Origin of the sequence: Sphingomonas sp. ATCC 31555, assembly GCF_000282895.1 — a bacterium.
Lineage (GTDB): Bacteria > Pseudomonadota > Alphaproteobacteria > Sphingomonadales > Sphingomonadaceae > Sphingomonas.
On the sequence record NZ_ALBQ01000039.1, the window covers coordinates 1 to 99110 of the forward strand.

A 99110-nucleotide genomic window follows, 5' to 3' on the forward strand; every position below is an offset into this window, starting at 1 on the left:
GGGCAGCGGCGGCATGGGCGGCGACGGCATGGGCGGCATGCGCCAGTAATTCCTCGCATCGGGCGCGCGGACCCATGGGCCAGGCCATGGACGGACCCGCCCGCCCGCGGCTACAGCAACGCCCATGCCCGCAACCCCCGCCTGGCCGCCGCAATCCGCCCCCCGCCTGTTCGTCGAAGGCCCGCTCGAGCCCGGCCCGCGCCGGATCGACGGCCCCCAGGCGCATTATCTGGGCCAGGTGATGCGGATGAAGCCCGGCGAGGCAGTGAAGCTGTTCGACAATGCCAGCGGCGAATGGCTGGGCATCGTCCGCGACACCGGCAAGCGCGAGCTGATGCTGGAGGTGACCGAACAGCTGCGCGGCCAGGAGCCGGTGCCCGACCTGTGGCTGTGCGCCGCGCCGATCAAGAAGGGCCGGATCGACTGGGTGGCCGAGAAGGCCTGCGAGCTGGGCGTGGCGCGGCTGGTGCCGGTGCTCACCCGCCGCACGGTAATCGACCGTCTCAACCTGGATCGCCTGCGTGCCCATATGATCGAGGCCGCCGAGCAATGCGGGCGTACCGCCCTGCCCGAGCTGGTCGAGCCGGTGAAGCTCCCCGCGCTGCTCCGCGACTGGCCGACGGAGCGCGCGCTGTTCTTCGCCGACGAGACCGGCGGGGTGCCCGCGCTCGGGGCGATGCGCGCCCATCCAGGCCCCGCCGCGATCCTCGTCGGTCCCGAGGGCGGATTTGACACGGAGGAACGCGAATCGATCCGCGCCGTTCCGCAAGCCATCGGCATCGCGCTCGGGCCACGCATCCTGCGCGCCGAAACGGCGGCGGCGGCGGCGGTGAGCCTATGGATGGGCGCGGCCGGCGACTGGTAACCGAACGGTACAAAAATCCGCTGGCGTCGTTTCGCCGGCACCGCTAAGGGCGCGAAAATGAGCACCAAGACCGTTTCGACCAAGACCGCGGCGGTCATCGAGGATCGCGCCCAGCTGGTGGAATATTTCGTGCACGGCGAGAAGCCGGCGGAGCGCTGGCGCATCGGCACCGAGCACGAGAAGTTCGTCTATTGGATGGACGGCAGCCACCGCGCGCCCAGCTATGAAGAGCGCGGCGGCATCCATGCGCTGCTGATCGGCCTCACCGAATTCGGCTGGAAGCCGATCTACGAGGGCGAGCATGTCATCGCCCTGTCCGGCCCCGACGGCGCGATCAGCCTGGAGCCCGCCGGCCAGTTTGAGCTTTCCGGCGCGCCGCTGGAAAACCTGCACGACACTTGCGCCGAAACCGGCCGCCACCTCCGCCAAGTGAAGGCGGTCGGCGATCGGCTCGGCATCGGCTTCCTCGGCATGGGCATGTGGCCGGACAAGACCCGCGCCGAGCTGCCGATCATGCCCAAGGGCCGCTACGAGATCATGCTGCGCCACATGCCGCGCGTGGGCAGCCTCGGGCTCGACATGATGCTGCGCACCTGCACGATCCAGGTGAACCTGGACTATGCCAGCGAAGCCGACATGGCGAAGAAGTTCCGCGTCGGCCTGGCGCTGCAGCCGCTGGCGACCGCGCTGTTCGCCAACTCGCCCTTCACCGAGGGCAGGCCCAACGGCTATCTCTCCTACCGCAGCCATATCTGGTCCGACACCGATCCGGCGCGCACCGGCATGCTGCCCTTCGTGTTCGAGGACGGCTTCGGCTATGAGCGCTATGCCGACTATGCGCTCGATGTGCCGATGTACTTCGTCTACCGCGACGGCAAATATATCGACGCGGCCGGCCTCAGCTTCCGCGACTTCCTGAAGGGCGAGCTGTCGGTCCTGCCCGGCGAGCTGCCGACCATGGACGACTGGGCCGACCATCTCTCCACCGCCTTCCCCGAAGTGCGGATGAAGCAGTTCCTCGAGATGCGCGGCGCCGATGGCGGCCCCTGGGGCCGCATTTGCGCGCTGCCGGCGCTCTGGGTTGGCCTGCTCTACGATTCGGGCGCGCTCGATGCCGCCTGGGATCTGGTGAAGGGCTGGTCGATGGAAGGCCGCGAGGCGCTGCGCAGCGCGGTGCCGAAGCTGGCGTTGGATGCCCCCCTCCCCGGCGGCGGCAAGCTGGCGGACATCGCTGGGGAAGTGCTGGAGATCGCCGGTGCGGGGCTCAAGGCGCGTGCCCGGCTCAACGGCTCGGGCGACAACGAATCCGGCTTCCTCGATCCGCTGCGCGAGATCGTGCGGACCGGCAAGGTGCCGGCGCAGGTGCTGCTCGATCGCTACCATGGCGACTGGCAGGGAGATATCACGCGCGTCTATGGCGAGGCGAAGTTCTGACGACTTGATCCTCCCCCGGAGGGGGAGGGGGACCAGCCGCAGGCTGGTGGAGGGGTAGGTCGCCGCATGCTCCACGCCCCTAAATCCGCCCAAAAGCGCGCAGCCAAACTTCGGCGCGCGATGAGCCTGCCGGAAGTGCTGCTATGGCAGGAACTGCGCATGCGGCCGGAGGCGCTGCGCTTTCGGCGGCAACATCCCGCCGGTCCGTATGTACTCGATTTCTTCTGCGCGCGGCACAAGCTGGCTGTCGAAGTCGATGGCGAGGCACATGCGCGCGGCGATCGTCCGGCGCGGGATGTCGTGCGGGATGCATGGCTGCGGGCGCAGGGCGTGCGGGTACTGCGGATCGCGGCGGCGGAGGTTCTGGCGGACGTGGAGGCGGTGGTGCTGCACATCGGCCGGGTCGCCCGTGGGGAGTACCCCTCCACCGGCTTCGCCGGTCCCCCTCCCCCTCCGGGGGAGGATTAAGGGCGGGCCCGGTCCCTCCGAAGGGAAGGATTGAGTGGGGGTGGCGAGTTATCCACCACCCCCAATACGCTCAGACCGTCGGCTTGCCGTCCACGCGTGCCGGCACGCCGGCACCGTCGCGCAGTTCGGCCGGGAGCAGGGCTTCCGGCAGGTCCTGGTAGGACACCGGGCGCAGGAAGCGGTCGATCGCCAGTGTGCCCACCGAGGTGCTGCGGCCGTCCGAGGTCGACGGGAACGGCCCGCCATGGACCATCGCGTCGGTAACTTCGACGCCGGTCGGCCAGCCATTCGCCAGGATGCGGCCGGCCAGACGCTCGAGCGACGGCAGCAGATCCTGCGCGATCGCGATGTCGGCATCGTCCATGTGCAGCGTGGTGGTGAGCTGGCCTTCGAGCAGCGACACCACCTTCTTCAGCTCCTCGGTATCGGCGCAGCGCACCAGCAGCGAGGTCGCGCCGAAGATTTCCTCGGCATGGCTCGGATCGGCGATGAAGTCCGCCCCCTTCATCGTGAACAGCGCAGCCCGGCCACAGGTCGGGCCCTGCGCTTCGACGCCCTGGGCAAGCTGCTGCACGGTCGAGACGCCGGCGAGCTTGGCCACGCCGGTCTCATAGGCCTTGTGGATGTTCGGGGTGAGCATCACCTGCGCCGCCGCGCCCAGCATCGCTTCGCTGGCGGCCGCCAGGAACCGCTCGAGCGCCGGGCCTTCCAGCGCAAGCACCAGGCCGGGGTTGGTGCAGAACTGGCCGGCACCCATCGTCACCGAGGCGACATAGCCCTTGCCCAGCGCCTCGGCGCGGGCTTCCAGCGCCGCCGGCAGCAGGAAGACGGGGTTGATGCTGCTCATTTCGGCATAGACGGGGATCGGCACCGGGCGGCTCTGCGCGATGCGGACCAGCGCCAAGCCACCGCCACGCGAGCCGGTAAAGCCCACCGCCTTGATGCGCGGATCGCTGACCAGCGCGCTGCCCAGTTCGTTCGACGTGCCGCTGACCATCGAGAACACGCCTTCGGGCATGCCGGTCTTTTCCACCGCGCGCGCGATCGCGGTCGCGACCAGCTCGGCCGTGCCCGGATGCGCCGGATGGCCCTTCACCACCACCGGGCAACCGGCGGCAAGCGCCGAGGCGGTGTCACCGCCCGCAGTCGAGAAGGCGAGCGGGAAGTTCGACGCGCCGAACACCGCGACCGGGCCCAGCGGCACCATGCGCAGGCGCAGGTCCGGCTTGGGCAGCGGCGCACGATCGGGGATCGCATGGTCGATGCGGACGCGCAGATAATCGCCCAGGCGCAGTTCCTTGGCGAACAGGCGCAGCTGGCCGGCGGTGCGACCGCGCTCGCCCTGAAGGCGGGGCTGCGGCAGGCCGCTTTCCTGCATCGCGCGCTCGACGAGTTCGTCGCCCAACGCCTCGATCTCCTCGGCGATGGCTTCGAGGAACTTGGCACGCTCTTCGCGCGGCAAGCTCGAATAGGGCAGGAACGCAGCCTCGGCAGCGGCGCAGGCGGCGTCCACATCTTCGAGCGTCGCGACGCTGAAGCTGGGTTCGATCTCGCTGCCGGTGGCGGCGGCAACGGCGCGGAAGCCGGCGTCGCGGGCGACGCGCTTCGATGCGATGAACAATTCTCCGGTCAGCGCCATGTTGAGCTCTCTCCGATGATCCAGGATGATTCTAATAAAAGGGCGTTAGCGGTAACACCCGCTGTGCGCGACTTAGGAGCCGCGCGCGCGCCGTTCAACCACGGAGTGACGAAACGGTCAATTGTCGGAGTAAGCCGTGCTGACCCGAACATGCATTCGTTCGCTTGTGCAGCAGGAAATATCACGTTACAACATCTCACACCATTGCCGGATCGCGGCATCCGCGCGGCACTGCGTCCTTGGGTGCGCCCTGTTCCTGGCCGGCACCTGCACCAATCACGGGGGAGTTCACATTGCGCCTTTCTGTTCGTACCGGTTCGCTCGCCGGAGCCCTGCCCGCCGCCATCCTGCTTTCGTGTGCACCGGCCTTCGCGCAGTCCGAGGAAGAAATGCGGGGCGAGCGTGAGCGCGGCGAGATAACGGTAACCGGGGTGGACCAATCCTATCGCGGCAATTTCACGCTGCGCGAGATACCGCAGTCGATCGCGGTGATCGACGAGCAGACGCTGCAGGAGCAGAATGTCACCCGGCTCACCGATGCGCTGGACCTGAACGCATCGGTCGCCCGCCAGAACACGCTGGGCGGATTGTGGGACGCCTTTGCGATCCGGGGCTTTGCCGGCGACGAGAATCTGCCGAGCGGCTATCTGGTCAACGGGTTCAACGCGGGGCGCGGGTTCAGCGGGCAGCGCGACGTTGCCGGGATCGAGCGGATCGAAGTGCTGAAGGGCCCGGCGGCGGCGCTGCTGGGGCGCGGCGAGCCGGGCGGTACGATCAACCTCGTCACCAAACAGGCGCAGCTGGGGCGCAGCTTCGGTTCGGCCGGGCTGCAATATGGCAGCTTCAACCGCTTCCGCGCCGAAGGCGACGCCAATCTGGCGCTGACGCAGGGAATCACCGCGCGGCTGATCGGCTATGCCGAGGACGGCGACACCTTCCGCGACACCGTGCACCAGAAGCGCTGGGGATTCCTGCCGTCGTTCGGCGTCGCGCTGGGCGATGCGACGCGAGTGACCTATGATTTCGAATGGACGCGGGTGGAAACGCCGTTCGATCGCGGCATCGTGGTGCTGAACGGCGATTTCAACACCGTGCCGCGCTCGCGCTTCCTCGGCGAGCCGGGCGACGGCGACAACATCGCACGCGCCACCGGCCACCAGCTGCGCGTGCAGCATCAATTCAGCGATCGCTGGAGCCTCAATGTAGGCGCCAGCCACCGCGACACGCTGCTTACCGGTTTCTCCTCCGATGCCGAGCTGGTCGCCTCGCGCCAGAAGCTGTTCCGCGACGGCCGCTCGCTGTCGCGGCAGCGCCGCAGCCGGGTGTACGACGCCGAACAGACGGTGGTCCGCGCCGAGCTTGCGGGCGATTTCGACACCGGCGCGCTGCGCCACCGCGTGCTGATCGGGGCGGACCATGACCGGTTCCTGTACGATCAGGTGTTCACCCGCTTCCGCCCGCCGGCACTCTCGTCCGCGCCCAGCGACCAGGCCGGCTATGTGATCGACATTCTCAACCCCGTATACGGCCGGTTCCCGCTGCCGACGCCGGCCGTGAACACCGACCGCCGCGACCTTCAGCGCGCCACCGGCGCCTATCTGCAGGACCAGATCAGCCTGACCGAGCGGCTGCAGATCCGCTTGGGCGGGCGCTACGACCACCTGCTGCTGCAGACCGACAACGATCTGACGCGCGTCACCAGCAGGCGGACGCGCGAGCGGTTCAGCCCGCAGGCCGGCATCGTTTACCGCCTGAGCGATCCGCTGAGCCTCTATGCCAGCTATGGCGAAGGCTATCGCGCCAATGTCGGCACCGACGCGGCGGGCGTGATCTTCGAGCCGGAGACCACGCGCTCGATCGAGGCCGGCGTCAAGCTGGCGGCCTTTGGCGGGCGGCTGACCGGCACGGTCGCGGTGTTCGAGATGCACAAGCGCAACGTGCTGGCCAGCGACACCAACAATCCGGGCTTCTCGGTGGCGATCGGCAAGGCGCGCAGCCGCGGCGTGGAAGTGGACCTGACCGGCAAGCTGCCCGGCGAGGTCGAATTGCTGCTCAGCTACGCCTATGTCGACGCCGAGGCGCGCTCGAGCGTGCTCGATCCCAATTTCTCGTTTCAAATCCGGCCGGGCGACCGGCTGATCAACATTCCCGACCACAACCTGAACGTGCAGCTGGCGCGCGACGTGACCATCGCGGGGCTGAAGGCGCGGTTCGGCGGTGGCGTGCAATATATCGGCGATCGCGCGGGCGAGACGGGCACGCGCTTCACCCTGCCCGCCCACACGCTGGCCCGCGCGTTCGGCGAAGTGGCACTGACCGAGCGGCTGCAGCTGTTCGGCACGGTATCCAACCTGTTCGATGAACATTGGTATGCGAACAGCTATAGCCCGTTATGGGTGCAGCCGGGCGCGCCGCGGACCGCCACGATCGGGCTGCGCGCGCGCTTCTGACGCGCCCGGACATCAGCTGGATGAAAGAGACGATGCCCCGCTTCACGCTTCGCCGCGCCGCGACGATCCTCGCCACCCTGCTCGCCGGGCACGCCGTGCCCGCACCGGCGCAGGACGTGCTCGACCTGCCGCCGGCATTGCCCTGGTCCGGAAAGAGCGAGGCGCTGGTCGCCGCGCCGGGGGATCCCTGGATCACCCCGGCCGAGGCGGCGGGGTTCCGGACGACACCCCGCTACGGCGAGGTGCGCGCCTGGCTGGAACGGCTCGACGCCGCTTCGCCGCTGATCACGCTCGCCAGCTTCGGGCGCACTGGCGAAGGCCGCGACATGCTCTATGTCCGCGCAAGCAAGGGCGGCGCGGCCAAGCCGGTGGTGCTGATCCAGGGCGGCATCCATCCCGGCGAGATCGACGGCAAGGATGCCGGGCTGATGCTGCTGCGCGACATCGCGCTGCGCGGCAAGGACGACCTGCTCGACCGCGTCGATCTGGTCTTCGTGCCGATCTACAATATCGACGGGCACGAGCAGCGGAGCCCGTGGAACTTCGTGCATCTGCGCGGCCCGGCCGAGAAAGGACGCGACGCCAACGCCCGCAACATCGATCTCAACCGCGATTACGGCAAGGTCGATGCGCCGGAGACGCGCGCGATGATCGGGCTGATCCGGCAGCTCGATCCGATCCTGTATGTCGACTGCCATGTCAGCGAAGGCTTCGACATGCAGTATGACATCACCTTCACCTATGCCGGCTGGGGCAAATACGCCCGGCACCGCGCCACCGCCGACTGGCTGGAGCAGCGCTTCGGCCCGGCGGTGGCGGCGGCGCTGAGCAAGGCGGGGCACACCCCCACCATCTACCCCAGCCCGATCGACACGCGGGCGCCCGAAAAGGGCATCCGCTACAGTCCCGAAGGCCCGCGCTATTCGACCGGCTATGGCGACTTCATCGGCATGCCGACGGTGCTGGTCGAGAACCACATGCTGAAGCCCTATCGCCAGCGCGTGCTCGGCACCTATGTGCTGATGGAAGCCGCACTGCGCATCGCGGCGAGCGACACGGCGCGGATCGCCGAGGCCAAGGCCCGCGACCGCGCCAGCCGTCCGGCCGAATTGCTCACCCGCTGGACGCCCGCCGAAACGCCGATCGGCTGGATCGAGCAGTTCAAGGGCGTCGCGTTCGAATGGTATTCCTCCCCCGCATCGGGGCGGATGGAGCAGCGCTGGACGGGCAAGCCGATCCACTTCCGCATGCCGATCATCGGCCAGCGGCCGACCGAGACGGTGCGGCTACCCAAGGCGTGGTGGATTCCGCCCGAACAGGCGGAGGTGATCGATCGGCTGCGGGTGCACGGCATCGCCTTCGAGACGATCGCCGCGCCGCGCACGCTGACCGTGGATCGCGTGCGGCTGATCGACCCGAAGCTCAAGCAGCCGATCGAAGGGCGCGTGCCGATCACCGCCGGCTTCGTCCATGGCGACGTGGAGGAGGTGATGCCCGCCGGCAGCGTGCGCGTTCCCGCCGATCAACCGCTGGGCCTGCTCGCCGCCGCGTTGCTCGAACCCGAAAGCCAGGATTCCTTCCTGGCCTGGGGCTTCTTCCCCGAGATGCTCGGGCCTCCGCCGAGCACCGACGCCTTCATCCTCGCCGCGCTCGGCGAGCGGCTGTTGGCGACCGATCCGGCGATCAAAGCCGCATTCGAGGCGAAGCTGCGTGACGAGCCCCGCTTCGCGGCGGACGGGGACGCGCGGCTCGCCTGGCTGCATGCCCAGGCCGGACCTGGCCATCCGTTCGTGCTGCGCTATCCGATCGCACGCGAGTTGCGCTGAGAAGCAGGCGGAAGCGGACCCCGCTTGCAAAACCAGTGCGGGGCTGGAATGACCCTGGCTGCAGGAGGGGCAGCATGGCGGGGATCAGCATCAAGCCGGCACGATCGGGCGTACGCACAGCGCGCGCCGTGCCGCAGACGCGCGTCCGCCGTTCCTGCCTTTCCTGATCCAAGCAGGACATTTCCGTTGATGCGCATCCTTGCCCCGGCGACCGTGCCGGCATTCCTGCTGCTGGCCTCGGCAGCGCCCGTACCCGCTCCGCAGCATTCCCCTGCCCCGCAGGATCACACCGCCGATGTCGATCCCTTTGTCGGCGTGGACGGCGGCGGGGTCGCGGGCGGCAATACCGTGCCGGGCGCCGGCGTGCCGTTCGGGTTCGTCTCGCTGAGCCCGGACACCACCAACGGCGACACCAACGGCTATGATTCGCACAGCCCGATCCTGGGATTCAGCTACACCCATGTCAGCGGCACCGGCGGATCGGCCAAGTACGGCAATTTTCGCGTCACCCCGATCAGCGGCCCGCTGCGCGTCGCGCATCTCCACTACGACCGCGAGGGCGAGGCCGCGTCCCCCGGCTATTACCGGGTCGGCCTGGCCAGCGCGGAAAGCGGCACCACCCAAGTCGAGCTGACCGCCTCGCGCCTCGCCGGTTTCCAGCGCTTCACCTTCCCGGCCGGGGCGCCCGCCCATGTCGTGCTGGACGCCAGTTCGGTGATCGCGATGCGGGGATCCGGCCAGCGGACGCGCAAGGCGCATGTCCGGCTGATCGACGACCACAGCATGGCCGGCTGGACCGAAGTGGAAGGCGGGTGGAACCCGGTTCCGTACAAGCTCTATTTCTACGCGACCTTCGATCGCCCCGCCCGCGCGTTCGGTGCCTGGAAGGCGAAGCAGGGCGCGATGGAGACGCTGCCCGGCGCCGTCACGGCGGAGGGTGGCACCCAGACCAAGGCACCGGCCGATCGCCAGGGCCTGATGATCGAATATGACAGCCGCATGGAGTTCGCCAACCGGCTGGGCACCTATTTCACCTTCGATCCCGCCCAGGGCCGCGACGTGCGCATGAAGCTGGCGGTCTCGTTCCTGAGCGAGGACAAGGCCCGCGCCAACCTCGCCGCCGAACTGCCCGATTGGGATTTCGACGCCGCCGCCGCGCGCGCAAAGACGCAGTGGAACGCGGCACTCTCGAAAATCGCCGTCACCGGCGGCAGCGAGGAACAGCGGCGCATCTTCTACACCGCGCTCTACCGCGCCCACACCATGCCGCACGACCTGACCGGCGAAAACGCCTGGTGGCAGTCGAGCGAGCCGCATTATGAGGATTTCTACACGCTGTGGGACACATTCCGCACCGTGCATCCGCTGCTCACGCTGATCCAGCCCGATCGCCAGCGCGCCATGATCCGATCGCTGATCGACACTTATCGCCACACCGGCTGGATGCCCGATGCGCGGATCGCCGGCGGCAACGGCATGACCCAGGGCGGATCGAACGGAGACGTGGTGATCGCCGACGCGGTGGTGAAGGGCCTGGGCGGCTTCGATGTCGAGCTCGCCTATCAGGCGCTCAAGAAGAACGCCGAGGTGGAGAGCGACGCACCGTTCCTGCAGGGCCGGGTGCTGCAGGATTACAAGGCGCTCGGCTATGTCTCGATCACTCAGCCGCGTTCCGCCTCGCGCACGCTGGAATATGCCTATGACGATTTCGCGATCGGCGCGGTTGCGAGCCAGTTGGGCAAGGCCGAGGAGGCGAAACGCTATCGCGCCCGCGCCGGCAACTGGCGCAACCTGTGGGACGACCGGATCGGCTGCATCCGGCCGCGCTACCCCGACGGCACCTGGCTGGAAAATTATCGCTGCACCTACGAATATCCCGATCGATCGACGCCGTGGTGGGAAGCGCCCTTCTACGAAGGCAATGCGCTGCAATTCTCCACCTATGTGCCGCACGACGTCGCCGGGCTGATCGCCAAGACCGGCGGCGATCGCGGCTTCGTCACCTGGCTGGATCGGCTGTTCGACGGCCATTATTCGCAGGGCAACGAGCCCGATCTGCTCGCCCCGTTCCTCTACATCCATGCCGGACGCCCGGATCGCACCGTGGAGATCGTCCGCGACCTGATGGGCAAGCACTATCGCCTGAGCCGCACCGGCCTACCCGGCAACGACGATGCCGGCGCGATGTCGAGCTGGTATGTGTGGAACGCGATGGGGCTCTATCCCAATGCCGGCCAGCCCTATTACTATATCGGCGCACCGATCTTCGAAACGAGCCGGATCGCGCTGGAACGCGGCCGGTTCTTCACCATCCGCGCCACCGGCACCTCGCCGGAGAACCGCTATGTCACTGCCGCGCGGCTGAACGGCAAGGCGATCGACCGCGCCTGGATCCGCCATGCCGAACTGGCGGCCGGCGGCACGCTCGAACTCGAGATGGGGTCGGCTCCGCGCGGCTGGGCCACCCGCTTCACCGCGCCGCCGGACGGCTATCGCCGGTGAGGTGACGCGCTAGCGCTTGCCTGCGCGCCGCATGGGCATCGCGTCGATCGTCTCTTCGAGAATGGCGGCGGGGATGGGCCGCGTCTGCCGCAGCTTCACGCCGCCATCCTTGCCGATCAGCACCACGCCGAAGGCGGCGGAGGACAGGCCGTAGCGCTGCCGCAGCGCGGCCGGCGCATCGCTTGCGCCCAGCACCCGATCACCGACGATTTCCACCACCGCAAGGTCGCGTTCCACCGCGCCCGCCTTCCAGCCGGCGACGATACGGCGCTGCTCGGCGCGCGCGGGGTCGTTCGCCTGTGGCGCGCTGACCAGCAGGACCCGCTTCTGCCACTGCATCGCGGCGACGCTGGTGGAGGCGGCTGCGATCAGCGAGGCGGTCATGAGCAGCTTCCCCAAGATCATGCGCCTCCAACGCGCGGACCGTTCCGGCGTTTCCGTTAGCCGAACGGATGGCGCAGGCGACGGAAGAGTCCGCGCTTCGCCGTCGCCTCGAACATCTCGGAGGGGCTTTCGGGATCCAGCACCTCATTGTCCGCCAGCCAGCCCTCGACCGCGTTGAGATCGGGAACTTCGTACGGACGAAGCGAGCGCCCCGGCCCGCGCAGCGCCTCGATGGCGGCGATCAGCGATCCCTGCGCATCGATCTGCGCCGCCACGCGCGCGGCGGGCAGGCCCAGATGCTCCGCGATCAGGCCGTCGCGGATCGCGCGGATGGCCTCGGCGCCTTCGTCCCCGGCATCGATGGTGATGTCGCATTCGGTATCCAGGCCCATCGAACGATTGTTCATGTTCGCCGATCCGATGCGCAACGTGCGGCCGTCGACGATCATCACCTTGGCATGCACGTAGATCGCCACGCCCTTGGCCGTGTAGGGATGATAGAGGCGGAAACGATCATGGACATCGCGCTGCTTCAGCGCCGCGACAAGGCGCGCGCGCGCCGTGTCCATCGCGATCGGCTCCAGCCAGCCCTGGGCGTGCTCCGGGTTGACGATCACGATCTCCGGGCCATCGGCTTCCGCCAGCCTGGCGGCGATCGCCTCGGCAATGCGCCGCGACGCGAAATACTGGCTCTCGGCGTAGATCGAGACCTTCGCCGACGCGATCTGCTCGAGGAACAGCGCCTCGATCTCGCGCACTTCGGGGTAATCGGGCAGTTCCGGCGAGGTTCGCGCGATGCCAACCTCGACCTGCCGGAACGCGGTGGCGAGGCCTTTCGGCCAGCAGTCCGTCGTCTCGGCGACCGGGGGGAGCGCATGCCCGCCCGCCCGCTGCCAGCGATCGCGCGCGAGTTCCCCCAGCGCCGCCGCGACGGGCCCCTGCAGGGCCGTGGTCGCATCGTGCCAGGGCATATAGGGCTTGCCGCTGGGCGCGGCGCGGCGCGGTTCGACGTCGCGATGCCGGCGCGTGTCCCAGCGGCCGCTCGTCATGTCGATGCCGCCGCAAAAGGCGAGACAATCGTCGATCACGACGATCTTCTGATGGTGCGAGGCGCCCACCGGGTGCGCGCTGTCCAGCTTCGTATGGATGCGCGGATGCCGCATCCACCGCGCCAGCGTGAAGATGGTGGAACCGCGGGTCAGCGTCTTCAGCGCCCCCACGTCCCAGCGCAGCAGGAAGATCTCCAGGTCCGGGTTGCGCTCGACCAGCCAGTAGATGAAATCGCCCACCTTGGCGGGCTCGCCTTCCTCGCGCTTCGAATCGGTCAGCGCGATGCGCGCATCGAAGTCCCAGCCGATCAGCATGATCCGACGCCGCGCCTTCAGCATCGCAAGCCGAGCGTTCTTGAAATAGCTATCGGCATCGATGAGGACGCTCATCCGGGTCGCCCGCTCGACGCGCCAGAATGCCTTGCCGTTCAAGCTCACCCGATACTCCCTGGGTTGATGACGCGTTCGTGCCGGAGCGCTAACCGGGAGAAACCCCAATGGACAGGAAGATTTCCATCGCTGCGACGAGCCGATCGAGCGGGGTTGCCGGGGAGGACAGGGCTGCTTCAGCGCGACCGGGCGGTCGTGATGGCGGAGACGGAGGGATTCGAACCCTCGGTACGAGTAATCCCCGTACGGCGGTTTAGCAAACCGCTGGTTTCAGCCACTCACCCACGTCTCCGGAAGCGCCGAGGCGAGCCCTATAACGAGACCGTCGCCGGCAATCAACGGGATTAACCGCCCGAACGCGAAATCGACTCGTCTGGGCTTCCATTCATTGCCGCGACAGGCCCGCGCCCCTAGGATGCGCGGAGGTGCAGCGGGTTTGGTAGGGTTGATGATGCGATTGGGTAGGTTCACGGTTCTAGCAGCGGCGGCGGCGTTCGCGCTCGGCATTACGCCTGCAGCGGCGCAGATGACGACGATCGATCCCAATACCGCGATCGATTCGGACCTGAATTCGCCGCCCCCGACTAGCCCACCGCCCGCGCAGGATCAGCAATCCTATCCGCCGGCCGGCGATCCGCCGCCTGCCGTGCCGGCACCGGCGGCGCCCGCCGCGCCGGTTCCCGCCGATCCCGCCGCGACCACCGCGCGCCAGGCCGCTACCGACACGTTCGAGCGGGACGATCTGCTCGCCGCCGCCGAGGGCGTGTTCGGCAAGGGCGCGTCGGGCCTTGCCAAGCTGATCGAAGACATTCTGAAAGATCAGGGAAAGCCGAACGCCTATATCGCGGGCAACGAAGCCTCCGGCGCGATCGGCGTCGGCCTGCGCTATGGCAAGGGCGAGATGTTCCACAAGGTGGAAGGCCAGCGCCCGGTCTATTGGACCGGCCCGTCGATCGGCTTCGATCTCGGCGGCGACGCCAACAAAGTGTTCGTGCTGGTCTACAATCTCTACGACACGCAGGAGCTGTACAAGCGCTACCCGCAGGGCGAAGGCCATGCCTATCTGGTCGGCGGCTTCTCCGCCTCGTATCTCCGCCGCGGCGACGTGGTGCTGATCCCGGTGCGGCTGGGCGTGGGCTGGCGGCTGGGGGTCAATGCCGGTTACATGAAGTTCAGCGAAAAGCAGCGCTGGCTGCCCTTCTGATCGCAGGCGGGGGGGGCCGCAGCCCCGCCCCGTCCCCTCAGCCGAACGCGACTGCCTCGAACCGCACCGGCTCGCCGATCGCCTGGTTCGCCAGTTCGGCTTCCCACATCACCCGATTGCCGCGGATGATCGTGCCGACCGGCCGGCCTGTCAGCTCCATGCCGGTGAACGGCGACCAGCCGCAGCGCGACGCAAGCCAGCTTTCCTCCACCGTCCAGCGGGCCTTCAGGTCCACCACGGTGAAGTCGGCATCATAGCCGGGCACGATCCTCCCCTTGCCGACGATGCCGAAGATGCGCTGCGGGCCGGCGCTGGTCAGATCGATCAGCCGCTGCAGCGTCAGCCGGCCTTGCGCGACATGGTTGAGCATCAGCGGCAGCAGCGTCTGCACGCCGGGCATGCCGCTGGGGCTGTCCGGATAGGCCTTTGCCTTTTCCTCGCGGGTATGCGGCGCGTGATCCGAACCGAGCACGTCGGGCACGCCCTGGCGCAGCCAGTGCCACAGCCCGTCACGATGCGCGCCGGAACGGATCGGCGGGTTCATCTGCGCGAAGGTGCCGATGCTCGGATAGGCCTCTTCGCCCGCCAGCGTCAGGTGCTGGGGCGTGACTTCGCACGTCGCGATGTCCTTGTGCTGGCCCAGCAGCTCCAGCTCGGCGGGCGTGGTGACGTGGAGCACATGGATCCGCCGCCGCGCTTCACGAGCCAGCCGAAGGATGCGCCTGGTGGCCAGGATCGCGCTTTCGTCGTCGCGCCATACCGGGTGCGAGGAAGGATCGCCGGGGACGCGCTCGCCCAGGCGTTCCTGCATGCGGAACTCGTCCTCGGCATGGATCGCCACGCGGCGATGGCCCGAGGCCAGCACGCGCGCGAGATTGGCGTCGTCCGATACCAGCAGGTCGCCGGTCGAGGCGCCCATGAAGATCTTCACGCCGGCCGTGCCCGGCAGCCGCTCCAGCTCGGCCAGATGCTCGGCGTTGTTGTTGGTGGCGCCGACATAAAAGGCATGGTCGCACCACATGCGGTGGTGCGCGCGGTTCAGCTTGTCGGCTACCGCCGCCGCGCTATCGGTATTCGGCTTGGTGTTCGGCATTTCGAAAACCGCGGTGACGCCGCCCAGCACGGCGGAGCGGCTGCCGCTCTCCAGGTCTTCCTTCACTTCCAGCCCCGGTTCGCGGAAATGCACCTGGCTGTCGATCACGCCCGGCAGCACGTCCAGCCCGGTGCAGTCTATCGTCTCGCCCGCATCGCCGACATCCCCGATCGCGACGATCTTGCCGCCGGAGACCCCGACATCGACTTCTGCAGGTCCGCTGGGAAGGTGCACGCGGCCGCCGCGCAGCTTGAGTTCGACATTCGCCATGGCTTTGCCTCTTTCGTGAGCGTTGGCGGCGTCCTACCTGTTCGGCATGGACGATACCAGCACCTGGCTCGACGATCGCGCGCTGCTCCGCCTCACCGGCGACGATGTTCGCGGATTTCTGCAGGGCCTGCTGACGCAGGACCTCGCCCGCGTCACGCCCGATACGCCGCAATGGGCGGGGCTGCTCACGCCGCAGGGCAAGGCATTGTTCGACTTCCTGCTCTGGGCGGACGGCGATGCGATCCTGATCGACTGCGACGCCACCGTGCAGGAGTCGCTTGTCCGCCGGCTGAGCATGTACCGGCTCCGCCGGGCCATCAGCATCGAGCCGATCGATGCCGGTGTCCACTGGTCGCTCGCACCGCGCGCGCGCGCCGTGGCGGATCCCCGCCTCGCGGCGCTCGGCTATCGGTGGCTCGCGCCCGTGTCGGGAGGCAGCGCCAGCGCCGCCTGGCAGGCGCACCGGCTCGCCCAGGGCGTGACCGAAGGGCCGGCCGAGCTGGGCAGCGACAAGACCTTGTGGCTGGAATGCAATGCCCAGGAACTGAACGGCGTCAGCTTCACCAAAGGCTGCTATGTCGGCCAGGAGAACACCGCGCGCATGCACTATCGCGCCAAGGTGAACCGCCGGCTGGTCGTTGCTCCGCTCGGCGAACCGGGCGACCGCACCCGCGCCAGCTATCCCGCGCTCGGCAAGATGGTCGAGCTGCGCCGGGTCGAATCGCTCGGCGACGCGCTCGTCCCAGATTGGCTTGCGGCAGCGCTGGCAGTCGAAGCCTGAGCGCCGGTCAGCGCAATCGCTTCTGCAGGAAGAAGCGCTGGTGGCCGGGGGGAAACGCATCGAGCGTGCCGAACAGCTCGAAGCCCAGCTTTTCGTAGAAGCCGCGCGCCTGGAACGAGAAGGTATCGAGCCAGATGCCGACACAGCCATGTTCGCGGGCGATCGCCTCGGCGCGCTGCATCAGCGCAGTGCCGTAATCGCTGCCGCGATGCGCCTCCGGTACCGCCAGATATTCGACGAACATCCAGTCATAGGCGCATTTGCCCCATAGTCCGCCGACATGGTTTCCGGCCTCGTCGGTCAGCAGAACGGCCACGGGCGCGGACCGGGGCTCGCCCGCCTTTGCGATATTATAAGACCGCAACGGATCGAGCACCGCCATGCGGTGCTGGTCGGTCGGCGTGTCGGGAACGGTCAGGTGCAGCGTCATCGCTGCCACGCTGCGGTAAACGCCAAGCTTTCACAACCGCTGCAGCAACTGGCGTCACGTTGCGGTTCGCACAAAAAGAAAGGGAGGCCGGTTACCCGGCCTCCCCTGCTTGCGTCCATCCCTCGCGGGTTGGCAGCTCTTACATGCCCGAACCCGGACCGTAGGTGATTTCCACGCGACGGTTCTGCAGTTCGCGGACACCGTCGGCAGTCTCGACGCGCGGGCGGCTTTCGCCGAACGCTTCGGTCGAGATCACGCCAGCCGGGATGCCCTTGCCGGTCATGTAAGCGCGGACCGAGTCGGCACGACGCTGCGACAGACCGACGTTGTAGCTCGCCGCACCCGAACGGTCGGCGTGGCCAGCCAGCATCACCTGGGTGTTGCTGCAATCCGCATAGTTGCTGATCGCATTGTCCAGGATGCTCGCGGCTTCCGGCGTGACGTCCGACTTATCCCAGTCGAAGAACACGATGTACGGCCCAGGCGTGCAGACCTTGGGTTCCGGCGCCGGGGGCGGCGGAGGCGGCGGGGCCGGCTCGGCGACGGGCGGCGGCGGCGGGGGCGGCGGAGCCGGCTCAGCGACGGGCTCAGGCGCACCGAAGTTGAACGTCAAGCCTGCGAGCAGGCTGTGCGACCGGTAACGGCCGCTCCACTGGTTGCCACCGATGTCGACGAGCTTCACGTCCGGCGCGTTGAAGAAGCGATACTTCAGCGACACGTCGATCGAGCGGGTCACCGGCGCGCGGACGCCGGCAATGGCCTGCCATGCAAACACGGTGTCGGAGTCGTTGACGGTATCGGCCGGACCGGAGAGACGCAGACGGTCCTTGATGCGGGCGACACCCGCACCACCGCCGACAAAGCCCTGCAGGCCCGTGTCCTCACCGAAGTCGAACATGCCGTTGACCATGAACGACAGGGCCGAGGTGTTGCCGCTCGCCTGCTCATAGGCGCCAGCCGGCGTCGTCGACGCAGCGCCACTCGCCAAGCGAATGGCCGTCGGGATGGAAGTGCGAGCGCTGTCGACGCGAGCGCGGCGATAGCTTACTTCGGCTTCTGCACGGAACGGGCCGAAGTCGTAGCCGACATTCCCGCCCACGTCATAGCCGACATGGTTGTTCTGCGTGACAGCGTCCTTGCTGCTGCCAGCATCAAAGTGGATGTCTTCAACCAACATCGCACCGCCTTCGACACCCACGTACCACGCGTCGTCGCGGGCCAAGGCGGGCGTGCTCAGCGCGGTCGTGGCAAGTGCCAAAGTGACGGCAAGCTTCCGCATTATAATCCCCTTTCATGGTCGTCCTTACGGACAGCCCAAACTCACTACTCAAACCAAAGTTTCGGTGCAAGCGCACAAATCTGCGGACTGTTGCATGATCGTCACAGCTTATCCAGCATCGATTAAACCGTGTACGCGCAACGCGTCCAGCACCGCAGAGATGGTTCTACGCGCTTCCTGGTCAACCGTTACCCCGCCGTTCGGTTCCGCGATTCCCGGCTGCATTTCGCCAACTACCTGACGTCCTTGGATAAAAACTTTTCCATAGGTCCTATCCTGGTACCATTGCCCTGCGACGAACTGCGCGGGAGACTGAGTTTCCGCGATCCAGATGCGCAAACCCTCCCGCGGCGCAACAAAGCGCCATCCGGCCGCGGTCCAGCCGGCCAGACAGCCGGCGCGTCCCTCCCACGCGCCGCTCGGTGCCGGGCCGATCAGCCAGCATTGCCCCGGCTCCGGCGCGGCGGGCGGGACGTCGATCGGTCCCGATTCCACCACAGTGTGGCTGAGCAGATCAAGCCGCACCAGCGCTTCGTTGTGGAACATCTCCTTCTGCGCTTGTCCCGGCTCCAGCAACGGCAAGTCGAAGCGGGCAGTGGAAGCGGTCGTCATTGCAGGTCTCCCGAACTGGAAAGCAGAAGCGTCGCCGCGGCGGAACGGCCATGCGTACCGATCTGCCGGACGCGCACCGTCAGCGGATAGTGCAGCCCGGCCATGGCGATCGTCGCGCTCGCAGCCGCGCTGACGAGCGTCTGGATCGCACCGCCGGACTCGATCTCGATCGCATAGGCTTCGCTCTGTTCGCCGATCGGGATATCCACGCCGTCCTGCCAGGCGCCGCCGGTGCGGCTCCGCCGCGTCCAGCGCAGCAGCAGGTCGGTGCCTTGCCGCGTGGCGCACAGCTGCACGGGCGCGGGCGGCAGCAGCGAGATGCCCGAAACCTGCGCGACAAGCGGCGCGACATCGCCCAAGTCGGCGACGCCTTGCGCCAGAAGTTGCACGCGCCCGCCGATCGCGACATCCAGCTCCAGCAATTTGATCGTATCGCGCGCCAGCAGCACAAAATGGTCACCGGGATCCTGCCGACCGATCGCACCCTCGGTTCCCCGCCGCCCGCGCCACAGGCGCGACAGGCGCCACCGCCGTGCACCGATCGGTTCGGCCCGGCCGAACTGCAACAGTTCCTCCCCCAGCATCGCCAGATTGGCGCCCGCGTCCATCGCCCTGTCGTCGGCATTGGCCAGCAACATCGCGTCGTTCGCCAGGTCGACGATCACGACGCTGGCGGTATCTGCCAGCGCGGCCGGCGATGCGCCGGGCGGCTGAACGATCGTGCCGAGCACCGCGGGATAGGCGGTGCCCCCGGCCGGTTCCCAGGTCCGGCCGTCGTCCCTGCTGTAGGAAAGCGTCGCCCGGCGCCATCCGGCCGTCGTTCCCGCCGCCGCCAGCGCGAGGCGCGGTCGCGTTGCCGGGCTGTCGTCCAACGGCGGCAGCTCGAAGCAGTAGGCGATCGTGGCACCCTGGCGCGCGTCCGGCGCGTCCACCGCACGGCCCGGGCTGGCGCCACTGGCGCGCGGCGCCTGCGCGATCCGCACGCACTCCAAGCGCACGATCATGCGGTCAAGCGTCCAGCGGTCGACCCGCCACTGCCCCGCCACGCCCTCTATCGTGATCCGCGCGCCCGGGCGGACGGCCAGCGCGTCCCAACTCAGGCTGATCGTGCGCCGCTCGCGGCCGATGTCGGCGCGCAACAGCGCGGCGGCGGCAATCGTCTTGGCCGCGTCCGCATCCAGCACCGCGGGCAGTTCGATCCGCGCCTCGCGATCGCCGGCGCCGTCGCGGCACGCCTGCTGCATCCCCGCCTGATAGTCGCGGGCGACATCATAATAGCCGACGCACACCCGGCGCGGCGCGCTCGCGGCGGCAGCGATCGCCCGAGCGCCCAGCCCGGGCCCGCTCGCGCCGCGCGCCATCCCCATGTCCGGCCAGCGATCGGCGGTGCCCGGCCCTGCGATCAGGCGCAGCATCGCCGGATCGCTGCGCAGCCAGCCGCCGCTCGCCGCCAGGATGGTCTCCAGCACGGAACCGATCGTCGCTCCCTGCGCCGAAAAGCCGGTGACCGGCAGCCCCAGCGTCTCGCCGTCAACGCCGTCCGCCAGGCTGGCGGCGATCGCACCCAGCGGTACCGGCGCCGGATCGGCAACCACTTCGAAGCTCAGTTGCGGGATCCGGTTGCCGAACTCCGCCAGCTCGAGATCCTCGAACACGGCATAGGCGATGCCGCGATGCGCCGGCGCCATCGCCGCGCCTTCCACCGATGCGATCAGCGGATCGACGGCCTGGTCCTCGTCGCCCCGATGGAGGCGGAAGCCGGTGCGCACCTTGAAGTCGCCGGCCGCGCCGCGCAGCAGCTTGCCGTCCGCCCAGATCCGCTCGACGCGCAGGATCGGCCGCGCCGAAAGCGCTACGGCGAACGAAGCGGTATAGCTGTACACCGTCGTCGCGCCCCGCCCCTTGCCGCCGCCTTCGCTCGCGCGATGCTCGATCAGGTCGGTCGCCCAGACTATCGATCCCGCCACCCGCAGCCTGCCGAACAGCTTCGGGATCTGCGTGCCATAGCTCGACGTCTGCACCCGCAGGTCGGCCAGCCGCGCCCCTTCGCGGGTGCCCGGCCGCAGCAGCTGGCGGTCGATCGTGTTGCCGATCAGCCCGCCCAGCCCCGCCCCCAGCGGCCCGCCGATCAGGCCGCCGGCGATGGTCAATACCATCGTCGCCATCATTCCTCTCCTTGCAGAAAGCGCCAGCAGCTAAGGATCGGCCAGGGCGGCGCGCCCGGGCGTTCAACGACGCGGCGCAGCACCGCATCGGCGTGCACGATGCTCTCTTCGCCCGCGATCGCCAGGTGGAGCTGCCCCGGTCCGCTCCGCAGCAACAGCACGTCGCCCGGCATGGCATCCTCCACCGGCATCAGTCCCGCGCGCTGCAACGCCCCGGCGGCCAGCGCGCCATCGCCGGTGCGCAGCGCATAATCGTCGGGAGTTGCCGCCCGCATCCCCTGCGCCCGCAGCGCCAGCGCCACCAGCCCCACGCAGTCGAGCCCGGTCGCCGGGTCACGCCCGTGCAGCCGGAAGCGCGCGCCGATCGCTGCCCGCGCCTCCGCAAGCCCGCTCGCCCCGCTCATCCGCCGGGATACCGGGTCAGCAGGTCGGTGCCGGGCAGATAGGGCTCGCCGCGAAAATTCGCCGCGTTGCCGAAGCGCGCCGCGCAGGTCTCGATCCGCCCGTCGCACCCCTGGATCAGCTCGACCAGCGCCCCCGTGCCGTCGAACCGCGGCGGCAGGCGCAGCGTCACCGTCGTCCCGTCCGATGCGGCGATACCGTCGGCCAGCCCGCCATTGGCGCCGCCGAACCAGCGCAGCCGCCCCCCGCCATAGGCATTGGCTTCGGGCTCGGCGGCATCGAGCGTCAGCACGACGTCGTCGGCCGCCACAACCCGCGCGAACCGCCGCCGCCCGGCCAGGTCCATCCCGCAGCGCGCATCGCCCAGAGTCGCGCGGCAATCGGGCGAGGTCGCCTCCACCACCGGCGCCTCGAACGCAGCGGTCGCCCCACGCAGCTCGGCGGTCAGCGCGCCGTCGCGCGTCTCGATCGCGCCCAGCACGCCCTCGCCCAGCGAGATCGTCTCCCCCGGCGCGGTCCAGTCGGTCGCGAAGATCGCCACCCGCGCGCCGTCCCAGCGCCCGGCCAGCAGGTCCTCCTCGCGGATCGCGTCGCTGGCGAGTACGCCGCGCACGTCCATCGCATCCGCCTCAAGCGAGGCGCTGCGCTCGATCGCGCTCGGCGTCATCCCCGGTGCGGCGCGATAGAGCAGCCCGTCGATCCACAGGTCGCGGTCGTGCGCGGTCAGGCCGATCGTCACGCCGTCACGCCGCTCGATCCGCCAGCACAGCGTGACCGTGGTGAGCGCTCCCTCCAGCCAGGTCATTCGCGTATCTCCACCAGCGGCACCAATGCTGCCGCGCCCGCCAGGAAGGTCGCCCGGCTCACCCGCAGCTGGTCCTCCGCGAAGCGCACCGGCACGTCGAACAGGAAGGAGGCGCTCACCCGCACGCCCGCCGCCGGCGCCGCGTCCAGCGTCACCACCCCGCCCTCGCCCAGCGAGAAGGCCGCGGTCGCCACCCCGTCCAGCCGCACCGAAACCGTCCCTGCCACTGGCCGGGTGATCCGCCGCACGCTCGCGCCGTACCGCTTCACCAGCGGGAACCGCGCTTCCACGCCATCGCCGGTGCCGATCGTGACATCCCGCCCTTCGAAATCGAACGGATCGCGCAGGCGAAAACCCCGCGCCGGCCCCATCCTCGCCCGGAAAAAGCCGAGCAGTTCGGCGATGTCGGCTTCGGATCGCACGCCCGGCCCCACATCATAGCGGGTGCGCGCTTCCGCCCATTCCGCGTTGCGCCGCTCGGCCCCGCCCGCGCTGGTCACGATCGCGGTGGAAACTTCCGGCGCCACCTCCGCCTCGCGCCCCAGCGCGAGGGGAAAGGACACATCGTCGAAGGGCGTCATCGCCGCCTCCTGGTCGAAATGGATGAAGCCGTCGCGCAGCACCTGGGGCAGCGCCCATACATAGGTCGCCGCCACCCCGCGCCTGCGCCCGCGCGCCGCCGCCTCGGCGATGCCGCGCCACTGGTCCTTGTCCTCGCGCCGCAGCACGAAGCCGGCGAGATAATGCTGCCGGGCCGCGGGATAGCCCAGCCGGCTCTCCGCCGCCGCCACCGCCCGTTCGGAGGCGGCGGCATTCCCCGCGGCCGCCCAGTCATAATCCTCGAGCTGCAGCACATCGAACGCCGGCGACGCCCAGCCGATCGGCAGGTTCGCCCGCTTCGCTTCCGGCATTGCCGGATCGAGCACCGTCGGCAGATAGGCGAGCAGCAGCACCTCCGCGCCGGGCGCCCGTGCCTTCACCGCATCGCGCAAGGCGAACGTGGACGCCGCCAGCAGCGCCCCCGCCGCATCCAGCACCATCGGATCCACCGGCTCCCGCAGGTTCTGCGGCGCGGGATCGCCCAGCGCCGCCCTGGCTGCGGCGTCGTGAATGCACAGCCGTCCATCGGCCATCACCCACCACCAGGGTTCGCCGATCTGGAACCGCACTGCCAGGCCCGCATCTTCCGCGATCCCCACAAACGCCAGTGCCACCGCACGCAGATAGGCCATCGCCCCGCCATGCGCGGGGGAGAGGAGCGTCGAAGGCGGGCTCCATCCGGTCTGTGCCGGGCTGCCATCCGCCGCCCGCTGCTTCCAGTCGCCCCAGCAATGCTGGTCGAGCAGCTCGTAGCTCAGCGACCAGATCACCCCCAGCCCCAGCGCCTTGGCCCGCCGCGCGAAATCGCGGTGCCACGCCGCGCAGGGGCCCGCGAGCACGCCGCCCGCGAGGCTCGCGTAAAGGCCGTCGCCGTGCGCCTCGAGCCGGAAATAATGGCTCATGCCCACGTAATGGAGAATGTCGCCGCGATAGCCGAGGTGCAGGATATTACGCAGCAGCCGCGCCGGCGTCAGGTTGTAGCCATCGTCATAGCCTGTCGCGATGCGCAGGCCATGTTCGGGCACCACCGCCGCGCCGATCGGCAGCACCGATCCCGGCCCGTCACAAGCGATGCCGGTCAGCTCCACCCATGCCTCCACCGGCGCGGCCAGCGGTGCCGCATCGCCCTCGGCATAGCCCGGCGGCACCAGCGATACGAACATTCGGTCGATATCGCCCGCCCATACCGGGTCGGCCTCGCCCGGCAGCAGGAAGCCGCCTGCCACCGTGGCGAAGTCGATCGCCACCACGGCATCCTCGGCCGTGCCCTGGGCATAGTTCCACAGCCGCACATACCAGCTGCGCGGCGTGCCGGTCGCGTCGCGCCCCTCGATCGTCAGCACGGGGCCGTGCACCGCATCCAGCGGGATCACGCCCGACGACCGCCAGCGGAATCGCAGCCGGCACGCCCTAAAGTCGCGGCGCGTCGCATAGGCGAGCAGCGGGTGATCCCACCGGTCCTCCGCCGCCCAGATCAGCCCGGCCAGGTCGCTGCACCGGTAAAAGGTCAGGTCGACGCGCAGGGCATCCGCCGCCGTCGTCACTACGCTGGCCAACATCGGGCGCGGGAAATCGACCGTCCAGAACACCGGATCGAATCGCTTCACCACGTCTTCGGCCTGGCCGCGCCGCTGCTCGGCAAGCCACCAGCCCATCAGTCGAGCCCCGCCAGCGCCGATCGCACGGCACGCGCCACCTGACGACTCGATTGCGCCAGCGCTTGCGGGGCCTCACCGGCCGCCGCGTTGACGGTGATCGCCACCCGCACCGCGCGCGCGCCGCCCTGCACCGTCGGCGCCACCTGCCCCGCGCTGGTCGGCACGAACAGTTCCGGCCCGCGCTCGCCCACCCAATAAGGGCGGCCAGGGCTCACCGGCCCGCCCGTCGCGCGGCCCGGCAGGCCCGGCAGGCCCAGCAGCCCGCCCAGCAGCGAGACCAGCCCGCTGCTGCGTCCGCCGATGCCCAGCGACGGGATGGCGATGCCGATCGCGGCCCGCGCGATCTCGTCCATCGCCCGCACCGCCACGCTGCGCAGATCGTCAAAGCCGATCCGGCCGGTCCGCGCCGCCCGCAGCAACGTGGTCTCCAGCGAGCGACCCGCCCGATCCACGCCGGCCTCGAACGGGCCTTCCAGCGATCCGCGCATCGCCTCCACGTCGCGCGCGAAGCCGGCGGTATCGGCACGCACCGATACCACTAGCCTTTCGATTTCCTCATCCATCGGGAAACTGCTCCTGCAATCGCGCCAGCAGGTCGGGAGTCAGCGGTTCGCCCGCTTCCCCGGCCGCCGCGCGGATCAGCGCCGCCAGCTCGGCCGGCGTTGCGCGCCAAAAGGCGTCGGGAGACCAGCCGAACGCCAGTCCCGTCATGCCCGCCAGCTGCGCCGCCCGCTCCGAAAAGCACGTCATCGCCCGGCCAGGATCTGGCCGATCAGCGTCTTTAGCGCCGGGGTGGCCGCAGCCAGCCCGGCCGCCACCACCGCCTCCGAAAAGGCATCGCGCGTCAGCGCCTCGGGTGCGTCGTGCCGGCAATGCCAGAACAGCGCCACCAACTCACCCAGCGCCAGCCGCCCGGCGGCGGCCCGCTCCACCAGGGCGAACAGCGGCCCCACTTCGGCTTCGGCGGCCACCAGCGCCTCGAAGCTCGGCCGCAGCACCAGCGCCGCGCCCCCTACGCGCAGCATCGCCTCGCCGCGCGCCGCATTGGCCGTGCCCCTCATGCGCTCACCACCGGGCCGGAGCTTTCCAGCGCCAGCGTGTAGCTGCGCTCGCCGTTGAAATCGCCGGCATAGTCCAGCCGCGTCACCAGGAAGCGCCCGGTCATCGTCTCGCCGCTCTCGAAGCTCAGCCGATACTCGTCGAGCACACCGGCCAGCGCATTTGCCTTCAGCCGTGTCTCGGCCGCCGATCCGGTGAACACCCCCGCACCCGATACGCTCACCGATCGCACGCCTGCGCCGGACAGCAATTCGCGCCATCCGCCGGAATCCTTGCTGGTGATCGCCACCGCTTCGCCGTTCACCGAAAGCTGCGTCGTGCGCAGCCCCGCCACGGTGGCATAGACCACCGGCACCGCGCCGTTGCCGATCTTCAGCAGAAACGCACTTCCCTTCTCCGCCGCCATCGTCATCTCCTGTTCGTAAAAATCCGCCCCGGTACGGGGAGGGTTTTGGGGCACAGCCTTCACCCCGCGCGCAGCATCCGCACCCGAAACTCGATCACCGCCGTCACCCGGCTGTCGCCCTCGGCCACCACGCGGCTGCGCAGCAGCACCAGGCTGGCGATCCGCCAGCCATCGCCGATCGCCGGGGGCAGCGCCGCGAGCGCGGTCTCCACCGCTCCCGCCAGCGTGCGTAGCCGCTGGCGCCCGGCGCCGTTGTCGCGCACCTGCACGCTCAGCCGGCCCTCCCGGCCCGGCTGGTCCTTGGTGCTCCAGTCGATCAGCACCGGATCCTCGATCAGCAGATACGGCCGCGGCGTGCGTCCGGGATCGGCATCGAACACGCCGTTCACCGTGCCGGCGATCGATGGATGGGCCAGCAGCGCCGTGCGCAGGGCGCCGGTGATCGCGTCCTGCGGCGTCATCGCAACAGCCCTCCCACCCAGCGCAGCGACGGCTCCGCCAGCCACCGCCGCCACAATCCGCGCCCACGCAGCGTCACTTCCGCAGCGCCGGCATCCACCTCGATCCCCGGTGCGGCCTCGCGCACCCGTTCGGCTACCCGCATCGCCGCCTCGGTAGCGGCGGCCCGGCCGATCGCTTCGCCCCGGGCGTTCAATCGACCGAACATGCCGTTCGCCTTCCGATGCCCAGCTGCACGCGCCGCCAGGGGCGCCAGAACGCCACCACCGCCGCCGGCGGGGCCGCGCTGATCGCCCGCCCCTCCAGTTGGTGCGCGGCCAGCAGCACTATGCCGTGCGCCAGGGGCGGCGGCACGTCCGCCCAACCGGTCGCCGCGCCCGCGACGAACCGCACCCGCACGCGGGCCGCGCCATGGGGTGCGGCGATGCGCACCCAGCCTTCGCCCCGCGCGTCGATGTCGATGGCATAGGCTTCGATCGGCAATGCCGCCGCGCTGCCGTCGTTCGCCAGCGCCGCCACGCTGGTGATCGCCGTCACCGGCCCCTGCGGCAGTCGCTGCCATTGGCCCGATCGCGCCAGCATCGCCTGCCATTCGCGCGCGATCCAGGCGATGCCGGTAAAGGCCTCGCCCAGCGCCAGCGCGGTGCGTGCCGCCGCGTCGATCGCCGCGTCCTCGCTGCTGCCTTCGATGCGCAGATATGCCTTGATCGTGCCGCGCGCGGCTTCGATCGCCGCCGCCGGAAAGGGCGGTGCGTCCATGGTCCTGTCTCCTGCTGTTGCCGGGGGCTATTCGGGGTCTTGGGGTGGTGGCACGGAGTCGGGGTCCTCGCGCGCAAGCTGCCGCCCGGGTCCGGGGTCATAGGGCGTCTCGCCGTCCCACTCGATGCGATTGACCACCACGTCTGCCTCGATCACGCGATAGACCGCCATCGCTTCCTCCTCAGCCGAAATACCAGGTCAGGCGCAGCTCGCCGCGCCCGCCATTGCCGCCCGCGCCCGACGCGAAGCCGCTGTCGCACGCGCCGCCGCCGCCACCGCCGCCGCCCGGATCGCCACCCGCGCCGCCGGCCGTGCCGGCACCGCTGTTCTGGCCGGAAGCGCCACCGCCACCGCCGCCGCCACCGATCTGCACCAGCGGATTCGCTGCGCCGCCACCGGCACCGCCCGTCCCGCCGGTGCCGCTCGCGCTGTTCGTGCCGCTATGGGTGGATCCGGCGCCGCCGCTCGATGCCGCGCGGATCGCGTTCGCCGCATCCAGGCTGCCGCCCGCCCCGCCCCCGCCGGTGATGCCAGCCGCGCCCTGTGCCGCGGCGCCGGCGGGTATCGATGCGCTGCCCGCGCCCGCCGCGCCGAAGGTGCCGCTTGGGGCCGCGCCGCCAGCGGCACCGGCGGTATAGCCGCCCACCCCGCCGGCGCCGCCAGCCGCGCTCACCAGGGTGCCGAGCAGCGTGGTACCGCCCGTGCCGCCGGTAACCCCACCGGATCCGGTGCGGCTCGCACCGCCGCCGCCGCCGGCGCCGATCGTCACGCTTTCCGCGGCGCCATGGGCGGCGGCGGGCAGCGTCAGCGCATGCACGGCGCCGCCCGCGCCGCCACCGCCGCCGGTCCGGACCGTTGCGGTGGCGCCAGAGCAGCCTGATCCGCCGCCGCCACCGCCGCCCACCGCCAGCACGTCGAACGCAGTGGCCAGCGGCGGCCGGCTGCTCGTGCCCGAACTGACGAAGCTCGCGCGCAGCGGCGCGATGCCCCAGCGCAGCGGCACCCAGCCGGCACCCGTCCAGTACACCGCCGCCCAGTCATGCTGCGCCGAAAGCCAGGCGATGTCGGTACTGCCGTCGCGCAGCGTCACGCGGTTGGCCGATGCGTCACCCTTGCGGACGTGCAGCTGGTCGCCCGCGCTCAGGCCGCTGCCACCGGGCAGGGTGAAGATCACCCCGCCCGACGCCGCATCGCCTACGAACAGCCGACCCAACTCCGCCGCCGCAACGGCGTGGTTCGCCGTCTTGACGACGACAGACAGGCTGTTGCGTCCGGCATACAGCTCGTCGAAATTCGCGTTCGCCTTGATCCAGGCGGCGCGCTCGGTATCGCCGGTGCCGTCATTGGCGGCGGCACCCACGTTGATGGTCTGTCTGGCCACGCTTAGCTCCTGTCGATGGTGCGCAGGGTCGAATCCACCGTGCTCGTGGTGCGGTCGACGCGGGTGGAGGGTGCCGTCGGCGGGCCTGCGCGCCTGCGCGCCGCCGCCGGGATGGAAAGCGAAAGCCCGTCCATCAATAGAGCGCCAGCATGTCGGCCGCGCTGGTGCCCGTCGCCCGCACGAACTGCGCGCGCAGCGGCAGGATGCTGCCGCTCGCCACGTTCTTCCACACCGTATCCGCGCCGCCGTTCACGCCGCGCAGTGTGATCGTCCCACCGGTGCCGACATAAAGGCCCTTGGGGATGTCGGGCAGCGGCACCGTGTCGCTCGGCACCACCGCCACCGCCCTTGTCGCCGGCGCCGCCACCTGGTCGGCGCTGTTCGCGAACTGGTCTGCCATGCTCGCTCTCCCGGCTCAGTTGGCGGAAAATTTCAGAAGCTTGATCGCCTCCGAATTGCTCACCATGCCGCCCAGCCGCTTGCTCGCGTAGAAATGGACGAACGGCTTGTTCGAATAGGGGTCGCGCAGCAGCTGCGTCTCGCCGCGCTCAGCGATCAGATAGCCGGCCTGAAAATTGCCGAACGCGATGGCAAGGCTGTTCGCGGCGATGTCCGGCATGTCCTCGGCCTCCACCACCGGATAGCCGAGCAGCGTCGCCGGCTGCCCCGCGGCCAGGCCCGGCTGCCACAGCATCTGGCCCTCGCTGGTTTTGAACTTCCGGATCCGCGCCAGCGTCGCCGAATTCATCACCCAGCTCGCGCCCTGGCGATAAGGTGCGCGCAGCGCCTGGACGAGGTCGATCAGCTTCTCCTCCGGATTGGCAGCGAAGGCGCCCGCCGCGCCCATCGCAAGATATTGCAGCGTGCCGAACGGGCGTGCCGAGTCCCCCGCGCTCGAGGTCGTCGACGCCAGGAACCCCTTGGGCCGGTTGACGCCGCTGCCGTTCACGAACGCCGCGCCCTCTGCGACGGCGAACTCGCGCGCGATCTCGTCGGCCAGCCACGCCTCCACGTCGAACATCGCGTCGTCCAGCATCGCCTGGCTTGCCGCCGGATTGGCATAAAGCTCGCCGAACGGCGGGGCGACTTCGTTGAAGGTCGGCGTCGCCGTCATCGGCCGCGCGGCCGTTTCCGCCGCCCAGCCGCTGTCGAAGCCGCCGCTCGCCACCAGCTTGCGGTATCCGCTCGTCCCCACCTTCACCACATTGGCGATCGCGCGCAGCGGCGAGATCGCCTTCAGCGTCGCGTCGATCCGAGCATCGATCTCGCGCGGCACCGCAACGCCGCCCTCGGCCCCGCTGGCGCCCGACAGCGCCTTGGTCTCCACGCCGCCGCGTACATAGCCGTCGAACGCCATGCTCGTCGCCGGCCGGCCGCCCGCCAGCATCGGCCGCACCGGCGGCAGCGCCGCCTGTTCGAAGCTCGTTTCCAGTTCGTCCATGTTCGTCTCCCACGTGAAAGCCCCGCGCGAACCGCTGTCCGCCCGGCAACTCGTTCCAACATCCCGAAAAAGTTCAGCCGACCGCGTGCACTCGCGCCAGCGGCTGCATCGGCTCCGCCACCAGGCTCACTTCGATCAGCTGAAGCGCGGTCAGCTCGCGCACGCGCCCCGCCCGCGCCGCCTGCACGCGATAGCCGAACGAAAGCCCCGCCACCGCGCCCTTTGCCACCAGCGACGCCAGCCGCGGATCCTCCACCCGGCCGATCACCCGCAGGCCGCGCGCATCCTCGCCGATCGCCTCGATTCTGCCGACCGGCGCGCCGCGATGCTGCCATAGCAGCGGCACTGCCCGCACCGGCCCGAACGCGCCCCGCCGCACCACGTCCCCGCCGCGGTCCACCGCATCGAACACCGCGGCATAGCCGGCGAAGCGCACGCTCATTTCAGCCAGCCGGGAAAGCCCAGCCGCATCGCCAGCGCCACCAGCACCAGCGCCGCCACCATCCGGCCCACCCATTGCATCACCGCCTTGATCATCGACTTCTTGGCGTCGCGCCACGCGCTCAGCAGCTCGCGCAGCTCGGTCATGTCCTTGGCCGCGCCGCCATCCTCCAGGCCCAGCCGGGCCAGCGCCCGGCCTGCGCCCATGTCTCCCGCTTCCTCGGCGATCGCACGCAGCGTCGCCAGTTCGGCACCTTCGCTCTCGGCCTGCTCGATCAGCTGGGCCAACATCGTCCCATCGGTCATGACAACCCCACCAGTTTGCGTTTCTCGTCGTCGCTCAGGAAATCGGCCGCGCTCACCTGCTGCCACAGCCGCTGGCGGTCCTCGGCCAGCGCCGGCACCCGGTCCACGTCCACGGCCAGCCGCGCCTCGGGGAACCAGGGCGCCAGCCCGCGAGACAGGCCGCCGAGCAGATGCTCGGCCATCGGCAGGATCGCCTGCCGCCACAGCGCCCGGTTGGCCTCGCGGTAATTGGCATAGGCGGTGTCGCCCGGCAGCCCGAGCAGCATCGGCGGCACGCCGAACGCCAGCGCGATCTCGCGCGCCGCCGCCGCCTTCAGTCCCACGAAATCCATGTCGGCGGGCGTCAGGCTCATCGCCTGCCATTTCAGCCCGCCTTCCAGCAGCATCGGCCGCCCGGCATTGGCGGCGCCGGCAAACCCCGCCTCCATCTCGTCCTTCAGCCGCGCGAACTGGTCCGGGGCCAGCGCCGATCCGTCGCCGGGGTCGTAGACCAGGGCCCCGCTCGGTCGCGCCGCATTGTCGAGCAGCGCCTTGTTCCACCGCGTCGCCGCATTGTGGATCGCGATCGCGCCCGCCGCCGCGTCCAGGCAGCCCAGCCCATAATGATCGTCGGCGGGGTGGAAGGCGCGCAGATGCACGATCTGCGGCTGCCCGCCATCCTCCGCCGCCAGCCGCGTCACATGCTCGCCGACGCGGTAGCGATAGGCGATCGGCCAGCCGCCCGCGTCGGGCTCCACGCTCACTCGCTCGGGTCGCAGCGCATACAAGGCGCGCAGCCGTCCCTCGCCGTCGGTCAGCAGCTGTACATAGCCGTTGCCGTGCAGCAGCAGTTGCGCCGCCAGCGTCTCCAGCAGCCGCTGCCCGCCCGATGGCGCCGAAACCAGCGCCACCAGCTCGGGGTCGGCGTTCGCCAGCGGGGCCCCGCCCACGCCTTCCGCCACCAGCCGCACCGCCCGCTGCGCCACCGGATTGTGGCAATAGCCGTCGCGCAGCTGCGCTTCATAGCTGCGCGGCCAGTCGCCGAAGCTGCCCCAGCCGCCCCGCGCCAGCGCCGGCCGCTGGCCTTCACGCGCGGCCTTCCGCCCGAACCACTTCATCGTGCCAACTCCGCCGGCCGCAGCCGGCCGTCCTGATCCAGATCGTGCGCCCAATATGCGGCGATCAGGCCCGTCCGGATCCCGTCCCAGAACCCGCCGATCAGCGTCGCGGGCGGAAAGGCACGCTCCACCATCGCCTGCACTTCGGCGGCATCCAGCGCGCCATCGCCATTGCGATCCTGCGCCGCCACCATCACGGCGCCCATCGGCAGCCGGCTCTGCGCGTCCAGGGCGCACGCCGCCGTCAGCAGGGCGAGCAGCCCTGCAGCCATGCATCTCCGCATTGGATATCTCCCGCTGTTACATTCCTACCCGGCACGGGAAGGGGGACCATCTGCGAATGCAAATGGTCGAGGGGGCCGCCGCGGCACGCGGCGGGTTCCCCCGCTATCGTTCAGCCCCGTGCCTGACGGCGCAGCCCCTCCACCATGCGGCCAGGCCACGCGGTCCCCCTCCACGGGCCGGGAAGGATTTTAGGGCTGTAAGGTCCCCGTCACACCACCCGTATCGCAGCCCTCCCGCGCCGGCCCAGCAGCAACTCATGCACCGCCCACACCAGCGCGTCGGCGCGGTCGGGCGAGCGGCCCGGCCCCTGATAGCCTCCGGCCACCTGGAACCCGGCCATCTCTTCCTCCAGCGCCGGGAACACGCCCGCTTGCCACAGCGCGCCTTTCTCGTAGAGCAGCGCCACCGGCTCGGCACGGACGACCTTGCCTCGGCTGGCATGCACCAGTCGGATCGGCAGGTCCGTGTCGGCAGCCTTCAACACGCTTTCCACCATCGTGCCGCCCTGGTTCTTCTCGGCCACCACGCATTCCGCCTCGAACCGCCGGGCGCAGTCCGCCACCGCCGCTGCCCAGCCTTCGGGGCTCAGCCCGGCGACGCTGGCATCGGCCAGCACATAGCCTTGCTTGTCCGCGCCCAGCCCCACCGCAACGATGCCGCATGCATCGCCCTCGCTGCCTGCCGGCGGATCCACTCCCACCACCACGCGCACCAGCGGCACCGCGGCCTCCCGCCGCTGCCGTTCGATCAGCGCACGCGGCCACAGCGCGCCCGCCACATCGTCGATCATCTCGCCGTCCAGCTCCTGCCGCCCGAGCCGCGTGCCGGCATATGCCTGCACCATCGCCTCGACGAAGCTGCGCGGCAGATGGATATTGTCGCGGGTCCGCCCCCGCGTTTCGTGCAGGCCGGGCGGCCCGATCGCGAGCAGCCGTCGCATCAGCTTCACCGGCCGCGGCGTCGTCGTCACCACCACGCGCGGCTGTGCGCCGCGGCGCATCCCCATCATCAGATTGTCCCAGGCGGCGTCGGCGCAGCCTGCCGACCATTTCGCCAGCTCGTCCGCCCACGCGAAGTCATGCTCGGGTCCGCGCAGCTTTTCCGGCGCCTCGGCCGAATACACGAGCGCGCGTGCGCCCGATCCGAACACGAGTTCGCCTGCTGTGGCGCGCCAGTCGAGCGTCTCGCCCTCCAGCCCCACCGCGAGCAGCCCCGATGGCCCCTCCACCATCACCCGCCGCGCATCCTCCAGCGTCGCGCCGATCAGCGCGATCCGCGCGCCCGGCACGTCGCGCGCCATCTGGCTCACCCATTCGGCGCCCGCCCGCGTCTTGCCGAAGCCCCGTCCGGCACGGATCAGCCAGATCCGCCAGTCGCCGTCGGGCCAGAACTGGCCGTCATGCGCCCAGCGCCCCCACCATTCGTTGAACGCGCGTAGCTCGGTTTCTGACATGCGCTCCAGCATCCGGTCGCGCTCCTTGCGCGGCAGCAGCGCAAGCCGCTCCACCGGGTTCCTCACCTGCCCTGCTCCGCCTTCAGCCGTTTCTCCAGCGCGTCCAGTCGCTTGGACAGCGCCGCCTCCGCCTCCGCGCGGCTCATGCGCTGGATTTCGCCCACCCGCCGCTTGCGTCGGCCCTCCACCGTCGGCCGGTGGGCGCGGAGCAGCGTGAGCGCCAGCTCGGCGTCGAACGGCGTCTCGGGTGCGTCGCCGCCACCGAATTCGACATCGTTCACCCCTGCGCCGGCGGCGCGCAGCAGCCGTTCCTCCAGGCGGTCATAGCCCATGAGCAGCGCGTCGCGCCACAAGCCGGCGAACTCCGGATCGCGACGGCGAAGCTGGTAGACGCCCGCCTTCGACATGCCTGCCTCCGCGCAGGCAATATGGACGTTGCAGGTCACCGCCAGCGTGTCGAGGAAGCGCTGCCGCTTCTCGCTCGTCCAGCCGATTTCCTTCACCCGGCGTATCTGCCGCCGTCGCTGGTTGCCTGCCGCAATCGTCAGTCCCACCCGCTTTCTCCCAAGACGCGAACGGGCCGCCGCGCCAGCGCGCCTGGCCCGTTCCAGCAGAGCCGCACCCCGCGACTCGCACTTCTTCAGCGTTCCTGTTTTGTGCCATATCAGCGTGACGATGTCAAGAGAAATAACCCATATGGTTATCTCATCCGTAGTTTCACGGGGGCCGGCATGCGCTTGGTTTTCACGATTTGGTGATGCCTTTCCGGCTACTTAACCAGCCCTGCGGTGCCGTGGCGCCCGGTGGGAGGATGTCGGAAAAATGTCGAAGTCCGCGTTGCTTGTCTCAGCCGCCGTCATGGCCGTTCTCGCCGCGCCCGCCGGTGCCCAGGATCTGCGCGGGTCGGCCGCCGACGCGAAGGACGCCGCCGAAGCGCCGCCGCCCAACAGCGCGGATATCGTCGTCACCGCCACCCGTCGTTCCGAACGGCTGTCGAACGTGCCGATCGCCGTCTCCGCATTCAGCCAGCTGGCGCTGCAGAATTCCGGCGCCACGGATATCCGTCAGATGACGCAGCTCGCGCCGTCGCTGCTGGTCTCCTCCACCGGCTCCGAAGCCAATGCCGCCGCGCGCATTCGCGGCATCGGCACAGTGGGCGACAATCCCGGCCTCGAAAGCTCGGTCGCGGTGTTCATCGACGGCATCTATCGCAGCCGCACCGGCTCCGGCCTCAACGATCTCGGCGAGATCGAACGCATCGAAGTGCTGCGCGGCCCACAGGGCACGCTGTCCGGCCGCAACTCCTCGGCGGGCGCGATCAGCATCTACACCAAGCTGCCCGAGTTCCAGTTCGGTGGCTTTGGCGAAGTGAGCTACGGCAATTACAATGCCGTGCGCCTGTCGGGCGCGCTCACCGGCCCGATCGTCAGCGAAGCCATCGCCTTCCGCCTCGACGGCGTCTATTCGAAGCGCGACGGCTTCCTGCGCGATGTCGTCAACAACACCGATTACAACGATCGCAACCGCGTCTTCGTGCGCGGCCAGCTGCTGTTCAAGGTCAATCCCGATCTCGCGATCCGGCTGATCGCCGATTACACGCGGCGCGACGAGAAATGCTGCGGCGCCGCCTATGTCGATACCGCAGAAAAGCTCGATGCCACGCCCGGCACCCCCGGCGATTTCGCGACCAACCCCGCTGGCAACCGCGTCACCGCCATCCTGCGCAGCATGGGCGGCGTGCTGCCCAGCGAAGGCGATCCCTATAACCGGCGGATCGCATTCACGCCCGGCCGGGCCTATTCGAACCTCACCACCGATTACGGCATTTCGTCGCGCGTCCGCTGGAACATCGGCGACACGCAGCTCACCTCGCTCACCGCCTATCGCGAGTACAAGTCGGGCGGCGCGGCGGACATCGATTATGGCAATCTCGATCTCGTCTATCGGCCGAACGACGGCAACAGCTATCGCCAGTTCCACACCTTCACGCACGAAAGCCGCTTCTCGGGCACGATCTTCGGCGACAAGCTCGATTGGCTGGTCGGCGGCTATTATGCGCACGAAAAGCTGCAGGTGGCGGATAATCTGCGCTTCGGCGCGCAATATGGCGCCTTCGCCGCGTGCCGGATGGTCGCCACGCTCAACCCGGCGGCGGCGCTGCGCGATCCCAGCCGCCCCGGCTGCCTCAGCGCGCTCGGCCGCGCCGCGCTTACCCCGGCGGTCGGCCCGCAGATCATCGGCGGCATCGATCGGCTGAGCACGCTCAACGATCGCGGCAGCGTGCGCGATCTCTACGATCAGACCAGCAACAACTGGGCGCTGTTCACGCACAACATCTACCGCTTTACCGATCGCTTCAACGTCACCCTGGGGCTCCGCTACACCCGCGAAGCCAAGTCGCTTGCCGCCGGTTTCAACAACAACAACACCATCTGCCCGGCGCAGCAGGCGGCGCTGGCGCCGCTGTTGCGCAGCACGAACGCCACGCTCCAGTCGCTCGCGGGTGCGCTGGTCACGCTCAGCTGCACCGGCAATTCCAGCTCGGCGATTACCGGCCTCGCCCTGAACGATCGGCTGAAGGAAGGCCAGCTGACCGGCACCGGCGTCCTCTCCTGGAAGGTCAACGACGACACGCTGGTCTATGGCTCCTATGCGCGCGGCTACAAGGCGGGCGGCTATAATCTCGATCGCTCGGATCTCACCGCCACCGTGTTCGGCACGCCCGTGGCGGGCGATGTGCGCAACCTGCGCTTCGATCCCGAAACCGTGAACGCCTATGAGCTCGGCCTGAAATACAGCGCGCACAAGCTCACCGCCAATGTCGCGCTCTATCGCTCCGAATTCACCAATTTCCAGCTGAACACCTTCAACGGCACCAATTTCATCGTCCAGAATATCGGCGGCTGCAGCACGTCGCTGAACGGCACCGATCGCGACAATTCCTCCACCACCGGCGCCTGCACCGGCAAGGTCGGCAAGGGCGTGGTGACGCAGGGCGTCGAACTCGAAGTCGGCCTCACGCCCACGCATGATTTCAGCGTCAATCTCGGCTACACGCTGGCCGACGCGAAATACCGGCGCGATCTGGTGGGCAGCAAGGCGGGCGAGCCGCTCAACGCCGCGCTGTTCCTGCTGTCGGGCAGCCAGATGTCGAACGCGCCGCGCCACACCGTGACCAGCGCGGTCACCTGGACGCCGGCGCTCGGCGGATCGGGGCTTACCGGGCTGCTCTATGTCGATGGCCGCCTGACCAGCGACTATAACACCGGATCGGATCTGTTCGCGGAGAAGCTGCAGGACGGCTTCTTCCTGATGAACGCCCGCATCGGCGTGCGCGGCAAGGACGAGCGCTGGGCGCTCGAACTGTGGGCGCAGAACCTGCTCGATACCAACTATCAGCAGGTTGCGTTCAACCTGCCCTTCCAGGGCGCGGGCAGCCGGTCGCAGGTCCAGGCCTTCGGCGCGCCTGCCTTTGCCACCGCCAACACGCTGTTCGGCTCCTTCCTCGCCGAGCCGCGCACCTACGGCCTCACCCTGCGCTCGCGCTTCTAGGCCGCGGACGGGCGGCTTCGGTAGGACAGGAATCGCGATCCCGATCGTTCAGCGTTGCGATCGCGGCACCCGAAACCTGCCGTTGGTTCCTCTCCGAAGGCAGAGGTTGGGACTTAGCTGTCATCCGCAATGGCTGAAACGATCATCAAAGCTCACGGGCGGCGAGGATATCGACGATCGGTCAGCCAGCCTTCATTAGAGGCGTGCTGGTTTGGTGCCGCACCGTTCGGTATCCTCGTGAAATGAACCTAGGCCAACTCGACGCCGCGATACGAGCGGGAGCTATCAGCACCATTTTGCTGCTGGCTTGGCTCCTGCTTTGCCAGCGCCGAAGGGTCGGCTTGCCAGCCGCTCTGTTCCCTCCGTTGGCGCTTTGTCTGGCCGGGTTCGTCATCAGCAATACGCCGATCGCCGCGCTCGCCCCGGCCGGTATCGTCGGCACCGTCGCTCACACCGCGAGCGGTTTCACCGTCATCTTCTTATGGTGGTTTTGCCTGTCGTGCTTCGACAGCCGTTTCAGGTTGAGAGGCGGCGTACTGGGCATCGGCCTCGCCTGGGCGGCCATTGCGGCGCTGGACCGCGGACTGCTCGGTGACGTATTTGCGGGTAAGGGGCTGTCCCTCCTGCTCGTGCCGCTGGGCTTTGCGATCATCGGCCACATGGTCTGGAGGCTTCTGGCCGAACGGCAGGGCGATCTGATCGAGCAACGCCACCACGCCCGGATCCTGGTCGCGGCCCTGCTCGGCGGAATGCTGTTCATCGACTTGGCGGCCGACGCGCTATTTGGCTTTGCCTGGCGGCCCCTTGCGTTCGCCCTGACGCAAAACGCAATGATTTTTGCCTTCGGGCTATGGCTATCAGGCAAACTGCTCGACGTTCGTGCCGACATCCTGACCTTCGGCGTCAGGGAAGAAAGGCGGACATCGGCCGAGGCTTTACCTTTGGCGGTTCCCCGCCGTAGCGACGGACTGCACTGCCGGCTGTCCGTCCTGATGGACACCGAGAAGGTGTTCCTCGATCCCCAACTGACCTTCGCGACTTTCGCAGACCGCATGGGAGCGCCGGAGCGTACCGTGCGGACCCTGATCAATCACGAGCTGGGCTACGATCATTTCCGTACCTTCCTGAACCATTATCGGGTCGCGGAGGCGCGTCGGTTGCTCAGCGATCCGAGCCGGACCGACAAACTCATCACCATCGCTTTCGACAGCGGTTTCGCATCGCTCGCCAGCTTCAACCGTGCGTTCCTTGCGATCGAGGGGTGCGCCCCTAGCGATTATCGCCGTCAGAACCAACCAGGCGGCACAAACCTGGCAAATGCCGGTATCTGAGGAGCGAAATGCCGGCTTCTGAGAAGGCGGATCGTCGCGGCGGAGATAGCATGCCTCCTTTCACAGTATAAGGGCGCGCGGGTGAACGGACTGATGGGCTTGGGGGGAGTGCTGGTAATCCTCCTCGTTCTGGGAACGATGATGGGGTGCGTCGATCGACGACGCTTCTCGCCCCGCTGGCTGCTGATCGCGGCACTGCTGGTCGCGGTCAACGATGCGCTTCTTACCCGCTTTTACGGATTCCTGCCCGATCTGATCGGCGGCGACTGGAACTGGCAGGGCAAGCTCCTGGCCTTGGCCGCCACCCTCGCCATTGCCGCACTGCCGGCGTTCGGTTTTCACCGGGTCGGCTTCACTACGGCACAGGCACCTGGCAGCCTGAAGGCCGCGGTACCGGTCGCGATGCTCTACTGCGCCGTCTTCGTTGTCATTGCCATGGCGTTTCCCGGCGGCCGGTCCAGCGGCGAAGAGATCGCCTTCCAATTGATCATGCCGGGTTTGGAGGAGGAGCCGTTCTACCGGGGCATTCTGCTGTTCGCACTCGACCGGGCTTTCACCGGCAGGAAACGTCTCCTCGGCGTCGATTGGGGATGGGGCGCCGTGCTGTCATGTGTCCTGTTCGGGATCGCGCATGCCTTCGGCTTCTCTCATGGCAGCTTCTCCTTCGATCCTATCACGATGGCGCTGACGGCAATCCCGTCGTTCATCGCCATCTGGCTTCGCCTGCGGACGGGAAGTCTGTTCTTGCCGGTCCTACTGCACAATTTTGGCAACTCGTTCTCGCTCCTCGCCTGATGCGTTTTCCCGGAACGCCACGTCGAAGGTAGGAAACGGAACCGCCACGGGTTCTCTACCGGAAGTGTCGAGAAACCATGAGGATCGATGGAGCCGAAGCTCCTGGGGGACACACGTAGATTGCCATCAGCACTGCCGATAATCGCTTTCGGCATGTGCGGTCTTTCCCGCTACCGAACGGGAATGGCGTATGCTGGTCGAATGCCGCCGGGAGCGATGTGCTTTGGGACTTTGCTGTCGTTCCACTGTCACTTGTCGCACGTCGGCTATCGTCAGAAGCCGACGTTCAACTTTCGCCCGACCGGCACCTCGGAACGTCAGAAGCTGGGCCGGGAGCCGACAGACCGTTTTCGGGAGTGATGTCGGGAATAGCCGCTATTTCAGCCGACAGACTCTCCATCGATCGTGGAACAAACGTCAGCGGTACCGATACAATCGAACCCGATAGACCTTCCGGTCGGCGGCATCCCCGGAAAACAGGCGCAGCGACTGACCTTGACCGGTTTCATCGCCGTTGAGGCGCCGGCCGGTCACCATCCGGCCGTCCCTCAAAAGCTGTTCGTCGATACTCTCGATCCCGACGATCGGCGCGCCGGGGCGATCGGTAGTGAAGCTAAGCTGCGAATCGCCGCTGCCAACGACGATGAACTCGTCTGCCGCTGTCTGCATGAACATCGCGGCGATGCGGCTCATCTGATCGACATCTCCCTTGGGGCCGCCCGCCCGGCTCATATTCACGATGTAGTCGCCAATCCGACCGCGACCAGCGCGTTGTGCGCCGCCTTCCATGATGACGGTCGTGATCTGGCCGTCCGCCTGTTTCTGAAGGATCATCGGAGCAAGGGGCGCAAGTTGTCCATAGAGCGCGGCCATGGCCGGATCTCCGTCGCCTGCGGCGCTAAGCCCGATGCTGGCGTCGCCCTGAAGTACGACGCCCTGACCATCAATTCCAAATGGCGAGAAGCCAATCGCCTTAAGCGTGCCGTAGCTGAAAAGTGCGTTGGCCGCACCGGCTGCCCCGCCCCGCGCCTCCGGGACGAGCAACGGATTGTCGCGACGGGCATATTGTGACGACCAGTTTACGTAATCCTCGAAATAGATATCGGGGGCTAGAAAATCCAGCGATGGCGCGCCGGCCTTGTAGACGTCGATCGCGAAGGGCAGCGGTCCGCCAGAATTATACTGTCCGGGCTCGTAGTTCGGCCGGATAAGCGCAGCGTTGGTGAACATCGGCAGCGCATGTTCCGCCTTCCCGGCGGCGGTCACTTTTTCGATGAAGGTTGCATAGGCCCAGGACATGAAAAGCGAATCCGTCATGCTGGTATCGCCGAATACCTCCTGCCAAGTTCCGGTCGTATGTGCGCCTGCGGCTTCCCAGGCGGTTCGAAGCTCCGGATGCAGCCTCGTGCGGCGTTCGGTGAGGTGGCGCATCAACGCATCGGGCACCTGGCCCTTGAAGGCTGCTTCGGCTGCAGGGGAATGATCGCGCGATTCCGGGATGATGCCGACTTCGTTCTCGACCTGCATCATCAGCACCGTGTGCTGTGTGCCGTCGACCTTGCGGATATGGCGCATGAGCTGAGCAAAGGCGCGGGCATCGGCGTCACGCGAGGTTGCTGAAAAGGGCGATAGCCGCTCGGTCCCTCGGCCATCGCTGGCCTGTACGCGGGGGAAGCGTTCTTGATCACGCTTCACCCATGCAGGGACGTAGCTGGAATAAGTATTCTTCCATGCGCCGAACCACAGGATGACGATGCGCAAGTCATTTTCGCGCGCGCCCTTTAGCAGCCCGTCGACATTGCTGAAGTCGAATCGGCCCTCCTCCGGCTCAATCGTTTCCCAGGCAACGGGAACAAGAACGGTATTAAGGTTCATCGACTTCAGCTTGGGCCAGATCGGCGCCATGAAGGCCAAATCGCTGCTGCTGGAGTTCCGCGTCTCACCGCCCAGCACCAGATAGGGTTTGCCGTCAACGATGAGCTGCGTCGCTTCGCCCCGCCGCTCCAGATGAGGTGCGGCCGAGGACTGTGCCTGTGCGATCGCCGCGCATGGAGTTGTCAGGCCGGTTACGATCAAGGCAAGTGCGGTAAACAGGCTACGCATTCGGTCCCCCTCCGGCTGGCGCACGCTGGATTTTTCGACATCCTAACGGCTTGTTGCTGCTGATAAGGCAATTTCGAAAAGAAGATTGGCACGACAAAGTTCTTAAACACCACGCCACCCTAGATCGGCAACCGGCCTGACCGGCGCGGGCTACATTTTCGAGCATGAATACGCCTGCCACCTTCTTGTACGCGTGAACGGGCGTAATCAGCTCTGGGCAAAATTGCAGGGTTTATATGCTTGCTATGAAGCCCAGTTGCCGTGCTGAGCGGCCTGCAGTTCATTGGTGTGTCGCAGAATCGAATTCGTGCGCCCCACTGCATCCCTGGACTGGCCGAGAGAGCCAAGACGCACGTTCCCGATCGCCGCGCTCAGGCGCAACCTCGTTTGTCGCTTTAGATGCGCGGGCCGGATCGAGGACGATCGCGATGACTATGACCAGCTTCAGTTGGCGCTGACAGCGGCGGCCGTCTAATGGGAGCCGACGGCCAACGTTGGCCATTCGCGGCTGCCCTCGCTGATAGATGAACGAATGTCGGCTTTCACGCGGTCGCTTCAATCAATGAAACGACCGAGTATGGGGCGCAAAGCCGACCGGCCAATTTGCGCTACCCGAATGGCGGGTTTCAGACAAAGCCGGCGTTCGCATCAGCGACGCTGAATGTCTTGAGCCGGTCGATTGTGTTGAAAAACTCCGTGAGCGGCTGACCGACAGCGATGGAGTGCAACATGAATTCGCACGGACCACCTGACCAATTATCAAACTACAACTGGCGAGCTATTTTAGCATCGATATTTCAGTGCTGACCACCATGATCGGCCCGCGAAGAGTTTTTCAACACAATCGGTCGCCTGCTGCCGCAGAACGTTCACCCGCCGCTCGTCACCGCCCACTCGCGGTAAGCGTTGACTGCAGTCCTCGGCAACGCGCGCCGTGTTCCGGTGCCGAGGGCCGGCACCGGGACGACGCTCCTTCAGTCTTGCCGGCGCAGGAAGACGGTGACGCGGGCCTCGCCTTGGGGCCCCGGAACGGCGCGCAGATCCGTTGCCACGATCTTGAATCCGGCCCCCGCGAGCCGCTCGCGCAAGGCGTCGCTTCGAACCCCGGCCTTGGCGCGCTTCACCGCGCCGGGCGGCACACTGCCCTCGACGCGGCACAACGTCGCGGCACATTGGACTGCGTTCGATTGAACGCCGTCGACCAGCGCGAAAAGCGCCCAGACCCGCAGCTCGGACGGTGCCGCCCACTCGGTGTCGCGCGCCTCTGCGGCGAAGCGGGCCTGATAGGGTGCGAGCGGGGATGCAGCCTGCGCGGACGCTGCCGGCGGTCGCGGCGGAGAAGCGATCTGCGTAGCGACAAAGGCTAGGGCAGCAACGGCGGTGATGACGAACATGATAATGAAGCTCCTCGGCCCCCGGCGAGCCACCATGACCGCGCCGGGCGCCTGCGGTTCTGCGTCGGCCAAACCATGCCCCGGAACCTCCATTTCCTTGTCCCAATTTTCTTGGGCGGCAAGGCGGCGGGCAAGCTCGCGGCTGCTGGCGGCGCCCGTCTTGCGGCGCGCCTCGCGCAGTCGCTCGTTGACGGCATGGATGGAGAGATTCATCGCCGCTGCGATGGATTTCGTGGTGTGGCCCTTGGCCAACAGCGCGAGCACCTGGCGTTCGGCCGGACTCAAGCGCGGCAACGGGTCCGGGGACGACGACATGGCACAGGTATCGCCGCCGATCGCGCCCGCGACAAGACGCAAGGTTGCGCGCTCCGCGAACGGTCAAATCCGGTCGGCAAGTGTCGCACGACGGGCCGGCGTAACAACAGCGATGCTTATCTGTGTCCCGAACGCGGTCAGGTCCGCGCCCCCGCGTTCCGCCGGTCAGGCGGGTCGCCCTGGGTTTACGCCCTAGCGGGTGCCGGCGACAAGCGCGGCCCAGGCGCTGCGTTCCGCGTCGCGCACCCGCAGCGTCTCCACCGCGCCCAGCGTGCCGCCGGCAAGGTCGACGTCGATCGCCAATTCGGCCTCGAACGTGGCGTTGCCGCTCAGCATCACGCAACGATCCTGCTCCGCCTGGCCGCGTACCATGCCGCCGCGGTTGAACACCGCGACCGGGGTGGCGAACGGCACGCGCCCGGTCAGCGCCGCGCTCAGCACCGATGCGGCCATCGCGCTGCCGCAGCTGTCGGTCAGGCCCACGCCGCGCTCGAAGGTGCGCACGAACAGGCTGGTCGGCCCCCGCTGCTCGACGAACGAGACGTTCGCGCGCGCCGGGATCAGCGCCGGCCGACTTTCGCACCAGCGGCCCAGCGCCACCAGTTCCGCCTCGTCCACCTGGTCGACAAAGGTCACCAGATGCGGGTTCGGCATCGCCACCGCCGTGAAGCGGCGCGGATTGGGCAGGCCGTGGATCGGCGCATCGATCACCTGCTCGGCCGCGCCGATCAGCCCCACATCGGCGGCGCGCGTCGAATTCGGCCCCACCAGCGTGCGGATCGTCGTCACGCCGGCGGCGATATCGGCGTCGCGGGCGGCCGTCGCAGTGCTGGTCTTCAGCTTCACCTGCGCGGTGTCGATCCCCAGCACCTCGAAGCCCAGCCGCGCGGTGCACCGCAGGCCGTTGAGGCAGGTCTCGGCCTCGGACCCGTCCGAATTCCACATGCGCATGCCGAAGCGGTGGCCGTCGTCGCCCGGCACCAGCGCCAGCAGCCCGTCGCCGCCCACCGGCCCGGCGCGGTCGGCGAGCAGGCGGGCGAGCGTCGCCCAGTCGGCGTCGGACAGCGCCAGCGCGCGGGCGTCGATCAGCGGGAAGTCGTTTCCCGAACCATGGCATTTGATGAAGGCGATGCGCATGGCCGACCCTCTAGGCCGTGGGCAGCGCTTTGGCTATGCCGCGCGCACTTCGCCGCCGCCCATCGCTGCCACCTGCGCCCGATCGCGCGCGATGATCGTCGCGAAGCTCGGCCGCGCATGGATCGCCTCGACATAGGCCGCGGTCCGCGGATAGCGGGAGGCATCGACGCACACGCCGATGCACCCCAGCGTCGCCAGCGGGCTCGCCACCGAGATGTCGGCCAGGGTGAAGCGGTCCTCCACCAGGAAGCCGCTGTCCGGAATCGTCCGCTCCAGATAGTCGAGCAGCGGCGGCAGCTGCTCCTTCTCGGCCTGGTCGGCGGCGTCGTGATCGCAGGGGATATGCATCACCCGCGGCTTGACGAACCGGTTGCCAAAAATCGCCCCGCCGGCCGCCATCATCAAAGTATCGGCCATCTCGTCGAACCAGATCGTGCGGGCGCGCGCCTGCGGCTCCAGCGGGATCAGGTTGGGCTCGGGGAACTTGGCCTCGAGATAGGTCACGATCGCGGTGGAATCGGCGATGGTAAAGTCGCCGTCGCGAAAACCAGGCATCTTTCCGAACGGGCTCGCGGCGCGGAAATCGGGGTCAGGGCTGCCCGGCCCGGCGAACTTCAGCTGCAATTCCAGTCCCTTTTCCGCACCGAACACCATGCACTTGCGCACGTAAGGCGACAGGGTTGAACCATAGACAATCATCGGCATTCCTCCCCTTAATACCCCGCAGCATAGCCCAAATTGCGCCGCGTCGCGCCCCCGAAGCGCGACATTGTCGCGGCGGCGTGCCAAGCTGGTGCCGATGATCGGTTCGCTTCTCCTGCTTGTCGCCTGTGCCGGCGCGTTCGGCTTTCTCCTGCTCCAGGCCCGGATCGGCCAGCTGGAGCGCACCGTGCAGGCGATGGAGGAGGAACTCGCCCGCTTGCACGATCGCACCCAGTCGGCGCCGATCCCCCGCCCGCCGGCCACCGTCACCGCCACCACAAGGTCCGGGCCGGTCCCGCCCGCGATTCCCGAACCCGCGTTGCGCAGCGAACCGCAGCCGGAACCGCTGCCAGAGCCCGAGTCGCGCTTTGCGCTTCCGCGACTCAGCTTCGAATCGCTGGTGGGTGGTCGGCTGCCGATCTGGATTGGCGGCGTCGCGCTGGTGCTCGCGGGCTTTTTCCTGGTCCGCTATTCGATCGAACAGGGTCTGCTTGGCCCCGCCGCGCGCACCACGATCGCCGCGCTGTTCGGCATCGCGCTGGTCGCAGCCAGCGAGGCAGTGCGGCGGTTGCCGGCGACGCGCGACGATCCCCGGCTGGGCCAGGCCCTTGCCGGTGCGGGCATCGCCAGCCTCTATGGCACGCTCTACATGGCTGCCGCGCTCTATCATCTGATTGCGCCGCTTTCCGCCTTCGTCCTCGTCCTGTTGGTCACGCTGGGGGCGATGGCGCTGTCGCTCCGCCATGGCCCGCCTACCGCAGTGATGGCACTGGTGGGCGGCTTCCTCGCGCCGCTGGTCGCCGGGTTCGATGCCGCCGGCGTCGGTCCGCTGCTGGTGTATCTCGGCCTGTTCGTGGCGGCGCTGTTCGGGCTGGCGGTCCATCGCGGCTGGGGCTGGCTGGCCTTTGCCGCGAGCTTCGCCGGTCTGGCCTGGGCACAGTTTCTGATCGCGGTACTCGATGGCAGCGGCAATCTCTCGGCGGTCGGCGGCTTCACCATGCTGCTCGCCGGCGGCGCCAGCGCTGCGCTGCCCGTAGCGGGGATCCGCAGCCGCTGGCTCCGCCTGGCGCCGCTGCTCGCCGGATTGCTTCAACTGGTGGTGATCGCGCCGGGGCTGGAATTCAGCGCGCTTGCCTGGAGCTTCTATCTGGTGCTCGCCGCGGCGGCGCTCGCCCTTGCCTGGCGCGACGCGACCTATCTGGCCGGTGCGCTGGCCAGCCTGGTGCTGTTGCTCGCGCTCGAGGGGCTCGCGCTGCTTGCCCCCGCGACTAGCCCCACCCCGCTGGCAGCCATCGTCGCCACGCTGTTGTTCGGTGGCACCGGCCAATGGCTGGCGCGGCGCAGCCGGGAGTGGCTGCTGGTGGCGCTGCTCGGCACCGGCGGACCGCTGCTTGTGGCGCATCTCTTCGCCGCTGCCTTGTTGCCGGGCTGGGGCTGGGGACTGCTCGAAGCCGCCGCAGCCGCGGCCTGCGCCCGCCTCGCTGTGCCGCTGCGTACCGAAGCGGACAGCCGCGCGCTGATCGCCACCACGCTCGCTACCGCGCTGCTCGCCACCGTCGCCCTCGCGCAATTCGTGCCGAACAACTGGGTTGCCGTGCCGCTCGCGGCGGCACTGCTGCTGCTCGGCATCTGGGCGCGGCAGAACACGGTGCCGTCGCTCTTCGTGCTGCCGGTGCTGCCGCTGGTCGCCGCACTCGTCGCCGCCGCGCCGCAACTGTTCGGGCTGGCCGGGCTGGTGTTCGAAACGACAACCGGCACCCGGATTGCCTATCCGCTGCTGCCGCCGTTCGCCGATCTGCTGCGCACCCTTGCCCTGCCGATAGCCGCCGCGATCGTGCTGCTTGGTGACCCGCGCCAGTTCGGTGCCGCCCGGAGATTGGCCGCGCCGCTGGCCGCAGGGCTGGGCCTGATGCTGCTCTATGCGCTCGCCAAGCAGCCGCTCGCCATCGCCACGCCCGAACGCTTCCTCGCCTGGGGCTTTGTCGAACGGGCGCTGATCACGCAGGTCTGTCTTGCCGCCGGATGGGCGCTTGCACGCGCCGGCCGCCTGCCAACGCTCAGCCGCGCGCTGCTGCTGCTCGGCCTCGCCCGCATCGTGCTGTTCGACGCGCTGATGGTCAATCCGGCGTTCGTGGCGCAGTGGAGCGGCCCGCTGCCGCTGGTGCATCTCGCCCTTGCTGCCTTCTGGTGCTGGACGCTGCCCCACTCGCGCTGGCGGATTGCCGCCGCCTTGCTCACCCTCGCCGCCGCGCTCGTCGCGATCCGCCAATGGACACATGGGCCCATTCTCACCGGGCCGATCAGCACCTTTGAGAATGGCGGCTATTCGGCGGCGTTGCTCGGCGTCGCACTGGCCTGGCTGGTCCGCGGCATCACCGCCGCGCGCCATGATTTGCGCATTGCCGGCCTCGTGCTGCTCACCTGCGCCACCTTCAAGGTGTTCCTGGTCGATGCCGCCGCGCTGGACGGGCTGCTGCGCATCCTTTCCTTCCTGGGGCTCGGCGTGGCGCTGATCGCGATCGGCTGGGCCTATAGCCGGTTCCTTGCCCGCCCCGCCGCCACGCCGTCGTCCGATCCCGGCAGACCATAATGGTCCGCCACCCGGTCGAGCGCGAGGCACAGCACCAGCTTGCCCGCCCGGCTGGGCCAGCCAAGCGCCTGTTCCGCCTCGCGCAGACCTTCGCCGGCGCACACCACGCGCCATAGCACGTCCGCCAGCCCCCGCCCTGCCGCCGCGATCGCCACGTCGAAGCGGCGCTTGGCGGCAATCTGCGCCAGGGTCGGGTCCATCGGTGCCGGTGCGCTTCGCCTTCCGTCAGAGCGCGGTGCCGGATCCCAGCACATCGTCACCCGCGGACCCAGCGCCGCCCGCTCATAATCGGCGCGCAGCCGCTCGCCCGCTTCGAACTGGCGCGCATCGACATGGCCGCGTGCGCGCAGCCAGCGCAGCGGTGACTCGGCCAGGTTCACCGTGACCCGCCGTCGCGCACGGCTCTGCACGTCCACGTTCAGCACCTGCTCCACTCGATCCTGCATCGCGTGATCTCCTTTCGTTCCGAGTCGCACCCTCTTGCCATCGCGGCGCATCTGTAGGAAAGGAGAAAACCGATTTGGTTAGGAGTGGGCGATGATCACTGCCATTCGCGAAGTGCGCCGCGCCAAGGGACTGACGCTCGACGATGTCGCGCAGCGCTGCGTGCCGCCGACGACGGCGCAGACGATCGGCCGGCTCGAAACCGGTACGCGCACCGTATCGGTGGCATGGCTCAACCGCATCGCTGCGGCGCTGGACGTCGATGCCGCCGATCTCGTTCAGCTGCCCGAGCGGCCCGACATCCCGGTCGCCGCGCTGCTCGAAGCCGATGGCGCGCACGCACCCCGCCGCCCTAGCACGCTGGTGCCACCGCGCCCTGAAGCGGGAACGGTCGCGATCGCGGTGGAGGCGAGTATCGGCGAATATCGCGCCGGCGACGCGATCTGGTGCGAACGGCTTGCGCCGCCAGACTTCGGCCGTGCTCTCAATCGCGACGTGCTGGTGCCGCGCCCTGCCGGGCGGTTCCTGTTCGGTCGGCTGATCGGACGCGACGGCGATCGGCTGCAGCTGCTGCCGCCGGGCGCGGGCGGGCGCCAACAGGTGGTGGCGGATCCCGCCTGGATCGCCGTCGCCGTACGGCTGGTACGCGCGCTATAGGCATTGTTACGCCCTTGCCCGGCGGCGCAGTTGGGCGCAAAATACTTCGTACTGGAGGGACATAGACCATGAAGAAACTGGCACTCATCACGTCCGCAGCGATCCTCGCGGCGGCCACCCCCGCGTTGGCCGACGAATGGGATTTCATGCTGATCAACAGCACCGGCAAGGCCATCGACAAGATCGAAGTCGCGCCGACAGGCAGCACCGCCTGGGTCGAAAACAAGTTCGACGCCGAACTGAACAAGAACGGCAAGGTCAAGGCCGGCGGCAAGACGACGGTGCATTTCGACAAGGCGGCGTCCGCCTGCAAGTTCGATGTGCGGGGCACGTTCGAAGACAAGACCAGCGCGGTCTGGTCGAACATCAACCTGTGCGACAACAGCTATGTCACGTTGGCCTTCACGGGCGACAAGCCGACGTTCAAGGCGAACTGATCCGCCGCGGCGGGCGCCCGCGGGTGCCCGCCCCACGCGACGCAGGAGTTCGCGGCCTCACGATATCAATGTGAGAAATGGTGGGCGGTGACGGGCTCGAACCGCCGACCCTCTCGGTGTAAACGAGATGCTCTACCAACTGAGCTAACCGCCCGCAGACCGCCACGAGCGATTGCGTTGAACGCCGATGCCAAAGCTCGGCGCGAAGGGCAAGACCCTCATGCCAAATTCAGTCCCGCCCGCTTCACTGCGCCTGCATAGCGGAGCATGCCGTCGCGGGCGCGCTGGGTGAGCCCGATATAGGCGCGGCGGCGATCGTTGGTATCGGCCCGACGCTCGAACAGCCCCGCTTCGTTCATCGTGCCGATCCAGCGCAACGCGGTGGTGGGCGGCACGGCAGCAGCGATGCACAGGCTGGAAACCGATACCTGGCGGTGCTCCAGTTCGGCGGCAAACAGGTCCAGCAGCATGTCCCAGGCAGGATCGGCGAACAGCTCGCCTTCGAAGAAGTCGGCCCGCATCCGGCGTGCCCGGATCACCCGGCGGATCTCCTGCGGGCTCGGCAGGAGCGCATCGTCGCTGCGAAAGGCGAGGCTGTCGTTGCGCACCATCGCGGGCTCATCGCTCATTTCCGCACGCGTCAGCCGCGCCAGCGAATCCGCGATTCGCGCCACTTCCTCCTGGAACCGCCGCATTCGCAGCGCATCGGTGTCGCGCGCGCTGTCGTGCAGGCGCGCCGCTCCCTGCTGGCGCGCGAACAGGGCGCTGCCCAGCCGATCGGCATCGCTGGGCGCGCATTGCAGCGCCGCCTCGGGCGGCAACAGCGCGGCCGCGAGATCGATCTGGTCGTCCGCCACCGTGGCGATCAGCGGAAGGCGCCGCTCCTCCGCCAGCCCGCCCAGCCGCGCGAGCAGCGGTTCGGCCAGCGAAAGCGGCAGGCCGGCTGCCTCTAGCAGGACGATCTGCACACCGTCGGTCAGATGCGGCTCCACCAGCGCGGCGGCCGCGTCGATCGGCGTGCGGGTGCGGTATCCGGCCTGGCGGGCGGCCCGGCACGCCGCAACGCTCTCGGGCCCCTGCGCGGCGACGATCAGCGCCACTTCGGACGGAAGATCATATCGGACGGGCATGTCGCCATCGGCGTAAGCAATGTCGTGCATAACCCCCTCCAAGTTCGGCGTCTGTTCCCCATCCTTGCCGCAAAGGTCCGAAATGGCGGAGAAGGAGTTCCTCCATTTCGGATCGACCATCCCCGCCGCGGGCGCGTTCCCTCCGTTTCGGAGCAGCCGACGCGCCGTGTGCGCTATTCGAGCGCCTTCACGATCTCCTCAACCATCTTCTTGGCATCCGCCAGCAGCATCATCGTGTTATCGCGATAGAACAACTCATTGTCGACACCGGCATAGCCCACACCGCCCATGCTGCGCTTGATGAACAGCACGGTCTTCGCCTTCTCAACGTCCAGAACTGGCATGCCGTAGATCGGCGAGGACTTGTCGGTCTTGGCGGCGGGATTGGTCACGTCATTGGCGCCGATAACGAAGGCGACGTCGGTCTGGGCGAATTCCGAGTTGATGTCTTCCAGCTCGAACACGTCGTCATAAGGCACATTGGCTTCGGCCAGCAGCACGTTCATGTGCCCCGGCATGCGCCCGGCAACCGGGTGAATCGCATATTTCACCCGCACGCCATGCGCCTTCAGCTTGTCGCCCATTTCGCGCAGTGCATGCTGGGCCTGCGCCACCGCCATGCCATAGCCCGGAACGATGATCACCTGCTCGGCCTGGCTCATCAGGAAAGCGGCATCATCGGCCGAGCCGCGCTTCCACGGCCGGTCGATTGCGGCCGCGCCGCCCGCGCCGCCGCCGGCATCGCCGCCAAAGCCCCCGGCGATGACGCTGATGAAGCTGCGGTTCATCGCGCGGCACATGATGTAGCTCAGGATCGCGCCCGAACTGCCGACCAGCGCGCCGGTGACGATCATCGCGGTGTTGTGCAGCGTGAAGCCCATCGCCGCCGCCGCCCAGCCCGAATAGCTGTTCAGCATCGACACCACGACAGGCATGTCCGCACCGCCGATCGGCACGATCAGCAGGAAGCCGATCACGAAGCTCAGCACGGTGATGGTCCAGAAGATCCAGGGCGCCTGGTCCTGCGTGAAATAGCCGACCAGACCCAGGATGCCGGCGAGCAGCGCCAGGTTGATCACGTGGCGGCCCGGCAGCAGGATCGGCTTGCCGCCCATGTTGCCGTTCAGCTTCAGGAACGCGATCACCGATCCAGAAAAGGTGATCGCGCCGATCGCCACGCCCAGCCCCATCTCGACGCGACTTACGCTGAGGATCTCGCCGTCTGCGCCCAGAATCCCGAACGCGCCGGGATTGAGGAACGCCGCCGCGGCGACCAGCACGGCGGCCAGGCCCACCAGCGAGTGGAACGCGGCGACCAGCTGCGGCATCGCCGTCATCGCGATCCGCCGCGCCGTGACGATGCCGATCGCGGCGCCGATCCCGATCGCCAACAGCAGTTCGATCATTGTCAGCATGTCCAGCACCGGCGTGCCGAAATTCTCGCAGATCGCACCCGTCGGACATGGCGGAGCGATCCACGGGATGTGCGTTACCAGCGTGGTGACGACCGCAATCGTCATCCCGATCATGCCCAGCCGGTTGCCGCGCTGGCTCGACGACGGGCTGGAAAGGCCACGCAGCGCCAGGATGAAGCATACTCCCGCCACCAGATAGGCCAGCGACGCCCATGGATTGCTTGCCAGATGTTCCATGCTCAGCATTCCCCCAGGCGGCGCATCAACGCGCCTTTTTCTTGTACATGGCGAGCATCCGCGCCGTCACCGCGAACCCGCCGAAGATGTTGATGCTGGCCAGCACCACCGCGAGCAGGCCCAGCCATTTGGAGGTCGCTCCGCCCGCGCCGATCCCGCTTGCCGCGCTGGCGATCAGCGCACCGACGATAATGACCGAAGAAATGGCGTTGGTCACCGCCATCAGCGGCGTGTGTAGTGCCGGCGTCACCGACCACACCACATAATAGCCGACGAAACACGCCAGCACGAAGATCGACAGGATCGAGATGAAGTCCATAGTTACTCCTGATCCGCGCGCATCGGCGCCGAAAGATCCTTCCCGGCACGGGGAAGGGGACCAGCCGCAGGCTGATGGAGGGGGAGCCCGGCAAAGGACGCGATCGGGGACGCTACTGCGTCCGTGTCCTGCAAAATCTCCGCCGCATCGATACGCACAACATGATATCCATTATCCGCAAGAAACCGATCCTTGCGGCGGTCGTGCGCAACCACCACGGGCACCGCATGCACCTGACCATCGACTTCGATTACCAGCCGGCGCGCCAACGCGACTTCCGGCCGGATTGCCCGCTGCACTCCCCCTCCACCGCGCTTCGCGCGGTCCCCCTCCCCGTGCCGGGGAGGATCAGGGAGCGCAACCGGTGTCACGACAACAACCTCTCGTGCACCACCTTGCCGCCCTGCGTCACGCGGACGGCACTGCCGATCTCGTCGTCCAGCACCGGCTTGCCCGCATCCTTGTCCCAGAACGCAGACAGAAAGTTGAACAGGTTGCGCGCGAACAGCGCGGAGGCATCGGTCGCCAGCCGGCTGGGAACGTTGCGATGGCCGATGATCTTCACACCGTGTCGTTCGACGATTTCGCCCGGCACTGCGCCTTCCACATTGCCGCCTTGCTCCACCGCCAGGTCGACGATCACGCTGCCCGGCTTCATGCTGGCCACCTGCGCGTCGCTGATCAGTCGCGGCGCGGGGCGCCCCGGGATCAGCGCGGTCGTGATCACGATATCCTGCTTGGCGATGTGCGCGGAGACGAGTTCGGCCTGCGCCGCCTTGTATTCGTCGCTCATCTCGGTGGCATAGCCGCCGGTGCCTTCGCCTTCGATGCCCTTCACATTCTCCACGAAGATCGGCTTCGCGCCAAGCGACAGGATCTGCTCTTTGGTCGCGGCGCGCACGTCGGTCGCGGAAACCTGCGCGCCCAGCCGCCGTGCGGTGGCGATCGCCTGCAGCCCCGCCACGCCCACACCCATCACGAACAGCTTGGCGGCGCTCACCGTGCCCGCAGCCGTCATCATCATCGGGAAGGCGCGGTCAAATTCGGCCGCCGCGTCCAGCACCGCCTTGTAGCCGGCAAGGTTCGATTGCGACGACAGGATATCCATCGATTGCGCCCGCGTGATGCGCGGCATGAATTCCATCGAAAGCGCTTCGAGCCCCAGCGCGGCGTAGCGATCGAGTCGCGCCCGCTCGCCGAACGGGTTCAGCCCGGCAACCAGCCACGCGCCCTGCTTCAGGCCCGCCAGGCTGTCCGGATCGGGGCCCTGCACGGCCAGCACGATATCGGCGTTTGCGAGCACCTCCGCCCGCGATCCCAGCGTCGCGCCGGCGTCGCGATAGGCCTGGTCACTATAGGATGCGGCTATTCCCGCGCCGCTTTCGATTGCCACGTTCGCTTGTAAGCCGATGAACTTCTTCACCGTTTCCGGGGTAGCCGCAACCCGCCGCTCAGCAAACGCGGCCTCTTTCAATACAGCGATCTTCACGTCAATGTGCGATCAGGAAGACGACAAAGGCGGCAATCAGCACGACGATGACCGTTCCCCATTTCATCAATGCAGTGAAACCGTGGAAGGTATCGAGATGCGTTTGGACCTCGCCAGCGTTTTCGCCCGTTTCCGCCATGGATCAGCTTCCTCTCCAAAGGTGCCCCATGCCTTATACCGCTGCGTCGCGCGCCCTCAACCCCGCCGGCCCAAGAACTGGTTCGTGCAGGCTTAAGCCGAACTTTACGCATCTGTACTAGAGATGCGGCTCGAAACGGGACAATTGGGACTGGAGTCGGCATGACGCGCAACGGACAGCGCCTTCTGTTGCTGATCGATTCGGAACCGGCGCAGCGGCGTCTGGTGGCGGCGATCGCATCGCGCCGCAGCTGGCGGACGCTGTTCGCCGACGACGCCGGCTCGGCGCTGTCGACGCTGGCGACCGCCGAGGGCATGGCGGTAGATGCGATCATCCTCGATCATTCGGGTTCCGATGCGGATGCTTCGGCGCTGATCGGCGATCTGCGGGCACGCCGCCCGTCCTTGCCGATCCTCGTCCTGGCAGCCAATGGCTCGGTCGCCGCGGCGGTTGCGGCCATGCGCGCGGGGGCCAGCGATTTCCTGGTCAAGCCGATCGCCTCCGAACGCCTGCTCGCGGCGCTGGAAGCGGCGCTCGGCGGCAGCAGCGCCGGCGAGCTCCGGCCGCTGACCGAAAAGCTCACCGCCAATCTCGGCTTCGGCGGCATCGTCGGCTCGGCGCCGCAGTTCCGCGCCGCGCTGGCGATCGCAGCGAAGGCGGCTCGCGCCCGCGTCCCGGTGCTGATCGAAGGCGAAAGCGGCGTCGGCAAGCACGTGGTCGCCGAAGCGATCCACAGCGCCTCGCCGCGCAGCCGCAAGGAACTGGTCTGCGTCAATTGTGGTGCGATCACCGCCAATCTCGTCGAATCGGAGCTGTTCGGGCACGAGGAAGGCGCCTTTACCGGTGCGTTCGAGCGCAAGATCGGCCGCTTCGTCGATGCCGATGGCAGCACCATCTTCCTGGACGAAGTCAACGAAATGCCGCTGGAGGCGCAGGTAAAGCTGCTGCGCGTGCTGCAGACCGGCGAGATCCAGCCGCTCGGCGCCCGGCATCCGCGCGAAGTGGATGTGCGTATCGTCGCCGCCAGCAACGTGCCGCTGCTCGCCGAAGTCGAAGCAGGCCGCTTCCGCGAAGATCTCTATTATCGGCTGAACGTCGTGCAGGTCACCATCCCGCCGCTGCGCGAGCGCGCCGGCGACATCCCGGCGCTCGTTCGGCATCTGCTCGGTCGCATCGCCGAACAGCCGGGGCTGCGCGCGCTCGGGATCAGCGAAGACGCGCTGCAGTTGCTCAGCAGCTATGATTGGCCGGGCAATGTCCGCCAGCTGCAAAATGCATTGTTCCGCGCGGCCGTGCTCTGCGACGAAGACGGGCTGACGCAGGAGGATTTCCCGCAAATCGCCCAGCTCACCCGCGGTCGTTCGGCCACGCCCGGCCCGATGGGAGCGGCCGCCGCGGCCGCGGCCGGCATCACGCTGTTCCGGCCCGACGGCAATCTGCGCCCGCTCGACGAGATCGAGGCGGATGTGATCCGGCTGGCGATCGGCCATTATCGCGGCCGGATGACCGAGGTCGCCCGCCGCCTCGGCATCGGTCGCTCAACGCTGTACCGAAAGCTCGGCGAGCTGGGGATCGATCAGACCGCAGCGTGAGGCGCGGTGAGCGCGGCATCCTGCATGCCGCGCCACACCCGCAGCGCCTGGACGCTCTCGAACACGTCGTGGACACGCAGCAGCTGCACGCCCAGCGCGGCCCCCTTCAACGCCAGCGCGAGCGATCCGCCCAGCCGCTGTTCGGCGGGCGCGTCGTTGGCGAGCGCGCCGACCACCCGCTTGCGGCTCGCGCCCAGCAGGATCGGGCAGCCGATCCCGTGGAACAGCGCCAAGCCGTTCATCAGCGCGAGATTGTCCGCCAGCGACTTGCCGAAGCCGATGCCGGGATCGATGACGATCTTCGCCCGGTCGACGCCGGCGGCAACCACGGCCTCGACGCGCGCCTCCAGCCAGTCATAGACCTCGATCAGCACGTCGGCATAGCCGCCCGTCCCCTTGGCGCCGTGCTTGGGGTCGGCGGCGTGCATCAGCACGACGGGGCAGCCCGCGCGCGCGACCACCTCCAGTGCACGATCGTCGTAGAGCAGCGCGGACACGTCGTTGACGACATGCGCGCCCGCAGCGAGCGCCGCCTCCATGACCGCCGCCTTGCGGGTGTCGATCGAGATCGCCGCGCCGCTCGCTGCCAGCCGCTCGATCACCGGCACGACGCGCGCAATCTCGTCGCCTTCCCACACCGTTTCCGCGCCCGGCCGGGTGGATTCGCCGCCCACGTCGAGGATCGCCGCGCCGGCAATGCTCATGTCGACACCCGACTGCGCGGCAGCGGCCGGGTCGCCCAGATGCTTGCCGCCGTCGGAGAAGCTGTCGGGCGTCATGTTGAGGATCGCCATCACTTGCGGCTGATCGAAGCGCAGGGTGCGGGTGCCGAGGGTCAGCGGCGGGCGGGGCGCGGTGATGCGCGCGGCGATGGAGGCGAGGCGGGGATCGGCCTCGGCATCGGAGATGGAGACGGCGCGCTGAAGAACCCGCTTACCGTTCTCCACTGCGATCAGTTCATAGCCGGAGAACCAGCAAAGCCCGCCCGCCAGCCGCGCGACCTCGCCATCGCGCCCGACGGGCGTGTCGACGAACTGGATCGGGCGGAGGTAGAGGCGCGCGGCGGACGGAAGGTTGAGCATTCGGTCGTGCTACCGGCGCAACGCTCGCAATAAAAGCGCAACCCTCTAAGCCTTCGCTCCCGTCCCGCTTGCGGGAGGGGTCGGGGTAGGGGCGGGCGGGACGCAGGCTACGCCGGTGAAGAAAGAACCTCCACGTCGCACCCTCCCCTAGCCCCTCCCGCAAGAGGGAGGGGCATTTGACGGCAGGCGCTTACGGCTGCGTCGCGAGCAGATAGGTCTGGCGAAGCGCGTCGATCGGCTTGAGGCCGCCCTGATCCTCGTAATGCCAGAAGGTCCAGCCGTTGCAGCTCGGCGCGCCCTGCAGCGTCGCACCCAGCTTGTGGATCGACCCCGCCTGCCCGTCGCAGCTCAGCGAGCCGTCCGCGCCCACCACCGCGCGCCAGCGGCCCTTCACGTCGCTCAGCACGGTGCCGGGTACGAAATAGCCATTTTCGACCAGCTGGCCGAACGCCACGCGCGGGGCGGCCTTGGGAGCCTGCATCGTCTGCAGCGCGCTCTCGTCGAGCGGCAGCGCGGCGGCGATGCGCTCCAGCGCCGCTTCCACGTACACGCCCTCGCGATCGATGCCGATCCAGCGCCGGCCGAGGCGCTTGGCCACCGCGCCGGTGGTGCCGGTGCCGAAGAACGGATCGAGCACCACGTCGCCCGGCTTGGTGCAGGACAGCAGCACGCGGTACAGCAGCGCCTCCGGCTTTTGCGTCGGGTGGACCTTGTGACCGTTCTTCTTCAGCCGCTCTTGCCCGCTGCAGATCGGGAATTCCCAGTCGCTGCGCATCTGCAGCTCGTCGTTGAGCGTCTTCATCGAGCGATAGTTGAAGGTGTAGCGCGACTTCTCGCCCTTCGACGCCCAGATCAGCGTTTCGTGCGCGTTGGTGAACCGCGTGCCCTTGAAGTTGGGCATCGGGTTGGCCTTGCGCCAGATGATGTCGTTGAGGATCCAGAAGCCCAGATCCTGGATCGCCGAGCCCACCTTGAAGATGTTGTGGTAGCTGCCGATCACCCAGATCGTGCCATCGTCCTTCAGGATGCGCCGCGCCTGCGCCAGCCATTCGCGGGTGAACTTGTCATAGGCAGCGAGGCTGTCGAACTTGTCCCACTCGTCCGTCACCGCGTCGACATGGCTGCCGTCGGGACGGTTGAGATCGCCGCCCAGCTGCAGATTGTACGGCGGATCGGCGAAGATCATGTCGATCGACTTGTCGGGCAGCCCGCGCATCGCCTCGATGCAGTCCTGGCGCAGGATCGTGTCCAGCGGCAGCACGGCCGGCGCCTGCTTCGCGACGCGCGCACCCGCCCGTTTGACCTTCTCCAGCACGCCCATGAATCATTGCCCCTTCGCTCAAAAGGCACCCCTATTCGGGGCCGAGCGACTCCTCCGTCAAGAGGGGGGATCGCCGGGTGGTGACCCGAAGCAGGTAGTTGGCGCGGCGGAACATTTCGGCACCCGCCATATCTTGAGTCAAGAAGTTATCCACAGGCCCAAGCGCTGGTGGGTGTGGCCGAAAAGACTCAGTTCCGGTTTCGTGAAAATTTTCCCGCCCTGTGGATAAGCTGGAACGTTCCGCCAACGATTCAACCGATCGCGATGGCCTCACCGCCGCCCGCGACGCTTGCCGCGAGCCGCGCACGGGCCTGCGTGAACAGTCCCAGTTCGTAGAGCGCCTGCGCCTCGCGCCCCAGCCATTCGGCCTCGTCGCCGAATCGGAGGCGCGCCGCGACGCACAGCGCCACGCGCACTTCACACGAGGTGCCCGCCGCCTGCATCGCCCTGCGCAGCGCCTTGCGACTGGGCCGCGGCCCCAGCATGTCGGAGGGCAGGCGCAGCGACAATGCCCGCTCCCGCCAGGGTTCGATCTCGCCCAGATCGGCGAATGCGCTCGCCAGCGCCGGATCGCGCAGCGTTTCCAGAAAGGCGATGTGCAGCGGATGCATCGGGTCGGTCAGCGCCGCACCGTCGTCGAAGCGGAAGCGGATCGCCCCCAGCCCGCGCGATTCGGCATAGCGAACCATCGCCGCCATTTCGTGGAAGCTCGCCGGCCCGACGATCGCCTCGCGCAGCAGTTCGGCCAGGACGGGATCATAGCGCGTCACGGGCTGGAACCCGCCGGCCGCCCCTCCCATGATGCTGCCCATATATGCCATGCCCGCTCCTCCCGCTGCTATCCTTCCATTGTAGGACGGCGGCGAAAGCGCAGGGCGCACTAGGCAAAATTTGCCGGGTTATTCCGCCGCGATCGGCCCGAAATCGAGATGTGCCTGCGCGACCGGCGCAAAGCTGCGGCGATGGTGCGGTGTCGGGCCCAGCGCGCGCAGCGCCTCCTGGTGGGCCTTGCCGCCATAGCCCTTGTTCGATGCCCAGCCATAGCCGGGGAACTGCGCATCGAGTTCCACCATCATGCAGTCGCGCCGATGCTTGGCGACGATCGAGGCCGCCGCAATCGACAGGCACAGCGCATCGCCGCTCACCACCGCCTCGCTGCGATGATCCCATTTCGGGCAGCGATTGCCGTCGACCAGCACGAAGGCGGGCGGGAAGCCGAGGGACTCTACCGCGCGCGTCATCGCCAGCATCGTCGCCCACAGGATGTTCAGCCGGTCGATCTCCTCGACGCTGGCGATCCCCACCCCCACCTTCGCGCAGGCGAGCAGTTCCTCGCACAGCCGCGCGCGCTTGGCGGCCGTCAGCGCCTTGGAATCGTTGATGCCCTCGGGAATGCAGTCCGGGTCCAGCACCACCGCGGCGGCCACCACCGGTCCGGCCAGCGGACCGCGCCCGGCCTCGTCCACTCCGGCTACCGGGCCGGCGTGGCGCTGGAAATAGCGGGTTTCGTAGGAAAGGTCAGGCATCGTCCTCGATCCGCCATGGCGGAAAGCGGCGCATTTCGCCAGCCTGATATAGCCGGATCTGGTTGCCGGCAGGATCTCGCAACCGCGCCTCGCGCCAGCCCCATTTCTCGTCCTTGGGCTCCTGTTCGAAGCGGAAGCCCTGCTGCTGGAGATAGGCGACGGTCACGTCGAGGTCGCCGCATTCGAAATAGACCACCGGCGCGGTGTACGCCTCGTCGGTCGCGATCGAGAAGGTCGCGCCGCCCTCGGTCTCGAAGCGCGCATAGCGGGGGCTGGCGCGCACCACCTGCCGCAGCCCGAGCAGCCGATAGAAGCGCTCGCTCGCCACCAGATCCTGCGCCGGCACCGTCACTTGGTTCAGCATCGGCTCGAAGAAGCTCATGTTGAGGTCGAGCCGCACCGCCTGCTGCGCCATCGGCCCGTGTCCCCGCCCCAGCCCCTCGGCCTCGCGCATCGCGATTCGCACGAAGCGCCGCGCCCGGCTCACCGCCTCGGGCAGGTCCCATTCGCAGGCGAGGCCGCAGGCGATGGCGGAGGCCAGCGTGCAGCCGGTGCCATGGTCGTTCTCGCTGTCGATCTTCGGATCGCGCCACTCGATCCGCGGCGGGTCCTCCGGATTGAACGAATAGAGGGTGTCGACCACTTCCGGCCCCGCGCCATGCCCGCCCTTCACCAGCACCGCGCAGCGATGCGCCGCCACGATCTCCTGCGGATCGCGGCCCAGCGCCTCCAGCTCGGGCAGGTTGGGCGTCACCACGGTCGCCCGGTCCATCAGCCGCTCGAACGCGGCGACGGTCGCGTCGTCGGCCAGCCGGGCGCCGCTCGTCGCCACCATCACGGGATCGAACACCACCGGCACGCCGGGCAGTTCGTCCAGCCGCTCGGCCACTGCCAGCGCGGTGCGGGCCGAACCGATCATGCCGATCTTCACCGCATCCACGCCGATGTCGCGCACCACCGAATCGATCTGCGCCAGCACCATGTCGGTCGGCACGGCATGCACCGCCTGCACGCCCACCGTATTCTGCGCGGTGATCGCGGTGATCGCGGTCATCGCGTGGCCACCCAGCATGGTCACGGTCTTGATGTCGGCCTGGATCCCGGCGCCCCCGCCGGAATCCGAGCCTGCGATGATCAGCACGCGTGCGCCCATGCCCTTACCCCTTGTGCTTCCGCTCGGTGGATGCCGGATGCCGCTTTAGCGCATCGCCGACCCGCGCGGGACGATCGAGCAGTTCGCCGCCGCAATTGGGGCAGCGCTCGTCGAGTTCGTCGGCGCATTCGGCGCAGAAGGTGCATTCGAACGAGCAGATGAACGCGCCGCCGGCATCGGCCGGCAGGTCGGTGCCGCAGCGTTCGCAATCGGGCCGCATGTCCAGCATCAGGCTGCCGCCTCGCGCACCGCGTCGCAGATCCGGTCGACCACCGCTTCCACCTGCCCGCGATCATCGCCTTCGGCCATGACCCGGATCACCGGTTCGGTGCCGGAGGCGCGGATCACCAGCCGGCCGCGCCCCTTCAGCTCGACTTCTGCCCCTGCAATCACCTCCTGCACGCGCGCATCCTCCAGCGGCTTGCCGCCGGCGAAGCGGACGTTCTTGAGGAGCTGCGGCAATGGCTCGAACCGGCGCAGCACTTCGCTGGCCGGCGCACCCGCGCGGACGATCTCGGCCAGCACCTGCAGCGCCGCGACAAGCCCGTCGCCGGTGGTGGCATAGTCGGAGAGGATGATATGCCCGCTCTGCTCGCCGCCGACATTATAGCCGGAGCCGCGCATCTTCTCGAGCACATAGCGGTCGCCCACCTTGGTGCGCACCAGCCCCAGGCCCTGCGCGGCGAGGTGCCGCTCGAGCCCCAGGTTCGACATGACGGTGGCCACCAGCCCGCCACCGGCAAGCTTACCCTGCCGCGCCCAGCCGGTGGCGATCAGCGCCATCAGTTGGTCGCCGTCGATCACCGTGCCGGTCTCGTCGACCACGATCAGCCGGTCGGCATCGCCGTCGAGCGCGATACCCAGCGCCGCCCCCGATCCCACCACCGTTTCGCACAGCACCTGCGGCGCGGTGGAGCCGACGCCGTCATTGATGTTCTTGCCGTTGGGGGAAACACCGATCGAGACGACTTCCGCGCCCAGTTCCCAAAGCGCCGCGGGCGCCACCTGATACGCCGCGCCGTTGGCGCAATCGACCACCACTTTCAGCCCGTCCAGCGTCAGTTCGGACGGAAAGGTCGATTTGGCGAAGTGGATATAGCGGCCCCGCGCATCCTCCACGCGCCGCGCCCGGCCGATGGCGGCGGAAGGCGCCAGCGCCACATCGCCCTCGATCAGCCCTTCGATCGCCTCCTCGTCGGCATCGGAGAGCTTGTAGCCATCGGGCCCGAACAGCTTGATGCCGTTGTCGAAATACGGGTTGTGGCTCGCCGAGATCATCACGCCCAGATCGGCGCGCATCGAATGGGTCAGCATCGCCACCGCCGGCGTCGGCATCGGGCCGACCAGCACCACGTCCATGCCGACGCTGGTGAAACCCGCGACCATCGCATTTTCCAGCATATAGCCGGACAGTCGCGTATCCTTGCCGATCACCACCCGGTGGCGGTGATCGCCGCGGCGGAAATGGGCGCCGGCGGCCATGCCCACCTTCATCGCCATCGCCGCCGTCATCGGGGACAGGTTGGTCGCCCCGCGGATGCCGTCGGTGCCGAAATATTTTCTTGCCATGCTGCTCGTTCTCGCGCCCTTGTCGCGTTGTGTGCGTGCTGTGATAGCGGCGAAAATCTCAAAGGGCGAGCATGTCGCAACCAACCCGTATTCTTCTTTCCCTGCTGGCCGGGCTCGCGATCGGCGCCACATTGTCGGCCTATTCGCCGCAGACCGGCCTTGCCGTCGCCGGCTGGGCACAGCCGGTGGGCCAGGCCTGGCTCAACGGCCTGCAGATGACGATCGTGCCGCTGGTGGTCGCGCTGCTGATCACCGGCGTCACCGCCACGGCAGAGGCCGCCGCCGCCGGCCGCCTCGCCGGGCGGGCGATCGCGCTCTATGTCGTGCTGCTGTTCTGCTCCGCGCTGGTCGCCGCGGTGCTGACGCCGCTGTTCCTCCAGATCGCGCCGCTGCCGCAGGAATCCGCTGCCAGCCTCCGCGCGGCGCTGAGCGGCGCGGAAAAGATCGGGCCGGTGCCCCCGCTCGGCGAGTTCCTGGCGGCGATCATCCCGGCCAACATCGTCAAGGCGGCGGCGGAAAACGCGTTTCTTTCGCTGATCATCTTCTCGCTGGTCTTCGCCTTCGCGATCACCCGGGTAAGCACGGAATCGCGCACGCTGCTCACCAACTTCTTCATCGCAGTGCGCGACGTGATGCTGGTGGTGATCGATTGGGTGCTCTGGATCGGCCCCATCGGCGTGTTCGCGCTGGCGCTGGTGGTCGGCGCCAAGGCGGGCACCGGCGCATTCGGCGCGCTGCTCCACTACATCCTGATCGTCGCCAGCGTCGGCCTGGTCATCACGCTGCTCGCCTATCCGGCGGCGGTGCTCGGCGGGCGCATCGGCCTCGGGCGCTATATCCGCGCCGCGCTGCCCAGCCAGGCGGTGGCGATCAGCACCCAATCGTCGCTTGCGACGCTGCCGGTGATGGTCGAAAGCGCCGAGGAAGTGGGTGTGCCGGTGGCCGTCTCCGGCGTCACCATGCCGCTGGCGGTGGCGATCTTCCGCGCGACCGGCCCGGCGATGAACTTCGCCGTGGCGATCTATGTCGCCACCTGGTTCGGCGTGCCGCTGTCCGTCCCCACGCTGCTCGTCGGCGCGGTGGTCGCGATGCTCACGTCGCTCGGCTCGGTCAGCCTGCCCGGCACGGTCAGCTATGTCAGCGCCATCTCCCCTGTCGCCGCGACGATCGGCGCGCCGATCACGCCGCTGGGCCTGCTGGTCGCGGTGGAAACCCTGCCGGACATCATGCGCACCGTCGGCAACGTCACCTGGGATCTGGCGACGACGATCTGGCTGTCGCGCAAGGCCGAGGCACCGGTGTCCGCACCGGCCGAATAGCGGCCGAGAGTTCGCCAGGAACCCGGCCCCGCGCTCCTGCGAGAGCAGGAATGCGGCGCTGCCGAGTCAGCCCAATGAAGGAGCGGGTCTGCTGCAGCGCGCCGAATGGCGAAATGTGGTGGGAGGCTGCCGTTCAGCTAGAACGGCAATTGCAATTTTACGGATGATACTCCTCGATCGCTCTGCCGCCTTCGGTTACGCTTTTCATATCTATGACTAGCAGAAAGTCGTTATTAGGGCCGTCCGTCAATATGTAGCCGTCTACTACTGCTTTAAACCCAACAGGCCGGCTGCGTTTCTCAGAATATTCCTTTAATCTAGTGAAAATAGCAGGAGGGTTTATGTCTCCGAGTGAGTATAAATTGAAATATCTTCCACCGCACGAATCTATTTTAACTTTCGTGCCGACGGCTCCAAATATGACACCTGATACTGGTAGTTCGCGTATGCGCTTTCCGAACTGACAGGACTCGATAGGATTTGCGCTGCACCCGCCAAGTAACCCGACCAGCAACACCGTCAAAGTTGAATACCGCACCCTCCTCGTCACGCCTAATCCTTCAACCATTTTCGTCCGGGTGCCAAACGGTTCACCTGCCTAGCAGTTAATGCTGAAGATGATGCAACAAGGTTCGAATGACCGCAACTGGGGCGTTAGCTGCCGCGCCATCTGTCTCCGCGCGGCTGCCGCCGGGCAACCGCGCGGGCCTAGCCTATTTGAGCAGCACCAGTTCCTCGGCCATGCTCGGGTGCAGCGCCACGGTGGCGTCGAACGCGTCCTTGGTCAGTCCCGCCTTCACCGCCACGGCGGCGGCCTGCAAAATCTCCGGCGCATCCGGACCGATCATGTGCAGGCCCACCACCTTGCCGGTCACGCCGTCGCAGATCATCTTGTACAGCGCGCGCTCGTGCCGACCGGCAAGGACGTTCTTCATCGCCCGGAAGTCCGAGGTATAGACCTTCACCGAGCCCAGCTTGTTGCGCGCTTCGCCTTCCGTCATCCCCACCGCGGCGATCGGCGGGTGGCTGAACACCGCGCTCGGGATGCAGTGATAGTCGACCCGGTGCGGCTTGCCGCCGAACAGCGTGTCGGCGAAGGCCTGGCCCTCGCGGATCGCCACCGGCGTCAGCTGGACGCGATTGGTCACGTCGCCCACCGCATAGATGCTGTCGACGGTGCTGCGATTGTCCGCATCCACCTTCACCGCGCCCTTGTCGTCCAGTTCGACGCCCAGCGCCTCCAGCCCCAGCCCCTTGCTGTTGGGCACGCGGCCGGTGGCGAACAGCACGCAATCGACGTCCATCGGATCATGGCCGCTCATCGAGACGCGCAACGAACCGTCCGCCTGCTTCTCGATCTTTTCGAATTCGGCGAAGAAGCGGAAATCGATGCCCTTGGTCATCGAAATCTGGAGCAGCCGGTCGCGTACCTGCATGTCATAGCCGCGCAGGATCACGTCGCTGCGGTTGACCAGCGTCACCTTCGATCCGAACTCGTTGAAGATGCCTGCGAATTCGTTGGCGATATAGCCACCGCCGGCGATCAGCACGCGCTTCGGCAGCGTCTCTAGATGGAAGACCTCGTTAGAGGTGATGCCATATTCGCTGCCGGGGAAACTCGGCACATGGGGGTGCGCGCCGGTGGCGATCAGGATCGTCTTGGCGCGCACCGTGCGGCCGCTCGCCAGCGTCACCTCCTGCGGTCCGGTAACGGTAGCGCGCTCGTGCAGGATCTCGACGCCGTTATTCTCCAGCCCCTGGGTGTAAAGGCCGTTCAGCCGGTCCACGTCCGCCAGCACATTGTCGCGCAGCGTCGGCCAGTCGAAACGGCAATCGGGCACGTCCCAGCCGAAGCGGCGCGCATCTTTCAGGTCCTCGGCGAAATGGGCGCCGAAGATCAGCAGCTTCTTCGGCACGCAACCGCGGATCACGCAGGTACCGCCGACGCGATACTCCTCCGCCACCGCCACCTTGGCACCATAGGCCGCCGACATCCGCGACGCGCGTACACCGCCCGAACCTGCGCCGATCACGAACAGGTCGAAGTCAAAGTCGGGCATGGGTCACTCCGGAGGTGCGCCGGCGGGAAAGGCCGGGAAAAAGGGGTCGAACGAAAGATAGGGCGCGGCAGCCGAAAACAAGGGCCGCCGTCCCCGGCCGTCACCGCTTGCGGACGAACTCCGCGCGCAGGACCAGGCCCTTGATGCCGTCGAACTTGCAGTCGATCTCCTGCGCGTCGCCGGTCAGGCGGATCGACTTGATCAGCGTGCCGCGCTTCAGCGTCTGGCCGGCGCCCTTCACGGTCAGGTCCTTGATCAGCGTCACCTGGTCGCCGTCCTGCAGCAGGTTGCCCACCGAATCGCGCACTTCCACCATGTCTGCCGCATCGGCCTTGGCCGCGGCCTCGGCGGCGGGGATCCACTCCCCGCTCGCCTCGTCATAGACATATTCGTCTTCGCCGCCGCTCACGCGCCGAACGCCCGCTGGATCAGGTCGTTGGTCGAAGGATCGAAGTCGAGCCCGCCCTTGTCGGCGGCCTTTGCCATTTCCTTACCCAGCTCAACGCCGAACTGGTCAAACGGATTGATGCCGAGCAGCACGGCGTTCACGAAGGTGCGGTGCTCGTAATAGGCGATCAGCGCGCCCAGCGTGCGCGGATCGAGGCTGTCGAGCAGCAGCGTCGAGCTCGGCCGGTCGCCCGGATAGGCACGCGCCGGATCCTCATGCCCCTTGCCCGCCATCAGCGCGGCACCCTGGGCGAACATGTTGAGCAGCAGCTGGCGGTGATGCCCCTCGGCCAGCGCATCGCCCGCCTCGATCACGCCGACGAACTCGACCGGCACCAGCCGCGTGCCCTGGTGGAGCAGCTGGAACACCGCATGCTGCGCATCGGTGCCGACACCGCCCCACGTGATCGCCGCCGTGGGCCAGGTCACCAGCTCGCCCTCGGCCGTGACGCGCTTGCCGTTCGATTCCATCTCCAGCTGCTGGAGATAGCTGGGCAGCAGTTTCAGCCGCTCGTCATAGGCAAACGTCGCGCGCGTCTCGCAGCCGCGCGCCTGGCTGTAATAGAGGTCCGCGAAGGCGGCGAGCGCCGGGGCGTTCCGCGTCAGCTCGGTCAGGCGGAAATGGCGGTCCATCTCGGCCGCACCTTCGAGCAGCTCCTCGAACGCATCCCAGCCCAGCGCTAGCGCCGCCGGGAAACCGATCGACGACCAGAGCGAATAACGCCCGCCAACGCTCTCGAAGAAGGGCAGCACCCGCGTCTCGTCGACGCCCCATTCCACTGCCTTGTCGGGCGACGCGGTCAGCGCGACCACCTGGCCATAGGGATCCTCGACCCCGCCCTCGACCATCCAGGAAAGCGCGCTCTGCGCGTTGAGCATGGTCTCGGTCGTGGTGAACGTCTTGCTGGCGATCACCAGCAGCGTCGCCTGCGGATCGAACGCATCCATCGCGTTTTCCAGCGCCACGCCGTCGACATTGGAGACGATCGCCACGTCATACCGGTCCATGTCGCGGCCCAGCGCGTCGACCAGCAGGTCCGGCCCCAGCGCGGAGCCGCCGATGCCGATGTGCAGGATATGGCGGATCGGCCCCAGCGCCTCAGCCTCGATCGCATCGATCAGCGCGCGCATCCTCGCATGCTGGCTGCGGGCCCGCGCGACGCTATCGGGGGCGCCTTCATAACGCTCGGCGGTGTGCTCGGCGGCGCGGCCTTCGGTGACGTTCACCACCTCGCCGGCGAACAGCGCGTCGCGCTTCGCGGTGAAGTCCATCTGGTCGGCAAGGCTGGCGAAGGCGGCCAGCGCTTCCGCCGTCAGGTGTGTCTTCGACCAGTCGAAATGGATGCCGGCGACGTCCAGGCTCAGCCGCGACAGCCGGTCGGCGTCGGCGGCGAACAGGTCGGTGAGCTTCGCAGCGGGAAGGGATCGGATCGGCGTCCAGTCGGGCAAGGCCATGTTCATCTCCTTGGTGGCAGCGTCCCCCTATCGTCCCGCACCGGCCCATTCCAGCCTCATTCCACCGCTTGACCTCCCCGCCGCGCCCTAGCAGAGCAGTGCCCATGGAAACGCCCCCCGCCACCGAAACCGGCGCGCCGAGCCCTGCGCCCGCGCAAGCGCCTGCCGCCAAACCGGAAAAGCCGAAATCGGAATGGCGCGATCTGGCGACCTTCCTGCTCAAGCTGGCGCTGATCGTATTCATCGTGCGCAGCTTCATCTTTTCGCCGTTCAGCATCCCCAGCGAATCGATGCTGCCGCGGCTGCTGATCGGCGACTATTTGTTCATCACCAAATGGAACTACGGCTATTCGAAGCATTCGCTGCCGTGGAGCCTGCCGCTGATCCCGGGCCGCATCTTCCCCGGCACGCCGGCGCGCGGCGACGTGGTGGTGTTCAAGGCGCCGAACCATAATGGCGAAGACTGGATCAAGCGCGTCATCGGCCTGCCCGGCGATACGATCGAAATGGTGGACGGTCAGGTGATCCTGAACGGCAAGCCGGTGCCGAAGCAGCGCATCGCCGATTTCGTGCTGCCGATCTCGCCCAACTATCCGGTGGCCAGCGCCGCGACCCAGGGGCGCGGCTGCGCGCCATCGATGGTGCAGCAGGAAGCCGATGGCCACCTCGTCTGCCGAATGCCGCGCTTCCGCGAGACACTGCCGGGCGGCAAGAGCTACAATGTGCTCGATCTGGCGATGCTGGATCAGGATAATACCCAGGTCTTCACCGTGCCCGCCGGCCATGTCTTCCTGATGGGCGACAACCGCGACAATTCCACCGACAGCCGCTTCCCGCAGCCGCCTTATGGCAGCGGCATCGGCTTCGTGCCGATCGAGAATATCGAAGGCAAGGCGGTGGTGAACTTCTGGTCCACCGATGGCAGCGCCAATTGGTTCCTGCCCTGGACCTGGGTGTCCGCCGCGCGCTGGAGCCGGATCGGAGAAGGCTTCTGAGCGCGCAGGGATTGGGCGGCTGGGTCGAACGGACCTTCGGCCGCCCGGCACAGGATCTTGCCGCTTTCGAACGTGCGCTTACCCATGGCAGCCAGGCCGCCGGCAATTATCAGCGGCTGGAATTTCTCGGCGATCGGGTGCTTGGCCTGATCGTCGCCGAATGGCTGTTCGAACGCTTTCCGGACGAACCCGAAGGCGCGCTTTCGCGGCGCCTCAACGCGCTCGTCACCGGCCCGGTCTGCGCCGATGTTGCCCGCGAACTCGGCGTGGTGCCGTTCCTCCGCCTCGGCAAGCAGGCGCGCGACGACGGCGCGGCGGACAGCGACAATGTGCTGGGCGACGTGATGGAGGCGCTGATCGGCGCCTTTTACCGTGAAGCCGGGCTCGATGCGGTGCGCGGCTTCGTCCGCGGCGCCTGGGGCGAGCGGATCGATGCCCATGCCAAGGCGCCGAAGCACCCGAAGTCGGCGCTGCAGGAATGGGCAGCCGCCCGCAACCGCCGCCCGCCCGAATATGAGGTGGTCGATCGCTCGGGGCCGAACCACGCGCCACGGTTTACGGTGAAGGTTTCGGTCGGCAAGCTTGCCGAAGCCTCGGCCGAAGGCAGCAACAAGCAGGAAGCCGAAACCGCCGCCGCCGCCGCGCTGCTGGCGAAGCTGGGCGGCTGATTTCCTTGCGCCCCTCCTTCTGGAAGGAGGGTTGTGGGTGAAGGAATTCCAGAACGCAGCCTGGTCTCGGTGAGGCCCCGCCCCACCCCACCTCCTGAAGGGGAGGGGCTCAGTAGTACGCCACCCCTCGCCCCCACCCCCATTCCCCTCTACAACCGGAACCCATGACCGAACCCACATCCCAATCCTGCGGCGTCGTCGCGATCGTCGGCGCACCCAATGCCGGCAAGTCCACGCTGGTCAATGCGCTGGTCGGCCAGAAGGTGGCGATCGTCAGCCCCAAGGCGCAGACGACGCGCGCCCGGCTGATGGGCATCGCGATCGAAGGCGACGCCCAGCTCCTGCTCGTCGACACGCCCGGCATCTTCACCCCCGAACGTCGGCTGGATCGCGCGATGGTCGCCGCCGCCTGGGAAGGCGCGGAGGGCGCGGACCTGATCGCGCTCGTCGTGGATGCCAAGGGCGGCATCGGCCCGAAGGTCCACGCCATCCTCAAGAGCCTGCAGGGCCGCCCCGAGCGCAAGGTACTGATCCTGAACAAGGTCGACATTGCTGACAAGCCGCGCCTGCTGGGCCATGCGGCCAAGCTCAACGAAACGATGGCGTTCGATGAAACCTATTTCGTCTCCGCCCAGACGGGCGACGGCCTGCCCGAGCTCAAGGCGGCGCTCGCCGGGGCGATGCCCGCCGGTCCATGGCACTTCCCGGAAGACCAGGTGTCCGACGCCACCGAACGGATGATCGCCGCCGAAGTGACCCGCGAACAGCTCTACCTCCAGCTTCATGCCGAACTGCCCTATGCCAGCGCGGTGGAGACCGAGAAGTATAGCGAGCGCCAGGACGGATCGGTCGAGATCCACCAGCAGATCCTCGTTGCCCGCGACACCCAGCGCGCGATCGTGCTCGGCAAGGGCGGCGCCCGCATCAAGGAAATCGGCGCTCGCGCCCGGGCGGAGCTGTCGCGGATCATGGGCGTGCCGGTGCACCTGTATCTGCACGTCAAGGTCAACCCGAAATGGGAAGAAGATCGCAGCCTTTACCGCGAGATCGGGCTCGACTGGGTCGATTGATCGGCGTTCCGTCGCGGGCCGGCTTGGTGTAGGCACGCCCGCGATGTTCCGCCGTCCCCTGCTCGCTTCGCTGCTCCTCGGCTTCGTCTCCGCCACCGGCTTCGCGCCGTTGGAATGGTGGCCGCTGACCCTGTTGTGCTTCGCCGGCCTGTTCGCGCTGGTGTTTCGCGCGCCCGGCCTGCGGGGCGCGCTGTCGCGCGGGTGGCTGTTCGGGCTTGGCCATTTCACGCTCGGCAACAACTGGATCCAGCACGCCTTCGACTTTCAGGACAAGATGCCGCCGGCGCTCGGCTATGGCGCGGTGGTGCTGCTGGCGGTGTATCTCGCCCTCTATCCTGCCTTGGCGATGGGCGCGGCCTGGATCTTCGCGCGCCGGGTGAAGGCCCGCTCGGGCTGGGTCGAACCCGATCTCGGCTATGTCCTTGCCGCCGCCGCCGCCTGGATCGTCACCGAATGGCTGCGCGGGGTGCTGTTCACCGGCTATCCTTGGAACCCCCTGGGCGTCGTCTGGGTGCCGGTGCCGGGGGTACGCAACCTCGCCGCATGGATCGGCACCTATGCGCTGTCCGGCGTTACGGTCGCGGCGGCGGGCACGCTTTACCTGGCAACGCAGCGCCAATATCGGGCGCCCGGCGTCGTTGCCGTCGCGCTGCTCGCCCTGAACCTCGGCTGGTCGGATCGCTGCGATCGCATGCCCTGTATCAGCACGGCGAGCGGCATGCAGGTGGTGATTGTCCAGCCGAATATCGGCCAGGACGCCGTCAGCCGCCCCGATTATGCCGAGTATCTGCTCAACCGGATGATCGCGCTCAGCGGCAGGCCCGGCCCGCAGCCGCGCTTGGTCGTCTGGCCGGAAGGCATGGTCGATTACTTCGTCGAGGATGGCTATCCGCCGCAATGGTACCGTCAGGATCCGCGCCTCGTTCGTGCGCGCATCGCCGCGGTGCTCGGCCCGGGCGATCGCGCGCTGATCGGCGGTACCGCCGTCCATTTCGATCGCAGCGATACGGTTGCGGGCATCGGCAATTCGGTCTGGTCGATCGATGCCGACGGAATGCTCGGCAGCCGGTACGACAAGGCGCATCTGGTGCCCTATGGCGAATATCTCCCGATGCGGACGCTGCTCGCGCCGCTGGGGCTCGCCCGGCTGGTGATGGGCGATATCGATTATGTGCCCGGCCCCGGCCCCCGGGCGCTGGCCCTGCCCGGCTTCGGCAATGCCGGCATCCAGATCTGCTACGAGATCGTCTTTTCCGGCCAAGTGGTCGACGAAGCGCACAGGCCGGACTTCCTGTTCAATCCCTCGAACGACGCATGGTTCGGCCGCTGGGGCCCGCCGCAACATCTGGCCCAGGCCCGGCTGCGCGCGATCGAGGAAGGCCTGCCGATCCTGCGCTCCACCCCCACCGGCATCTCGGCGCTGATCGACGGCCATGGCCGGCTGCTCGGTACCGTCCCGCCGGGCCAGGCCGGCGCGGTCCGTCTGCCGCTGCCTCGCCCGCTGCCGCCGACGCTCTTTTCGAAGGTCGGCAACTGGATGGTGCTGCTCGTCGCCGCGCTTGCGGGATTGTTCGCGATTGCCATTCGGCGATGGGCTCGTTAGGGAGTTGATATAAGGAAAGCTTTATATGGGCATGGCAACGGCCCGGCAGTCCTTCCCTAACCGAGGAATTTTCATGCGTTCCAACTATCTCTTCACGTCTGAGTCCGTCTCCGAAGGCCATCCCGACAAGGTCGCCGACCAGATTTCCGACTCGATCGTCGACCTGTTCCTGTCCAAGGATCCCGAAGCCCGCATCGCTTGCGAGACGCTGACCACCACCCAGCTCGTGGTGCTTGCCGGCGAAATCCGCTGCAAGGGCGTGTACGAGAACGGTGCCTGGGCCCCGGGCGCGCAGGAAGAGATCGAGAAGACCGTCCGCGAGACGGTGAAGCGCATCGGCTATGAGCAGTCGGGCTTCCACTGGCAGACTTTCCGTTTCGAGAACAACCTGCACGGCCAGTCGGCGCACATCGCGCAGGGCGTGGACGCCAGCGGCAACAAGGACGAAGGCGCCGGCGACCAGGGCATCATGTTCGGTTTCGCCTGCGACGAGACCCCGGACCTGATGCCGGCGACGCTCTACTACAGCCACAAGATCCTCGAGCGCATGGCCGCCGACCGCCATTCGGGCGCAGCGCCGTTCCTCGAGCCCGACGCCAAGAGCCAGGTCACGCTGCGCTTCGAAAACGGCAAGCCGGTTGCAGCCACCGCCATCGTCGTCTCGACCCAGCACGCGCCGGGCTATGACGCGGGCGAGAAGGAAGCCGAGCTCCACGCCTATGTGAAGAAGGTCGTTGCCGACCTGCTCCCGGCCGAGCTGCTGTCGGACGCGACCGAGTACCATATCAACCCGACCGGCTCGTTCGAAATCGGCGGCCCGGACGGTGACGCAGGCCTCACCGGCCGCAAGATCATCGTCGACACCTATGGCGGCGCTTCGCCCCATGGCGGCGGCGCGTTCAGCGGCAAGGATCCGACCAAGGTCGATCGTTCGGCGGCGTACATCACCCGCTATCTGGCGAAGAACATCGTCGCCGCCGGCCTCGCCACGCGCTGCACGATCCAGCTCGCCTACGCCATCGGCGTGTCGAAGCCGCTGTCGCTTTATGTCGACACCCACGGCACCGGCACCGTCGGCGACGACAAGATCGAGCAGGCGATCCAGGGCATCGAGAAGCTGGGCGGCCTCACCCCGCGCGGCATCCGCACCCATCTCGGCCTCAACAAGCCGATCTATCAGCCGACCGCTGCGTACGGTCACTTCGGCCGCAAGCCCGAGGGTGACTTCTTCCCCTGGGAGCGCACCGATCTGGTCGAGGATCTGAAGGCCGCACTCGCCGCCTGATCGATCGTCGCTCGAACGCGAAGAGCCCCGCCGGCACCCGCCGCGGGGCTTTTTCGTGTCCGGTGCACACCGGGTCCGTAACGCTCCCTATAAGACTCGTCGGGACCGCCGATGGTTAACGCGGTCGAATGGGAGCATTGAATGGTTCTCGATCAGGAGGACTTGCAGCCGGCCGCCCGGCGCGGCCTGCACATCGCCTTCCGCCCGATCTACGATGTCGCGGCAGGGCGCGTCTTCGCCTATGAGGCCATGCTGCGCGGCCCCGAGGGCGAGGACGGCGACGAGGTTTTCGCGCAACTGCCGCGCGTGCATCACGCCGAACTCGATCGCCGCGTCGCGCTCGCCTCGATCTATCTGGCAATGACCGCCGGGCTGGACGAAGACAATGCCCGGCTGCTGATCCCGATCCACGCCGCCGCCGCCGCAGTGCCGGGTGCATCGCTCGCCGCCGCCAGCGATGCGGGTCGCCGCGCGGGCCTGCCCACCGAACGGATGATCTTCGCGGTGCACGGCTATGGCGATATTCCCGGCCAGCAGCTTGCCGATCTGGTTGAAGGCAATCGCCGCGCCGGCAGCCTCACCGCCTTTGTCGGCCTCGGCCATGATCCGGTGGGGTTCAACCCGTGCGTACGCTACCGCCCGGAAATGGTGCGGCTCGATCGCGAGCTGGTCGCCGGCATCGACAATAGCTGGTCGCGCCGCTTGATGCTGGAGGAACTCACCCCCAAGCTGCGCGATCACGGGATGCGCGTGATCGCCGACGGTGTGGAAAGCGACTCCGCCCTGCGCCGCCTGCGCGGCTATGGCATCTTCTACGTGCAGGGCGATCTGGTGGCGCCGCCGCTCGCCGGCATGCTTCCCCCGTCGCGCATCACCCGTCCCACCGCCAACGCATGATCGCCGTGCTTCCTGCCGCGGACCGGCAGGAAGCACGCGCCGCTCAGCGCGTCGGCACCGGCTCGGCGCCGCTATAGTCGTAGAAGCCGCGCTTGGTCTTTCGGCCGTACCATCCCGCCTCGACATATTTCACCAGCAACGGCGCCGGGCGGAACTTGGGATCGCCGGTGCCTTCGAACAGCACGCGGGTGATCTCGAGGCAGGTATCCAGCCCGATGAAGTCCGCCAGCGTGAACGGCCCCATCGGGTGGTTCAGCCCCAGCTGGCACGCCGCATCGATGTCGGGGATCGTCGCCACGCCCTCGCCCAGCGCGAAGCACGCCTCGTTGAGCATCGGCATCAGCACGCGGTTGACGATGAAGCCCGGGGCATCATTGGCATGGACGATCCGCTTGCCCAGCGATTGGCCGAACGCCTCCACCGCCGCCACCGTGGCATCGCTGGTGGCCAGGCCGCGGATCAGCTCGATCAGGCCCATCACCGGCACCGGATTGAAGAAATGCACGCCCATGAATCGCGCCGCATCGGGCGCCGCCTGCGCCAGCCGCGTGATCGGGATGGACGAGGTGTTGCTCGCCAGGATTGCATCCGCGCCCAGCGCCTTGCCAACCGTTTCGAAGATCTGGCGCTTGATCGCCTCCCGCTCGGTCGCCGCTTCGATCACCAGGTAGCACGGCGCCATCGCGGCAAGCTCGCCCACCGGCGTGATCCGGTCCAGCGCCGCCTCGGCATCGGCGGCGGAGATCTTCTCCTTCTCCACCGCGCGGTGCAGCTGCTTGCCGATGCCCGCCTTGCCGGCTTCGGCACGCGCCTGATCGACGTCTGACAACAGTACCTGATAGCCCGCCTGCGCGGCCACCTGGGCAATGCCCGCCCCCATCTGGCCCGCACCGATCACGCCCACCGTCTTCATGTCCGTCTCCTGCAAATCCTGTTGCCGCCCTACTACGCAAGCGGGCGGGGCTCGGCTAGCATCTGCGGCATGTTCCTGCCTGCCCTTGCCCTCGCCCTCGCCGCCTCCGCTCCCGGCCCGATCAAGACCTTCACCGACTGGGCGGTAGCCTGCGACAATGTCCGCCGCTGCGAGATGACGTCGCTCGAGCCGGTGGACGGCGCGACCGAAATCGACGGCACGGCCTTGTCCGTTACGCGCGAGGCGGGCCCCACCGGCGCGGTCGTCGTCACGCTCTCGCTGCCGGATACCGGCGACGGCGCGCGCCCCCTCGCCGTCGACGGCAAGCGCGTTGCCACCGGCCGAGCGGAGAAGGGCGCGCTGCGGTTCACCGGCGCGGAAGCCCTGCGCATCGCCGCCGCGCTGGCCGAAGGCCGCCGCGCCGGGGTCGAGGGCAGGGGCGGCAACGTCTCGCTTGCCGGCGCTGCCGCCGCACTGCGCTTCATCGATGCGCAACAGGGCCGGGCTGGCGGGGTCACCGCGCTGGTCGCGCGCGGAACGAAGCCGGCCACCGCCGTGCCTGCACCGCCGCCTTTGCCGGTGATCCGGGCAGTCTCTCCCGGCCGCCACGCCGCGCCGCTGTCGCGGGCGCAGCTCGCCACGCTAAACCGGATCAGCGGCTGTGCGGAAAACTATATGCCCGACTTTCCGCAGCCGGAAGCGGAGACCGGCGCGCTCGGCGGTGGCGCCACGCTGGTGCTGCTGCCCTGCGGCGCCGGCGCCTACAACCAGTCGAGCACGGTCTATGTGCTACGGGGCGGCAAGCCGGCGCTCGCACGGTTCACCGCCGCCGGCGCCGTGATGGACGAAACGCTGGTCAACGCGAGCTGGGATGCGCGCACCGGCACGCTCTCCAGCTACGCCAAGGGGCGCGGGCTCGGCGATTGCGGCGAAGCAGCGGACTATGTGTGGGACGGCACCCGCTTCCGCGCCACCGCGCTCCACCGGATGGACGATTGCCGCGGCTCGACCAACTGGCTGACCGTCTGGCGCGCCGCCGTCCGGCGCTGATTCGGCCTATTCCTCGCCTTCGCGCGGCTCGCCCTCGGTGCGACGGCGGCGATCGGCGGCCGGGTCGCCCGGCACGGGAATGCGCACGTTGCGCGGGATCGCGTCGCGCGCCTCGCCCTCCGGCACCAGCTCGCGCACGCGATCGAGATCGAGCTGCACGCCTTCCTCGTCCACCCGTACGCCCGCATCGTCGAGCGCGCCTTCCAGGTCGAAACCGTTCTCGTCGATCACATTCTCCGGCTCGGAGGGCGGTGGCGGCGGCAGCGTCAGGCCCAGTGCGCGGACCATGAAGTCGCGCCAGATATGCGCGGGCAGGCCGCCGCCCGCCGCGCCCGCCACCGGGCTGTTGTCGTCATTGCCGATCCACACGCCGACGACGAGATCGCCCGCCCAGCCGACGAACAGCGCGTCGCGCCCGTCCTGCGTCGTGCCGGTCTTGCCGAATGCCGGCACCGGCAGCGCCGCCGCCCGGCCGGTGCCCGATTGCACCACCGTTTCCAGCATCGAGCGGAGATCGTCGAGCAACCGTTCATCGAACCGGCTCGGCCCGCCCAGCCGGCGCGCCAGCCAGTCGTCGGCCGATTCCTCTTCGTCCAGCCCGCGCGGCCGCACAGGGTAGCTGCCGTTCGCCACCGCCGCATAGGCCGCCGTCAATTCCAGCAGCGATCCGGTCGAGGTCCCCAGCGCGATCGAGGCGTCGTCGCCGATCGGCGTCGAAATGCCCAGGTCGCGGGCCGCCTGCGTCACCCGGCCCACGCCCAGTTTCTGGATCAGGCGCGCGGCGACCACGTTGCTCGACTTGGCCATGGCCTGGCGCAATGTGATCCGCCCGGCATAGCGGCCGTCGCTGTTGCTGGGCTTCCACTCGCCGATCTGCACCGGCTCGTCGTCCACCATCGTGTCCGGCGTCATTCCCGAACGCAGCGCCGCCAGGTAGACGAACAGCTTGAACGCGGAGCCCGGCTGGCGTCGCGCCTGCGTTGCGCGGTTGAACGGGCTGGCGGCATAGTTGCGGCCGCCGACCATCGCCACGATACGCCCGTCCGGCCGCATCGCCACCAGCGCCACCTGCGCCTTGCCCAGGCCCGATGCCTTGATCACCCGCTCGGCGGCGTTTTGCAGCCGGGTGTCGAGCGTCGTCGTCACCGTCTGCTCGGTGGCGACGCCGCCGGCGCGATCGCGCGCCTCGGGCAGCACCCAGTCGGCGAAATAGGTGCCGCTCGGCAGCTGTTCCTCACGGTCCCGTACGCGCAGCACCGCCGGCCGCACCCGCCGCGCTTCGGCCGGCGTGATGAAGCCGGCTTCTTCCATGGCCCCGATCACCAGCCGCTGCCGCTCGCGCGCGCCGCTCAGATTGCCGGTCGGCGCCAGCCGGCTCGGCGCCTTCACCAGGCCCGCGAGCAGGCTCGCCTGGCTCAGCGTCAGCCGTTCCGGGCTGGTCGAAAAATAATGCTCCGCGGCGGCGCGCAGGCCGTAGACATTGTCGCCGAAATAGACGTTCGACAGATAGCGCGAGAGGATCTCGTCCTTGGTCAGCCAGCCTTCCAGCCAGAAGGCGATCAGCACTTCCTGCGCCTTGCGCCCGAAGGTGCGGCGCGAATTGAGGAAGGCGTTCTTGGCCAGCTGCTGCGTGATCGTGCTGCCGCCCTGCGAACCGCCGTCCGAGCTCAGATTGTGATAGAAGGCGCGGGCGATGCCGCGCGGGTCGACGCCCCAATGGCCATAGAAGCGCCGGTCCTCGATCGCGATGAACGCCTGCGCCACATGCGGCGGCAGCTTCGCCACGTCGACCGGGGCCGCGATCACTGCGCCGCGCCGGGCGATGGGCGTGCCATCGGCGGCTAGCAGCGTGATCGAAGGCGGCGCGGGCGGCCGCAGCGATTTGGAAAGCGGCGCGGTGATCGCCAGCCAGGCGACCGCGGCGATGAACAGCAGGATGCAGACGGCCAGGCCGCGGACGATCCACCGGCCCCAGCGGATCCGGCGACGGCCGGACGCGCCGGGCGGCAGCTCGTCGCCGCCGTCGAAACCGCCGCCTCCGCCATATCCCGGTCGCAATGGCTCTGCCGCTGCGGCAGTTTCGCCCGCTCCCATGCCGGGGCGCCAGATCGGCTCGCGCTTGTCGCGCCGTCCCTGCGGCCGCCAGCCTTGAGGTTGCGCCACATCGTCGTCGGCGCCATCGCGCCGCAACGGGAATCGACTATCGGGGATACCGGGCTCGCGCGCCATCCGCCCGCTTTAGCCGAGTATCTGTGTTATCGCAATAACACACGTAGTATTTGGCGGGGTACCGGGCATTTTCCGTCTACCCGAAGGCGCGGAGGACGCGAGACAGGCCTCGTCAGCGAACAGCGCGGAAACGAAGCAGGCGGAGTCTGCATTATAGGCAAACCGCCTCTGCGTTCTCTGCGCCTCTGCGCGAAAGAAACGTCTTCGTGCCTTTTCGCTTTCACGGAAAAAAACAGATGCCGCTCGGCCAGCCGCTCAGGCCTCCAGCTCGATGTCCCAGTAGAGCCAGTCGCGCCAGGTTTCGTGCAGATGGTTGGGGGGGAAGCGCCGGCCATGTTCCTGGAGCTGCCAGCTCGTCGGCCGGATCGGCTGGATGTGGAGCGGCATGCCGGCCTGGAGGGGAGTGCGGCCGCCCTTTTTCAGGTTGCAGGGGGCGCAGGCGGTGGCGACATTTTCCCAGGTGGTGCGCCCGCCCTGGGCGCGGGGAATGACGTGGTCGAAGGTGAGGTCCCGGTGCGATCCGCAATATTGGCAGGCGAACTTGTCGCGAAGGAACAGATTGAACCGGGTGAAGGCGGGGAATTGCGAAGGTCGAACATATTGTTTGAGCGCGATGACCGAAGGAAGCTTCAGCCTCGCGCTGGGACTTCGGACCTCCCGCTCGTAATAGGAGACGACGTCCACACGGTCGAGAAAGATCGCCTTGATCGCCGTCTGCCAGGGCCACACGCTCAGCGGATAATAGCTCAGCGGCGTATAGTCGGCGTTGAGCACGAGCGCCGGGCACCCATCGGGATGGCGTATAAGATCGGGATGGTACATGCGGTCCCTCACCCTCGATTTCGGTGCCTCGCCTCTTGCGCAGAAGCGTGACGTCCGCATGACAGCATATGCCGCGACTCGCGGTCAAGAGCCACATTCATGATTATCCACACCCGTTTCGCGCCCAGCCCCACCGGTCGACTGCACCTCGGCCACGCCTTTTCCGCGCTTCAGGCACATGATTTCGCGCGGGCGCAGGCGGGTCGTTTCACGCTGCGTATCGAGGATATCGACGGCACCCGCTCGCGCCCCGAACATGTCGCGGCGATCCTGGCCGATCTCGCCTGGCTGGGGCTGGCATGGGACGAACCGCCGGTCTTCCAGTCGCAGCGCCTGCCTCTCTACCAGGCGGCGCTCGAGCGGCTGCGCGCCATGGGCCTGCTCTATCCCTGTTTCTGCACCCGCGCGGATATCGCGGCGAGTCTCTCCGCGCCGCACGGCCCCGAAGGCGCGCTATATCCCGGAACCTGCCGCGGCCTCGCCGCGCCCGATCTGGCGCGCCCGCACAGCTGGCGGCTGGACATGGCCGCCGCCGTTGCCCGCACCGGCCCGCTCGTCTGGCACGATGCCGTGGCCGGCGCGGTCGCCGCCGATCCGCTGCGCCATGGCGACGTGATCCTGGCCCGCAAGGATGCGCCGGCCAGCTATCATCTCGCCGTGACGGTCGATGATGCCGCGCAGGGCATCAGCCATGTCGTGCGCGGCACGGACCTGTTCGCCGCCACCCATGTCCACCGCCTGCTGCAGGCGCTGCTCGATCTGCCGACGCCCGAGTATCGCCACCACGCGCTGCTCGCCGGCCCGGACGGCACCCGCCTCGCCAAGCGGCACGGCGCGCCCACGCTCGAATCACTGCGGCTGGCGGGCGAGGACGGCGCGGCGCTCGCCGACCGACTGCGCAAAGGGGAAGTACCGGTTGGCTTCACGGCAATACAGGCGTAGGTTGCCGGCATGTGGCTTCTTGCGATCCTGTTCATTGCGGCGATCCTCACGACGCTGTTCTTCCTCATCAAGGGGCTGGTCACGATGGCCGGCACCACCAGTCAGGATCTGGAAGGCACCGGCCCCAGCGAACGCGCGATCCGATCGAACAAGCTGATGCAGAAGCGCATCCTGTTTCAGGCGGTGGCGATCGGGCTTGCCGCGCTGATCCTGCTGATCGCCTCCGCCAAGAGCTGAGCGCCGACCGCAGGGGCGGGCGTCATTGCTCCGGCGTCTTCGCGGGATTGATGAAAATCTCTTCGATGGCGAGGCCGAACAGGTCGGCGATCTTGAAGGCGAGCGGCAGCGAAGGGTCGTAGCGACCCGTCTCGATTGCGTTAACGCTCTGGCGCGACACCTCCAGCCGCTCGGCCAGGTCCTGCTGGCTCCACGCCCGCTCGGCGCGCAGCGCGCGGAGGCGGTTGTTCATGCCACGTCTCCCATGCGGTCGCGCCAGGCGAGCACGCATTGCGCCAGGCCCCAGCTGCCGCACCACAGCGGGAACGCCCAGAATACGTCGATCTGGCCGATCGCCCGGTAGATCTGCAGGAAGCCGAGCACTGCCGAGATCGCCAGCACCACCGCGATTCCGAACAGCATCGCCGTGACGATCCGCTGGCGCAGATATTCGTCCGTCTCCTCGTGGACATAGCAGCCGATCACGACGAGCAGCACGACGATCGCCAGCGCCGGCACCAGCGCAATCGCGATCAGCGCCGCGCCCTTGGGTTGGAGCAGGGCGACAGCAACGCTCGCCCCCATCACCGCGACGACATAGCCGATCATCGTCGGCACGAAGCGCTTCAGATAGCGCTGGGCAGCGGGTGTCTGCGAAACCATGCAAAGCCTCCTTACGGGTTGACAAGGAAACTTTACGTCAACCACGCTTTACATGTCAAGCGAGGTTTACATGGGCACTCCCGGCATGGGGAGGAATTCACTTGGCGAGCCGCGCCACCATCTCTTCGGCGAGCAGGCTGAGCGTATCATCCCGCGCGCCCATCACGACGATGCGGTCGCCCGGCCGCGCCTGCGCCACCAGATGCGCCGCCGCCGCCGCGCGATCGGGGATGTGCACTGCCTGCGCGCCCGTCGCCGCCACCGCCGCGACGATATCGGCGCTGGTCACTTCGCGCGTCACCGTGCCGCCCTGATAGACCGGGTCCGGCAGCACCAGCACGTCCTCACGCCCCAGCTTGGTCGCGAACATCGCAACCAGCTCGCGCCGCATTACCTTGAGCGGACCATAGCCGTGCGGCTGGAACAGAAGCAGCAGCCGCCCCGGAAAGGCGTGCAGCGTATCGAGCGTCGCGGCGATCTTGTCCGGGTTGTGCCCGAAATCGTCGATGACGGACACGCCGCCCGCCTCGCCGACCAGCTCGAAGCGCCGCCGCAGCCCGGTGAAGCCCTCGACGGCCTTACACGCATCCTCCAGTGATACCCCCGCCGCCGTCGCTGCACCGATCGCCGCCAGCGCGTTGGCGACATTGTGCCGCCCCGGCACCTGCAGCCGCACCCGTCGCACCGTCTCGCCCGTCGCCAGATCGAACGAAACCGCGAACGCCTCGGGCGCCAGGTTCCGCGCCGTCAGGTCCGCCTCGCCCTCCACCGCGAAGGTCAGCGTCCGCCCCCGGTCCAGCCCCGCCGCCAGTGCGGCGCTCTCGGCATCGCCGACATTGACCACCGTCGTCGCCGCCTTGCCCGCAAAGGCGCCGAACAACAGCCGCAATTCCTCCAGCGACTTATGGTCGAGGCTGACATTGTTGAGCACCGCGATCCGCGGCCAGTAATTGGCGATCGATCCGTCGCTCTCGTCCACCTCGCTGACAAAGGCGTCGCCCGCCCCCACCAGCGCACTGGCGAACGGCGCATCCGGCCCCGCGAAATTCTTCATCACCGCGCCGTTCATCACCGTGGGATCGCGCCCGCAGGCGTGGAGGATCCAGCCGATCATGCCGGTCACCGTCGACTTGCCGCTGGTCCCCGCCACCCCGATCGGCAGCGCCGCCGCGTTGAACAGGCTCGCCAGCAGTTCGGCCCGCGACATCCGCGCACAGCCCAGTTCGGCCGCGCGCACCATGTCCGGCACGCTCGGCTCGATCGCGGCGGAGGCGACCACCACCTGCTCGGCCGATTGGATCCCGCTGCCATCCTGCGGGAACAGCGCCACGCCCTTGGCCTTCAGCCAGTCGAACTTGGCGGGCAGCCGCCCGCTGTCGAGGCTGCGGTCCGATCCCGATACCTGGGTCCCCCGGCCGGCGAGGATCATCGCCAGCGGCATCATCCCCGAACCGCCGATCCCTACGAAGAAGGTTGCTTTGCCATGCTGCATCGGCACGCTATCGGCAATTCGAGGAGACCATACAAGCATATGCGGATCGGAGTCGTCGCGCCGGCGCGGCCAGTTACCCGGGAATCGTCAGCGCGGATGGCCGCCTTCATGGCGCTCACCTATCCCGAACACGAAATCGTGTTCCACCCGCAATGCTATCTGTCGGCGGGCCATTTCGCCGGCACCGATGCCGAGCGTGCGGCGGCGTTCCTGGAAGTCGCCAACGATCCGACGATCGACGCCATCTGGTTCGCGCGCGGCGGCTATGGATCGAACCGCATCCTCGACGCGGTGATGCCGCACCTGGGCGAGGCGGCGCGGCGCAAGACCTATATGGGCTTTTCCGACATGGGGTTCGTGCTGGGCGCGCTCTACGCCCGCGGCATCGGCCACCCGGTCCATGCCTCGATGGCGAGCAGCATCGGCACGAACGATCCGGGCCGCGATACCGGCTGGGCGCTCGGCTGGCTGATCGAGCGCGATCGCCGCGGCCTCGATCCCGCGCTGGCCGACGGCCGCCCCGCTGCCGCCTTCAACCTCTCGATCCTCACCGCGCTGATCGGCAGCAAATATCTGCCCGACCTCACCGATCATGTGCTGATGATCGAGGAAGTCGACGAGCCGCTCTACCGGATCGACCGGATGCTGTTCAACATGGCCCATGCCGAACAGCTCAAGGGCATTGCCGGCATCCGCCTCGGCGCGGTGACTGCGATCGCCGAGAACGACCCGCCCTTCGGCGAGACGATCGACGAGATGATCCTGCGCTGGTGCCGCGAGATGGAGGTGCCCTATCTCGGCCGCTGCGCGATCGGGCATGTCTCGACCAATCGCGTCGTGCCGTTCGGCGTCGCATGAGCCCCGATCCGCACGCCCTGCGCGAACGCCACGGCGCCGTAGCGCTGCTCGCCCACCCCTCGCCGATCGGGCGGCTGGAACGGCTGGAGGCGGCGCTCGGCACGGCGGTACGGATCTATGTGAAGCGCGACGACGTGGCCGGCATCGGCGGCGGCGGCAACAAGCTGCGCAAGCTCGAATTCCTGCTCGGCGACGCGATCGCGCAGGGCTGCGACACCTTTGTCACCACCGGCGGGCTGCAATCGAACCATGCCCGGCTGAGCGCGGCGGCGGCGGCACGGATGGGCCTCGCCTGCGAGTTGGTGTTGGCCGATGTCGTCCCGCGCCACGACGCCGACTATCGCGGCAACGGCAATTTGCTGCTCGACGCGATCTTCGGCGCGACCGTCCACCGCGTCCCCGGCGACACCGATCGGCCCGCCCTCCTGCACGCCCGCGCCGAGGCGCTGCGGGCGGCGGGCGGCAAGGCCTATGTGGTCGGCGCGGGCGGGTCGTCGCCGGTCGGCGCGCTCGGCTATGTCGCCTGCGCCTGGGAGATCCTCGCGCAAGAGGCGGCGCTGGGCGAGCGCTTCGCCCGCATCGTCGTCCCCAATGGCAGCGCCGGCACCCATGCGGGCCTCGCCGCCGGCATGGCGGCGGCGGGGGAGGACGCGGCGCGCGTCCAGTCCTACGCCGTCCTCGCCACCCCCGAGGCCGCCCATGCCGACACGCTGGCGCTGGCCCAGACGACGCTCGCCGCCAACGCCCTGCCGGGCAGCGTGACGGCGGAAGAGGTGGTGATCAACGGCAGCCAGCGGGGCGAAGGCTATGGCATCCCCACGCCGGCGATGCGCGAAGCGGTGGAACTGCTCGCCCGCACCGAGGGCCTGCTGCTCGACCCCGTCTACAGCGGCAAGGCGTTCGCCGGGCTGCTCGCGGCGATCCGCGGCGGCGCATTCCAGCCGGGCGAGGCGGTGCTGTACGTCATGACCGGCGGCGTGCCGGGGTTGTTTGCGTATCGGGAGGTGTTTGGGGGCCATGGGTCAGAGCCGCAACCGTAGTGCGCCTCGCTCTGCCCGTGCATGCAAGTCAGCCTTGGGCGCTACGCGCAGCAGGCTTTAGCCATGCTCTAAGCAGCAGCGTGAACCCCAGAAAAAAACAGCCGATAGCGATCCAGCCAGCGCTGAACGGCAGGTCTGCAACGCAGTAATCCAAACAGTTTTGGCCCGGAGCTTGAACCCCGAAAAAGCTGCTGAAGCTCGACCAGCTTCCCATAACCGCGGCGTAGATGTAGGCGCGAACAATTCCTGCTTGCACGAGCCACGCGATGGCAGAAGCCCCGAAGAGCAAGATCGCAGCTAGTAGTCGGCCGTCCCTGCTCACGCTTCACTCCGATGCCGTTGCGCTTCGCTAGCGATACGTCATATCAAATCTATACAGTCTTGGTGAAGGACGCTTCGAGCGCATTCTTCCAAGATCGTCGGCACCCCACAGCGCAGCTTACGCTGAGCCCCCCAGCACCCGCCCCACCCGCACCAGCGCGCCATCGGGATCCGACACCGCGAACTCGTACGTTCCCCACGGCATCGCATGCGGCGTGCCCGGCTGGAGGATCGCCTCGCGCACCCGCGCCGCCACCGCGTCGACATCCTCGACATAGAGGTACAGCCCGAAGGGATTGTCCGGCGCCTGGGGCGTGTTCGCCTCGTGCCGCAGGTGCAGGTGCCAGCCGCGGTCGTCCGCGAGGATGCGGTAGTGGCCATAGTCGCCGGTCACCTCCAGCCCCAGCCGGCGGTAGAATTCGGTGCTCGCGTCGAGGTCGCGACAGGGCAGGATGGCGGCGATGTGGTGGGTGGGGTCCATCCCCGCAGGCTATCCTCGCCGATCGGTCTGCGCCACTTGAAACGGCTTGTATTGGGGGCGTCCCTCACCCGCCTCACCGCCTGCCGCGACGGCCTCCCTCCCTCTCCCACAAGGAGAAGAGCGAGGTAGGGCGCATCTGCTCCCTCTCCCCCTTGCGGGAGAGGGAGGGAGCCGCGAAGCGGCGGAAGGGTTAGGGGGATGGCCGCGAGCCCGTCGACGCGGCTCGCCTCTTGCCGAACCCATGGGCGCTCCCAATCTTGCCCGAAACGGCGCAACGCCGACGCTCTTTGACCGCGCGAGACCCCAACCCGTCGCTAACGCGCCCGCACGCGCGAGCGCCTAAACTTCCTAAACTTCGTCCGGGTCGCACAAGCCGCCGCGCGCGTGAACTTCCTAAACTTCGCCCGGCCGCACAAACCGCCGCGCGCCTAAACTTCCTAAACTTCGCCAAGGCCGCACAAACCGCCGAACGCCTAAACTTCCTAAACTTAAGCGCCGATCAGCCCCGCCACATAGTCGGCATGGTCGGGCATGGTTTCCGCCGCCCGCGCCATCGCATCGGCGAGCTTGGCGAGGTGCGCCCGCCCGTCGATGCCCCGCGCCGCCAGCAGCGCGTCGCGTCCCGTCGGCCAGTTGCCTTGCCCGATATGCACCGCCAGCCACGAGGGCGCTGCGAACAGGTCGAATTCGCGTGCGACCAGCCGGCCGGTGCTGCGGAAATGGTCGATCTTCCATTGCAGCGTGTCCGGCACCGCCATCGTCGCGCAATAGCGCCACAAGGGCGAATCTTCCCGCTCGGTCAGCTTGTAGTGCAGGATCAGAAAGTCGCGGATCCGCTCGAACTCGGCGATCGAGATGCGGTTGAACTCGTCGATCAGCAGCGGATCCATGTCGCGCGTCGGGAACAGCGCGAGCAGTTTGGAAATGCCGGCCTGGATCAGGTGCAGGCTGGTCGATTCCAGCGGCTCCAGGAACCCGCTCGAAAGCCCGATGGCGACGACATTGTGGCTCCAGAAGCGCTGGCGGTGGCCGGTGGTGAAGCGCAGCGTCCGGGGCTCGGCCAGCGGCGCGCCGTCCAGATTGGCGAGCAGGATCGCCGTCGCCTCGTCCTCGCCCATGAAGGCGCTGCAATGGACATGGCCGTTGCCGGTGCGGTGCTGCAGCGGGATGCGCCATTGCCACCCCGCCGCCCGCGCCGTCGATCGAGTATAGGGCGTGAAGGCGCCGCGCTCGCACGGCACTGCCACCGCTCGGTCGCAGGGCAGCCAGTGGCGCCAGTCGATATAGCCCGTGCCCAGCACCTCCTCGATCAACAGGCCGCGAAAGCCCGAGCAGTCGACGAACAGGTCTGCCGCGATACGCCGGCCGTCCTGCAGCCGCACCGCGGTAAGGTCGCCGCGCTCGCCGTCCCGATCCGCGCCGGCGATTTCCGCATCGATCCGCGCCACGCCGCGCGCCTCGGCATAGTCGCGCAGCAACGCGGCATAGAGCCCGGCATCGAAGTGATAGGCATAGTCGAAGGTGGAGCCCACGCTGCGCGGATCGGCGAGCGGCGGGGCGAACTTGCCTCGTTTCGCCGCTGCCCAGGCCATCGACAAGTCGTCGAGCGCCGGGGCGCCGCCCTTGTCGCGGGCGTCGAGCCAGTATTGGTGGAGCGGCACCAGGTCGAAGTCGCGGCCGAACGGGCCGAATGGGTGGAAATAGCGTGTGCCGATCCGCCCCCAGTCGACGAATTCGATCCCCAGCTTGAACGATCCGCGGGTGCGGCGGACGAACTCGGCCTCGTCGATTCCGAGCGTGCGGTTGAACAGGCGGATCGGCGGGATCGTCGCCTCGCCCACGCCGACGGTGCCGATCGCGCTCGATTCCACCAGCGTGATCGCCACGCTGCTCCCCAGCGCATTGGCCAGCGCCGCGGCCGTCATCCACCCCGCCGATCCGCCGCCGGCGATGCAGATCGAACGAATGCGGCGGTCCTCGCTCATGCCGTCATCCTATCCCATCGCGGCGCGGCGGCGTAGGGGGTACCGCCGCGCCGGCTCCGGGAGGAGCGCTCAGAAGCGATAGCCGGCGGAGATCGACACGGTCCGGCCCACGCCAACGCGGTTGGTGGCCGCGTAGGGCACGCCGTACAGTTGGCCGAGCGACTGCAGTTCGGCGACGCTGCCCTGGTCCAGCCGGCCGGCCTGGTCCCAGGCGTTGAACAGGTTGTTGGCGTTGAGGGACACTTCCAGCCGGTCGACCGGCCGCACCCGAACAAACGCGCTGACGACGTTCGAGCCCTTCTGCTTCAGGCGGTTATCATCCTGCGGATAGCTGTCGGTCTGGCCGATCAGGGTGAATCCGATCGCCGCCAGCCCGAAGTCGTAGGTAGGCGCGATGGTGTACATCAGGTCCGGCGTCGCCCGCGGCGTCTTGCCGGCATTGCCGCTGATCAGATCCTCGGCGATACGCGAATGGGTGTAGACTATATTGGCCAGCAGCGAGAAGCCGCCATTGGTATATTGCGACTCCAGCTCGATACCCCAGGTCTTGTACTTCTGGAATGTTTGGCGCTGGGTGGTCAGGTCGAAATTATACTCGGTGGCCTGGCTGCGGAAGCCAGTGACGAACACGCCGTAGTTGCCGCCCGCCAGCCGGCCGCGCTGCTTGATGCCCAGTTCCTGCTGCGTCACCGGGTTCACCACCACGGCCTCGCCCAGCGTCGTCAGTTGGCCGGTCGAGGTGAAGGCGCCGGCAAAGTCCGAAACCACCCGGTCCGCATTGGCACGGTTGCCGCGCGAGACGCGGACGAACGCGCTGGTGCTGGAGGTGAACCGGTAGTTCCCGCCGAACGACCAGCTGGTGTAATCGATCTTGTAGTCGATCGGCTGCGCCGCGGCGAAGTTGGTCAGATACACATTCTGCTCGGCCACGCTCAGCCGGCCGTCGCCGTTGATGTCGCGGCTGGTGCGCGCGCCGGTGGGATAGAAGGTGCCGCCGCCCTTCATGTTGTCGAACCGCACGCTGCCGTCGAGGTCGAGCGCATCGTCGGCATAGTTGAGCGAAAGATAGGGCGCGTCGGTGGTGTAGTGCAGGTCGTACTGCCGGCTCGTGCCGCCCCATTGGTTGTTGTAGCCGGTCAGCCCGGCGTCGGTCAGCCGGGTGCCGTCGGCGCTCAGCAGGTCGATCAGTGCCCCGCCCGGCACCGCCTCGGTCAGGCTGCCGTTCCAGTGCCAGTTCATCGCGATCTGCTGGCGCGAATGATACCAGCCCGCCCGCGCCGTCACCTGGCCGGTGCCCAGCCCGAACTTGCCGGTCACGCCCAGATCGTTGGCCCAATGATCCATGCCGGTCATGTCGGTATAGAGGTTGGGGTTCTGGTTGACGACGACCGATCCGGCCACCGTCTGCCCGGCACGCGGGCCGTTGGCGTAAACGGCGCGCGTCGCGGTGTAGGTCCGCCCCCCGGCGGCGATGCTGTACGCCCCGGCACCGCTCGTCAGGCCGGTGACGTTGGTGAGGCTGCCCAGGAACGGCGCGGAGAAGGTGCCGCTGTTCCAGCTATAGGCGAACTTGTTGTCGACCTCGAACGCACCAGTGCCCCAATGCAACTGCGCACCGATGCTGCGCGACTTCACATGGATGCCGTCCGCATTGTCGCCCTGCTTCGTCGATCCATCGGGGTTGACCGTGGTGAAGGTGCGGTTGAGGTTGGAGAAATTGGTGTCGGACCGTGCATCGAAGCCGGGCAGCGCGCGATAGCCGGTGATCTTGTTCCCCTCCACCAGCACCTGCATGGGGGACGCGGTATAGGTCGGGGCGCGATCATCCAGCGCCTTGAACGAAAGCCGCAGATAGCCGCGATCGGCATCGAAGCTCTGCGTGATGTTGCCCTTGATCTGATAACCTTCCAGCGCGCGGTACGGCAGGTCGCGCGGGCCCTCGCCGGTGCGATAAAAGCCACCGATATTGGCCTTCAGCGTGGAATTGATCGGGCCGCCGACATTGAAGTCCAACCGGCTTTCATTGTAGCCAAGCCCGGTGGTCGCGCGGATTTCGCCGCCTGCGGTATCCCCCGTCTTCGACACATAGTTGATCACCGCACCCGGCGCCTGGCTGGCGAAGGTGGAAGCGGAACCGCCGCGAATCGCTTGCACCCGGTCCACGGTCAGGTCGTAGCGCGTCCAATAGTCATTGTTGCCGAAGGCGATGTCGCCGAACTCGACGACCGGCAGGCCGTCTTCCTGCAGCTGGACATATTTCGAGCCGCCGGACGCCAGCGGCAGGCCGCGCACGGTGATGTTCGAATTGCCGCCCGGCCCCGCCGTCGATTCGGCGCGGATGCCAGGGATCAAGCGAAAGACTTCGGCTTCGGAACGCGGCGCCAGATTCTGCACCGACTCGGCGGAAAGATCGGTCACCGAGACCGAGCTCTGCATCTTGCTGCGGCTGGTGGGGACTGCGGTCACGACGATCTCGTCCAGAAAGCCTGCCTGCGTCGCCGCCTCCGGCGGCGCACCATCCTGCGGGGCAGCATCCTGCGCGGAAGCAGCGCCCGCACTTGCCATCAGCCAGGCAACGGCGTGCAGCGAAACCAGCGGACGCGAACGGAACTGTGCCATCAACTCTCTCCCAATCGGCTTGGCGGACCCTCTTGACGGGAGCCCTTGGCATCATTCCATACTCGCAATTACAATCGATTGCAATGGCTGCTGCAATCGTTTGTTTATCGGGAGACTTGCCCAACCTCCTCGCACAAGCCACTGAGGTGTTTCTGTGACAGACCAAGCCGCCCCACCACGCCGTCCCGTACGGACCCTCGCGGACCTCGCGCAGCTGGCGGGAGTGTCGACCGGCACCGTTTCTCGGGCGCTGGCCGACAAGTCACTGGTGAACCCCGAAACCCGCCAGCGCATCCAGGCGCTCGCCGCCGAGCACGGCTTTCGTCCCAACCAGATGGCGCGCCGATTACGGACCCAGAAGACCGGCGTGATCGGTATCGTCGTACCGCTAGGCCATGAGCGGCGGCAGCATCTTTCCGATCCGTTTTTCATGACAATGCTGGGCCACCTCGCCGATGCGCTGACGGAGAACGGCTATGACGTGATGCTCTCGCGGATCATTCCCGACGCCGCGGATTGGCTGGAGCGTATTGTCGACTCGGGCATGCTCGATGGTGTCTTGCTGATCGGCCAGTCGGACCAGATGGCGGCGATCGAGCGGGTTGCACAGCGCTATCGCCCGCTCATCGCTTGGGGCACCAGCGCGCCGGGACAGATCCACTGCGCGGTCGGCACCGAAAACGTCGTGGGCGGGCGCCTCGCTGGCGAGCATCTGATCGCGCGCGGCGTGCGGCGGATCGCGTTTCTGGGCGAATTGCGCGCCCCGGAAATCCGCCAACGCTATGCTGGCATCTGCGCCGCCGCCGAGGCCGCGGGCATGCCGGCACCGCTGCAGCTGGATACCCATCTGGCGTCCGACATGATGGAACAGGAAATCGCCGGCCACATGGCGCGGCACCTGGATCGCATCGACGGCATCGCTGCGGGATCCGATGTTATCGCAATGACGACGCTGCGTGTTTTGGCCGATCAGGGGATGGCCGTGCCCGGCGACGTGCCCGTGGTAGGCTATGACGATCTGCCGCTGGCGCTGCAGACGGTGCCGCGCCTCACCACGGTCAAGCAGGATATTGCCGGCGGCGCAAAAGCAATGGTGGAAGCACTGTTCGCCCGGATCGAGGGGCAAGACAGCGCCTCGGTAGTGATGCAGCCCGAGCTGGTGGTCCGCGACTCGGCGTGATCAGCGTCGGATTGTCACCCGATCGCCAGCGAAGTCGAGGGTGAAGAACGGCGCCGGCACGCCGCCGAAGTGCCGCCGCCGCCCTTCGGCGCTCGCTAGCGTCACCGCACCGTTCGTATCGAGCCCCGGATAGTCCACGAAGCTCAGCACCTCGCCTTCGCCCGTTACCCACCAGCAATAAGCCTGGGTGGGCCGTTCGGCCGGATTGCCCGCAACCAGCCCGGTGCCGTTCACCGGTCGCCACGGACCCCGCATCGATTCCGCCACCATCGCATACAGCCCGGTGGGCGCGGCGATGTCCGCCGCAAACCGGCGCGCCTGCGTGCTCCAGAACAGATAGTACTTGCCGCCACGGTGCACGATGTGCGGGCGCTCCAGCTCGCTGTTGACGCCGATTGCCGACAGCAGCGGCGGTTGCAGCTGCCATGCCCCATCTCGCCGCTGCGCTATGCCGATCACCCCGCTCACCGGTGTCTCGGCCCAACCCGCATTGGCGGTGAACAGCACATAATCGGCGCCGTCAGCCGGGTCGCGGAAATACCCCGGGTCTCTGAAGCCCTTGATGCCATGCGGCGCCGCCACGGCTTCATCGGCCACGGCATAGACTGCACCGTCCGCTGCCACGATCTCCTCGGGCGCGCTCCACCCCTCTAGCCGCGGCGTTCCGCCGTCGACCAGAAAGCGGCCGCGCGACACGAAGAGCCGCTGCTCAAAGGTGATTGCCTGCCCATATCGGCCGGCAGCAGTGAAGTAGTGCGTCAGCGTTTTCCCATCCGCCTCCAGCACCGCCGAGCCGGACCATTCACGAGCACCGGGGGTGAAGCCGGGGGCAAAGACCGGGCCGTGCGCGCGCCAGCCATCAGCATCGTGGCTGGTCAGCCAGATCCGGGCGGCATCGTGTCGCCCCTCCGGGTCGTCCAGCCTGGGCGCGGCGAGAAAGAACCACCAGCTGCGCCCGCCGCGCCGCACGGTGCTGCCGTCCGGATGCGCAATCTGCCACATGTCCCACACGTCATGGTCGGGCACCAGCGGAGCGCCGCCCGGTGCCAGCACCGGCAGCGCCGCATCGCGCTGAGCGGGAATGCCGGCAACCGCTTCCCGGGTCCATGCGGCGCAGGGTTCGGGGGCTAGGGCGAGATGGTGCACGAGAAACCTCTTGTCTAACATAGCGGGGATTGGAGCAAGGTGCGCGGCTCAGGCCGGTCTGCGATCGCGGGCGCTCCATACCGCCAGGGCTGCCAGGAACATCAGCACGCCGCACAGGCTGAGGACATTGCGGGCATCCCCGCCCAGCAGCGAGCCATAGAAAATCGGCACCGTCACCGTGAACAACAGCATCGGGATCACGATCATCATGTTGAAAATGCCCATATAGACGCCGGTACGTTCGGGCGGGATGGATCCGGCGAGGATCACATAGGGATTGCCCATCATGCTGGCCCAGCCGAGCCCCAGACCAATCGCCGGCGCGAACAGCCAAGCCTTGGCGGTAACATGGGGCAGCCACAACATGCCAATGCCGGCGCAGACCAGGCACAAGGCATGCAGCCGCGCCGCGCCGATCCGCCGCGCAACCGGCACCATTGCAAACGCCGCAACGAACGCCACGGCATTGTAGAAGGCCGCGAGCTCACCATTGGTAAGCACCGCTTCGCGAAATCCCGACGAGGTGGAATCGCCGGTACCGTACACCGATCGCGCCACTGCGAGAATGACGTACGTCCAGTACGCCATCATCGCATACCATTGGAAAAGGCTCATCAGCGCCAGCTTGCGCATGGCGACCGGCATATGGAGAATGGCGTCCCCGATCTCGCGCAGCGTCGCCACAACCGACTTGGGCTGCGCGGCGATATGCGCGCGCTCGGCGGGCGTAAGCGGCAGTTCGGGCACGCGCAGCACCGACCACAGGATGGTGCCGAACGAAAGCGCCGCGCCGACCATGAATGCGACTCGCGCCGTGTAGGGAATGTTGTGCGAATCCACCCAGTCGCGGTTCATGCCCGCCCAGACCAGCAGCGATGGCGTGAGGAACGCCAGCATCTGCGCCAATCCGGTGAATGCGCTCTGCGTCAGGAACCCCAGCCCATGCTGTTTGGGATCGAGTCGATCCGACACATAGGCGCGATACGGCTCCATGGTGATGTTGTTGCCGGCATCGAGGATCCACAACATCGATACAGCCATTAAGATCGAACTGCTGAGCGGCATGAAGAACAGGCCGAGCGCACATAGCACGGCGCCGGTAAGGAAATAGGGCGTGCGGCGGCCCCAGCGGCTATCTGTACAGTCGCTCATCGCACCGATGATCGGCTGAACGAGCAGACCAGTCATCGGCCCAGCGAGCTGGAGCAGCGGCAGCGACGCCTCCGAAGCACCGAGATAGGAATAAATCGGCGCCATGTTGCCCTGCTGCAGCCCGAAGCTGAATTGCAGACCCAGAAATCCGAGGTTCATTTCCAGAATACGCCACAAGGGCAAATGCGGTTTTCCGCTTAGGTTCGTCATCGCCCTCTCCCGCCGGCCCTTCGCCTGGTCCTCCCGGCCACTATGGAACGATTCCCAGTTCCGGGCAACAATCGATTGCACAAGGAAGTTGGGGCAAACGAATGCGAGCGCTGCGGCCCTGTGGTGGTGCCGTTTTCGCAACGCTTGCCTATATCGCCCCCGCGCGGGCATAAGCCGCGCTCCGTTTCACACCCAAGAAGAAGGGTCTATCCCGTGTCCGAGATGTTCCGCATTACGCTGCCCGACGGTTCCGTCCGCGAGGTAGCCCCGGGGACTACCCCGGCGGACATCGCCGCGGCGATCGGGCCCGGCCTCGCCAAGGCGGCGCTCGCCGCGCGCGTCGATGGCGAGCTGCGCGACATCGGCCGTCCGTTCGAGGGCGACGCCCAGCTCGCCCTCGTCACCGCCAAGGACGAGGCCGACGCGCTCGATCTCGTGCGCCACGACTATGCGCATATCCTGGCGGAAGCGGTGCAGCACCTGTTCCCGGGCACGCAGATCACCTTCGGCCCGTCGACGGACGACGGCTTCTACTATGACTTCGCCCCCAAGGACCGCCCCTTCACCGAGGAGGACCTGCCGGCGATCGAGGAGGAGATGCGCCGCATCATCGCGCGCGACGAGCCGCTGATCCGCGAAGTCTGGTCGCGCGCCGACCTGATCGCGCGCTGGACGGCGCAGGGGGAAACCTTCAAGGCCGAATGGGCCAAGGAGCTCCCCGAGGGCGAAGAGCTGACCGTCTATCGCGCCGGCAAGGGCGAGGACGCCTGGCTCGACATGTGCCGCGGCCCCCACCTCGCCTCCACCGGCAAGGTCGCGGCGGATGCGTTCAAGCTGACCCGCGTGTCGGGCGCCTATTGGCGCGGCGACCAGAAGAACGCGATGCTCAGCCGCATCTACGGCACCGGCTGGCTGAACAAGAAGCAGCTCCAGGAGCATCTGACGCGCCTGGAAGAGGCCGCCAAGCGCGACCACCGCAAGCTCGGCGCCGAGATGGACCTGTTCCACCTCCAACAGGAAGCGCATGGCTCCGTGTTCTGGCACCCCAACGGCTATGTCATCTACCGCGTGCTCGAGGATTATATGCGCCGCGCGGTCAACGGCGCGGGCAGCAAGGAAGTGAAGACGCCGCAGGTGATGGACGCGCGCCAGTGGGAGCAGTCCGGCCACTGGGGCAAGTATCGCCAGAACATGTTCGTCATCCCCGACGAGACGCCGAACATCGAGGACGAAGGCCCGATGGTGTCGGACGACGTCCAGTGGATGGCACTCAAGCCGATGAACTGCCCGGCGCACGTGCTGATCTTCAAGCAGGGGATCAAGTCGTATCGCGACCTGCCGATGCGGCTGGTCGAGAATGGCTGCTGCCACCGCAACGAGCCGCACGGCGCGCTGCACGGGCTGATGCGCGTCCGCCAGTTCACCCAGGACGACGGCCACATCTTCTGCCGCGAGGACCAGATCGTCGACGAGGTGAAGGCGTTCTGCGCGCTGGCCGACCGCGTCTACAAGCATTTCGGCTTCAGCTATGCGATCAAGCTCGCGCTGCGCCCGGAGAAGCGCTTCGGCACCGAGGAAATGTGGGACCAGGCTGAGAACGAGCTGCGCGACGCGGTGGTCGCCGCCGGCCTCGCCACGCCCGAATATGGCTGGGAGGAACTGCCCGGCGAAGGCGCCTTCTACGCGCCCAAGCTGGAATGGCACCTCACCGACGCGATCGGCCGCACCTGGCAGGTCGGCACCATCCAGTCGGACCGGGTGCTGCCCGAGCGTCTCGATGCGAGTTACGTCGGCGAGGATGGCGAGCGCCACCGGCCGGTGATGCTCCACCGCGCGATCTTCGGCTCGTACGAGCGGTTCATCGGCATCCTGATCGAGCATTTCGCCGGCAAGCTGCCGACCTGGCTCGCGCCGGTGCAGGCGGTGGTAGCGACGATCGTGTCCGACGCCGACGACTATGCCCGTGAAGTTGTGGCGAAGCTCCAGGCGGCGGGCATCCGCGTCGAGAGCGACCTGCGCAACGAGAAGATCAACTACAAGGTGCGCGAGCACTCGCTGGCCAAGGTGCCCAACCTGCTGGTCGTCGGCAAGCGTGAGGCCGAGGAAAGCACCGTGGCGCTCCGCGTCCTCGGCAGCCAGGGCCAGACCATGCTGACTCTGGACGAAGCGATCGCGCGGCTCAAGGCCGAAGCGCTGGCGCCGGACCTCGCCTAACCCGCCGCAAAGTCCCCCTCCCAATCATGGGAGGGGGACGAAGGGCGCTTCAGAAGCGGTACTTCAGCCCCACCTGCAGGATCGGGTAAATCGGATAATCGTTCGCCTTGTCCTGCAATTCCTGCCGCTGCTTGGCCAGTTCGTTGCGATAGGTTGTCCCGGCGAGCGTCTGGTCGGTCGCAAGCGAACCGTTCGAGGTGAAGTCGCGGATGCGCACTGCTCCCTGGAACAGCGCGCCCGCCTCGATGTTGAAGCTCAGCCCCTTGCGCATGCTTCCGCCATAACCGAGCATCAGCTGCGGCGCGAATTCGCGCACCTCGGCGCGCCCCGTGATGGTGCCGATCTGCTGCGGAGTGAAGATCAGGCTGCCGATCCGCGTTGGTCCATTGGGCGTCGCCCGCACCCGGCCTTCATTGCCATTGTAGCGCACGCCGCCGGAAATCCGGAAACCGCCGCCGAACGGATAGAGATCCACGATCGCCCCCACGGACGACAGCTTGGCATGGCCGTTATACTCGATACCGCCCGAGGTGAAATCATGGTCCACGCCCAGAAAGCCGCCGTTGGCGCGCACGCCCACCGTCTCACTCGCCCGGTAGCCGATCTCCGGCCCCACCCCAAGCGTGCCGGCGGTAACGCCGATGCTCACCTTGCCTTCGCCTGATGCGCGTTCCTGCGCCGCCGCAGGCACAGACGCCGCCAGCAATGCAGCGCCCAGCGCCGCCGCAATCCCTACCAACTTCATTTTCCGTCCCCAAGTCGCTGGCATCGTCGGCGCCCCTGCGGCACCCTTGGCCATTATAGGCGCGGCCCTCGGGATATAACGGATTTTGCAGGCCTTTTTCTCCGCCAATGGATGAATGCCGTGTCGCCCGCTGCCGGCAAGAACAATTATGACGATGCCGCGAAATCGCCACGGCTGGACCTTCTCTCTGGCCGTGGAATTGTCTATATAGGCCGCTGATCAACTACAGGAGCAAGTCGTATACGTCCTCCCATGACCCGGCGCCCGATGGCGCCCGCTATGCCGCTCAACGGTCCGCGGTTTAACGAATTCATCCAGTCGCCCAAGGTTCGCGTCATTGACCAGGATGGCGAAAATCTCGGTGTGATGTACACGCGCGAGGCGATGGCGCAGGCTGCCGAGGTCGGGCTCGACCTTGTCGAAGTGTCGCCCAACGCCGATCCGCCCGTCGCCAAGTTCCTCGATGTGGGCAAGTTCAAGTACGAGGCGCAGAAGAAAGCGAATCTCGCACGCAAGACTCAAAAGACGCAGGAGATCAAAGAGATCAAGATGCGTCCCAACATCGACGACCACGATTACGACGTGAAGATGCGCAACATCCTCAAGTTCATCGGCGAAGGTGACAAGGTGAAGGTCACGCTGCGCTTCCGCGGTCGTGAGCTTTCCCATGGCCAGCTCGGCATGCAACTGCTCCAGCGCGTCCAGCAGGATGCCGCGGAAGTGGCTAAGGTCGAAAGCTATCCGCGCATGGAAGGCCGTCAGATGCTGATGGTGCTCTCGCCGAAGTGATGGTTGGGCGGCCGCTTCCGCTGTTGGCGGCGGCGGCCGTCGCCTGGGCTTTGCCGGGCTCCGCGCGCGCCCAGACCGCGGCGTCCCCGCCCAGCGCTGCCGCCGCCGACGAACCGATCGCGGTTCCCAGCAACGCCCGACTCGTCTGGGCCGATGAATTCGACTCGGGCACGATGCCCGATCCGAAGCGTTGGGCCTATGATACCGAACGGAACCGCCAAGGCTGGCACAACGAAGAGCTGCAATATTATGCAGCGAACCGCCCGGAAAATGCTCGCGTTGAGAACGGCCGACTGATCCTGGAGGCGCGACGCGAGCGTCTGTCGAGCCAGGCGGATTATGGCGGTCAGGACTATAGCTCCGCCCGCCTGTTCACGCGCGGGATCGCAAGCTGGACCTATGGTTTCGTCGAGGTCCGCGCCAAGCTCGCTTGCGGCAAAGGTATGTGGCCGGCAATCTGGATGCTCGGCACCGACCAGAACGCCCGCTGGCCGAAACTTGGCGAGATCGATGTGATGGAGTTTGTCGGCTGGGACCCGCAGACGGTGCATGGCACCATTCATACCGGCGCCTATAACCATCCGAAGCATACGCAGAAGGGCGCGACCACCAAGGTCGCCGACGCCTGCACTGCCTTCCACAGCTATCAGCTGGACTGGAACAAAGACCGCATTCTGATCGGCGTGGACGGCCATGCCTATATGCGGTTTAACAACGACCATAAGGGCGATGCCGCCACCTGGCCGTTCGACAAACCGCAATATCTGCTGCTCAACGTGGCAGTGGGCGGATGGGGTGGGATGCAGGGGGTCGATCCTGCCGCCTTCCCGTCGCGGATGGAGATCGACTATGTTCGCGTCTGGCAGGCGCCGGAGAAGAATAAGGGGCGGTAACCTGCCCGCCCCTGCCGCTCTTCAGTCCTCTGCCGCGATCCGCACGCGCAGGCCATCCAGCGCCTCGGTGAAAGGCACCTGGCACGAAAGGCGTGACGTCGCGTCTCGATCGGAGGCGCTGTCGAGCAGATCGTCTTCGTCCATGCTCATCTTGGGCAGTTTGTCCGCAAATTCCGGATCGACATGCACATGGCAGGTGGCGCAGCTGCAGCAGCCGCCACACAGTGCCAGCAGCTCGTCGAATCCGTTGTCTCGAATCACTTCCATCAGGCTCAGGCCGGCATCGCCGGTCACCGTTCGCTCGGTTCCATCACGCGTCACGACCGTAAGCTGGGGCATCTGCTTCTCCTTGGTTTGTGGTGTCCATGCCGACGAACCGGGGCCAATTCAAGGAGCCACTGCATGGGCCTGAGCGCTGAACAGCTGAAGGGGTCGATTGACGCATTGGCGGCCCTCGAGCCGGCCTTCGCGGAAGCACTCTTACGCGCCGGCTATCCCGAACCGCGGATCCGCGCGCCCGGTTACGCCACGCTGCTGCGCACGATCGTGGGGCAGCAGGTAAGCGTTGCCGCCGCCGCATCGATTTGGAGCAAGCTGGAGGCGGCACTGGGCACGGCGGAAGATCCTGCTGCCCTGGCGCTTGCCAGCGACGAGACCTTGCGCGGCGCCGGTCTCTCTCGCCAGAAGATCGGCTATGCCCGCAGCCTTGCCGAAGAGGTGACGAGCGGCACGTTGGACCTGGCCGCGTTGCCACAGGACGACGAGGAAGCGATCGCCGCCCTCACCCGCATCAAGGGCATCGGCCGTTGGTCGGCGGAGATCTATCTGTTGTTTGCCGAAGGACGGCCGGACATCTGGCCAGCAGGCGATCTGGCCGTGCAGATCGAGATCGGACGCATTCTCGGCCACCCCGAACGTCCCAGCGAGAAACAGACGCGCGCCTGGTCCGAAGCTTGGCGTCCCCATCGCGGCGCCGCAGCGATCTTCGCATGGCACCATTACGGCATGGCAAAGAGCGCGATCTGAACGCGCGAAAGTCGCTGCCCTGCAGGGAAGGATTAGGGGTTGGGCACGATGAACACATTGTGGCTGTGGGGCCAGTTCACCCTTAATCCCGCCCCTGAAGGAAAGGGGCTCAGGCAAGATGCCTAAGCGGAAGCGCCTTTGTCAGAAGTTGAAGATTAAAGATTGCAACGAAATACAAATCGCTTGAGCGGCGATTACACCCGTGCGACAATATTCCCGATATAGAGCAATGCACGGAGGGGATCATGCAAGCCGTTCGGGGCCTGGCGGTACTCACATTAATTTGCGGGCACCTATCCATCACCGCCGCGGAAGCGCGACCTCGGTCGGAGGAACCGACCCCTACCGAAAAGCTGTTGCTCCTCACGGAATTTACCGACTGCGTCACCGCGCAAAAGTCGCGTCAGCCTGCCATTCAGGCCTTTCTGCGCACGCTTCCCGATCGCCCCGAATTCTACGAGGCTAGAGCGTTTTCCGATCAATCTGGATCATATCCGCAGGAA

At 67.6% G+C, this 99110-nt stretch carries 97 protein-coding genes and 2 tRNA genes; 33 read left to right on the forward strand and 66 right to left on the reverse strand.

Annotated features, from left to right (window positions below; all coding sequences use genetic code 11):
* The first annotated feature begins 124 nt into the window (after nt 1-124).
* The 3 genes from B215_RS0114655 to B215_RS20210 all read left to right on the forward strand — a co-directional run bounded on the left by B215_RS0114655 (nt 125) and on the right by B215_RS20210 (nt 2767).
* Nucleotides 125-865 carry a 16S rRNA (uracil(1498)-N(3))-methyltransferase gene (locus B215_RS0114655; RefSeq protein WP_019370397.1) on the forward strand — a complete coding sequence of 247 codons (741 nt, stop codon included), beginning with the start codon at nt 125-127 and terminating at the stop codon, nt 863-865.
* 57 nt (nt 866-922) lie between these two features.
* The gene (locus B215_RS0114660) at nt 923-2299 is read left to right on the forward strand and encodes a glutamate--cysteine ligase (RefSeq protein WP_019370398.1); all 1377 of its coding nucleotides are present in this window, start codon (nt 923-925) and stop codon (nt 2297-2299) included.
* A 66-nt stretch (nt 2300-2365) separates the two neighbouring features.
* The gene (locus B215_RS20210; RefSeq protein ID WP_037513874.1) at nt 2366-2767 is read left to right on the forward strand and encodes an endonuclease domain-containing protein; all 402 of its coding nucleotides are present in this window, start codon (nt 2366-2368) and stop codon (nt 2765-2767) included.
* Between the two features lie 70 nt (nt 2768-2837).
* Here the strand turns inward: B215_RS20210 and B215_RS0114670 are convergent, their stop codons facing one another.
* Complete coding sequence (locus B215_RS0114670; RefSeq protein ID WP_019370400.1) at nt 2838-4406, reverse strand: aldehyde dehydrogenase (NADP(+)); 1569 nt, start codon at nt 4404-4406, stop codon at nt 2838-2840.
* 389 nt (nt 4407-4795) lie between these two features.
* On the opposite strand from B215_RS0114670, the gene B215_RS0114675 reads away from it, so the two are divergent.
* The 3 genes from B215_RS0114675 to B215_RS0114685 all read left to right on the forward strand — a co-directional run bounded on the left by B215_RS0114675 (nt 4796) and on the right by B215_RS0114685 (nt 11184).
* Nucleotides 4796-6856 carry a TonB-dependent siderophore receptor gene (locus B215_RS0114675; protein ID WP_019370401.1) on the forward strand — a complete coding sequence of 687 codons (2061 nt, stop codon included), beginning with the start codon at nt 4796-4798 and terminating at the stop codon, nt 6854-6856.
* A gap of 20 nt (nt 6857-6876) precedes the next feature.
* On the forward strand, nt 6877-8682 hold the full coding sequence (locus tag B215_RS0114680; RefSeq protein ID WP_152997758.1) for a M14 family metallopeptidase: 1806 nt from the start codon (nt 6877-6879) through the stop codon (nt 8680-8682).
* A gap of 189 nt (nt 8683-8871) precedes the next feature.
* Nucleotides 8872-11184 carry a GH92 family glycosyl hydrolase gene (locus B215_RS0114685; protein WP_019370403.1) on the forward strand — a complete coding sequence of 771 codons (2313 nt, stop codon included), beginning with the start codon at nt 8872-8874 and terminating at the stop codon, nt 11182-11184.
* 9 nt (nt 11185-11193) lie between these two features.
* Here the strand turns inward: B215_RS0114685 and B215_RS0114690 are convergent, their stop codons facing one another.
* The 3 genes from B215_RS0114690 to B215_RS0114700 all read right to left on the reverse strand — a co-directional run bounded on the left by B215_RS0114690 (nt 11194) and on the right by B215_RS0114700 (nt 13299).
* Entirely contained in the window at nt 11194-11589 is a 396-nt protein-coding gene (locus tag B215_RS0114690) for a DUF4174 domain-containing protein (protein WP_019370404.1), read from the reverse strand.
* A gap of 35 nt (nt 11590-11624) precedes the next feature.
* Nucleotides 11625-13007 carry a phospholipase D-like domain-containing protein gene (locus tag B215_RS0114695; RefSeq protein ID WP_019370405.1) on the reverse strand — a complete coding sequence of 461 codons (1383 nt, stop codon included), beginning with the start codon at nt 13005-13007 and terminating at the stop codon, nt 11625-11627.
* 199 nt (nt 13008-13206) lie between these two features.
* Nucleotides 13207-13299: transfer RNA gene (locus tag B215_RS0114700), tRNA-Ser, on the reverse strand.
* Nucleotides 13300-13455: 156 nt separating this feature from the next.
* On the opposite strand from B215_RS0114700, the gene B215_RS0114705 reads away from it, so the two are divergent.
* A complete protein-coding gene (locus B215_RS0114705) occupies nt 13456-14211 on the forward strand; it encodes a DUF1134 domain-containing protein (protein ID WP_019370406.1) in 756 nt (251 codons plus the stop codon).
* Nucleotides 14212-14248: 37 nt separating this feature from the next.
* Here B215_RS0114705 and B215_RS0114710 read toward each other — a convergent pair whose 3' ends face one another.
* Entirely contained in the window at nt 14249-15574 is a 1326-nt protein-coding gene (locus B215_RS0114710) for a dihydroorotase (RefSeq protein ID WP_019370407.1), read from the reverse strand.
* A 46-nt stretch (nt 15575-15620) separates the two neighbouring features.
* Here B215_RS0114710 and ygfZ point away from each other — a divergent pair, with 46 nt between their 5' ends.
* Nucleotides 15621-16355, forward strand: a complete 735-nt coding sequence (ygfZ, locus tag B215_RS0114715) for a CAF17-like 4Fe-4S cluster assembly/insertion protein YgfZ (protein WP_026009285.1) — start codon at nt 15621-15623, stop codon at nt 16353-16355.
* Nucleotides 16356-16362: 7 nt separating this feature from the next.
* Here the strand turns inward: ygfZ and B215_RS0114720 are convergent, their stop codons facing one another.
* From B215_RS0114720 to B215_RS0114840, 25 genes are all read right to left on the reverse strand, one after another.
* Nucleotides 16363-16785, reverse strand: a complete 423-nt coding sequence (locus tag B215_RS0114720; protein WP_019370409.1) for a GNAT family N-acetyltransferase — start codon at nt 16783-16785, stop codon at nt 16363-16365.
* A gap of 139 nt (nt 16786-16924) precedes the next feature.
* The gene (locus B215_RS0114725) at nt 16925-18064 is read right to left on the reverse strand and encodes an OmpA family protein (RefSeq protein ID WP_019370410.1); all 1140 of its coding nucleotides are present in this window, start codon (nt 18062-18064) and stop codon (nt 16925-16927) included.
* Nucleotides 18065-18172: 108 nt separating this feature from the next.
* On the reverse strand, nt 18173-18676 hold the full coding sequence (locus tag B215_RS0114730) for a DUF2793 domain-containing protein (protein WP_019370411.1): 504 nt from the start codon (nt 18674-18676) through the stop codon (nt 18173-18175).
* Nucleotides 18673-20841 (reverse strand): GTA baseplate fiber-binding domain-containing protein, encoded by a 2169-nt coding sequence (locus B215_RS0114735; protein WP_037513901.1) that lies wholly within the window; start codon nt 20839-20841, stop codon nt 18673-18675. The genes B215_RS0114730 and B215_RS0114735 overlap by 4 nt, the downstream gene beginning before the upstream one ends.
* Nucleotides 20841-21245 (reverse strand): hypothetical protein, encoded by a 405-nt coding sequence (locus tag B215_RS0114740; RefSeq protein ID WP_019370413.1) that lies wholly within the window; start codon nt 21243-21245, stop codon nt 20841-20843. Before B215_RS0114740 ends, B215_RS0114735 begins: the two co-directional genes overlap by 1 nt.
* The gene (locus B215_RS0114745) at nt 21242-22048 is read right to left on the reverse strand and encodes a DUF2163 domain-containing protein (RefSeq protein ID WP_019370414.1); all 807 of its coding nucleotides are present in this window, start codon (nt 22046-22048) and stop codon (nt 21242-21244) included. Before B215_RS0114745 ends, B215_RS0114740 begins: the two co-directional genes overlap by 4 nt.
* The gene (locus B215_RS0114750; protein WP_019370415.1) at nt 22045-24303 is read right to left on the reverse strand and encodes a DUF2460 domain-containing protein; all 2259 of its coding nucleotides are present in this window, start codon (nt 24301-24303) and stop codon (nt 22045-22047) included. The genes B215_RS0114745 and B215_RS0114750 overlap by 4 nt, the downstream gene beginning before the upstream one ends.
* Nucleotides 24303-24869, reverse strand: coding sequence for a hypothetical protein (locus B215_RS0114755; protein ID WP_019370416.1), 567 nt, complete (start codon nt 24867-24869; stop codon nt 24303-24305). The genes B215_RS0114750 and B215_RS0114755 overlap by 1 nt, the downstream gene beginning before the upstream one ends.
* Nucleotides 24862-25056 (reverse strand): phage tail assembly chaperone, encoded by a 195-nt coding sequence (locus B215_RS0114760; RefSeq protein ID WP_019370417.1) that lies wholly within the window; start codon nt 25054-25056, stop codon nt 24862-24864. Before B215_RS0114760 ends, B215_RS0114755 begins: the two co-directional genes overlap by 8 nt.
* A complete protein-coding gene (locus tag B215_RS0114765; RefSeq protein ID WP_019370418.1) occupies nt 25053-25367 on the reverse strand; it encodes a GTA-gp10 family protein in 315 nt (104 codons plus the stop codon). The genes B215_RS0114760 and B215_RS0114765 overlap by 4 nt, the downstream gene beginning before the upstream one ends.
* Nucleotides 25364-25771, reverse strand: coding sequence for a phage tail tube protein (locus B215_RS0114770; protein WP_026009286.1), 408 nt, complete (start codon nt 25769-25771; stop codon nt 25364-25366). Before B215_RS0114770 ends, B215_RS0114765 begins: the two co-directional genes overlap by 4 nt.
* A gap of 59 nt (nt 25772-25830) precedes the next feature.
* On the reverse strand, nt 25831-26232 hold the full coding sequence (locus tag B215_RS0114775; protein WP_019370420.1) for a DUF3168 domain-containing protein: 402 nt from the start codon (nt 26230-26232) through the stop codon (nt 25831-25833).
* Nucleotides 26229-26438: a hypothetical protein gene (locus B215_RS0114780; protein WP_037513882.1), complete on the reverse strand. Its 210-nt coding sequence runs from the start codon at nt 26436-26438 to the stop codon at nt 26229-26231. The genes B215_RS0114775 and B215_RS0114780 overlap by 4 nt, the downstream gene beginning before the upstream one ends.
* Nucleotides 26423-26989, reverse strand: coding sequence for a head-tail connector protein (locus B215_RS0114785; protein ID WP_019370422.1), 567 nt, complete (start codon nt 26987-26989; stop codon nt 26423-26425). Before B215_RS0114785 ends, B215_RS0114780 begins: the two co-directional genes overlap by 16 nt.
* 27 nt (nt 26990-27016) lie before the next feature.
* The gene (locus tag B215_RS21410) at nt 27017-27160 is read right to left on the reverse strand and encodes a hypothetical protein (protein WP_019370423.1); all 144 of its coding nucleotides are present in this window, start codon (nt 27158-27160) and stop codon (nt 27017-27019) included.
* A gap of 10 nt (nt 27161-27170) precedes the next feature.
* Nucleotides 27171-28370, reverse strand: coding sequence for a hypothetical protein (locus B215_RS22025; RefSeq protein WP_019370424.1), 1200 nt, complete (start codon nt 28368-28370; stop codon nt 27171-27173).
* Nucleotides 28371-28372: 2 nt separating this feature from the next.
* On the reverse strand, nt 28373-28504 hold the full coding sequence (locus B215_RS22030) for a hypothetical protein (protein ID WP_019370425.1): 132 nt from the start codon (nt 28502-28504) through the stop codon (nt 28373-28375).
* Complete coding sequence (locus tag B215_RS0114805) at nt 28504-28770, reverse strand: spike base protein, RCAP_Rcc01079 family (protein WP_019370426.1); 267 nt, start codon at nt 28768-28770, stop codon at nt 28504-28506. The genes B215_RS22030 and B215_RS0114805 overlap by 1 nt, the downstream gene beginning before the upstream one ends.
* Before the next feature lie 15 nt (nt 28771-28785).
* Nucleotides 28786-29811 carry a phage major capsid protein gene (locus B215_RS0114810; protein WP_019370427.1) on the reverse strand — a complete coding sequence of 342 codons (1026 nt, stop codon included), beginning with the start codon at nt 29809-29811 and terminating at the stop codon, nt 28786-28788.
* Nucleotides 29812-29884: 73 nt separating this feature from the next.
* Nucleotides 29885-30253 carry an HK97 family phage prohead protease gene (locus tag B215_RS0114815; protein WP_019370428.1) on the reverse strand — a complete coding sequence of 123 codons (369 nt, stop codon included), beginning with the start codon at nt 30251-30253 and terminating at the stop codon, nt 29885-29887.
* Nucleotides 30250-30558 carry a DUF6127 family protein gene (locus B215_RS0114820; RefSeq protein ID WP_019370429.1) on the reverse strand — a complete coding sequence of 103 codons (309 nt, stop codon included), beginning with the start codon at nt 30556-30558 and terminating at the stop codon, nt 30250-30252. Before B215_RS0114820 ends, B215_RS0114815 begins: the two co-directional genes overlap by 4 nt.
* Nucleotides 30555-31655: a phage portal protein gene (locus tag B215_RS0114825; protein WP_019370430.1), complete on the reverse strand. Its 1101-nt coding sequence runs from the start codon at nt 31653-31655 to the stop codon at nt 30555-30557. Before B215_RS0114825 ends, B215_RS0114820 begins: the two co-directional genes overlap by 4 nt.
* Nucleotides 31652-31927 carry a hypothetical protein gene (locus B215_RS0114830; RefSeq protein WP_019370431.1) on the reverse strand — a complete coding sequence of 92 codons (276 nt, stop codon included), beginning with the start codon at nt 31925-31927 and terminating at the stop codon, nt 31652-31654. The genes B215_RS0114825 and B215_RS0114830 overlap by 4 nt, the downstream gene beginning before the upstream one ends.
* 221 nt (nt 31928-32148) lie before the next feature.
* Entirely contained in the window at nt 32149-33405 is a 1257-nt protein-coding gene (locus B215_RS0114835; protein ID WP_082664417.1) for a DNA-packaging protein, read from the reverse strand.
* A 50-nt stretch (nt 33406-33455) separates the two neighbouring features.
* Nucleotides 33456-33947, reverse strand: a complete 492-nt coding sequence (locus B215_RS0114840; RefSeq protein ID WP_019370433.1) for a hypothetical protein — start codon at nt 33945-33947, stop codon at nt 33456-33458.
* Nucleotides 33948-34215: 268 nt separating this feature from the next.
* Between B215_RS0114840 and B215_RS0114845 the strand changes: the two genes are divergently transcribed.
* The 3 genes from B215_RS0114845 (at nt 34216) to B215_RS0114855 (ending at nt 39071) form a co-directional block, all read left to right on the forward strand.
* Complete coding sequence (locus B215_RS0114845) at nt 34216-36945, forward strand: TonB-dependent receptor (protein ID WP_026009288.1); 2730 nt, start codon at nt 34216-34218, stop codon at nt 36943-36945.
* Between the two features lie 365 nt (nt 36946-37310).
* On the forward strand, nt 37311-38276 hold the full coding sequence (locus B215_RS20215) for a helix-turn-helix domain-containing protein (RefSeq protein WP_019370435.1): 966 nt from the start codon (nt 37311-37313) through the stop codon (nt 38274-38276).
* Between the two features lie 81 nt (nt 38277-38357).
* Nucleotides 38358-39071 carry a CPBP family intramembrane glutamic endopeptidase, BDIM_20840 family gene (locus tag B215_RS0114855; RefSeq protein WP_026009289.1) on the forward strand — a complete coding sequence of 238 codons (714 nt, stop codon included), beginning with the start codon at nt 38358-38360 and terminating at the stop codon, nt 39069-39071.
* A gap of 417 nt (nt 39072-39488) precedes the next feature.
* On the opposite strand, the gene B215_RS0114860 is transcribed toward B215_RS0114855, so the two are convergent.
* The 4 genes from B215_RS0114860 to B215_RS0114880 all read right to left on the reverse strand — a co-directional run bounded on the left by B215_RS0114860 (nt 39489) and on the right by B215_RS0114880 (nt 44725).
* Entirely contained in the window at nt 39489-41174 is a 1686-nt protein-coding gene (locus B215_RS0114860; RefSeq protein WP_019370437.1) for a GH35 family beta-galactosidase, read from the reverse strand.
* A gap of 974 nt (nt 41175-42148) precedes the next feature.
* Nucleotides 42149-42925: a helix-turn-helix domain-containing protein gene (locus B215_RS20220; protein WP_019370439.1), complete on the reverse strand. Its 777-nt coding sequence runs from the start codon at nt 42923-42925 to the stop codon at nt 42149-42151.
* 150 nt (nt 42926-43075) lie between these two features.
* The gene (dapF, locus tag B215_RS0114875) at nt 43076-44020 is read right to left on the reverse strand and encodes a diaminopimelate epimerase (protein WP_019370440.1); all 945 of its coding nucleotides are present in this window, start codon (nt 44018-44020) and stop codon (nt 43076-43078) included.
* 33 nt (nt 44021-44053) lie between these two features.
* Nucleotides 44054-44725, reverse strand: a complete 672-nt coding sequence (locus B215_RS0114880) for a glutathione S-transferase N-terminal domain-containing protein (RefSeq protein ID WP_019370441.1) — start codon at nt 44723-44725, stop codon at nt 44054-44056.
* Nucleotides 44726-44819: 94 nt separating this feature from the next.
* Between B215_RS0114880 and B215_RS0114885 the strand changes: the two genes are divergently transcribed.
* A complete protein-coding gene (locus tag B215_RS0114885) occupies nt 44820-47312 on the forward strand; it encodes a DUF2339 domain-containing protein (protein WP_037513905.1) in 2493 nt (830 codons plus the stop codon).
* Here the strand turns inward: B215_RS0114885 and B215_RS20225 are convergent.
* On the reverse strand, nt 47252-47758 hold the full coding sequence (locus B215_RS20225; RefSeq protein ID WP_050990192.1) for a DUF6456 domain-containing protein: 507 nt from the start codon (nt 47756-47758) through the stop codon (nt 47252-47254). The genes B215_RS0114885 and B215_RS20225 overlap by 61 nt on opposite strands.
* 91 nt (nt 47759-47849) lie before the next feature.
* Between B215_RS20225 and B215_RS0114895 the strand changes: the two genes are divergently transcribed.
* On the forward strand, nt 47850-48413 hold the full coding sequence (locus B215_RS0114895) for a helix-turn-helix domain-containing protein (RefSeq protein ID WP_019370444.1): 564 nt from the start codon (nt 47850-47852) through the stop codon (nt 48411-48413).
* Nucleotides 48414-48481: 68 nt separating this feature from the next.
* Nucleotides 48482-48850: a hypothetical protein gene (locus B215_RS0114900; protein ID WP_019370445.1), complete on the forward strand. Its 369-nt coding sequence runs from the start codon at nt 48482-48484 to the stop codon at nt 48848-48850.
* A 78-nt stretch (nt 48851-48928) separates the two neighbouring features.
* On the opposite strand, the gene B215_RS0114905 is transcribed toward B215_RS0114900, so the two are convergent.
* The 7 genes from B215_RS0114905 to B215_RS20955 all read right to left on the reverse strand — a co-directional run bounded on the left by B215_RS0114905 (nt 48929) and on the right by B215_RS20955 (nt 53579).
* Nucleotides 48929-49004, reverse strand: a tRNA-Val gene (locus tag B215_RS0114905).
* A 64-nt stretch (nt 49005-49068) separates the two neighbouring features.
* Nucleotides 49069-50010: a hypothetical protein gene (locus B215_RS0114910; RefSeq protein ID WP_019370446.1), complete on the reverse strand. Its 942-nt coding sequence runs from the start codon at nt 50008-50010 to the stop codon at nt 49069-49071.
* Between the two features lie 143 nt (nt 50011-50153).
* Nucleotides 50154-51632: an NAD(P)(+) transhydrogenase (Re/Si-specific) subunit beta gene (locus B215_RS0114915; RefSeq protein WP_026009291.1), complete on the reverse strand. Its 1479-nt coding sequence runs from the start codon at nt 51630-51632 to the stop codon at nt 50154-50156.
* A 25-nt stretch (nt 51633-51657) separates the two neighbouring features.
* Nucleotides 51658-51951, reverse strand: coding sequence for a proton-translocating transhydrogenase family protein (locus tag B215_RS0114920; protein WP_019370448.1), 294 nt, complete (start codon nt 51949-51951; stop codon nt 51658-51660).
* Between the two features lie 2 nt (nt 51952-51953).
* Nucleotides 51954-52220, reverse strand: a complete 267-nt coding sequence (locus B215_RS21590) for a DUF559 domain-containing protein (RefSeq protein WP_019370449.1) — start codon at nt 52218-52220, stop codon at nt 51954-51956.
* A gap of 98 nt (nt 52221-52318) precedes the next feature.
* Nucleotides 52319-53440 (reverse strand): Re/Si-specific NAD(P)(+) transhydrogenase subunit alpha, encoded by a 1122-nt coding sequence (locus B215_RS0114930; RefSeq protein ID WP_026009292.1) that lies wholly within the window; start codon nt 53438-53440, stop codon nt 52319-52321.
* A 1-nt stretch (nt 53441) separates the two neighbouring features.
* Nucleotides 53442-53579, reverse strand: coding sequence for an aa3-type cytochrome c oxidase subunit IV (locus B215_RS20955; protein ID WP_019370451.1), 138 nt, complete (start codon nt 53577-53579; stop codon nt 53442-53444).
* A 161-nt stretch (nt 53580-53740) separates the two neighbouring features.
* Between B215_RS20955 and B215_RS0114940 the strand changes: the two genes are divergently transcribed.
* On the forward strand, nt 53741-55171 hold the full coding sequence (locus B215_RS0114940) for a sigma-54-dependent transcriptional regulator (protein WP_019370452.1): 1431 nt from the start codon (nt 53741-53743) through the stop codon (nt 55169-55171).
* On the opposite strand, the gene folP is transcribed toward B215_RS0114940, so the two are convergent.
* The 7 genes from folP to glmM all read right to left on the reverse strand — a co-directional run bounded on the left by folP (nt 55156) and on the right by glmM (nt 61822).
* Nucleotides 55156-56253: a dihydropteroate synthase gene (gene folP / locus B215_RS0114945; protein ID WP_019370453.1), complete on the reverse strand. Its 1098-nt coding sequence runs from the start codon at nt 56251-56253 to the stop codon at nt 55156-55158. The genes B215_RS0114940 and folP overlap by 16 nt on opposite strands.
* 190 nt (nt 56254-56443) lie before the next feature.
* A complete protein-coding gene (locus tag B215_RS0114950) occupies nt 56444-57574 on the reverse strand; it encodes a site-specific DNA-methyltransferase (protein ID WP_019370454.1) in 1131 nt (376 codons plus the stop codon).
* Nucleotides 57575-57825: 251 nt separating this feature from the next.
* Entirely contained in the window at nt 57826-58395 is a 570-nt protein-coding gene (locus B215_RS0114960; protein WP_019370456.1) for a hypothetical protein, read from the reverse strand.
* A 78-nt stretch (nt 58396-58473) separates the two neighbouring features.
* On the reverse strand, nt 58474-59100 hold the full coding sequence (locus B215_RS0114965) for a ribonuclease HII (RefSeq protein WP_019370457.1): 627 nt from the start codon (nt 59098-59100) through the stop codon (nt 58474-58476).
* Nucleotides 59093-60253, reverse strand: coding sequence for a bifunctional hydroxymethylpyrimidine kinase/phosphomethylpyrimidine kinase (thiD, locus tag B215_RS0114970; protein WP_019370458.1), 1161 nt, complete (start codon nt 60251-60253; stop codon nt 59093-59095). The genes B215_RS0114965 and thiD overlap by 8 nt, the downstream gene beginning before the upstream one ends.
* Nucleotides 60254-60257: 4 nt before the next feature.
* Nucleotides 60258-60482, reverse strand: coding sequence for a DUF1272 domain-containing protein (locus B215_RS0114975; RefSeq protein ID WP_019370459.1), 225 nt, complete (start codon nt 60480-60482; stop codon nt 60258-60260).
* On the reverse strand, nt 60482-61822 hold the full coding sequence (glmM, locus tag B215_RS0114980; RefSeq protein WP_019370460.1) for a phosphoglucosamine mutase: 1341 nt from the start codon (nt 61820-61822) through the stop codon (nt 60482-60484). Before glmM ends, B215_RS0114975 begins: the two co-directional genes overlap by 1 nt.
* Before the next feature lie 71 nt (nt 61823-61893).
* Here glmM and B215_RS0114985 point away from each other — a divergent pair, with 71 nt between their 5' ends.
* Complete coding sequence (locus B215_RS0114985) at nt 61894-63141, forward strand: dicarboxylate/amino acid:cation symporter (RefSeq protein ID WP_019370461.1); 1248 nt, start codon at nt 61894-61896, stop codon at nt 63139-63141.
* 713 nt (nt 63142-63854) lie between these two features.
* Here B215_RS0114985 and gorA read toward each other — a convergent pair.
* The 3 genes from gorA to pgi form a co-directional block, all read right to left on the reverse strand.
* Nucleotides 63855-65201, reverse strand: coding sequence for a glutathione-disulfide reductase (gorA, locus tag B215_RS0114990; protein WP_019370462.1), 1347 nt, complete (start codon nt 65199-65201; stop codon nt 63855-63857).
* Nucleotides 65202-65301: 100 nt separating this feature from the next.
* Complete coding sequence (locus tag B215_RS0114995) at nt 65302-65610, reverse strand: alkylphosphonate utilization protein (protein ID WP_019370463.1); 309 nt, start codon at nt 65608-65610, stop codon at nt 65302-65304.
* Entirely contained in the window at nt 65607-67103 is a 1497-nt protein-coding gene (gene pgi, locus B215_RS0115000; protein ID WP_037513889.1) for a glucose-6-phosphate isomerase, read from the reverse strand. The genes B215_RS0114995 and pgi overlap by 4 nt, the downstream gene beginning before the upstream one ends.
* A gap of 104 nt (nt 67104-67207) precedes the next feature.
* Here pgi and lepB point away from each other — a divergent pair, with 104 nt between their 5' ends.
* The 6 genes from lepB (at nt 67208) to B215_RS0115030 (ending at nt 73621) form a co-directional block, all read left to right on the forward strand.
* Entirely contained in the window at nt 67208-68098 is an 891-nt protein-coding gene (lepB, locus tag B215_RS0115005; RefSeq protein ID WP_019370465.1) for a signal peptidase I, read from the forward strand.
* Nucleotides 68099-68109: 11 nt separating this feature from the next.
* Entirely contained in the window at nt 68110-68766 is a 657-nt protein-coding gene (gene rnc, locus B215_RS0115010) for a ribonuclease III (protein ID WP_019370466.1), read from the forward strand.
* A gap of 164 nt (nt 68767-68930) precedes the next feature.
* Nucleotides 68931-69836 carry a GTPase Era gene (era, locus tag B215_RS0115015; RefSeq protein ID WP_019370467.1) on the forward strand — a complete coding sequence of 302 codons (906 nt, stop codon included), beginning with the start codon at nt 68931-68933 and terminating at the stop codon, nt 69834-69836.
* A gap of 43 nt (nt 69837-69879) precedes the next feature.
* A complete protein-coding gene (gene lnt, locus B215_RS0115020) occupies nt 69880-71439 on the forward strand; it encodes an apolipoprotein N-acyltransferase (RefSeq protein WP_019370468.1) in 1560 nt (519 codons plus the stop codon).
* Between the two features lie 73 nt (nt 71440-71512).
* A complete protein-coding gene (gene metK, locus B215_RS0115025; protein WP_019370469.1) occupies nt 71513-72724 on the forward strand; it encodes a methionine adenosyltransferase in 1212 nt (403 codons plus the stop codon).
* Between the two features lie 141 nt (nt 72725-72865).
* Entirely contained in the window at nt 72866-73621 is a 756-nt protein-coding gene (locus B215_RS0115030; protein WP_019370470.1) for an EAL domain-containing protein, read from the forward strand.
* Nucleotides 73622-73664: 43 nt separating this feature from the next.
* Here the strand turns inward: B215_RS0115030 and B215_RS0115035 are convergent, their stop codons facing one another.
* Nucleotides 73665-74534 (reverse strand): 3-hydroxyacyl-CoA dehydrogenase NAD-binding domain-containing protein, encoded by an 870-nt coding sequence (locus tag B215_RS0115035; protein ID WP_019370471.1) that lies wholly within the window; start codon nt 74532-74534, stop codon nt 73665-73667.
* A gap of 69 nt (nt 74535-74603) precedes the next feature.
* Between B215_RS0115035 and B215_RS0115040 the strand changes: the two genes are divergently transcribed.
* Nucleotides 74604-75584: a DUF1176 domain-containing protein gene (locus B215_RS0115040; protein ID WP_019370472.1), complete on the forward strand. Its 981-nt coding sequence runs from the start codon at nt 74604-74606 to the stop codon at nt 75582-75584.
* A 6-nt stretch (nt 75585-75590) separates the two neighbouring features.
* Here the strand turns inward: B215_RS0115040 and B215_RS0115045 are convergent, their stop codons facing one another.
* Together B215_RS0115045 and B215_RS0115050 are read right to left on the reverse strand one after the other, a co-directional pair.
* Nucleotides 75591-77813, reverse strand: coding sequence for a transglycosylase domain-containing protein (locus B215_RS0115045; RefSeq protein ID WP_236704480.1), 2223 nt, complete (start codon nt 77811-77813; stop codon nt 75591-75593).
* A 255-nt stretch (nt 77814-78068) separates the two neighbouring features.
* Complete coding sequence (locus B215_RS0115050) at nt 78069-78635, reverse strand: HNH endonuclease (protein WP_019370474.1); 567 nt, start codon at nt 78633-78635, stop codon at nt 78069-78071.
* Between the two features lie 99 nt (nt 78636-78734).
* Between B215_RS0115050 and gluQRS the strand changes: the two genes are divergently transcribed.
* A complete protein-coding gene (gene gluQRS / locus B215_RS0115055) occupies nt 78735-79577 on the forward strand; it encodes a tRNA glutamyl-Q(34) synthetase GluQRS (RefSeq protein ID WP_019370475.1) in 843 nt (280 codons plus the stop codon).
* 9 nt (nt 79578-79586) lie between these two features.
* A complete protein-coding gene (locus B215_RS0115060) occupies nt 79587-79814 on the forward strand; it encodes an HIG1 domain-containing protein (RefSeq protein WP_019370476.1) in 228 nt (75 codons plus the stop codon).
* Nucleotides 79815-79836: 22 nt separating this feature from the next.
* Here the strand turns inward: B215_RS0115060 and B215_RS0115065 are convergent, their stop codons facing one another.
* From B215_RS0115065 to B215_RS0115075, 3 genes are all read right to left on the reverse strand, one after another.
* Nucleotides 79837-80046 carry a helix-turn-helix transcriptional regulator gene (locus tag B215_RS0115065; protein ID WP_019370477.1) on the reverse strand — a complete coding sequence of 70 codons (210 nt, stop codon included), beginning with the start codon at nt 80044-80046 and terminating at the stop codon, nt 79837-79839.
* Nucleotides 80043-80456, reverse strand: a complete 414-nt coding sequence (locus tag B215_RS0115070; protein ID WP_019370478.1) for a hypothetical protein — start codon at nt 80454-80456, stop codon at nt 80043-80045. Before B215_RS0115070 ends, B215_RS0115065 begins: the two co-directional genes overlap by 4 nt.
* Nucleotides 80457-80553: 97 nt before the next feature.
* Nucleotides 80554-81948 carry a glutamate ligase domain-containing protein gene (locus tag B215_RS0115075; RefSeq protein WP_019370479.1) on the reverse strand — a complete coding sequence of 465 codons (1395 nt, stop codon included), beginning with the start codon at nt 81946-81948 and terminating at the stop codon, nt 80554-80556.
* A 39-nt stretch (nt 81949-81987) separates the two neighbouring features.
* On the opposite strand from B215_RS0115075, the gene B215_RS0115080 reads away from it, so the two are divergent.
* Both B215_RS0115080 and B215_RS0115085 read left to right on the forward strand, forming a co-directional pair.
* Entirely contained in the window at nt 81988-82806 is an 819-nt protein-coding gene (locus B215_RS0115080) for an LD-carboxypeptidase (protein WP_026009295.1), read from the forward strand.
* Complete coding sequence (locus B215_RS0115085) at nt 82803-83846, forward strand: D-cysteine desulfhydrase family protein (RefSeq protein ID WP_019370481.1); 1044 nt, start codon at nt 82803-82805, stop codon at nt 83844-83846. Before B215_RS0115080 ends, B215_RS0115085 begins: the two co-directional genes overlap by 4 nt.
* Nucleotides 83847-83874: 28 nt before the next feature.
* Here B215_RS0115085 and B215_RS21415 read toward each other — a convergent pair whose 3' ends face one another.
* The 4 genes from B215_RS21415 to B215_RS0115100 all read right to left on the reverse strand — a co-directional run bounded on the left by B215_RS21415 (nt 83875) and on the right by B215_RS0115100 (nt 89252).
* Complete coding sequence (locus B215_RS21415; RefSeq protein ID WP_152997842.1) at nt 83875-84168, reverse strand: hypothetical protein; 294 nt, start codon at nt 84166-84168, stop codon at nt 83875-83877.
* 117 nt (nt 84169-84285) lie between these two features.
* Entirely contained in the window at nt 84286-84648 is a 363-nt protein-coding gene (locus tag B215_RS0115090) for a VOC family protein (RefSeq protein ID WP_019370482.1), read from the reverse strand.
* A gap of 488 nt (nt 84649-85136) precedes the next feature.
* Nucleotides 85137-86633, reverse strand: a complete 1497-nt coding sequence (locus B215_RS0115095) for a tryptophan halogenase family protein (protein WP_019370483.1) — start codon at nt 86631-86633, stop codon at nt 85137-85139.
* 69 nt (nt 86634-86702) lie between these two features.
* On the reverse strand, nt 86703-89252 hold the full coding sequence (locus tag B215_RS0115100; RefSeq protein WP_019370484.1) for a TonB-dependent receptor: 2550 nt from the start codon (nt 89250-89252) through the stop codon (nt 86703-86705).
* Nucleotides 89253-89406: 154 nt separating this feature from the next.
* On the opposite strand from B215_RS0115100, the gene B215_RS0115105 reads away from it, so the two are divergent.
* Nucleotides 89407-90432, forward strand: a complete 1026-nt coding sequence (locus B215_RS0115105; RefSeq protein ID WP_026009296.1) for a LacI family DNA-binding transcriptional regulator — start codon at nt 89407-89409, stop codon at nt 90430-90432.
* On the opposite strand, the gene B215_RS0115110 is transcribed toward B215_RS0115105, so the two are convergent.
* Nucleotides 90433-91599 (reverse strand): glycoside hydrolase family 68 protein, encoded by a 1167-nt coding sequence (locus B215_RS0115110; RefSeq protein WP_050990193.1) that lies wholly within the window; start codon nt 91597-91599, stop codon nt 90433-90435. It lies immediately after the preceding gene.
* A gap of 27 nt (nt 91600-91626) precedes the next feature.
* Nucleotides 91627-92889: an MFS transporter gene (locus B215_RS0115115; RefSeq protein WP_019370487.1), complete on the reverse strand. Its 1263-nt coding sequence runs from the start codon at nt 92887-92889 to the stop codon at nt 91627-91629.
* Between the two features lie 273 nt (nt 92890-93162).
* On the opposite strand from B215_RS0115115, the gene thrS reads away from it, so the two are divergent.
* The gene (thrS, locus tag B215_RS0115120; RefSeq protein ID WP_019370488.1) at nt 93163-95154 is read left to right on the forward strand and encodes a threonine--tRNA ligase; all 1992 of its coding nucleotides are present in this window, start codon (nt 93163-93165) and stop codon (nt 95152-95154) included.
* Between the two features lie 49 nt (nt 95155-95203).
* Here thrS and B215_RS0115125 read toward each other — a convergent pair whose 3' ends face one another.
* Nucleotides 95204-95899, reverse strand: a complete 696-nt coding sequence (locus B215_RS0115125; protein ID WP_019370489.1) for a hypothetical protein — start codon at nt 95897-95899, stop codon at nt 95204-95206.
* Between the two features lie 252 nt (nt 95900-96151).
* Here B215_RS0115125 and infC point away from each other — a divergent pair, with 252 nt between their 5' ends.
* Complete coding sequence (gene infC, locus B215_RS0115130; protein ID WP_037513896.1) at nt 96152-96688, forward strand: translation initiation factor IF-3; 537 nt, start codon at nt 96152-96154, stop codon at nt 96686-96688.
* A gap of 23 nt (nt 96689-96711) precedes the next feature.
* A complete protein-coding gene (locus tag B215_RS20235; RefSeq protein WP_236704479.1) occupies nt 96712-97581 on the forward strand; it encodes a glycoside hydrolase family 16 protein in 870 nt (289 codons plus the stop codon).
* Between the two features lie 21 nt (nt 97582-97602).
* On the opposite strand, the gene B215_RS0115140 is transcribed toward B215_RS20235, so the two are convergent.
* On the reverse strand, nt 97603-97920 hold the full coding sequence (locus B215_RS0115140) for a 2Fe-2S iron-sulfur cluster-binding protein (RefSeq protein ID WP_019370493.1): 318 nt from the start codon (nt 97918-97920) through the stop codon (nt 97603-97605).
* A gap of 63 nt (nt 97921-97983) precedes the next feature.
* Between B215_RS0115140 and B215_RS0115145 the strand changes: the two genes are divergently transcribed.
* Together B215_RS0115145 and B215_RS21850 are read left to right on the forward strand one after the other, a co-directional pair.
* Entirely contained in the window at nt 97984-98607 is a 624-nt protein-coding gene (locus B215_RS0115145) for a DNA-3-methyladenine glycosylase family protein (protein WP_019370494.1), read from the forward strand.
* Nucleotides 98608-98852: 245 nt separating this feature from the next.
* The coding region (locus B215_RS21850; RefSeq protein WP_237718467.1) for a hypothetical protein at nt 98853-99110 on the forward strand (258 nt) is incomplete at its 3' end.

Bases quoted from the DNA above. Each gene is read 5' to 3' on its own strand.
- B215_RS0115040 (WP_019370472.1), top strand. From the start codon at position 74,604: ATGTTCCTGCCTGCCCTTGCCCTCGCCCTCGCCGCCTCCGCTCCCGGC.
- B215_RS0114685 (WP_019370403.1), top strand. From the start codon at position 8,872: ATGCGCATCCTTGCCCCGGCGACCGTGCCGGCATTCCTGCTGCTGGCC.
- gluQRS (WP_019370475.1), top strand. From the start codon at position 78,735: ATGATTATCCACACCCGTTTCGCGCCCAGCCCCACCGGTCGACTGCAC.
- B215_RS0114820 (WP_019370429.1), bottom strand. From the start codon at position 30,558: ATGACCGATGGGACGATGTTGGCCCAGCTGATCGAGCAGGCCGAGAGC.
- B215_RS0115115 (WP_019370487.1), bottom strand. From the start codon at position 92,889: ATGAACCTCGGATTTCTGGGTCTGCAATTCAGCTTCGGGCTGCAGCAG.
- B215_RS0114745 (WP_019370414.1), bottom strand. From the start codon at position 22,048: ATGACCTGGCTGGAGGGAGCGCTCACCACGGTCACGCTGTGCTGGCGG.
- B215_RS0114655 (WP_019370397.1), top strand. From the start codon at position 125: ATGCCCGCAACCCCCGCCTGGCCGCCGCAATCCGCCCCCCGCCTGTTC.
- B215_RS0114845 (WP_026009288.1), top strand. From the start codon at position 34,216: ATGTCGAAGTCCGCGTTGCTTGTCTCAGCCGCCGTCATGGCCGTTCTC.
- B215_RS0115095 (WP_019370483.1), bottom strand. From the start codon at position 86,633: ATGAGCGAGGACCGCCGCATTCGTTCGATCTGCATCGCCGGCGGCGGA.
- B215_RS0114770 (WP_026009286.1), bottom strand. From the start codon at position 25,771: ATGGCGGCGGAGAAGGGAAGTGCGTTTCTGCTGAAGATCGGCAACGGC.
- folP (WP_019370453.1), bottom strand. From the start codon at position 56,253: ATGCTCAACCTTCCGTCCGCCGCGCGCCTCTACCTCCGCCCGATCCAG.
- B215_RS0115045 (WP_236704480.1), bottom strand. From the start codon at position 77,813: ATGGCGCGCGAGCCCGGTATCCCCGATAGTCGATTCCCGTTGCGGCGC.
- B215_RS0114985 (WP_019370461.1), top strand. From the start codon at position 61,894: ATGTCGCAACCAACCCGTATTCTTCTTTCCCTGCTGGCCGGGCTCGCG.
- B215_RS0114675 (WP_019370401.1), top strand. From the start codon at position 4,796: ATGCGGGGCGAGCGTGAGCGCGGCGAGATAACGGTAACCGGGGTGGAC.
- B215_RS0114695 (WP_019370405.1), bottom strand. From the start codon at position 13,007: ATGAGCGTCCTCATCGATGCCGATAGCTATTTCAAGAACGCTCGGCTT.
- B215_RS0114830 (WP_019370431.1), bottom strand. From the start codon at position 31,927: ATGGCTGCAGGGCTGCTCGCCCTGCTGACGGCGGCGTGCGCCCTGGAC.
- B215_RS0114910 (WP_019370446.1), bottom strand. From the start codon at position 50,010: ATGCACGACATTGCTTACGCCGATGGCGACATGCCCGTCCGATATGAT.
- B215_RS0115050 (WP_019370474.1), bottom strand. From the start codon at position 78,635: ATGTACCATCCCGATCTTATACGCCATCCCGATGGGTGCCCGGCGCTC.
- B215_RS0114720 (WP_019370409.1), bottom strand. From the start codon at position 16,785: ATGACGCTGCACCTGACCGTTCCCGACACGCCGACCGACCAGCACCGC.
- B215_RS0114785 (WP_019370422.1), bottom strand. From the start codon at position 26,989: ATGGACGCACCGCCCTTTCCGGCGGCGGCGATCGAAGCCGCGCGCGGC.
- B215_RS0114950 (WP_019370454.1), bottom strand. From the start codon at position 57,574: ATGGGCGTGCTGGAGAAGGTCAAACGGGCGGGTGCGCGCGTCGCGAAG.
- B215_RS0114860 (WP_019370437.1), bottom strand. From the start codon at position 41,174: ATGCGTAGCCTGTTTACCGCACTTGCCTTGATCGTAACCGGCCTGACA.
- B215_RS0115035 (WP_019370471.1), bottom strand. From the start codon at position 74,534: ATGAAGACGGTGGGCGTGATCGGTGCGGGCCAGATGGGGGCGGGCATT.
- B215_RS0114780 (WP_037513882.1), bottom strand. From the start codon at position 26,438: ATGTTCGGTCGATTGAACGCCCGGGGCGAAGCGATCGGCCGGGCCGCC.
- B215_RS0114740 (WP_019370413.1), bottom strand. From the start codon at position 21,245: ATGAGCGGGGCGAGCGGGCTTGCGGAGGCGCGGGCAGCGATCGGCGCG.
- B215_RS20225 (WP_050990192.1), bottom strand. From the start codon at position 47,758: ATGCAGGATCGAGTGGAGCAGGTGCTGAACGTGGACGTGCAGAGCCGT.
- B215_RS0114690 (WP_019370404.1), bottom strand. From the start codon at position 11,589: ATGATCTTGGGGAAGCTGCTCATGACCGCCTCGCTGATCGCAGCCGCC.
- lnt (WP_019370468.1), top strand. From the start codon at position 69,880: ATGTTCCGCCGTCCCCTGCTCGCTTCGCTGCTCCTCGGCTTCGTCTCC.
- B215_RS0115100 (WP_019370484.1), bottom strand. From the start codon at position 89,252: ATGGCACAGTTCCGTTCGCGTCCGCTGGTTTCGCTGCACGCCGTTGCC.
- dapF (WP_019370440.1), bottom strand. From the start codon at position 44,020: ATGCGCATCGCCTTCATCAAATGCCATGGTTCGGGAAACGACTTCCCG.
- B215_RS0114835 (WP_082664417.1), bottom strand. From the start codon at position 33,405: ATGCTGGAGCGCATGTCAGAAACCGAGCTACGCGCGTTCAACGAATGG.
- B215_RS0114755 (WP_019370416.1), bottom strand. From the start codon at position 24,869: ATGGATGAGGAAATCGAAAGGCTAGTGGTATCGGTGCGTGCCGATACC.
- ygfZ (WP_026009285.1), top strand. From the start codon at position 15,621: ATGGACGATACCAGCACCTGGCTCGACGATCGCGCGCTGCTCCGCCTC.
- infC (WP_037513896.1), top strand. From the start codon at position 96,152: ATGACCCGGCGCCCGATGGCGCCCGCTATGCCGCTCAACGGTCCGCGG.
- B215_RS0114895 (WP_019370444.1), top strand. From the start codon at position 47,850: ATGATCACTGCCATTCGCGAAGTGCGCCGCGCCAAGGGACTGACGCTC.
- B215_RS0115145 (WP_019370494.1), top strand. From the start codon at position 97,984: ATGGGCCTGAGCGCTGAACAGCTGAAGGGGTCGATTGACGCATTGGCG.
- B215_RS0114815 (WP_019370428.1), bottom strand. From the start codon at position 30,253: ATGAGCGTGCGCTTCGCCGGCTATGCCGCGGTGTTCGATGCGGTGGAC.
- B215_RS0114920 (WP_019370448.1), bottom strand. From the start codon at position 51,951: ATGGACTTCATCTCGATCCTGTCGATCTTCGTGCTGGCGTGTTTCGTC.
- B215_RS0115060 (WP_019370476.1), top strand. From the start codon at position 79,587: ATGTGGCTTCTTGCGATCCTGTTCATTGCGGCGATCCTCACGACGCTG.
- thiD (WP_019370458.1), bottom strand. From the start codon at position 60,253: ATGGGCGCACGCGTGCTGATCATCGCAGGCTCGGATTCCGGCGGGGGC.
- B215_RS0115110 (WP_050990193.1), bottom strand. From the start codon at position 91,599: ATGTTAGACAAGAGGTTTCTCGTGCACCATCTCGCCCTAGCCCCCGAA.
- B215_RS0114885 (WP_037513905.1), top strand. From the start codon at position 44,820: ATGATCGGTTCGCTTCTCCTGCTTGTCGCCTGTGCCGGCGCGTTCGGC.
- B215_RS0114680 (WP_152997758.1), top strand. From the start codon at position 6,877: ATGAAAGAGACGATGCCCCGCTTCACGCTTCGCCGCGCCGCGACGATC.
- B215_RS0114900 (WP_019370445.1), top strand. From the start codon at position 48,482: ATGAAGAAACTGGCACTCATCACGTCCGCAGCGATCCTCGCGGCGGCC.
- B215_RS0114825 (WP_019370430.1), bottom strand. From the start codon at position 31,655: ATGAAGTGGTTCGGGCGGAAGGCCGCGCGTGAAGGCCAGCGGCCGGCG.
- B215_RS0114960 (WP_019370456.1), bottom strand. From the start codon at position 58,395: ATGGCATATATGGGCAGCATCATGGGAGGGGCGGCCGGCGGGTTCCAG.
- glmM (WP_019370460.1), bottom strand. From the start codon at position 61,822: ATGGCAAGAAAATATTTCGGCACCGACGGCATCCGCGGGGCGACCAAC.
- B215_RS0114670 (WP_019370400.1), bottom strand. From the start codon at position 4,406: ATGGCGCTGACCGGAGAATTGTTCATCGCATCGAAGCGCGTCGCCCGC.
- B215_RS0114880 (WP_019370441.1), bottom strand. From the start codon at position 44,725: ATGCCGATGATTGTCTATGGTTCAACCCTGTCGCCTTACGTGCGCAAG.
- B215_RS0114805 (WP_019370426.1), bottom strand. From the start codon at position 28,770: ATGGCAGACCAGTTCGCGAACAGCGCCGACCAGGTGGCGGCGCCGGCG.
- B215_RS0114975 (WP_019370459.1), bottom strand. From the start codon at position 60,482: ATGCTGGACATGCGGCCCGATTGCGAACGCTGCGGCACCGACCTGCCG.
- B215_RS0114765 (WP_019370418.1), bottom strand. From the start codon at position 25,367: ATGAGGGGCACGGCCAATGCGGCGCGCGGCGAGGCGATGCTGCGCGTA.
- B215_RS0114710 (WP_019370407.1), bottom strand. From the start codon at position 15,574: ATGGCGAATGTCGAACTCAAGCTGCGCGGCGGCCGCGTGCACCTTCCC.
- pgi (WP_037513889.1), bottom strand. From the start codon at position 67,103: ATGGCCTTGCCCGACTGGACGCCGATCCGATCCCTTCCCGCTGCGAAG.
- era (WP_019370467.1), top strand. From the start codon at position 68,931: ATGACCGAACCCACATCCCAATCCTGCGGCGTCGTCGCGATCGTCGGC.
- B215_RS0114660 (WP_019370398.1), top strand. From the start codon at position 923: ATGAGCACCAAGACCGTTTCGACCAAGACCGCGGCGGTCATCGAGGAT.
- B215_RS20210 (WP_037513874.1), top strand. From the start codon at position 2,366: ATGCTCCACGCCCCTAAATCCGCCCAAAAGCGCGCAGCCAAACTTCGG.
- B215_RS0114750 (WP_019370415.1), bottom strand. From the start codon at position 24,303: ATGGGCTGGTGGCTTGCCGAGCAGCGGCGCGGCCAGGCCGAAGACGTG.
- B215_RS0114735 (WP_037513901.1), bottom strand. From the start codon at position 20,841: ATGGCGACGATGGTATTGACCATCGCCGGCGGCCTGATCGGCGGGCCG.
- B215_RS0114730 (WP_019370411.1), bottom strand. From the start codon at position 18,676: ATGACGACCGCTTCCACTGCCCGCTTCGACTTGCCGTTGCTGGAGCCG.
- B215_RS0115090 (WP_019370482.1), bottom strand. From the start codon at position 84,648: ATGGACCCCACCCACCACATCGCCGCCATCCTGCCCTGTCGCGACCTC.
- B215_RS20955 (WP_019370451.1), bottom strand. From the start codon at position 53,579: ATGGCGGAAACGGGCGAAAACGCTGGCGAGGTCCAAACGCATCTCGAT.
- B215_RS0115030 (WP_019370470.1), top strand. From the start codon at position 72,866: ATGGTTCTCGATCAGGAGGACTTGCAGCCGGCCGCCCGGCGCGGCCTG.
- gorA (WP_019370462.1), bottom strand. From the start codon at position 65,201: ATGCCCGACTTTGACTTCGACCTGTTCGTGATCGGCGCAGGTTCGGGC.
- B215_RS0115070 (WP_019370478.1), bottom strand. From the start codon at position 80,456: ATGGTTTCGCAGACACCCGCTGCCCAGCGCTATCTGAAGCGCTTCGTG.
- B215_RS0114760 (WP_019370417.1), bottom strand. From the start codon at position 25,056: ATGACGTGCTTTTCGGAGCGGGCGGCGCAGCTGGCGGGCATGACGGGA.
- B215_RS0115140 (WP_019370493.1), bottom strand. From the start codon at position 97,920: ATGCCCCAGCTTACGGTCGTGACGCGTGATGGAACCGAGCGAACGGTG.
- B215_RS0114810 (WP_019370427.1), bottom strand. From the start codon at position 29,811: ATGGACGAACTGGAAACGAGCTTCGAACAGGCGGCGCTGCCGCCGGTG.
- B215_RS0114725 (WP_019370410.1), bottom strand. From the start codon at position 18,064: ATGCGGAAGCTTGCCGTCACTTTGGCACTTGCCACGACCGCGCTGAGC.
- thrS (WP_019370488.1), top strand. From the start codon at position 93,163: ATGTTCCGCATTACGCTGCCCGACGGTTCCGTCCGCGAGGTAGCCCCG.
- lepB (WP_019370465.1), top strand. From the start codon at position 67,208: ATGGAAACGCCCCCCGCCACCGAAACCGGCGCGCCGAGCCCTGCGCCC.
- B215_RS0115080 (WP_026009295.1), top strand. From the start codon at position 81,988: ATGCGGATCGGAGTCGTCGCGCCGGCGCGGCCAGTTACCCGGGAATCG.
- metK (WP_019370469.1), top strand. From the start codon at position 71,513: ATGCGTTCCAACTATCTCTTCACGTCTGAGTCCGTCTCCGAAGGCCAT.
- B215_RS22030 (WP_019370425.1), bottom strand. From the start codon at position 28,504: ATGGACGGGCTTTCGCTTTCCATCCCGGCGGCGGCGCGCAGGCGCGCA.
- B215_RS21410 (WP_019370423.1), bottom strand. From the start codon at position 27,160: ATGGCGGTCTATCGCGTGATCGAGGCAGACGTGGTGGTCAATCGCATC.
- B215_RS0115065 (WP_019370477.1), bottom strand. From the start codon at position 80,046: ATGAACAACCGCCTCCGCGCGCTGCGCGCCGAGCGGGCGTGGAGCCAG.
- B215_RS0114940 (WP_019370452.1), top strand. From the start codon at position 53,741: ATGACGCGCAACGGACAGCGCCTTCTGTTGCTGATCGATTCGGAACCG.
- B215_RS0115085 (WP_019370481.1), top strand. From the start codon at position 82,803: ATGAGCCCCGATCCGCACGCCCTGCGCGAACGCCACGGCGCCGTAGCG.
- B215_RS0115125 (WP_019370489.1), bottom strand. From the start codon at position 95,899: ATGAAGTTGGTAGGGATTGCGGCGGCGCTGGGCGCTGCATTGCTGGCG.
- B215_RS0114705 (WP_019370406.1), top strand. From the start codon at position 13,456: ATGATGCGATTGGGTAGGTTCACGGTTCTAGCAGCGGCGGCGGCGTTC.
- B215_RS0114775 (WP_019370420.1), bottom strand. From the start codon at position 26,232: ATGACGCCGCAGGACGCGATCACCGGCGCCCTGCGCACGGCGCTGCTG.
- B215_RS0114965 (WP_019370457.1), bottom strand. From the start codon at position 59,100: ATGCCTGACCTTTCCTACGAAACCCGCTATTTCCAGCGCCACGCCGGC.
- B215_RS0114915 (WP_026009291.1), bottom strand. From the start codon at position 51,632: ATGGAACATCTGGCAAGCAATCCATGGGCGTCGCTGGCCTATCTGGTG.
- B215_RS0115075 (WP_019370479.1), bottom strand. From the start codon at position 81,948: ATGCAGCATGGCAAAGCAACCTTCTTCGTAGGGATCGGCGGTTCGGGG.